The organism is Haloterrigena salina JCM 13891, assembly GCF_000337495.1.
GTDB classification, from domain to species: Archaea; Halobacteriota; Halobacteria; order Halobacteriales; family Natrialbaceae; genus Haloterrigena; species Haloterrigena salina.
In genome coordinates this window covers 282,793-368,680 of the sequence record NZ_AOIS01000037.1, presented here as the reverse complement: position 1 = coordinate 368,680, position 85,888 = coordinate 282,793, and the positions used below count along the sequence as shown (strand labels likewise).

Sequence of the window (85,888 nt, the reverse complement as noted above, 5' to 3'; positions counted from 1 at the left end):
ACAGGACGTTCCCATCAGGCGTCGTCCATTCGAAGGCACTGCGGATGCGGCCGTCCCTCAGCGGCCACTCGAGGTTGTCTTTCGAAGCACCATTAGTACCGTCGTACTCGAGGTTGTTATTTCTCTGGACAGGACCCCACCAAAACGCATTGATGGCCCCTTCGTCCTGGTTGTCAGTAGACAGTTCTGCTTGCTTAATGGTGATCGTACTGCCGTCGGGGAGCGTGTGCTGTCTCTCGCGGAAGAACGCCTCACCGTGTGCAGCGTAGATGTTAGTCGTGCTCGTTTGCATGTACGTCGAACCATACGGCGTCACGTCCGGAATCGTCACGTCAGAGTGACTGCGGACGGTCTTCCGCATGTTCTCGAGTTCCTGCACGGACGCATTCCACGACTTGAGGAAGTTTTTGATGACAGTCGTAGCAGACTCTTCAGCAGCAGCGTGCGCCGCGTCAGTGACGGCCTGCTGAGTCTCCTCGTTGTTCAGGGCCTCGATAGCCGCAACCTTGCCATCGCCGTACAGGGAGTGTTCAAACCCTGTTTCGACGATGTTGCGATTATCTACGAAGGTCGACTTGTTGTCGCTGTATCGCTTTCTGGAGGTGGTGTAGAGTTCGTTCTTAAGCACCTCAGGCGCCAGGCCTTCGGGAGTCGTGTCCGCGTCATCAGCAGTGACGCCACGGAGTACCCAACCGACGCTGGCACCACCAACAACAGCAGCCGCGCCCGCGACCACAAGCGGCGCCAACGCCTGCGCTCTACCGACCGGGCTAAATTGGGGGACGGCATGTTCACCGACGATCGCCATCCCCCCGAGCGCCGTCCCGGTCGCCGCCGTCCGACGGAAGAAATCGCGACGGGTTAGGCCGTCTTGAGCCATGGGCTGTGGGCTGGGCCGGTCATCCGCCGCCGACATTTACGACCCCCTCCGGGCGAGCATGGCCGCCGCCCCGATCGCCGCGATCGCGACGCCAGCGCCGAAGCCAGGCGAGCCATCCGAGAAGGTGAAGATGCCGCCGATCGAGCCATCAGTCACCGTCACATCGTCGGCCTCCGTGTCGTCGGCCTCCACGATCAGCCGGTAGTCCGTGCCGTCCTCGAGCCCGTCCGCTTCAGTGTACTCGGTGGATGTCGTGTTGCCCTCATCGGCCGCGATCGAGTCGGAGAGCACGACCGTCGCCGTGCTCGGGTCGTCGTCGTACTCGGTCGCGTTGTAGAACGTCACCGACGCGCTCGCGTTTGCCGGGTCCGAAATCGAATCGTTCCAGGCGACATCCACGGTCACGTTCGAATCGTTCGAGAACGATACGGATTCGTTCGCCATTTCGGTCGTCGCCGCGCCGCCGATCGCCGCGAAGCCGACGATACCGANCACGTTCGAATCGTTCGAGAACGATACGGATTCGTTCGCCATTTCGGTCGTCGCCGCGCCGCCGATCGCCGCGAAGCCGACGATACCGATAGTCAACAGAGCCAGTCCAACAACCGCCTGTGTGTAGTTCGAAAATTGCATTGTGAAGTCCTCTCTGCGTTATTTGTACGCGATAACGTAGAACGCGGCCGCGTTCAGGATGACTGTGACCCAGCCGATGTACCACATCGACTCGAGAGCCACCGAGACGGCCGGCACGAGCGAACTCAGGATGTTGAGGATGACCGCGAGCAAGACCACGACGGTCTCGACATCGGTCCAGTCCTCCGGCGTGCTTTCGTTCGTGAGCCACGCAACGACGAGAATCCCCATCGAGAGGATGAAGGCGTACGTGACCTCCGTACCGTGGGCCGCGTAGATGGGCGCTGCGAGCGACATGTTGAACGGCGCGAATAGTTCGAGNGAGAGGATGAAGGCGTACGTGACCTCCGTACCGTGGGCCGCGTAGATGGGCGCTGCGAGCGACATGTTGAACGGCGCGAATAGTTCGAGTGTCCCGACCGCGCCGACCGAGATCGACGCGAGAACGAATAGCGGGGCGAGAATCGAGTCTGTCAGGTCTATTCCGTCTTCCCGACGGACCGTGTCGGGAACCATATTCTGCGGTAGGCTAAGTGCCATACGCAGGTCCGGTTACTCCGCCCCAACGAAAGCGTCAGGAATACCGCCGGAATACCTCGGGGCTCCAGAGGGTCACCAAGTTTTATGAGATGGGGGGTTGCCCGCCGACTATGGCGCTCAATAAACTCCGCCAGTTGGACCAGGATTCAGTCGGGATCACGCTCCCGAAAGACGATGTTCGTATCGAGGGACTTCTCGACGAGAACGGTCNTAAACTCCGCCAGTTGGACCAGGATTCAGTCGGGATCACGCTCCCGAAAGACGATGTTCGTATCGAGGGACTTCTCGACGAGAACGGTCAGCTCCAGGACGATCACCACGTTCATATCCGCCACGTCGGCGACGGCGAATGGAGTGTTGAGTTAGTCGAGGGTCTCGAGCCGTGAGCCAGCACGGTCGAACAAGGTCCTCGAGACTGACCCCGTGGGGTTCCGTCAAGATGTATCGGCGGACCTCGATCTATGCACCTTGCTGTAGGCGATGGACTCGAAAGGTGCATCAAATCGAACCCGNGTGGGGTTCCGTCAAGATGTATCGGCGGACCTCGATCTATGCACCTTGCTGTAGGCGATGGACTCGAAAGGTGCATCAAATCGAACCCGATCCGATCGGTCTCCACGCCGATCGGCGTGACGGGTCAATCCACCTACTTAAAGAACAGACCGGTCGCTCACCCGCGAGCGACGCAAACCGAACCCCCGTGCATACACTTGTTTAAACCATGACCCGACGGACCAGTCTGAAACTTACCNACCCGCGAGCGACGCAAACCGAACCCCCGTGCATACACTTGTTTAAACCATGACCCGACGGACCAGTCTGAAACTTACCGACGAACGCGAACACCAACTTGAGCGCGCCAGCGAACTGATCGCCGCCGACCAACACGATGACCCACCGATGTCTGTTGTGATCGACGCCGCGCTGCAGCATCTGCTCGAGTCGAAAGAGAATATCGACGACGCCCGCGGTGAGTACAATCCCGAGACAATCCAAGCGATCGCNGACGCCGCGCTGCAGCATCTGCTCGAGTCGAAAGAGAATATCGACGACGCCCGCGGTGAGTACAATCCCGAGACAATCCAAGCGATCGCTAATACCTCAGTGATCAGACTTCGATATCGGACTAGCGTCGAAAGTCAGTGGCGATAGAATAGACCGAAATATTATATTCAATATTTCTCTTGTACCTCCTTTCCTATAGTAATCAATACGACGATTAGGGCGTATGAAGCTGCTAATATAAACAGATTCAGATTAAGTAGTCCTACTTCTATCGCTAGAAGCACAGATAACATAAAGATGCTTACCACCATATAATATTTTGAAGGATCAAGATTCAATAGACGTGGTATTTTTGATAGTGAGATACTTTTATTTTGTTCCGCTGTCAGTTCTACGATCCCCCTATCTTTATCGTAGCGAACTAAGCCTACTTCTTCTAGTCTCACTAAATGGGTCTGATAGAGTGCAACATATACTCGTTTACGCTGATCGGTAGAGAGTTTGTTTGGTGATGAAAGGTTATTTTCCTCCACTGCTACTTTCTCCGCTAATTCGCCTACTGTCATTTTTCCATCTTCTTTATTCATTAGACTTTCAAGAACAGTTCTACGTCTTTGATTTTGCAGAACCTGAAAAAATTCATTTTCACTAGAATCATCTGGCATCTCAATATAGCTCAGCAAAGATTCTCTTTTACTCTTTATTGACTGGTACTCTATCTCGTTCCCGATGAAAGCCCCTATAATTCCTGCAAGAAGAATCCCTGTCGTACNAGATTCTCTTTTACTCTTTATTGACTGGTACTCTATCTCGTTCCCGATGAAAGCCCCTATAATTCCTGCAAGAAGAATCCCTGTCGTACCAAATGTAAACCCAATCACGCTACCAATAGTCACCCCCGCCAATGCTCCCCTTCCTGAAGGACTTATCTCGACATTTTTTACTATATTATCTAATCCAGTATCCTCATTTCCATTAAACGAAAGTTCCTCCCTTTGGCTATTCAGAGTTCGATCCTCTGGTTTTCCACCATCTGTCTTAACTGCCTCATCATTGCCATCCATGCTTGCTTGAGAATCAGTTGATTGGTCGTCAAACATCTCTTCAATAACCAATGCTTCATTTATATTTTCTACAACATTCTCGGATTTGTCCTTTATTAGTGAGTCTAGATATATTATACACACAACTAGAGATATAAAGATTAGAACCTCGAATGTTATTAGATACCCAATGTAAGTGGGCGAATCAAGAATTGATGCAAATTGATCTGGAGCAACGACAAGATAGGTGATCAAAGCACCACCTATTCCCCCAAATAGGGACATAAACCCTTTTAATCGATCTGTTCTTAGCATGCCAAATGTATCACTGAATGTGAGTGATAACTAATGGATGAAAAAGTTAGTGATGAGTTTTCTATTCTCGCCTTTCTGGATTGAATTCACCTTCAAGAAACGCTCGTCCTTGTTCACTGATCATATATTTCCCATCCTCAATTTTTTCTGTGTATCCACGAGAGGTGAATTCTCTTAGTCGATTTGAGACATGAGGTCGAGTCATATCGAGGTTGTAGGCGATTATAGAAGGGGACTGAACGATTAGAATTTCGGGATCAGATAATGCCTCTAAAATTCGGTAATCCTCCCGTGACATCCAATTTGGTCGTTCTCGAATAGACACGCTTGGACTCTGGTAGAGTTGATAGCACCATTATATTCACCAATTGAATACCATATCGTCATTCTAGATTAAGGTATCGTAATNTTAGATTTAAGTGGTGTCCGTTCTTGGGCCAGAGCAACGGAAGCCAGACGGACCCGCCGGTACCCGGTCGGGTCCTCGAGAGAAACGCGGACTCGGTGCTTGGGACACCGGCCCGCCTGGCTTCCGTAGACAAGGTACGGAAGCATGTATTCGCGCAACCGCGCGGGGGAAAAGCCCCCCGATCGACCGAAAGAGCCGCGTATCGGCCCACAGCCCACGCTTGTGGAATTGATTTCGGAAATTACCGATTCTGTCAGCACTGTTCTCGAACGGGCGTCATTCACCAATATCAGAATTATCGGAAATTCGGAATCTATATTCAGACGACTAAGTGGAGAGCAANCCGTGGTCCCGTATCAGTGAGACCATGACGAAACTAGCACGCAACCACGGTAAGAGTACCGGACACTGTAATTGTACCAATTCACTCGAGGTGAGTCGATGAGCGACCCCCTTGAGCCGATCACCCCGCGGGAGGCGGTAGAGATGTGGCTCAATCGGCTCCAGTCGACACGGGCCGACGAGACGCTTCAGAGCTATCGTTATCGACTGAAGCCGTTCGTTCAGTGGTGCGACAAAGAGGGAATCGACAACCTGAATGACCTCACGAGCCGCGATGTCTTCCAGTTCGACTCGGCTCGTCGAGCGGAGGGGCTGAAGGTTTCGACGCTGAACAACCAGATCGGGACGCTCAAGCAGTTCATCCAGTTTTGCGAGCGGATCGACGCAGTTCAGCAGGGCCTCCCGGCGAAGATCGAAGTACCGTCGGTGGAGTTAGCCGACCGCGTCAACGACGAGCTGCTATCCGCCGAACGCGCCGAGACGATCCGCGAGAACCTGAATCGGTACGCGCGGGCGTCCCGACGACAGGCGATGTTCGAATTGCTCTGGCACACCGGTTGCCGCCTCGGTGAGCTTCGTGGGCTCGATCTTCGAGACTGCTTTTTCGAAGAGTCCGACCTTGAGCGACTCCGTCACCAGGACGACATCGATCAGGCGGCTCTCGAGGAGGTAGAGGTTCCGTTCGTCTACTTCCGCCATCGGCCGGAGACACCGCTGAAGAACAAACGCGAGGGCGAGCGGCCGGTAGCGATCTCGCAGACAGTCGCCGATCGGATTCAGGAGTACATCGACGTGAATCGCGTCGAGCGACGGGATTCGAACGACCGTCGACCGCTACTGACGACCGAGAAGGGCGACGACGGTAGAGCCTCGAAGTCGAGTATTCGCCGCGAGATTTACATCATGACCCAGCCGTGCCGGTGGGGATCGTGTCCGCACGATCGCGATACGACGAACTGCGAAGCCCTGGAACACACCCTCGAGGCGCGGTGTCCCTCGAGTCGGTCACCGCACCCAATTCGAACGGGTTCGATCACGCACATGCGTGATGAGGGCTGGCCGCCGGAAGTCGTCGCTGAACGAGTAAACGCGACCCCTNCGCACCCAATTCGAACGGGTTCGATCACGCACATGCGTGATGAGGGCTGGCCGCCGGAAGTCGTCGCTGAACGAGTAAACGCGACCCCTGACGTGATCAGGGAGCACTACGACCACCCAGATCCGATCCGGCGGATGCAGTCCCGCCGCGATTTCCTTAGCGAGAGTGATTCCGAATGATTTCCGAAAGTTCCGGAAACAGCCAGTACAACGTACGCAACGGTCGAGTGGATGACCTCGGCGGTCCCACTTCGAATTCTCCAAGTGTTCAACTCTTAGCCGCTCGCACCCTCGAGCCGACCGAAAATCCAATTCTCGGTTTCGGNTTCCGAATGATTTCCGAAAGTTCCGGAAACAGCCAGTACAACGTACGCAACGGTCGAGTGGATGACCTCGGCGGTCCCACTTTTCGCGACGCAAAATGTGACATGGTTCTTCATTGCGAAATTTCGGTTGTCTCACTTTGTTACCACAGCAAACGGTAGAGAGAAGCGACCGCTGTGAGTTAAGGCTATAAATATAATCTTGACGATACCGTGTTTCTCGTCGGTAGAGCAAAACACCTGCAAACTACACTCTGTCGATCTGGACCCCAATTTCGTACGAAAAACATGGAAACCGAAACGCTGCTGAACGTATCTTCAGAGGGATAAACGTCGTATCTCTTCGTTCACAAACTTCTTTAGTCACGCAAAACCGGTGACAGCAGAATCCTGGCTTCAGGCTTTTGCCGTCTGATACAATGGCACAAACTAAACACACCCTTCGCACCGCCCTATTTCTTAAGGATGCTCAGCAGAAATATAGGAGGTGTAGTAAAACGAAGCAGTTATCTATCTAGTCTACTATACCTCAAATTCACCGATAATCGAGGTACTTTCGACTTGACTGTCAAGTGAATCACCAGTTGTGAGACTAGTCTCGCCAGTAAATGCCTGAATCGTGTAGGAACCACTTAGGTTCCCGCTATCACTGTACTCTTGAGATTCACCAGTGCTTGTTAGGATTTTATCTTTATTGACAACCTCACCATCACTGTTGACGAGAGTAATACCGTCAGCATTCCCCATGTCAGTAACACTGATGGTTGCGCTCGAGTTCGACTCGTTCACATCAGAGGTTGCAGCCGCGTTAACACCACCGTCACCCATACTGTCGCCCATATCCAGCACGAACGCTGCGATCACGGCCGCCAGGATGACGGTAATCGCGACCATCAGGATAACACCGATAACGGGCGATACTGCTCGCTCTTCTTCGCTGCCGACCAGCTTGTTTCTGTATTTGCTTAGATCCATTGTTGGATTCGTTCTTGTACGCGCCCGTGAACGGTGAGAACACTTATTCGGGGTAGTGTGGTAGCCACCCATGGCGCTCGAGGGGGGGGGGTTGGCACCAGTCCTCGGCGTCACCGTCCCACCGTGTTCGGGCCTGATGCTACCAGTGCAGTCACCCCATATATAAGTATTCGATAGTGAAACACATCATATTGAAAAACGTTCACGAAAGGCTTTCAGTTGTGATAATCAAGGTGGAACAGAGCGGTTACAGCACCCCCTTGAACCGACGCCGTCTTGCGGTTTTGCGATGCCGAATATTAGTCAATAAAGCTTCTGGCCGATCGGTTCGGCGGACGGAACCGTTCGATTCGTTCGATCCGCGGTGCCCTCGCGCTCGCGCGCACTCGAGCAGCCACTACTCGTAACAAGACTCGATCCAAACTCTCGAGTCGACGGTCACACTCGCGCCCACCGACTCGATCGTGGCGTCCGCTAACGAAACGCACTGACTCCGTGGAAAACGGGTGGACGCGCCCATCCGCACGATCTGACCAGCGGCTGATGGGGGCGCTCCACTCGAGTCGATCCCGGTCGCGGTCCAGGTATCGGCACCGGGATCGATTCGTACAACGGTCGATTCGCTAATAGTTCTGGCGGTTATGACGAATCGTCAATAAGTCCTGAAACGTTTCGGGAGCGATCGCCCGCTACCGTGGCAATTCACTGCTCGTCCCCTCCGGTTCTCGAGTCGGCCCCGACGCTCGAGGCGCGGAATCGGCGAATAGATTCAAGCCCGCCCGGAGGTGACTAGCGATATCGCTGCCATGGCCGCTCCGGTCGACGCACCCGATGACCGCGCCGTCAACCCCCTACTGGGCGTGTTTCTGATCGTCGGGGCCGCGGTCGTCTGCTCGGCCGCGCTCGGAACCGTCCTCATCGGCGTCGATCACGACCTCGAGGGGACATCGCCCCAGGCGACCGTCGAACTCGAGACGGTCGTGACCGACGGTACCGACGGCTTCGTCACGCTCGGCGTCGCCGACCGCTCCGCGGCCGACGCGGTCACGGTGACGGCGACGACGACCGACGGTCGGCGGGCGATCGATGACGGCACCCCGGACGGGACCGCCGAGCTGACCGAACGCCGCGAGGCGGTCGACGACTCGATCACGGTCCGCAAGAACGTCGACCCGGACGCGCCGCGGGACGTCGAACTCCGACTCGTCGCTCGTGCCCACCTCGCGGACGACGCCGCCGTGGTCCTCGATCGGACGGTGGTGATCTGATGTTCGGCCTCGAGGACGCCCTCCCGCCGCGGGTCACGAAGACCACGCTCTACCGCGTCGTCGGCTGGGGGCTGCGCTTGTACGTGCTCACGGTGCTGGTCGTCGGCTGCTACAGCCTCCTCTGGGTTCTCGACCTCGCAGGGCTGGTCTCCGAGTCCTGGCTGTCGACGGTCTGGATCGCCATCGCGGTGATGGGGACCCTGTTTCTCGTCCTCCTGATTCCGCTGTTCTACACCTCGCGGTCGTCGACCCGATAGCGACCGCGCTCGAACTAATCTGACCGAACCACTCCCTCGAGTCCGGATCCGTCTCGAGAAATAGTCCAACCCAAACCGAGCTCGAGAGGAACGGCCGCGGCGACTACGGACGCGGATACGCGGATTCGTCGTCGCTCTCGGCCGTATCCTCGGCGCCTTCGTTGCTATCCGCCGTTTCGGACGGTCGATCCCCGATCACGTCGAACGACTCTCCCCCACAGGAACACGCGGTCCCCGTTCCGATCGGCCGAATCGATCCGTCGGCCTGGATCCGTACCGCGAGGGCGGTACCGCACTGCTGACAGATCGCGACCGATCGGTCTCCCCTGACAGGCATGTCCCGCCGTATTCCGAGGCGTTATTTCAAGATTTCGAAGGGGAGCGCCCGGAGAATCCGTCGAAACCCGTCCGTGCGCCCGATGCCGGTCGCCGCCCCAACAGCGCCGATCCGCCGGGCGATCGGTGCGGTTAGGGTCGTTCGGCGCACACTCACGCGTGATGACGGTCGTCCTCGCCGGCGTCGGTGCCGACACCACGAACCTGGGTGCGCTCGCCCCGCTGTACGACGACGGGCGCTTCGAATACGTGCCGATCCCCGAGAAGAACCCCGACACCGACGAGACCGAAACGCTCGGCTCGTGGGACCTGCGCGCGACCGACGGCACCGCCGCGGACCTCACGAACCGGATCGCCCCCCAACCGATCGGCGACGCCGACCGGACCGTCGCCGGCGACGCCCTCGAGTCGTGGCCCCTGCACCGCGACCCCAACTTCGCGGCGCTGACCTACGGCGAACACCGGACCAGCGGCTACGTCGAACGCCTCCGAGCGCTCGAGCCCGGCGACGTCGTCGGATTTTACACCGGCCTGCGACGTCCCGGCGGCGACCGCGCACACCGCTACCTGATCGGCTACTTCACCGTCGATCGAGTCGACGTCGTCGACCCCGACCAGCCGCGGGCCGACCGCGAGGCGATCCTGGCGGCCCACCCGGACAACGCCCACACGAAACGCGCTCGGGACGGAGACCTCTACCTCGAGAAACCGGTCGTCCTGATCGACGGCCGCGAACCCGGCGGCCTGTTCGACCGCCACCCGATCCGGCTCAGCGACTACTACACCAAACCGGGGAACGAACGATCGCAGTATTACCTGCGCGAGGAGATCGCGACCGAGTGGGCCGTCCGCGCCGGCGGCGAGAACATGATGTACAAGCCCGCCTACCGCTGTGCGCTCTCCGGAGCGGCGTTTCGCCGCCGCGTCGGCCGGCCGGGCGACCGCACGGCCGATCGCGCCCGCCTCGATACCGAGGACGCCGCCGAGACAACCGACTGACCGCCGCCAGACCTAGACGCGCGGCGGCTCGAGCGGGTCGACGTAGGGCTCGAGGTCCGCGAAGTTCGGTCCGGTGGCTACCGCGTCGCTCGAGCGGTCGTAGACCACGACGTCGTGTTCGGCGAGTCGCGGGAGGTGGTTGTGAACCAGCTGGAGAGCGATCCCGTCTCGTTCGCGCACGCATAACTCGGACGTCTCGCGGCTCCAGACCGCGAGCCGTTCGGCGGTGTCGGGGACCGTCGTTCGGTCGACGGCCGAGAGGTGACACAGCAAGTACTCGCGAACCCGATTGGCGAGTAGTGAGTAGACGGTCTCCCGCTCGAGTGACTCAGGCTGGACTGGCATGATAACTGCTACGACGAACCGACTTAGAACAATCATTGTGCCTCACTAGGTAGGGATCGAACAATTGTACTAGCATACCGAACAGTGTCCGAAACGGACCGGTCCGCGAGGCGTCTCGATTCTCCGCCACGAGACGAGTCGAGTTCGACTACCGGCGGGACGACCGGAACCGACGGCGACCGCGCCCGCGCCGCCTCGATCGATCGGTTTCATGTAGTGATACCGCATACTCCCGAGCAGTGACTGACGAGACGGACTCGCGCCACGACCGCATCCGGCACCATCCGACCGCGGGGCCGGGCAACTCGCTCGCCGACTGGACGCGCGCGCGCAACCCGCTCCGGGTCGCGATCTCCTACGTCGCCGTCTGGCTGATTCGAATATCGCCGAGCCTCCGCCTCAAGCGGTGGCTGTTGCGCCGACTCGGCGCCACCGTCGGCCCCGGCGTCTCCTGGGGGCTCGAGGCCACGCCGGACGTCTTCTGGCCCGACCTGATCACCGTCGAACGCGAGGCGATCGTCGGCTACGACGCGACGATCCTTTGCCACGAGTTCCTCCAGGACGAGTACCGCACGGGCGAGGTCGTGATCGGCGAACGCGCGATGATCGGCGCCGGCGCGATCGTCCTTCCGGGCGTCGAGATCGGCGCGAACGCGCGGGTCGCCGCCAACTCGCTCGTCACCCGGGACGTGCCGCCGGAAACGACCGTGGCCGGCGTCCCGGCCGAACCGGTCGGCTCGAGCGCCGCGGACGACGCGAGCGCCGAGACGGCTGGCGATACCGCTGCTGATTCCGGAGTCGACGATAGCGAAACGGGGGACGACGAGACCGAACCCGGAGACGTCGGGGTCGGATCCGCCGACGGGACCGACGCCTGATCGACGGTCGAAGACCAAGAGTCGGATCGGGAGACGCCGGTCACTGGCAGTCCCGTAGCAATTGCGGCGATCGGCGGAAAAAACAGGGGTGAGTCGGATCGAGAGACGTCGATCGAGTCGCTTACAGCGACGACCAGGACTTACGGGCCTCGTTCCAGGAGGTGATGTCCGCGATCCAGCGGGCCGCGATCATCTTCTTGAGGTTCTTCGCGGGGGCGCCGCCGAACGTGTCGACGGGCAGGGAGACGCCAAAGGCCGGCTTGACCTCGTGGGCGACGGCCTTCTCGCCGACGGAGATGACGGTCCCCTTGTCCTCGTGCTCCCAGGTCCGCAGCGGACGGTTCTCGATGGCGCGGGAGATGTTCTCGCCGGCGACCTCGGCGGCCTGCCAGGCGGCCTGGGCGGTCGGCGGTGCGGGCTGGTCGCCCTGGTTGATGATCGCCGAGTCGCCGATGGCGAAGACGCGCTCGTCGGAGGTCTGGAAGTTGGCCTCGGTGTTGAGGCGGTTGTGCTCGTTCTCGAGGTCGGCGTCGTCGAAGGCGTCGCGGCCGGTGATGCCGCCGGTCCAGACGAGGACGTCGTGATCGAGGGGCTCGCCCTCGTCGAACTCGATGTGGTCCTCGGTGGCCTCGGTGATCGGGTCGTCCGTGTGGATCTGGACGCCGGCCTCCTCGAGCAGGTCGCGCAGGGCCTGCTGGATCTCGGGGTCGTTACCGGGGAAGATCTCCTCTAGGGCCTCGACGAGGTGGATCTCGATCGGCGCGCGGTGGTTGTCGCGGAACTCCGCGATCTCGCCGGCGGTCTGGATGCCCGAGAGCCCGGCGCCGCCGATGACGACCTGTGCGGGCTCGCCGCGGGTGGCCTCCTGGCTGGCCTCCTTGACGGCGTCGTGGATCTCGAGGGCGTCGTCGAGACTCTTCAGCGTCAGCGAGTGCTCCTCGAGGCCGGGAATGCCGTAGTAGGCGGTCTGGCTGCCCAGACCGACGAGAACGTAGTCGTATTCGACGTCCTCGCTGTCAGCGAGTTCGACGACCTGATCGTCGACGTCGAGGCCGACGACCTCGTCCTGGATGAACCGGGTCGACGGATCGGCGATCTGGGTGACCGGGAAGGTGATATCCGAGCGGACGTCCGGATCCCGAATGACGCGGTGGGATTCGTGAAGAACCAGATGATAGTCGACGTCAGCGATCCAGGTCAGCCGTGCATTACCCCCGAGCTCCGACTGGAGCTTGTTGATCGCACCGGCACCGGCGTAACCGGCTCCGAGTACGACGACGTTCTCAGTCATATCTCCTATTCCGAAACCCTCCGATACAAAGGTGTTGGAACGTTCATGCACGTGTTAGGTATTCCCATGCAACGTATCGCCGTCGGAAACTATCTCCGAAACGACACCTGTTCAGAGAATTCGGTTTCCGAACGCGCTCGCGGTGAGTTCGGCCGCGATGGTCGCCGTCTCGTTGCCCTCGTCCAGAATCGGATTGACCTCGACGACGTCCATCGACCGGATGATCTCCTCGGCCGCGTGGCGCTCGGAGACGGTCTCGAGTGCGGCGTGAGCTTCCCGGTAGGTGACGCCGCCGCGGACCGGCGTGCCGACCCCCGGCGCAGTCTTGGGATCGACCCAGTCTAAGTCGAGGCTGACGTGAACGCCGTCGGTGCCGTCGGTCGCGACGTCGAGGGCGTCTTCGACGACGGCGGTCATCCCGCGCTCGTCGATGTCGGCCATCGTGTACGCCGTCATCTCGCTGTCGCGGACCAGTTCGCGCTCGCGCTCGTCGATGCTCCGGAGGCCGACGTAGGCGATCGATTCCTCGCGGACGCGCGGCGCGCGGGCCCACGACAGGTCGCCGAAGGCGCCCCGTCCCAGCGTCGCGGCAAGCGGCATTCCGTGGACGTTGCCGCTAGGCGACGTCTTGGGCGTGTTGAGGTCCGCGTGGGCGTCGAACCAGATCGCGCCGAGGTCCGCCTCGCGGGCCGAACCGCGCATCGAACCGATGGCGACCGAGTGGTCCCCGCCCAGCACGAGCGGAAACTCGCCGTCCGCCAGCGTTTCCGCGACTCGTTCTTCCAGCCGTGTACAGACATCCTCGACTTCCCGGAGGAACTTCGCCGTCCCCTCGATCGGTTCGTCGGTGTTGGGATCGCGCTCCTCGGCTCGCGGAATCAAGAGGTCGCCGTCGTCGACGGCGGTGACGCCGGCGTCCGAGAGCCGATCAGCCACCTCGGCGTACCTGATCGCCGATGGTCCCATGTCCACGCCGCGGCGATCCGCCCCGTAGTCCATCGGCGCGCCGATGATTCTGACGGTCGTAGCCATACTCGGCCTTCGTCGCCCGGCGGTTTGACGGTGGCGATAGAGACGGCGACAGCTTTAGGGGTAGACCCGTCTAAATCCGAGCACCATGATGCTGAGCGACGTGATGGAGGACTACCTCAAGACGATCTACCAGCTCCAGCGCGAGACCGACGACCGGATCAAGACGTCGGCCATCGCCGACGAGCTGGACGTCACGTCGCCGACGGTCACCAGCATGCTCGACAAACTCGAGGAGCGGGGGCTCGTCGACCGCGAGAAGTACAGGGGCGTCACCCTGACCGACGAGGGCGAAACCGTCGCCCTCGAGGTCGTCCGTCACCACCGGCTGCTCGAGGCCTACCTCACCGAACACCTCGACTACGACTGGGCGGAGGTCCACGAGGAGGCCGACCGGCTCGAGCACCACATCAGCGAGGACTTCGAGGCCCGCGTTGCGGACGTCCTCGGCGAACCGACGGTCGACCCCCACGGCGCGCCGATCCCCGGCGCCGACCTCGAGCCGCCCGAACGCCCCGATGGCGAATCCGTCACCTCGTTCTCGGCGGGCGACACCGTGATCGTCGAGGAGGTCGCCGACCGCGACGCCGACGTCCTCTCTTACCTCGCCGAACACGGGGTCAGACCCGGCGTCGAACTCAAGATCGTTGAGGTCGCCCCCTTCGGGATGATCACCGCCCGCTCGAGCGACCACGACGCCGACGTCTCTCTGCCCGAGTCCGTCGCCCACCACGTCCGCGTCACCGAGCCGCCGGAACTCGAACAGTAGTCCGTCGTCGCGTTCGTTCGGGGGAACTCGACCCAGATCGTGCTGTTCGTGCCGGCGTTCGCGATCCACAGCGTCACGGAGGGGCCGACGGTCGGCGGCGCGGTCGCGCGGGATCGAACGGTGCCGCCGCAGCGTCACTTCGCCTTTAGTTCCACCTCGAGGCGTAGCTCGCCGCGGGCTGAACCGCCGGACGGATCGGCGAACGCACCCGGCCGTCGATCGCCGAAACAAAACACCTTACTAGGGTGCGTTCGAACGACAGAATTACCGCGTTACTCCCGGCTCACCCGTCGGGTTTAAGGAAATCAATTACGAACAATTCAGTATGTCATCCATCGAACTCACCCCCAGCCAGAAGAAAATCCTCCGTGCATTGACGAATCTGCACAAGGAGTCCGAAGCCGCGATCAAAGGCGAGGATATCGCCGAACAGGTCGACCGCAACCCCGGGACGATCCGTAACCAGATGCAGAGTCTCAAAGCCCTCCAGCTCGTCGAGGGCGTACCCGGACCTAAAGGCGGGTACAAACCCACGGCCTCGGCCTACGAGGCCCTCGAGATCCAGCAGATGGACGACCCGGCCTCGGTCCCGATCGAACACGAGGGCGAACCCATCGACGACGTCATCGTCGAGGAGATCGACCTCTCGAGCGTCCACCACCCCGAACTCTGCCGCGCCGAGATCCACATGCAGGGTTCGATGGGCGAGATCCACGAGGACGACGCCGTCACCGTCGGCCCGACCCCGCTGTCGAAGCTCCTCATCGAGGGCCGCGTCGACGGCAAGGACGACACGAACAACATCCTCATCCTGCGGATCGAAGACATGGTCGCCCCGGCCGAAGAGCCGTCCCACTAACGGCGACCGACGATCGCTCTCGATTTTTCTTCGCTCTCTTCGCGTTCTAGCGGCCCGCCCGCTCGCGTGATATTCTGTCGCACGACGGCGCCTCGAGTCGCGGAGTCGAGACTCTCGACGCTTGCTCGAGCGACGAAAACCAGTGACGGTCGCTATCGCGTCCGACGGGGTCGATACCCGGCCGGGCTACCGGCGGCTGTCAGTTCTCTTCGGCGTCAGTGGGAACGTCGGCATCGTCGTCGACATCGGCATCGGCGTCCGCATCGACGTCGCCCGTCGCGGCCGCCGGGATGTCGTCGACGCTGGCGACCGCGTCGCCGTCCTCGACGTCCATGACGATCACGCCCATCGTGTTGCGCCCGACCGTCGAAATCTCGTCGACGCGCGTCCGGACGATCTGGCCGTCCTCGCTCATCATCACCAGCTGATCGTCGTCGTCGACCGCCTTGACGGCCGTCACGGGACCGTTTCGGTCGCCCGTCTTGATGTCGATCAGTCCCTTGCCGTACCGCGACTGGGTGCGATACTCCGAGAGCCGGGTCCGCTTGCCGTACCCGTTTCGAGTGACGGTCAACAGGGCCTGGCCGTCCGCTTCGTCGGTCGCGACCAGTCCGGCGACCGCGTCGTCGCTCTGGAGCTTGATCCCGTTGACCCCGCGAGCGTTCCGTCCCATCGCGCGAACCTCGTCCTCGTCGAAGCGGATCGTCATGCCGCCCTCGGTGGCGATGACCAGATCCTGCGAGCCGTCGGTGACCTCGACGTCGACGAGCTCGTCGCCCTCCTCGAGATCGGCGGCGATAATCCCCGTCGAGCGGATGTTATCGAACTCATCGCCGGCGGTTCGCTTGACGTAGCCGTGGCGGGTGGCCATCGTCACGAACTCGCCGTCGCCGAAGGCGTCGGTGTCGACGATGGCCGTGATGTCCTCGCCGGGGTCGAGATCGAGGATGTTGACCGCCGACTTGCCGCGGGCGGTCCGGCCCATCTCGGGGATCTCGTAGGTCTTGAGCTGGTAGACTTTGCCCTGATTCGTGAAGCACAGCAGGTAGTCGTGGGTGTTCGCGCGGAACACCGTCGAGACGCGGTCGCCCTCCTTGACGTCCGCGCCGATGATGCCCTTGCCGCCCCGACCCTGGGGGTCGAACTGGTCGATGGGCATCCGCTTGACGTAGTCGTCCTCGGTCATGACGACGAAGACCTCCTCCTCGGGGATGAGGTCCTCGTGGGTGACCGTCCCCTGATCCTCGACGATCGAGGTGCGCCGCTCGTCGCCGTACTCGTCTTTGATCTCGCGGAGTTCGTCCTTGATGACCGACAGCAGCTCTTCCTCGCTCTCGAGGATCGCGTTCAGGCGTTCGATCTCGGCCTGGACCTCCTCGTACTCCTCTTCGATCTCGGTGGTCTCCATCGAGGTGAGGCTCCCGAGTTGCATCCGGACGATGTGATCGGCCTGATCCGTGGAGAAGTCGTAGGCGTCCTGTAAGTTCTCCTTCGCGTCCGACCGCGTCTCGCTGTTGCGGATCAGTTCGACGACGTCGTCGGCGTTCTCGACGGCGGTCAGCCGCCCCTCGAGGATGTGGGCTCGGTCCTCGGCCTCCTCGAGGTCGTACTCGCTGCGCCGGCGAACGACCTCGCGGCGGTGGGCGACGTACTCCTCTAAGGTCTCCTTCAGCGAGAGCACTCGCGGCTGGCCGTCGACCAGCGCGAGGTTGATGACGCCGAAGGTTCGCTCTAAGTGGTTCTCGAGCAGGCGGTTCTTGACGACCTCGCTGTTGGCGCCGCGCTTGAGTTCGATGACGATGCGGACGCCGTCGCGGTCGGACTCGTCGCGCAGGTCGGAGATTCCCTCGAGTTCGCCCTCGTTGACGTCCTCGGCGATGCGCTCGACGAGGCGGGCCTTGTTGGCCTGGAAGGGGAGTTCCGTGACGACGATCCGCTCGCGGCCGTTCTTCCACTCCTCGACCTCGAACTCGGCGCGGACGCGGAGGCGTCCGCGGCCGGTCTTGTAGGCGGAGTAGATGGCGTCGCGGCCGACGATGTTCGCGCCGGTCGGGAAGTCGGGCCCCTTGACGTGCTCCATCAGGTCCTCGACCGTCGCGTCGGGGTCGTCGATCAACTCGATCGTGGCGTCGATGACCTCGCCCAAGTTGTGCGGCGGGATGTTCGTCGACATCCCGACCGCGATCCCGGAGGAGCCGTTCACGAGGAGGTTCGGGAACGCCGCGGGGAGCACGTCGGGCTCCTGCAGGCGGTCGTCGTAGTTCGCCGAGAAGTCGACGGTGTCCTTGTCGATGTCGGAGAGCAGTTCCTCGGAGATCGAGGACATTCGCGCCTCGGTGTACCGCTGGGCGGCGGCCGGATCGCCGTCCATCGAACCGAAGTTCCCCTGGCCGTCAACCAGCGGGTAGCGCATCGAGAAGTCCTGGGCCATCCGAACCAGGGTGTCGTAGATCGCGCTGTCGCCGTGGGGGTGGTAGTCACCCATCGTCTCCCCGACGATCGAGGAGGACTTTCGGTGAGAGGAGCCACTCGAGACGCCCATCTCGTGCATCGCGTAGAGGATGCGCCGGTGGACGGGTTTCAGGCCGTCCTCGACGCGCGGGAGCGCACGACCCGCGATGACGGACATCGCGTAGTCGATGTAGCTCTGCTCCATCTCGTCCTCGATGCGGACGTTCTCTACCGCTCGTGCCTGTACGTCAGTCGGATCGGGTACGTCTGAACTCATGTATCATTGGGTTTCGTTGATTGCGTTGGTTGCGTGAGAGGTTGGTGTCAAGCACTGCCTCCGTGAGAGCGTCCGCTGTGTGGACGCTCGAACGGGCCGACGACCGACCCGGAGAGCGCGGTGCGAAGCACCGCGGAAAGGCGAACGGCCGAAGGCCGTGAGCCGAGCGCGGCTTGCCGCGCGGAGGGGAGGGAGGAGTGCTTTTCATCAAAGTTTTGCCGAGGGTCAGCTTCGCTGACCCGCAGCGCAAAAGTTTGTTAGATATCAATCCATTCCGCCTCCGGCGCGTTGTCCTTGATGAACTGTTTGCGGGGTTCGACGGCGTCGCCCATCAGGACGGAGAACATCTTGTCCGCCGCCGCGGCGTCCTCGATGGTGATCTGTTTGAGGATGCGGTTGTCGGGGTCCATGGTCGTATCCCAGAGCTGTTGGGGGTTCATCTCGCCCAGTCCCTTGAACCGCTGGACCTGCGACGGGTTCCCGTCGCATTTCTCCGCGACGATCTCGTCGCGTTCCTGCTCGGTCATCGCGTCGTAGGTCTCGCCGCGGTAGCGAATCCGGTAGAGGGGCGGCTGGGTCGCGTAGACGTAGCCGCCCTCGAGCAGCGGGCGCATGTGGCGGTAGAAGAACGTCAACAGCAGCGTCCGGATGTGGGCGCCGTCGACGTCGGCGTCGGTCGCCATGATGATCTTCTTGTAGCGGACGTCCTCGACGTCGAACTCGTCGCCGATCCCCGCGCCGATGGCGGTGATCATGTTCCGGATCTCGTCGTTCTCGAGGATCCGGTCGAGCCGGTGTTTCTCGACGTTCAGGATCTTCCCTTTGATGGGGAGGATCGCCTGGAAGTCCGGATTCCGCGCCTGTTTGGCGCTGCCGCCGGCGGAGTCTCCCTCCGCGATGAACAGTTCGGCCTCGTCGGGATCCTTGGTCTGGCAGTCGGCCAGCTTGCCGGGCAAGGACGTGGACTCGAGGGCGGACTTCCGCCGGGTGAGCTCCTCGGCCTTCTGGGCGGCCTTGCGGGCCTTCGCGGCCTCGACGGCCTTGGTGACGATGGCCTGGGCGGTGTCGGGATGTTCCTCGAAGTAGGTGCCCAGCCCCTCGTGCATCGAACTCTCGACGATGCCCCGCACTTCCGAGTTACCGAGTTTCGTCTTCGTCTGCCCCTCGAACTGCGGATCGGGGTGTTTGACCGAGATGACGGCGGTGAGTCCCTCGCGGATGTCCTCGCCCTTGAGGTTGTCCTCTAAGTCGCCGAGCATGTCGTTGTCCTTCGCGTAGTCGTTGACCGTCCGGGTCAGCGCGGTCTTAAAACCGGTGAGGTGAGTCCCGCCCTCGCGGGTGTTGATGTTGTTCGCGAAGGCGTGGATCGAGCCCTGCAGTTCCTCGGTGGCCTGCATCGCGACCTCGACCTGGATGTTCTGCTCTTCGGCCTCGAAGTAGATGACGTCGTCGTGCATCGCCGAGCGCGTCTCGTTTAAGTACTCGACGAACTCGCGGATGCCACCTTGGTACTCGTAGGTCTCCTCGACGGGCGCGTCCTCGTCGTGCAGTTCCGTGCGCTCGTCGCTCAGCGTAATACGTACGCCGGAGTTGAGGAAGGCCAGCTCCCGAAGCCGGTTCGAGAGCGTCGAGAAGGAGAATTCGTCGCCCTCGAAGATGCCCGTGTCGGGCCAGAACCGGATCTGGGTGCCGGTCTCCTCGTCTTCCTCCATGTCGCGGACGCGCTCCATGTCGCCGACGGGTTCGCCCTCCTCGAAGGCGTGACGGAAGACGGAACCGTCGCGTTTCACCTCGGCCTCGAGTCGCTCGGAGAGGGCGTTGACCACGCTCACGCCGACGCCGTGGAGGCCGCCGGAGACCTGGTAGGACTTGTTGTCGAACTTGCCGCCGGCGTGGAGGACCGTGAGAATCACCTCGAGTGCGGGGCGGTCGTACTCGTCGTGTGTGTCGACGGGGATGCCACGGCCGTCGTCGGCGACGCTCACCGATCCGTCGTCGTTGATAGAGACGGTGATGTCGTCGCAGTGACCGGCCAGTGCTTCGTCGATCGAGTTGTCCACCACCTCGTAGACTAGATGGTGAAGACCTCGAGAATCCGTAGAGCCGATGTACATCGCCGGCCGTTTCCGCACGGCCTCCAGGCCTTCGAGGACCTGGATTTGGCCTGCGCCGTACTCGCTTTCCTGGGACATGTAAAACCTGCTTTCGGATAGCCGCCCGGCACTAATAAAAGTCACGTGTACGCGCTCGCGCGCGAGGCAACCACGGGCGGATCGAACTGCGACGACGAGAGAAACCGCCGCGGTCGTCCCTAGATGACCGCGTCGAAGTCGTTGTGACCCTGAATGTCGACGCCCTCGTCCGTGACCGCGGCGAGGAAGACGCCGTTACCGGAGCCGGTGTCGCGCTCGACGGCGCTCTCGATCGCGCGGGCCGCGACCGACTGCGCCTCCTCGAGCGAGAGGCCCTCCTCGTACTCCTGTTCGAGGAGACCGTAGGCGAGTTGCATCCCGGAGCCGGTGACGGTGTAGTCGTCTTCCATCACGCCGCCGGCGGGGTCGATGCTGTAGACGTGGTTGCCCTCCGCGTCGACGCCGCCGAGGATGGGATTAATCGCCCGGAACGGGCCGCCGCGGGCGAAGTTCCCCGCAAGCGTCGCGAGCGCCTCGATAGGCATCGGCTCGCCGCGGCGGGACTCGTAGAGGTTGACCTCGGAGCGCAGCGTTCGGATGAACGACTGGGCGCCGCCGACCGAGCCGACGAGCGTCAGCGCGCCGGTCGGGTGGATCTGCTCGACCTTCTGGACGTTCTTGTTCGNGATGAACGACTGGGCGCCGCCGACCGAGCCGACGAGCGTCAGCGCGCCGGTCGGGTGGATCTGCTCGACCTTCTGGACGTTCTTGTTCGAGACGAACCGGCCGCCGAGGCTGGCGCGCATGTCCGTCGCGATGACGACGCCCTCGTCGGTCGTGATGCCGATCGTCGTCGTCCCGGTCTTGTTGACGGTGTCGCCGTGGTCGTCACCCTGACTGCCGTCGGGGAGCGAGCCCAGTTCGGGCGCGTACGGCGACGGATCGGTTCCCTGCCGGGTCGGCTCTTGACTCCAGTTATTCATCGCTCTCCTCCGCGTCTGGCTGGTCGATCTCCGCGACGATCGACTCGAGTCGCTCCTGGGAGACCGTCTGGAACGTCTCGTCTTCCGTATCGATCGTCGCGAGGTCGACGTTCTCGGCGCTGACCGGCTCGTCATCGGCTGATCCGAGCGCGCGGAGCGCGAGTTCGATGCCGCCGTCGAGGTCGGCGTCCGGTTGGTACTGCTCCTCGAGGAAGTCCTGGATCTCGTTGCGGTTGCTGCCGATGGCGGCGGCCTGCCACTCGTAGTCCGTCCCCGAGGGGTCGGTCTCGAACAGGCGCGGCTCGCCGTCGTCGATACCGCCGACGAGGAGGGCGACGCCGAACGGGCGGGCGCCGCCGGTCTGGGTGTACTCCTGAATGTGATCGGTGACGGCCCGCGTCAGCGTCTCGACGCCGATCGTCTGGCCGTACCGGAGCTGTTCGCCCTGCGCGCGTCGTCGCGCGAGGTCGACGAGCTGGCGCGCGTCGGCCACGTGGCCGGCGCTGGCGATGCCGACGTGGTCGTCGGCCTTGTGGATCTTTTCGACGCTCGAGGGCTCCATGAGCGACGAACTGACCTGCCGGTCTGCTGCGAGCACGACGCCGTCCGGCGTGCGAATACCGACGCTCGCGGTGCCGCGTTTGACGGCCTCGCGAGCGTACTCGACTTGGTAGAGGCGTCCGTCCGGGGAGAAAATCGTGATCCCGCGGTCGTAGGCCTGCTGTTGGGATTGCCCTTGCATTGGTTCTCTGGTCGTGGGAGACCTTCACCTCGGGTAAGGGACCCCCATATATAAGAATTCTTGACACACGGCTTGGAGGTGGCAATTGTCTCTGGTTTCGAGCGAAGCGACGCGGCGGACGACTCGCGGAGTCGCGATTCCGTCGCCGATTCGGCGAGCGAACCGGAAAGATTCGCCGACGACGACCGCCTCGAGACTGGGACGCGGGCGGCGGTCAGTAATCCCCGAGGACGCCCAGCCGTCGCGCGCGCCTCGTCGCCAGCCCGAAGACGGCGTAGCCGAGCGCCAGGTAGCCGACGGCCGTCGCGACGAGGACGGCGAGCGCCGCGGGGTCGAACTCCCAGAGCCGCGTCCCGCTTCTCATCGCCAGCTGGAGCAGCGCGCTCCCCTGAACCAGCGGCAGCGCGGCCAGCCACGGGACGTCGAAGACGGGCGCCGAGATCAGCCCGACGAACGCGAACCCGAGGAGGTTGACGACGCTCGAGATCCGCTTGTACAGGACACTCAAGCCGCCCATGGCCAGCCCGAGGCCGAGCGTCGAGGCGATCGCCAGCGTCGCCACGGGGACGACGGTGACGAGGTGCAGGTCGAGTCGCGTTCCGGTCGCCAACAACATCGCCGCGAGGACGACCGCGGACGTGAGAAACGTCCGGAACACGATCGCCACCGTCTTGGCGAGGACCACCGGCCCGAAGCCGAAGGGCGTCACGAAGTGGCGCTCGAGAGTTCCCCAGCCGGCTTCGGCCTGAATATCGTTGACGATCCCCGAGTACGCGCCGGTCGCCAGCGACCACAGGAAGTAGCCGACGATCAGTCCCTCGAGGGAGTCGGCCATCGCCTGCCCCGCCAGCAGGGTGCCGCCGTACAGCAACATTCCGAAGAACAGCAGGTTGATGAACAGCCGCATGCCCGCGTTGACGGGGTAGCGGATCCAGATCAGCAGATCGCGGACGATCACGGCTCGCAGGAGGTGGTAGTAGCCGCCCGTCCGTCCGGATCGGGAGTCGACGCTCACCGCGTTCCACCCCCGATATCGTCGGTGCCACGTTCCGGGTCCCGATCGTCGCTCCCCGCACCCGTCCCGTCCCCGCCGGTCAGTTCGACGAACGCGTCCTCGAGGTCGGGCTGGACGGTGTCGACCGCCACCAGTTCGAGCCCGTGATCCTCCAGCGCGTCGGTCAGCCGGTAGAACGTCTCGGAATCGGCCGCCACCGCGAACCGCGTCCGGTCCTCGAGGCGCTCGACGTCGGTCACGTCGAAGCGCTCGCGGAGGGCCGCGAGGGTCGACTCGTCGGCGCCGCGAACGGTGAGTCGGTACCCCTGAGTCTCGAAGGCCGCCAACAGGTTCTCGACGGTGTCGTCGACGACGACCCGCCCCTCGTTCATGATGACCACGCGGTCGCAGACGGCCTCGATGACGTCCATGTCGTGACTCGAGACCACCAGCGTCAGGCCGCGCTCGTCGGCGAGCCGGACGAGTTCGCGCCGGAGCGTCAGCGAACTCTCGACGTCGAGCCCCAGCGTCGGTTCGTCGAGGAAGGCCACGGAGACGTCCCCGGCGAGGACGCTCGCGAGGGACACCTTCTGTTTCATCCCACGCGAGAGTTCCCGAACCGGCGTATCGGCCCTGTCGGCGAGGTCGAGTCGCTCCAGCAGTTCCTCGTGGCGGTCGGCGAGCGCGTTCGGGTTCCGGCCGCGAATCGCCGCGAAGTACCGCAGGTTCTCCCGGACGGTGAGTCGCCAGTAGTCGTTGCGCGCCCCCTCGAGCATGGCGTCGACGTGATCGTAGGCCGCTCTGGGGCGGTCGTAGACGTCGATTCCGTGGATCCGAACCGCGCCCTCGTCGGGGAGGAGCAATCCCAGGATTGACTTGATCGTAGTCGTCTTGCCGGCGCCGTTGGGCCCGAGCAGCCCGATCACCTCGCCCGGCGCGACGGAAAAGGAGACGTCCTCGACGGCCGCGACGGCCTTGTCTCCGCTCCCGAACGTCTTCGAGAGCCCTTCGACGGCCAGCGCGGGTTCCTCCCGCTCGCGCGTCGCGGGGTCATCCACTGTTCCCGACTCGAGACCGGCGTCGGTTCCGACGGCGTCGCTGCGGTCGGTCCCGCGGGCGCCCTCGAGATCCGTCGACTCGCTCGTCATTGGCGTGTTGACACGTTCGTAGCTCCGCTGGGGAGAAGACGTTTGTGGTCCGCTCGAGTTCCGGTGAGGGACGCCACCGGCTCGGCGCGGACGGTTGCTATCGCACTGCGCGGTTTATCGTCTGCTCGAGGCGGACGACGCGGCGGCTTCTCGATTCCGCGACGCAGGGTCTTAGAGCGCGATGAGCTGGTAATAGGTGTACGCACACGCGGACGACCGTCCCCGTCGACGACCGGCGGCCGGTTCGCGCGCGGCGGCGTGATAGACCGCCTTCATCTGCCGGCTGGCGACTCTCCTTGCTGGGTGTTCGCAGGTAGAATGAGGCAAACCACGCGGCACGGTTGGAACCGGCGCACGCGACCGCGCTCGGTTGCTGACGGGAGACGACAGTGCGTCTCCCGCTCACTGACTCATGAAACGTGCATCCGCTCGAACGACGACGGCATCGCGTACGAGTATCCCTTTTCCGTCACGCCGGCCTGACCGGCCGGCCGTCGAGGAGCCCGCAGACGACGCCCGATCGTCGCCCGTTCGAGGCGACAGCGACCGAGACCGCGGAGGTGGTCGCCAATGAGCGAACGGTCCACCTCGCCGTCTACGATCGTCGACGCCGTTCCCGGCGGGAAGACGATCCACAACGCCCTCTACAGGTACGGGCTGGGCGTGCTGTTCGCCGCGAACGTCTTCGGCGCCGGTTCGGTGTACATCCTCGCCGACGCCGGGGCGAACTTCGCCTTCTCCCTGCTGTGGGTGCTTCCGCTGGCCTTCCTCATCGACATCGCGCTCCACGACATGTCGGCCCGGCTGGCGGTGGCCGACGAACCGCTGGCTGACTACATCGTCGACGCGGTCCCGGTCGGCGGGCGAGCACTGGTGATCGCGATCTCGCTGATGTCGGCGCTGTGGGCCGTCTCGAACTACGCCGTCGCGGGCGCGGCCCTGGCCTGGCTCCTGCCGGGGCTCGACAACGTCATCGTCGGCATCGTCCTCGCCGGCGGCGCGGGAATCGCGATCGTCCAACTGAAGGTCTACGACCGAATCGAGGCGGCGATCGCGGCCGCCGTCTTCGCGGTCTTCGGCTCCTACGGCCTCCTGCTGGCCGGCCTGGACGTGCCGTGGCAGTCGGTCGCCGCCGGGTTGCGGCCCGCCCTGAACAGCGACATCGGCTACCTCACGACGGTCATCGCCCTGCTCGGGACGACCGTCTACTGGCCGAACTTCTTCATCCAGTCGAGCATCCAGCCGACCAAGGAGTGGACCGACGTCTGGAAGTACCGCCGAGACAACGCCGCCGGGATCGCGACGACGCTGCTGATCGGCAGCTTCGTGATGATCGTCTCGGCGGTCACCCTCGCGGAGGGCGAGATGACGCTGACCGGCCCCGGCCAGCCGCTGGCCGACATCCTCGGTCAGGGCGCGCTCCTCGTGTTCATGATCGCCGTCTTCCTCGCGAGCATCACCTCCGCGACCGGGACGCTGTTCGGCGCCGGGTTCATGATTCCGCAGTCGCTGGGCTCGCACACGGTGTTCGGCGACTTCCGGTTCCGCCGGACGGTCATCGGACTGATTACCGTCTCGGCGGCGACCGCCCTCCCGCTGCTGGTCTACACCGGGTTCGGCCCCGTCGAGATGGCCATCATCATGCCCGCGGTCAACGGCGCGATCGGGTTACCGGTGACCGTCTTCGCGCTCATCGGCGCCGTCAATCGGTTCTACGACGTCGAGTGGTACGAAAACGCCGCGTTCATCGCGGCGGGACTCGTCTTGCTGATCGGCAGCGCGACGACGATCCAGTCGCTCTACGAGACGATCGTGGGGATCCTCTGAGCGACGGGGCCGAATTCGAAGGCGGCTCGAGTCGAGTTCGATTTCTCATCCGAATCGGCGAGAGGTCGTCGTGCGGGACTCGCCGGTCCCGGCGACGGTGGGTCGCTAACCGGCCGAATGACGGCCTCGAGTCGGATCGGTTTCGCTCCGCGGGGCGATCGGTCGATCCGCTCGAGCGCCGCGAGATTCACGACGACGGTCGCGAGGGCGACTCGGCGAGTCGCGTCGAACCTTGCATTGATGGGCCACAGTCTCTTCGAGTCAGGGCGCGTAGCGCCGGTGGAGAGACATGGGCGAACGGGCCGGGCGACCGGGGTTACGGCACGAACGACGACGAGCGCTCCTGGCGGGAGTCGCCCTCCTCGGCGTCTGCTGCTCGTTCAAGCGGTCTGGCTCGATCTGGCGGCGGGTCAGTTCTGGAACGACGTCCTCGTCGGTGCGCTGGCAGTCTGTCTCGGTGTCTACAGCGCTGCGAAGATCCGCGACCGGCGGAGTCACTGACCCGATGGCGGTCCGGTAACGCCGTCGCTCGAGCGGCGCGCCGACCCGCGACGCCGCGCGCGGAGCCGAATTCGTCCCTTACTTCTCTCGTTCCCGACGAAAATGGCGAATTACGGCACAATTCACTTACTTCCGGTGCTGGAAACCCCCAACCAATGCTTCCGCTCGTCGCCTTCGCGTTCGTACTCGTCGTACTCGCGGTCGCCCTTGAGGTAGTGTCGTACAAGTCGCTCGAGCGTATTCCCGCGGTGGCGACCGAGGAGTTCCCGGAGATCGACCGGGAACTACTGGGCAAGTTCAGTAGTTTCGACCCCGAACTGGGCTGGGTGCCACAGCCGAACCAGGAGAAACAGAAGGACACCGGCGACCACCTGCCCGGCGAGGAACTCCGGACGGTCGTCACCTACTCGACCGACGAGTACGGGAGCCGGGTCTGTCCCGCGAAAGATCGGGACGAGGACGCGGACGTGACCGTCTCCACCTACGGCGACTCCTACTGCTTCTGCCGGGAGGTGAACAACGACGAGACCTTCCAGCACTACATGGCCCAAGAGCTCGACACGCACGTCGCCAACTACGGCGGCGGCAACTACGGGCTCGATCAGGCGCTGTTGCGCATGCAGCGCCAGTACCCCGAAGAGGAGACCGACTACGTCTTCGTCGTCGTCACTGCCTCCTCGATCGCCCGCATCCTCTCCGTCTGGAAACACTACCAGGAGTTCGGGAACATCCTGGCGGTCAAACCCCGGTACGTCCTCGAGAACGGCGAGTTAGAACTGATCGACAGCCCCGTCGACGAGAAGGAGGACCTGCTCGACCTCGAGTCCAAGGCCGACTTCCTGCGGGAGTACGACTTCCACTACGACCACTGGTTCAAGCCCCACTACGCGTCCGTGCCCTACACCAGCGACTTCCTCGACGACTCCGAGTACCTCCGGTACGCCGCGATCACGGGCTGCAAGGAACTCGAGCGGCGGGCCGGCCGCTCGATTCCGGGCGTCGACTTCGACGCCGCTCAGACCGAGTCGGTCCTCCGGATGGAACAGCCCCGCGTCCGCTACCACGAGCGACTGTTCGAGACCCACGAGTACCTCTTCGACGCGCTGATCGAGGAGTTCGTCGACTATGCCGACGAGCGGGACTTCCAGCCCGTCTTTGTGATGGTCCAACAGCTTCGGTACGCCAAGTACGAGTCCGAACACGGCCCGATCTACGGCGACCTCGTGGATCGACTCGGCGAGACGTACGACGACCTCGAGACGGTCGACATGGCCCGCCATCTCGATCCCGAGGACGGCGTCGAGTCGCTGTACGTCGAGCGCGGCGAAGGCGGCCACTACAGCCCCGAGACGAATCAGGAAATCGCGAACGTGCTGGCCGACATCGTCGAGGAAGAGTAGCGACTCGTCGGCTCGTCCCCCGTTGATCCGTTCTCAGTTCGCCAGTCGGTGTATTCCGACGCCACCGGCCCGTTCAGTCTATATGCGGTGGCGCGCGCTGTCGATCGATCCGAGGAACGCGAGGTGCGAACGCAGTGAGCACCTCGAAAGTGAACGGTGAACGAAGTGAGCCGTGAACGAAAGCGAGGATCGGTCGACGATACTGTGCGAGGGATGAGCGAACGCCTGATGGGAGTGAGCGAATCGACTGGGGAGGGAGTGGCTATCCCTCGCTGCCAGCATGAGCAGAACGCTTGTCTTCGTCGCCATTGCTGTGGAGAGATTTGGAGAGTCCAACGACTTGGCGCCTGAACCACAGCAACCGCGCTGCTATCGTGGCAACGGTGATTTCCACTCCCACCCCAGCCGATTCGCTCGTTTCACTCGCTCATCCACCGGAAGACGCTTCGCGCCTTCCAAGCCTTCGCTCGTATAACTCGCGAAGACCTCGCACGGCTTCGTGTCGCGGTTCGAGTCCACTCACCGCGACACAGCGTGCGCCACACCATGCCGGGAAATCAAGCGCGAGAATCGAACGACGAGCGATCGAACGCGAGAATCAGGCGTCGGCGGCGGGGAGGGTAAAGGAGAACGTCGTCCCCTCGCCGGGCTCGGAGTCGACCCAGATGGTCCCCTCGTGGCGTTCGATGATGCGCTGACAGAGCGCGAGGCCGATCCCGGTCCCGTCGTACTCCTCGCGGCTGTGCAGGCGCTCGAACACCTCGAAGACGCGCTCCTGATCGTCGGGATCGATGCCGATCCCGTTGTCTGCGACCGAGATGCGCCACGTGGATCGCGCCCGTTCGGCCGCGATCTCCACCCGCGGCGGCTCGTCGCCGCTGTACTCGAGGGCGTTCGACAGCAGGTTCTGGAACACCTGCTGGAGCTGGCTCTCGTCGCCCCGAACGCGGGGCAGCGAGTCGACGGCGATCTCGGCGGCGGTCTCCTCGATCTTCATCTGCAGGTCCTCGCAGACGGCGTCGACGACGGTGTCCAGATCGACGGGTTCGAACGGTTCGCCCTGCGTGTCGACCCGGGAGTAAGCCAGCAGGCCGTCGATCATCTGGCGCATGCGGTCGGCGCCGTCGACGGCGAACTCGATGAACTCCTCGCCGTCGTCGTCGAGTCGGTCGGCGTACCGACTCTCGAGCAATTGGAGGTAGCTCGAGACCATCCGCAGGGGTTCCTGCAGGTCGTGGGAAGCGGCGTAGGCGAACTGTTCTAACCGTTCGTTGGATTTCTCGAGTTTGCGCTGGTACTCCTTGCGCTCGCTGATGTCGTGGAAGTAGATCGACACCCCCGACTCGGAGGGGTAGACGTTGTACTCCAGCCAGGTGTCGAGATCCTCGGCGTACACCTCGAAGTTGACGGGCTCTTGGGTATCCATCGCCTGCTGGAACTGCTCCCGGTAGATTCCCTCCGCGTCGTCGGGGAACGTCTTCCAGACCTTCTTCCCGAGCACCTCCTCCCTGGACTGCCGGAGGATCTCGGCGGCCTGCTCGTTGAGGTGGGTGAAGCGCCACTCGTCGTCGAGGGCGTAGAAGGCGTCGGAGATCCGACCGAGGATCTCGCTCAGTTCGGTCTCGAGTTCGCTCTTTCGGTGCTCGAGCTGGCGCTCGCGGCGTTTCAGCTCGGTGATGTCCTCGGCGGCCGTCACGACGCGTTCGACGCCGTCGGGGCCGTGCAGCGGCGTCGCGTTCACGCGAAACTGGAGCCGTTCGCCGTCGGGGGGATCGACGACGAGTTCCTCGTTGAACACCGGACTGCCGGTCTCGAGGACCCGCGCGGCCGGCATTTCGTCCGTCGGCAAGCGCTCGCCGTCCGAGTCGTAGATCACCCACTCGCCGACGTCGTCGGATTCGCCGATGAACTCCTGGTCGGAGAGACCCAGCGACTCCTGTGCGCGCTGGTTCGTCAGTATCGTCTCGCCCTCGGCGTTCTGGACGGCGATCGCGATCGGCGCCGTCCGCAACAGCTTCTCGGTCTGGTTGTACTCCCGACGGAGGAGCCGTTCGCGCTCCTTCTGATCGGTGATGTCGTCGATCGCGACGACGATCCGGCCGTCCTCGCTCCGGTCGTCGTCGAGCGGTGCGGCGTTGAGCGAGAGCCAGCGGCGGCCGATTCCCGGGATTTCGACCTGCCGCTGGGCGTCGTACACCGGTTCGCCGCGCTCGCGGGCGCGGGCCCACGGCTGCTCGTCGGCCGGAACCGGCTCCCCGGCGGCGTCGTAGAGCTCCCACGACTCGAGGCTGTACGTCTCGACGGCCGTGTCCTCGATCGCGAAGTGCTCGAGCATCCGCCGGTTCGCGCGGACGAGGACGTTGTCCTCGGTTACCACGCCGATCGTGATCGGGACGGTCTCCAAGATCCGTTCGGTGAGGTCCCGTTCCCGGCGGAGTTGCTGTTCGTACTCGCGGCGCTCGGTCATGTCGCGGGTGACCTTCGTAAAGCCCTGCAGCTGGCCGTCGTCGTCCCGAATGGCCGTGATGACGACGTTCGCCCAGAACCGCGTGCCGTCGGCGCGGACGCGCCACCCCTCGTCCTCGGTTCGTCCCTCCGCCGCCGCGGTCTCGAGGTTCGTCTGGGGAACGTCGTCGGCGATGTCTTCTTCGGTGTAGAACGTCGAGAAGTGGTCGCCGACGATTTCGTCCTCCGCATAGCCCTTGATTCGTTCGGCCCCTTCGTTCCAGCTGGCGACGGTGCCGTCGGGGTCGAGCATGAAGATGGCGTAGTCCCGCACGGCGCTGACGAAGGCGGCGAACTCCTCCTGTTCGGACCGCCGGTCGGAGTCCGTTCCGTCCGCCGTCTCGTCCGGCCACCAGATTCGGGTCGAATCGTCGATCCGCTTGACGCGAAGTTCACCCCGCTCGCGGAGTTCCTCGAGTCCGTGTCGTGCGGGACCCGGGGAACAGTCCAACCGATCGGCGACCTCGGCGGTCGTGAGAGGGGTCGGCGACCGCTCGGAGTGCGAAAAAACTCGCCGGACGTCCTCCCCCGACACGCCCGTCGAATCTGAAGATCCCATATATCCACCACTCGATACCGGTCCATAAGGCTTCGCTGTCCGGTCCGCCGTCCGTCGGATCGGACCGGAACCGATGGGGTAGGAACCGACGCCGATGGAGAACGAATCGGCGTCGTTCGGCCGCGCCGTGAAAAACCCGCGTCAGTGACCGGGCCATCGTTGACGGGTGTCCTTCCGGTAGAGGGTGGTAATGCAACCGCTGTATCTCGTCGTCGGTGTCGGCCTGCTGCTCGCCGCCTTCGTCGATATCCTCTGGACGACGCTGTGGGTCGACGGCGGCTCGGGACCCCTCTCCGGACGACTCACGACCGGCGTCTGGTACGGACTCCGGACCCTAACTGGAGACCGAAACAAGGCGCTCAGCCTCGCCGGCCCGCTGATCCTCACGCTGACGCTCGTGATGTGGATCGGACTCATCTGGATCGGCTGGACGTTCGTCTTCGCCAGCTACCCCCTCGCACTGGTCAACACCCGTACCGGCGGCACCGCCGACTGGGCGGGCCGGTTCTACTACGTCGCGTACACGATGTTCACCGACGGCAACGGCGATTACTCCCCCACATACGGCGGCGACGTCTGGGAGATCGCCAGCTCGTTCACGACCGCGTCCGGAATGGCGTTCGTTACGCTCGGCGTCTCCTACATCCTCTCCGTGCTGGGCGCCGTCTCCGATAAGCGCTCGTTCGCCAGCACCGTCTCGGGACTCGGCGGCCGGAGCGAGGCGTTCGTCCGCGCCGGCTGGAACGGCGAGAACTTCGACGGCCTCGAGTTGACGCTCGAGTCGCTCAGTGACGATCTGAGCACGCTCGCCGAGCAGCACAAGTCCTACCCGATCTTGCACTACTATCACAGCGAGCAGAGCGAGCAGGCGTCGGCGGTGGCCGTTTCCGTCCTCGACGAGTCGCTCACCCTCTTTCGGTACGCCATCCCCGACGAGCACAGTCCCGACTCTGCGATCGTTGAAAGCACACGCTCGAGCGTTTGGAGCTACCTCGAGACGCTCGACGAGTCGTTTATCGAACCCAAACCGGCGGTCCCGCGCTCGCCGGATCTCGATCGCCTCCGCGAGGACGACATCCCGACCGGCTCGGACCAGGAGTTCGCCGAGGCCCTCGCGGAGTTGACCGACCGCCGGCGGCACCTGCTCGGCGTGGTCGAAGCCGACGCATGGGAGTGGCCGCCGGTCGAAGAGTGAGGATCTCGACTGCCGGCTCGTTCGCGGACGCTCACCGACCGATCTCGTCGTCCAGTCCGATCACGACCGAGCCGTCGCTGACGACGGTCACCAGCGCGCCCCGGTACCGAAACGACGCCGATCGCGGGCCGCGTCGATCGCGTTCGGGATCGGTCTCGAGGAGGCGATCGAGGGCCTCCGGATCGACGGCGTCGTAGAGCGGGCCGCGGTCGCGTTCGTCGTCGAAGACGGTCTCGACGGCGTCGACGACGGCGACGCTCGGCGCCGTCGCCTCGAAATCGTACTGCGCCCGATACCGCCGCGACTCCACGTCGAACTCGACCGGCCCGCTCGGATCACTCATCGGTCTCGTTCTCGTCGACCAGCTGCTTGCCGAAGTGGTCGAACGGCTGTTTGTGTAAGCTCTTCAGGATCTTCGAGTTGACGACGTCGAATCCGAGCTCACTGAGTTCGTCGCTCACGCGAGCGATGTCGTCGGTGTCGGTTCCGACGGCTTCGATCTGGACGTTGTCCGTCCCGTTGAGGACCTCCTGTATCGTGACGACGCCGCTGACCTCGCGAGCCTCGCGGGCGAGTCGTTCGCGGTCCGGGTTCGGGGCCGAGCAGATGAAGAGAACGTGCAACTGGAGTCCCGCCTTGTCGTAGTCGACGTCGGGATGGTAGCCGCGGATGATCCCCTCTGATTCCAGTTGCTCGATCCGGTTCCGAACGGTGCTGGCCGAGACGCCGATCTGCTCGGCCATCTCCTGGGTCGTGATCCGACGTGCATCCTGTTGGAGAAGATACAGTACGGCCTTGTTCGTCGCGTCGAGATCCATCTCTCAGTTCCGCAGATGTGTTCCACTACTTTGTTCTTTTTGCACCCATCATTCGTTAATTATGCTTATTTAGCAACATATTATGTAAAACGCTATCGTAATCGGGCCGTCAGCTGTGGAAATAGCAATCCGTCCGCTGGAGCACAGCTGCTCGAGGACGGGGCTCGGCGAGACAACTGTTGACCACGTTCACTTCCGCTCCGGTAGCGCACACCTTTTAGCCCCGCCGTTAGTATGAAGGGACAATGACGTCGTTTCAGTCGACACTCGGTGACGAGGCGGGGATCGCCGAGGAGCTGGCCGAGAACCAGCAAGCGATCTCCATCGCCGAGTTCTTCGAGAAGAACAAGCACATGCTCGGCTTCGACAGCGGTGCTCGAGGCCTCGTCACGGCCGTCAAAGAGGCCGTCGACAACGCCTTAGACGCCGCCGAGGAGTCGGGTATTCTCCCGGATATCTACGTCGAGATCGAGGAGGCCGGCGACTACTACCGGCTGATCGTCGAGGACAACGGGCCGGGGATCACGAAGGAGTCACTCCCCAAAGTCTTCGGGAAACTGCTCTACGGCTCCCGGTTCCACGCCCGCGAACAGTCCCGCGGCCAGCAGGGGATCGGGATCTCCGCCGCCGTCCTCTACTCGCAGCTGACGAGCGGGAAACCCGCCAAGATCACCAGCCGAACCCAGGGCTCGAGCGAGGCCGAGTACTTCGAGCTCATCGTCGATACCGACAGCAACGAGCCCGAGATCAGCGTCGCGGAGACCACCTCCTGGGACCGCCCCCACGGGACGCGCATCGAACTCGAGATGGAGGCGAACATGCGCGCCCGCCAGCAGCTCCACGACTACATCAAGCACACGGCGGTCGTCAACCCCCACGCGCGCCTGGAACTCCGCGAACCCCAGGAACACTTCAAGTTCGAGCGCGCGACCGACCAGCTCCCCGAGGAGACGGAAGAGATCCGGCCCCACCCCCACGGGGTCGAGCTCGGGACCGTGATGAAGATGCTGACGTCGACGGACTCCCAGACCGTCTCCGGGTTCCTCCAGGAGGAGTTCACCCGCGTCGGGAAGAAGACCGCCGACTCGATCATCGACGAGTTCCGCGACCGCCACTACGGCCGCGAGATGCGCTGGCGGCCGCCCGCGGAACACGAGGACGTCGACCTCGAGGCCGCCGTCTCCGAGGCCACCGCGAACAAGGGCGCCGACGCCACGGCCGCCTTCGCCGACGCCATCGCCGCGGGCGTCGACGAGACGGACCGGATCGCCCACCACGAACTGCTCGAGCTCGTCGATTCGGCCGCCGACGAGGTCGAGGCCGAGCACGGCACGACGTTCGGCGACACCGTCCGCGAGAACGCCGTCGCGGCCGTCTGGCTCGCGCTGATCGACGCCCGCGAGGAGAGCGGCGACGCGGCCGGCGAGACCGACGACCCTGTCGAGTCGCGACTCGTCGCCGACTGCTATGATCTCGCCGACGAGGCGACGAGTACCCGCAAGGACGACGAGGTGATCCGCGCCTTCGCCGACCGGCTCGCGGCGAAGTTCGACGACGAACTCGAGGACAGCGAGGGCGAGGACGGCAACGTCCGCCACCGGCTCACCCGCAAGCGACTCCGCGCGCACGTCGACCGCGCCGCGGATCTCACCGAGGAGTACGACGACGTCTCCTTCGGCGACACCGCTCGCGAGAACATCACCGAGGCCGTCTGGGACGTGATGGCGACCGTCCCCGACGACCCGCCGCTGGTCCGCGAACTCGCCGGCGACCGGGACGCCGCCAGCGACCTCGTCGACGGGATGCGCGCGACCGACATCATGGCGCCGCCGACGCGGTGTCTCTCGCCGATCTCCGAGGAGCTGATCAGCGCCGGCCTCGAGAAGGAGTTCGACGCCGACTTCTACGCCTCTGCGACCCGCGACGCCGAGGTCCACGGCGGCGATCCGTTCATCGTCGAGGCCGGCATCGCCTACGGCGGCGAGATCGAGGCCGACGGCAGCGCCAACGTCATGCGATTCGCCAATCGAGTGCCGTTGGTCTACCAGCGCGGGGCCTGCGCGACGACCGACGTCGTCAAGTCGATCGGCTGGCGCAACTACGGGCTCGACCAGCCCGGCGGCTCCGGCCTGCCGAAGGGGCCGGCGGTGATCATGATCCACGTTGCGTCGACGAACGTCCCGTTCACCAGCGAGTCGAAGGACGCCGTCGCGAACGTTCCCGAGATCGAAGACGAGATCGAGCTCGCGATCCGCGAGGCAGCCCGGGAGCTCAAGAGCTACCTCAACAAGCGCCGCTCGATGCAACAGCGCCGGAAGAAACAGAACGTCCTCGGGACGATCCTCCCGGAGATGGCCGAGAAGGTCGCCGAGGTCACCGGCCGCGACGAACCCGACATCGACGACGCCATCGCGCGCATCATGAACAACGTGCTCGTCGAGCGAAGCGTCAAAGAAAACGGCGACGGCCAGGCCGTCTCGGTCACCGTCGAGAACAACTCGAATACGAACGAATCCCTGGAGATCACCGACATCGTCTCCGACGAGCCGACGAGCCTCCCCGACGACGCGACCGTCGTCGAGATGGACGGCGAGTGGTTCGTCAAGTGGGAACCCGAGGTCTCGAGCGACGACGCGGCCACCCTCGAGTACGAGGTGGCCGACGGCGCAGAGTGCAGTCTGGACGTAAAGGGCGTCGAAACTGAGAAACTCACGGTGAAACAATGAGCGCAGACAACGACCAGCAGGCCCGAGAGCAGTTGATCGATCTCGCCGCGCAGTTCTACGACCAGTTCGAACTGGGCGAGATCCCCCACATGTCCGTGCCGACGCGGACGAAGAACAACATCGAGTACGACGAGGAGAGCGATGTCTGGGTCTACGGCGACCGGGAATCGACCCGCTCCGCGAACTCGGTCAGCGGCGCCCGAAAGCTGCTGAAAGCGACGTATACGATCGACTTCCTCGTAGAGCAACTCGAGCAGGATCGCTCGTCGACCCTGCGTGAACTCTACTACCTCTCGGAGAGCTGGGACAACGACGAGGCCCAGTTCACGAGCCAGGACGAGTCCAACAGCATGGTCGAGGACTTAGAGATCGTCTCCGGGGTCACCCGCGAGGACTTCCACATGCGCCCCGAGGAGTCGGGCGCGAAGGTGATGGGTCCGCTCCACATCCGCGAACAGACCAAGCGCGGCGACCGCGACATCCACTGCCAGCTCGACGTGGGGCAAGGCGGGTACCAGATCCCGAACAACCCGGACATGATCGAGTTCCTCGACAACGACGCCGATTTCGTCCTCTGCGTGGAGACCGGCGGCATGCGCGATCGACTCGTCGAGAACGGCTTCGACGAGGAGTACGACGCGATCGTCGTCCACCTCGGCGGACAGCCCGCGCGGGCCACGCGCCGGCTGACGAAGCGCTTCCACGACGAGCTCGGGCTCCCCGTGGTGGTCTTCACTGACGGCGACCCGTGGTCGTACCGCATCTACGGCTCCGTCGCCTACGGGTCGATCAAGTCGGCCCACCTCTCAGAGTACCTCGCGACGCCCGAAGCGAAGTTCATCGGCATCCAGCCGGCCGACATCGTCGAGTACGACCTGCCGACCGACCCGCTCTCGGACTCGGACATCAACGCCCTAGAGAGCGAGCTCGAGGACCCGCGCTTCCAGACCGACTACTGGGAGGAACAGATCGAGCTCCAGCTCGACATCGAGAAGAAGTCCGAACAGCAGTCGCTGGCGTCCCACGGGCTCGACTTCGTGACGGACACGTATCTTCCCGAACGTCTCAGTGAGATGGGTGTCCTCTAGACACCCATCGAACCGCCGTTCGGAGAGGGCCGCTACCGGTAGTTGTAGAGACGATTACTTCATTGAGAGTGGCGTGCGGAACTCGCGTTCAGTAGCATCGACTTCTCTGGCACGTCTCCCTGCTCGTCAAAGGGGGACGGTATTACGACGTCGCCGCTTACGCCACCCATGGTAGACTTGACGGAAGGTGTACTTCGGTTCGTGCAGTTATACGGTCCGCTCGCCCTGTTCGTGTTCACCTTCCTCGAGTCGTCGATGCTGTTTCCGTTTCTCCCGAGCGAAGCCGTGGTCCCGGCGGCGGCTGCACTGCTCATCACCGATCCCGTCTCGTTTTTCGTGTTCGTGCTCGCGGCCGGCGCCGGCGGGACGGTCGGCGCGTTCGTTCCGTTCTACGTGTTTCGTGGCTCTCGAATCGACGAGAGCGACTGGATCCGGGATCGAATCACCGTTTCAGACGACCGCATCAACGAGGGGCGGGAGTGGTTCCGACGGTGGGGACAATCGTCGGTCCTCTGGGGACGCTTCCTGCCCGTGTTACGTTCCGTGATCTCCATCCCGGCGGGGTTCGCCAACATGCTTCCCGCGAGATTCGGCGTCTACACGGCGGTCGGGACGGTCGCGTTTTACGCGGCCGCCGGAGGCGTCGTCTACTACGGGCGCCAACGTTCGCTCTTCGAAACGGCGTTCGAGGCCGCCACCGACAGCCCGATCCTCACCGTCGGAGGGACGCTCGCACTGCTCGGAATCGGACTGCTCGTGAAGAGCCGAGTCCGCCGTTCGGCGTTCTCGGAGTGAACGCGCTATCTCGGCACGGGCGCAGTTACCGAACCGGTTCGCTTTGCTCCAGTGCGAGGTTCGAACGGGAGCACTCGTCCTCCGATCTGCCGTGAATCGCCTCGAGACACTGGGCTCGACTCGAGGGTCCGCGTTCGCTTCTCTCCGGTACAGTCGACTCGAGCGGCGGCGACCGCGCGTCGGTAACGGTGCTCAGGCGTGTTCCGGTTCCGGATCGCGGTCTGGCTCCCCGGCCGCGGCCGGCTCGGTCGCGGCCCGCTCGCCGGCGCCGGTTCCCTCGGCGTTCGCACACGCTCGGCAGTAATAGTTGCGTCCCTCGGAGACCGTCAGCGGGACGCCGAGGGCGCAGAACTCGTCCCGATAGATTCGCTCGAGACCGCGCCCGACGGGGTCCGCACAGGCGGCACACGGGCGGTCGGGGGCGACGACCGTCCGTTCCTCGACCGACCGGATCCGACCGTTCGCCCCGATCGAGTGCCGACCCTCGAGGCGGCGCCGAACCGACGGCAGAGCGCTCGCGCCCAGCGTCGCGAAGAGGGCGGCGAGCGCGACCAACACGACGGTCGCCGCCGCGGTCGCGACCTCGAGGGCGATTACCGCGACGATCGCGGCGACCAGCCAGCAGCCGCCGGCGACCGCTCGCCAGCGCAGCCCCGACCCGGCCGCGACATCGCCGCGGGTCCGCTCGACCTGGCTCCCCTCGACGCGGTCGGCTCGCAGGATCAGCCGCTCGACATCGCCGAAGTACCGGTAGGCACCCCAGAGGGCGTTGCCGATCCCCATCGTGAACCAGACGGTGACCAGCGCGACCGCGAGGTGCTCCGTCGCGTTTCCGAACGTCCGGCGTACCATGACGGCGCGGTCGCCGAAATCGTGCTCGAGTCGCCACCCCTCTCGGGAGGCCCGCGCGATTCGGCGCTCGAGGAGATCGCGGTCGCTCGTCTCCGTTTCGATACCAGCGTTTCGTCCCCCTCGATCGCTCCGGGTCGCGGCGGTGGCGGTCCGCCTCTGCGGTCCGGCGGTCGATCGATCGGTCGTGGCGCCACAGTTCGGACAGTAGTTCATCCGTCCCTCGAGACCGGTCCCACACTGCGCGCAGTACTGCGATGCGGGCCCGTCCCGACTCGACCGACGATAGCCGCCCATACGAGAGCGGTCGGCGCCAGCGACACTAACGCTTTGGAGCGGTCGGTACGGCTGTCTGTCAGGACGGCCGACCAGTCGGCAGCGGTCGAGCGCGACCGGCGGCTCAGTACGTTCCCGGTTCGTCCAGCACGACCGGCACGCCGCGGTTCGCGACGTCGACCACGAACGCGTCCGCGTCGGCCTCGATCGCCTCGAACGCGTCGTAGTGAACCGGAAGGACGAGATCCGGCTCGAGTCGCGCGGCGAGGTCGGCTGCCTCGCGGCGGTCCATCGTGAACGTCCCGCCGATCGGCGGGAAAAAGAGGTCGACGGCCAGCTCCTCGTGGACCGGCAGCGGGTCGGTGTCGCCGGGCCAGAACGCGGTGACGCCGTCGATCGTAACGCCGAAGCCGCAGCCCTCGCCCTCGGGGTGGTAGGGCGCGCCATTCTCGTCGACGTGCGGTCCCGCGGGATCGTTGTGGGCGGGCGTCGTGAACAGATCCAGCGGCCCGAGGACGAACGACTCGTCGGCGCGGACGCGCTCGACGTCGTAGGGGAGGTCCTCGGGTCCCTCGTCGACCCGATCGATCTCCGCGGCGTCGATCGACTCGTGGACGAGAACCATGGCATCGTCGCGGGCCACCCGCCGGATCGAGTCTGGATCATAGTGGTGGTCGTGAGAGACCAGAATCAGATCGCCGTCCCGTGGCTCGCCCTCGAGCGCGTCGCGCTCCTCCGGGCCCGGGTCGACGTAGACGACGGCGCCGGTCCGGCCCTCGAGGCGGATCGTCGCGAGGCCGAGCCAGTCGACGGTCACCGCGCCGAATCGAACGGTCATACGGGCGCTTCGATCGAGCGACTCGAAAAAGGTTCGGCTGCAGTGGTTCGGCACCGCTCGAGCGACTCGAGGCGTCGGCGCGCTCAGGGCCGCCGAATGCTGTGCTCGAGCGTTCCGACGCCCTCGACCTCGATCTCGACCTCGTCGCCGTCCTCGAGCGGGCCGACGCCCTCGGGCGTTCCGGTGGCGATGACGTCGCCGGGCTCTAAGGTCATGTAGGTCGTGATCTCGGCGATCAGCTCCGAGATGGGGAAGATGAGTTGCTCGCGGGAGCCGTCCTGCCTGAGTTCGCCGTTGACGCGGGACTGCACGCTGGCGTCGTCGGGCACCTCGTCAGGGGTCGCGAGCACCGGTCCCATCGGCGCGGCGCCGTCGAAGGCCTTCCCGCGGATCCAGTTTTGCTCCTCGTTCTGATCGTCGCGGTTCGAAACGTCGTCGATGCAGGTGTAGCCCTCGACAACATCCATCGCGTCCGAGACGGGGACGTGACGACACTGCTCGCCGATGACGACGCCGAGTTCGGCCTCGTAGTCGATGCGCTCCTTACCGGCGGGCGCGGTGACGGTGTCGCCGTGAGCCGCGACGGCGTTCGGCCCCTTCAGGAAGAGTAGCGGCCGATCGGGCAGGTCCGAGCCCATCTCGTCGGCGTGGTCCGCGTAGTTGCGACCGATACAGACGATTTTCGACGGCTCACAGGGGGGTAGCACGTCGATCGCATCGTCCTCGAGGTCGTAGCTCTCGTTTCCGAAGTGCACGTAGCCGTCTTCGTACTCGCCGCGGCGCACGGCACCGGCCGGATCGCGGAAGCGAACGAATTTCATGTGCGAGTGGTTGTGTTGCGGGATCAAAAGGATTGAGAAGTCGGCGGCGTTCGCGGATCGACGGCGAAAGTGGGGTCTAAGTAATCGAGGCGCTACTATTCGGCGTTTATCGGCTCAGAAACGGGGACGGAGAAATGACAATGGTCCGACCGAGTGAGGGCGTGCCATTACGGCCGCGGAACGGAACGTTTTTTACTAGGCCTCGGCAACGACCTATTGCGTTCGACGCACGCTCCGTTGGTGTAGTCCGGCCAATCATTTCGGCCTTTCGAGCCGATGACCTGGGTTCAAATCCCAGACGGAGCATATGACGGCTTCGCCGTCTCGCAGTTTTCACACGTGGCATAGCATGGAGGGAAACCTATGCCACAGGCCAATACGATTCAACGGAACCCGTACCCCACGCTGTACAGTGACTTGTCAACCCGATTAATTCTTAACACTATATACATATAACTGGCAAGGTCGCTGATAGATATAATGGAAATGTTATATATCCAACAATATCATACGGAAACAATATCAGGAACGAAAGTTAGCAAATTCAAATTGAATACTGAGATAAGTTGGAAAGTAATCCCAATTATAATGGTAGCTATGCCACTTCTTCGGATACGAGCTTCAGTGTTATTCGTGGGCTGTTGTATCATCAATTCAAGACCTCCAGGGGACAAAGTTTCTTCAGATTCATCGTCATAGTACAAGATCCGTTCTCCAGAAGAACATTTCTCTACAGTTGTGGGTTTTCTCTCCACCGAGTTATTATTAATCGACCCTATCTCTTCCTCATCTAATACCTGCATTATTTTCTCATAATTCTCATGACCAGATTTAAGATCGTATGGCTTCTCCACCTCTCTCTGCGTTAACTGGAGATCACTTAGATAGAGTTTCTCTCTAATTATTGGTATGTCTGGTGTCGCTAGAATAATAGCGCCACCAATATCGAGAATTAATCCTACTATCAGGAATCCATCCGCAAATTCGAGGTATTGGAGAAGAAAAGTGATACCGAGTCCCATACTAAGCGCGAGACTAACGACAGTTCGTGACTTGGGGAATTGAGACTTAGTCATTCTAGCGTTCCAAGACCGTACCATCAGTCTTTTCTATGTTAGTTGATGTTTTATCCATCTTTTTGTTAGCCCATCATGCTCTCAATGTTTTTCACTAACTCTCTGTTCTTCTTGTTCATAAATAGATGATCTTCTTGATGATCTCATTCGGCTATGAGCCGGTGAAACAGGCTTTATATATCTGGATTCCGTTTAATCAGTTACCACGTGTGAAAAGAAGGCTGGAACGGCAGCTGAAAGCGCCGAAGGCGCTCGCTCTGTTGGTGTAGTCTGGCCAATCGGCCTTTCGAGCCGATGACCTGGGTTCAAATTCCAGACGGAGCACTTCTTCGCGAACAATATCGTGAGCGAAGACTGCTATCCTGGCGATTTGAAGTAGAGAACCGCGAGTATTAGCGAGCGTTTCGCGTGGTTCAAATTCCAGACGGAGCATACGACGGCATCGCCGTCATGCGATTTTCACTTCGCACTTAACAGGAATAGACGAGAGTCTCTAAGACGATGAAGTGGATTGCGCTTTCTACCTCGCGTTGGCGGACGATTTTCTGAACTGGTCGTTACATACAGCGGCGGCGGTCAGCCCGGCAGGGGTTCCAGTTTCGGGTGGTAAAGCCCCATCGCTCACCGGTCACTCACCCGTCGTCGATACGCTCGTCGTATGCAGGACACCGTCAACGAAAATCTGTCCCTCGTGGGTCAGCGTGACTTGATGATCAGAATATTGGAACGTAAAGTTCCAGTCGCCCTTTTCTTGATCACATAGGTTCTCTAATATTTCGGGATCGATGTACTCGTACAGCAAATCGAGTTCCGCTGGTTCTACCCCATCCTGGGCGGCTACCGCTTTGACAACGCTGGTGACGACGTCAGTTTTCGTCATCGTTACTGCTCTTCTGTATAATTTTACAGTTGTCAACCAAGGACTCGGGGATCTCGTCCAACGACTCGAACACGTTCCCAACGATAAATGCTGGTTCCGCGAAGTTGGGGCCGCGCTGGACACAGAATCGCTCGCGATCCCAGCGAACGTACCCCGCTTCGGCGAGCTTCGGGAGGTGGTGATGGCGCAAGTGGATAGCTAACGTCTCGGAGTCCATCGATTGATTGGGGGATTCTGCAGCTTCAGGCAGCGAGAGCCTGCGCTCTTGTGGTTCATCCAGCAACGAATTAATGATCTCTCGCCGCGGCTCGACGGAAAGAATGTCGAATAACTGATTCCATCTCTCAGCCCATTCCCAATCGTTAGACGGACTAGTAGCCATACCCTTGCCTATCGTCTCTACGCACTTCATCCTTGTTAGCATACATGTAATTCTATGTTAATATTCGAGTTATCTCTTCTCTATTCAGGATCCCCATCTCAGCCGACCGTGCAGCCAAGTCGGCAAACCGTACTGCACGTCCGGACATGGTTCAAATTCTAGAGAAGGTATTAGACGCTCGTCGTACGGCAATTGATACCGAAATAGCACTCGAGACGTCCGTCTCCCTCCAAACGGCTCAGCGTATCCCAGCCCCGTTCGGAGGAGTGCTGAGTAGTTCCGCTAATAGAACCGTTTTCATTGAGAGGGATGACCGACGGAAGTACTCGAGGAGGCTACGCAAGACGAGGTCAGGGAGGCGATCGAGCGGACCGAAGCGGACGACGACGATGACCTAGTGGTCGGTTCGTAGTCGCTCCCGGGCGAGGCCCGGGACTAGCGTAGTGGCAGACGAGGACGGTTCTCCCGTCTCGGATCCGTGCGAGCGGAGCGCGAACGCGTCTCACTCGAGTTTTCGCAGACAGCCGTGACAGAACGAGCCGACCGAGTCGGTTTCCGTCGCACACGTCGGACAGCGATCGTCGCGACTCGCCGACCGTGAGGAGACCGATGTCGAAATGAGGCTCTGCTGCGGGTCCGCGTACGCGTCGATAACGTCGTTCCACGTAACCGATGGATCGGATTCGCTCGCACGGGCGCTCGTTCGGGCGAGCATCGAACTCCGTTGCATGCGACCCAGTCCGTACCAGAATCCGAGGAAAGCGAGCGACGGCAGGAGGCAGAGCGACAGGACTGCCCCGAGGAGGAGGATGGTCATACGGGCCGTTTTGGCTCGCCCGCCATCAGCGCGGTTGTGAAACTGTTCGGGAGTAATAAACCCCGCCGCGGTGGCCGCTTCCGGCCGGCGTCACTCGACCGCCGGCAGCGTAAACGAGAACGTCGTCCCTTCGCCGCGCTCGGAGTCAATCCGGATCTCGCCGCCGTGGCGTTCGACGATCCGCTGGCAGAGTGCGAGCCCGATGCCCGTGCCGTCGTACTCCTCCTGGCCGTGCAGTCGGTCGAAGACGGTGAACACGCGCTCCTGATCCTCGGGAGCGATGCCGATCCCCTCGTCGCGAACCGAGAGTTCCCACTGTTCGCCCCGCCGTTCCGCGTCGACGGCGATTCGAGGCGACTCGTCGCCGTGGTACGTGAGCGCGTTATCCAGCAGGTTCTGGAACACCTGCCGCAACTGGCTCACGTCGCCTTCGACGGTGGGGAGGGCGTCGAGTTCGAGCGTCGCGTCGGTCTCGTCGATCTGAAACTGCAGGTCGTCGACCACGTCGTCGAGGACGGTCTCGAGGTCGACCGGCTCGAGCGGATCGCCCCGCGTTTCGATCCGGGAGTACGCGAGCAGGCCGTCGATCATCTCGCTCATCCGTTCGGCCCCGTCGACGGCGTAGTCGAGGAACTCCTGTCCGTCCTCGTCGAAGGCGTCTCCGTACCGGTTCTCGAGCAGTCGGAGGTAGCTCGTGACCATCCGCAGCGGTTCCTGGAGGTCGTGACTGGCCGCGTAGGCGAACTGCTCGAGTCGCTCGTTCGATTCCTCGAGTTTGCGCCGGAACTCCCGGCGTTCCGTGATATCGGTCAGCGTCACGACCCCGCGAGTCACCTCGCCGCACTCGTCAGTGACGGGCATCCCGTGTTCCATGACGACCCGACGCTCGCCGTCGAACGCGTCGATCTCGTAGACGTTGGGTTCCGTCACTGCCTCGCCCCGAAGCACCTGGGTCATCGTCCAGTCCTCGGGACCGACCGGCTCCTCCGAGTCCGCCCAGACCGCGTCGTACTTCGCGTACTCGTCGACGCACCTCGCGTCGAAGACGTCGCCGCCCCAGATCTCTCGCGCGGTGTCGTTGGCCGTGAGCAGCGAGCCGTCGGCGTCGGCGACGACCGCACCCACGGGCAGGACCTGAAACAGCGTCTCGAGTTGCTTGCGTTGCTTCTCGGCCTCGAGTTCGGCCTGCTTTCGGTCCGTGATATCCGTCAGCGCCCCGGGGAACGTCTCGGGGTTCCCGTCGTCGTCGGCCTCGACGTGGCCGCGGGCGACCACCCACCGGAGCTCGTCGTCGGCGTTCCGGACGCGGTACTCCGACTCGTACTCGTCGCAGTTCTCGACGGCAGTCTCGATCTGCCGTTCGACGCGGTCGCGGTCGTCCTCGTGGATCGACGACAGCAGCAATTCGAGCGGAACGCCGTCCCGTGCCGCTTCGGGATCGATGCCGAACGTGCGGGCGAACGACGCCCCGGCGACGAACTCGTCTTCGGAGACGTGCCACTCCCACGTTCCGACCGCGCCCGCTTCGGTCGCGGCCTCGAGTTGCGCTTTCGCGTCCTCGAGGTAGCGCTCCCGCTCCTTGCGTTCGGTCACGTCGCGATCGGAGACGATGATGGAGACGACGTCGCCGTCGTCGTCCGTGACGGGTCTGAAGACGCCGTCGATCGTGTACCGCTCGCCGCTCGGCCGGGTGAGGTCGGTCTCGAACTCGACGTACTCGCCGTTCGCCGCCCGACGGGTCCACTCCCGGACGTCCGATCGGGCTTGATCGCCCTCGCCCCACCACGGCGTCTCCCAGAACGGCTCGCCGGTCACGTCCGCTAAGTCGGCGTCGATGTACTCCATGGCCGTCCCGTTGATGTCGAGGACCGTCCCGTCCGGATCGAGCAGTCCGACGAGGATGTTCGGGTCCTCGAAAATCGCTTCGAACCGTCGTTCCGTCCGCGCGTTCTCGATCGCGGAGGCGAGCACGGTGGCGACGCTGCGGAGGAAGGCCGCGTCGCGGTCGGAAAACGCTCGCCGATCGGTCGCGTGCGTTCGCAGGAGTCCCCACGGCCGCTCGTCCGGGCCGATACTGACGCTGAGCCCGCTGGTGACGTCCCGCTCGCCCAGCCTGTCGGAGTCGGAGAATCGGTCGTCGCCGTCGAGATCCTCGACGACGACCGGTTGCGCGGCGCGAAGCGCCTCCCCCGCGTACGAACTCGAGTCGGCCGGTATCGTCGCGGTCCCAACCAGCTCGTCGGACCAGCCGACGCCGCGTCGAAGGCGGAGTTTCTCGCCGCCCGGGAGCAACTCTAAGACGCTCGCGCACTCGGTGTCCAGAGTCTCGGCGACGACGGTGGCGGCGTCGTGCAGTAACTCGTCGAGATCGTCGGTTTCGAGCGCCCGCTGTCCGAGATCCGCGACGACCTCCTGACGGCGGATGCACGGACCATCGTTCGATTCGGTATCCGCGTTCGGGGAGGTTGTCATTCAAGTCACGTATTAGCGGCCGCCGTATAAGGTCTTCTCTCGAATTCCGACAGCGATATCCGAGCCACGGGCGCCCGCGAGTCAGTTCGACTTACGCCCGCGAATCCGAATCGATGCGGATCCCTCGCGCGGCGGTCGCCTTGAACGAGGCGGCGATCTCGCGCCCGGGCGCCAGCTCGAGGCGTTCCGAACTGGCCTTCGTGACCAGCGCCTGGAGCGTCGGGTCCCCCTCGTCGCCCTCGAGGTCGACGGTCACCCTGGTGATCGACTCGCCCGGCTCGAGGCGATCGACGGTGCCCCGGAACTGGTTGCGCAGGCTGGTGCTATCGGCTTCGAGGGCCTCCTCGGGTTCGGTCAGGACGACGGCGTCCGATCGAACGGTAACCTGGACCTCGCTCGCGTCGTCGGGAACGAGCGCCAGAATCGGGCCGATTCCCGTCTCGACGGTGCCGAGCTCCCCGGTTCGGTCGCGGACGGTGCCCGCGAAGACCGATTCCGTCACTCGAGCGACGCCGTCGAGTGCGGCCTCGTGGCGGTCGAACTGCCGGCGCAACTCGCGGGCGGTCGCGGTCAGTTCGGTCCCGCCGCCGCCGCTGCCGCCGCGCTGGCGCTCGGTGATCGGGCCGACGGCCTCCTCGATCTCCACGACGCGGTTCTGGAGGCGGGCGTAGGAGCGGCCAAGTTCTTCGGCGGCGCGGTGCATCGATCCGTACCGATCGATGGCGTCGAGCATCTCGATGTCGCGCCGGTCGATCGTGACGTCGTCGACCGCGAGTTTCGTGGTGTACTCCTTTTCGATCGTCATGGTGGCTTCGAGCGGTTGTCGGCGCGTTCGCGGCGGGTCTCCACGATGGTCAGTATATCAGTTCGCCGTCGATAAATTGCCGGGTCCGGTCGTCGCGCGGGTCGTCGAACACGCGTTCGGTTCGGTCGACTTCGAGGATTTCGTCGCCGAGCAACACGGCGGTGCGGTCCGCGACGCGCCGGGCCTGGTGCATATCGTGCGTCGCGACGACGACGCCGATCCCCCGATCTCGGGCCTGGAGCACCGCGTCCTCGATGACCGCCGTGTTTCGCGGGTCGAGATCGGACGTGGGTTCGTCCAGCAAGAGGATTTCGGGGTCGTACGCCAGCGCTCGGGCGAAGGCGACGCGCTGGGCTTCGCCGCCCGAGAGCGAGTCGGCGTCCTGATCGACCTTGTCGGCCAGCCCGACGGTCTCGAGGGCCTCGACGGCGTCGCCGGTGCCGTTTTGCTCGCCGACGAGCTGCGCGAATCCGTGTCGAATCCGTTCGGGCCACGACTGGCGAACGCGGAGGCCGTAGGCGGCGTTCCGACGGACGCTCGCGTCGAAGAGGCTCGCGTCCTGAAAGACCATGCCGATGCGACGACGGTGCTCGAGTCGCCGCCCCTCGGGCTGTCGCCAGACGTCCTCGCCGTCGTAGCTGATCGTCCCCCGGTCGGGCGCGTCGAACAGCGCGAGCAGGCGGAGCAGCGTCGACTTGCCGACGCCGGAGGGGCCGATGATCGCGACGACCTCCCCCGTCGAGACCGACAGCGAGACGCCGTCGAAGACGGTTTCGTTCCCGTAGCCGTGGGAGACGTCGGTCGCCTCGAGGGTCATCGGTACCCCCCGCCGTCGCTGCCCAGTCGGACGACGATGCCGTTGACGACCAGCACGATCGCGAGGAGGACGACGCCGAGGATCATCGCCGTCTCGAACCGTCCCCGCTGGGCCTCGAGCTGGATCGCCGTCGTCAGCGTCCGCGTCTTGGAGGTGCCGTCAGCGCTGGCGATGTTTCCGCCGACGATGAGGACGGAGCCGACCTCGCTGATCGCCCGCCCGAAGCCGGCCAGCACCGCGGTCGCGATCCCGTAGCGAGCTTCCTTGATGGTGACCAGCGCCACGTCGAGGCGGGTCCCGCCCATCGCGTACGCCGCGTCGCGGACGTTTTGCTCGACGCTGCTCACCGCGGCGAGGCTGACGCCGGTGACTACCGGGGCGGCGAGGACGAACTGCGACATGATCATCGCCTCGCGCGTGAAGACGAGTTCGAGCGAGCCCAGCGGCCCCTCGTTGGAGACCGTAAACAGGACGGCCAGTCCGACGACGACGCTGGGAAACCCCATGCCGGTGTTGATGATCGACGTCAGGAGCCCCTTCCCGCGAAAGTCGGTAAAGCCGACGGCAAGCGCGATCGGGAGGCTACACAGCGTGCTCAACGCGACCGCGGCCACGCTGACGTACAGGGAGACGACGATGATGCTCCGGATGTAGTTCCACTCGAAGGGGAACTCGGCGAACAGCGGGACCGTCGCCGCGCTCTCGAGGGACATTATTCGTCCGACGAGTCGCTCGAGTTGCCAGTGTTATCGGCGCTCCACCCCTCGGGGACGTACTGCTGGAAGTTCGGCTCCTCGGAGAGGGATTCGGGATAGAACAACTGCTCGCCGTTGGCCGTGTAGTTCTCGATGAGGTCCTGGCCCTCCGGGCTGGTGATGAAACCGATGTAGGCCATCGCGAGGTCGTACTCGACGTTGTCGTGGACCGCCGGGTTGACGGCGACGATCCCGTAGGGGTTCGCGAGCAGTTCCGGTCCGCCCTCGATCGGACCCTGCACGTGGATCTCGAGGTCGACCTCGTCTTGCATGTCTAGGTACGTTCCGCGATCGGCCAGCGTGTAGGCGCCCTGCTGGGTGGCCATGTTGATGACGTCGCCCATCCCCTGGCCGGCCTCCTGGTACCACTCGCCGAATTCGTCGACGTTGAGCCCCGTCTCGTCCCAGATTTCGAGTTCCTTCGTGTGCGTTCCAGAGTCGTCGCCTCGAGAGACGAACGAGGATTCCGAGTCGGCGATGGCGGTGAACGCCTCGGTGACGTCGTCGCTGCCGCCGATCCCCGCGGGATCGTTGGGGCCGCCGATGACGACGAAGTCGTTGTACATGAGGTCGCGCCGGTTGACGCCGTACCCCTCCTCCATGAACTCGTCCTCGAGCGAGCGGGCGTGGACCATCACCACGTCCGAGTCGCCGTTTCGAGCGGTCTCGAGGGCCTGACCCGTCCCCTGTGAGACAGCGTCGACGGAGACGCCGTACCGATCCTCGAAGGGCGCGTTGAGTTCGTCGAGCAACCCGGTGTTGTACGTACTCGTCGTCGTCGTCAGCGTCAGCGTTTCGCCGCTGATTCCGGCGTCACCGCCGTCGTCGCCGGTCAGCGTTGAACAGCCGGCGAGTCCGGCGGCGCCACCGGCGGCGAGCGCGGCGACGAACTCGCGTCGTTGTATCGTCATGGATACCACGACGAACGGCGGGAAGAAATAGCTTTGGTTCGTCCAATAACTGCCGTCAGTTACGCCGGACGATCGCAACGGGTCGAGAAGCACGACAGAAGCAGTTTCCCACCCCGCGATAACGAGAATCGGTTATTCCGGTCCCGCGACGGCAGTCGCGGTCGACCGGGTGGCCGCGAACGCGAATTCGCTTATTTCGGCCGCCTCAAATACCGAAATAGATGTCGAACGAGGATTTCCTACGCGAAGCAACGACGGGGGCTGTTAGAACTGGATATTCGTAAATACCATATATACGGAGTACTTCATAGTATACAAATGACCTACGAACACCTTGACACGGATCTGGTAAACGAACTGCTCGGCGACGGACGCGCGAGTCTTCGCAGCCTCGCGGAGGAACTCGACGTCTCGGTGACGACCGTCTCGAACCACCTCTCGGACTTGGAGGAGGAAGACGTCATTCAGGGGTATACGCCGATCGTCGACTACGACGCCCTCGGCTACGACGTCACCGCAGTGATGCAGCTCAAAGCCGAAGGCAGCGCGCTGCCGAAGATCACCGAGTCCCTGAAGGACCACCGACAGATGATCTCGGTCTACGAAGTTACCGGCAACTACGACGTCATCGCCATCGGGAAGTTCAAAGACACCGACGACATGAACGACCAGATCAAGCAGCTGATCACCGACCCCGACATTAACCAGTCGAACACGAGCATCGTTCTCAACGCCGTCTCGGAGAACGAACAGTTCGAACTCGACCCCGACGAGGATAACTGATCGACCGGTCGATTCGGTCCTCGAGCCGTCGACTCCCGTTCGGGCCCGTAGAACGGGACCGGGCCGGCCTCAGTCGGCCGACACCGCGTAGTACTCGGTGTACTTGACGAGATCGCAACCCTCGAACGCGTCGACCGAGCCGTCGGCGTCGTCGAGCGCCGCTTCGGCCGGGGCGTCGATCAGGAGCGGTACCTGCGCTTTCGCCTCCTCTTCGAGTTCGTCGTAGTGGCAGACTCGGCAGTCGGACGGAATCTCGTCGACCGGCTCGAGCGTGATACGTTGACTCATGGTCGTAGCACTAGCCACGAACCGGACTCTCTTCAGTTTTACGCCCTGATTAGGAAGTATTCTCCTGAAATAGATCGCAAATAGCGGAGCTATTTGACGAACGTCTACGACGGTCCGCAGTCCGACGCTCGAGCGTCAGTGGTCGATTCCGGGACGCTGGAAGGTCGTTTCGTCCGACGACGGCGCCTCGAGGGCGTCGTCGATCTCCGGCGCCGCGAGGAGGTCGTTTCGGTCCGGTTCGTCGGGCCGTCTGAAGTAATAGGTGTCGGCGCAGCCGGCGACCATCGCCGAGAGCGGTTGCTCCTCGTCGTGAACGATCGATACGAGGTCGCCCGTGACCGCGATCAGCGCCGCGTCGTCGGGTTTCCGGAGGTGATCTCGGAGTTTAGCGGCGGTGCAGTCGTCGGGCAGTTGCAGGTGGACACCGTCGACGGTCGCCCATCGCGTCTCCATGTTTCGTCGATGGGGCCTCGCGACCTATACCGTTGGGCCCGCAGCTACAGGCCGCTTACCGGATACGGGCCGGACAGGCCGTCAACGGCGGTCGAGCGACGGGCGAGCGGTGAACCCGGTTTCAGGTAGCGTTCTCTTCGAGCTGGTCGGGGTCGTACCGGCGACCGCAGTTCAGACACTGGTAGTCGCCCTCGATGTGCTCGTAGAGGCGCTCCCCACAGTCCTGGCACCGCCAACTGGGGTGCTTCATCTAGTCGATGGTGGCGGACCGGACCCGAATAAGTACTCGGATGGTTCGCCGGGGTCGTCTTGCGGTCGGCGACGGAATTACCCGTCCGCCGCTCCAACTCGGCGTATGGACGAGCACACCAGCGACCCGACCGTCGCGCCGCCCCCGGGGCTCGAGACGCCGACGGGCTGGCGGCCCGAGGCGGGGCGCTGGGAGCACGCGACGCTTCGTCGGGCGACGGTCCACGGCGTCCGACTCTTCAACGCCGGCGCCTACCACGAGAGCCACGACTGCTTCGAACTCGAGTGGTACAACTACGGCCGCGGGAGCACCGAGAGCGCGTTCTGCCACGGGATGGTACAGGTCGCGGCCGGCGCGTACAAGCGGGTCGACTTCGACAACGACGACGGACTGCGCTCGCTCTTTCGAACCGCGCTCCAGTACCTGCGGGACGTTCCTCGGGACTACTACGGCGTCGACGTCCTCGAGGTCCGGACCGTGCTGACGAACGCCCTCGAGGAGCCGAGCCGCGTCGACGACTGGCGAGTCCCCATCGACGGCGAGCGACCGACCGCCGGACCGGCCGATTTCGAGTACGCTGAGACACTCGAAGAGTGACAGTTCCGTCCGCTCGTCGACTCGAAACCGGTCGTACCGGGGGGTAGCGGCGTGGCAACTAGCCCCACGGAGACCGGGCGGAATGGTCTCGTTCGTGAGAGACCGAATCGCCTTTGGCCACAGAGCCCAATGATGCGGTAATGAGAGTTGCACAGCTCGGGTCAGGAACGCCGGAGATCGCAGTCGTCGCGGGCGTTCACGGGGACGAACCCTGTGGCGTTCGCGCCGTCGAACGGTTGCTCGACGAGCGCCCGACCGTCGAGCGGCCGGTCAAGCTCATCGTCGCCAACGAGGAGGCCTTAGAGCGGCGGGTCCGATTCGTCGACGAGGACTTAAACCGCGCGTTTCCCGGCGATCCGGACGCGAAAACTCACGAGGGACGACTCGCCCATCGGCTCGTCGAGGAGCTCGACGGCTGTCTGACGTTCTCGATGCACTCGACTCAGAGCCACGGCGAGCCCTTCGCGATCGTCAACGGCGTCAGCGAGACCGCGAAAGCGGTCGTCCCGCAGCTTCCGGTGACGGCGATGGTCGAGACGAGTAACTTCGCGGAGGGACGCCTGTTCTCCGAGATCGACACGATCGAAGTCGAGTGCGGCCTGCAGGGGTCGGAGACGGCCGCCCAGAACGCGGACCGACTGACCCGCGCGTTCCTCACGGCCGTCGACGCATTACCCGGCGATACGATCCGCAGCGATCTACCGGTCTACCGGCTCACCGACGTCATCCGCAAGCAGGACGCCGACACCTACGAGGTCTTCGTCGACAACTTCGCCGAAGTCGAGGCCGGCGATCCGTTCGCCGCCGCCGACGGCGACACGCAGGTCGCCGACGAACCGTTCTATCCCATCCTGATGTCGCCGAACGGCTACCGGGACGTTTTCGGCTACGCCGCCGAAAAGCTCGACGTCCTGACGGCGCCGCCGGCCGCGGACTAGCGGTCGCGGTCCGCACGCGGCGCCGCCGTCGCGGCTAGCGATCGGCGGCTCAGGCAGTGCTTTCATGCGTAGTCATCTCGAAACGGGAGTGATGAGCGATGCATCTGGTCGCTCGAGGCGGACGATCGACGTGCTGTTGGTCGAGGATAACCCGGGAGACGTCCGCCTCATCGAGGAGGCGTTTCGCGACGCCGGCGCCGACAGCGAACTCCACGCCGTTACCGACGGCGAGGAGGCGCTCGACTTCGTCTACCGACGCGACGACCACGCGAACGCACCGCGACCGGACCTCGTCATTCTCGACTGGAACCTGCCTCGGACGAGCGGCGAACAGGTGTTGATGGAGCTGAAAGACGACCCGGAGCACAAGCGCATTCCCGTCACCGTCCTCACCGGCTCCCAGGACGAGAGCGACGTCCTGCACTCGTACCGAAAGCACGCGAACGCCTGTCTCAAGAAAGCCGTCGAGCCCGACGAGTTTCTGGAGACCATTCGGGCCTACGCGGAGTTCTGGTTCACCACGGCGCGGCTGCCGAACGGCGACGAGTAACGCCGTCGGCGGTCGGTCGGCCGGCGTCCGTTCCCCGACTCGAGGCCGATCAGTCGGCCTCCAATCGTCGACCCAGGGTTTCTCACCGTTCCGTCCCGCAGTACCCGTATGAACGCTCCGACGCGTCGACGCCTGCTGGCGGCGGCCGGCGTCGCGATTCCCGCGTTCGCGGGCTGTTTCACGGAGTCGAGATCCGACGCGACGGAACTCGCGACGCCCGAGTCCGTCCCCGCCGACGACTGGTCCGAACCCGACTGGCGGCCGGCCGACGCCGTCCCGAACGAGGGCGACGTCGCGGCGACGACGGTCGTCTCCGACCTCGCGATCCCGTGGGATCTCACGTTCGCCGACGGCGACGCCTTCGTCACCGAACGCGACGGCGGCGTCCGCCGGTTCGATGCGGACGCACTGGCCGAGGACGCCGATCTGGGGGCCGATGACGGCGAGACGGTTCTCGAGAGCGCGTCCCTCCCCGATCGCGCGTCGCCCGGCGAAGGCGGGACCCTCGGCGTCGCGGCCCACCCCGACTATCCCGACACTCCCGACCTGTTCGCCTACTACACGGCCGACGACGGAGCCGTCTCGAATCGGGTCGTCCGCTACGACCTCGAGGCCGACGCCCTCGAGACGGTCCTCGAGGGGATCCCGGGGTCGTCGATCCACAACGGCGGACGGATCGCGTTCGGTCCTGACGACCACCTCTGGGTGCTGACGGGCGACGCGAGGGAGCCCGCGCTGACGCAGGATCCCGGCTCCCGCGCCGGTGCCGTCCTGCGCGTGACGCCCGAGGGGGAACCCCACCCCGAGAATCCCGACTGGGGTGACGACGGCGACCGGCGCACGTATTCGCTCGGCCACCGCAACCCGCAGGGACTCGACTTCACGCCGCAGGGAACGCCGATACTCGCCGAACACGGGCCAGGCGCGCGAGACGAGGTCTCGATCCTCCGGCCGGGCGGCAACTACGGCTGGGATATCGTCCGCGGCGGGCCCGACGACCCCGAGTACGGGAGCTACGACGAGTACGAGGCGGCGACGCCGCCGGTCGTCAACACCGGACCCGAAACGACGTGGGCGCCGTCCGGACTGGCGTTTTACGACGACGGCGCGATCGAGCCGTGGACGAACACCGTCCTCGTCTGCGGGCTCGCCTCGAGCGCGCTGGCCGTCGTCGGGCTCACGCCTCGAAGCGATTCGGACGGCGGTGACGAGGGAAGCCCGGACGAGACCGACGGCGTCCGGTACGACGCCGACTGGCTCGACGACCGCTTTACGGCGACGGTCCACCGGCTGTTCGCCGACGAGTGGGGACGCCTTCGTCACGTCGAGCCCGGGCCGGACGGCTCGCTGTACCTGCTCACGTCGAACCGGGACGGTCGCGCGGACGGGCCGTTCCCCCGGGCGAGCGACGATCGGATCGTCAGGCTGGACCCGCGGTAGGAGCGTCGTTTCGGGCTCCGTCGGTACCGCGGACGCAAGGCCTATCCCTTCTCGTTGCCATACGACTGATATGGAATTCCCACCGAACCAGGGTCTCGATCAGGACGAGGTCGACGAGCAAGTCGAGGACGTCATCGAAAACAACGAAGTCGTCCTCTTCATGAAGGGGACCGAGCTGATGCCCCAGTGTGGCTACTCCCGGAAGGCGCTCGGCCTCATCGACAGCCACCGCGACGAGTTCGAGACCGTCGACGTCCTGGACTCCCTCGCCGAGTTCCGGGCCGCCCTCGAGGACTACAGCGGCTGGGAAACGATCCCGCAGACGTTCGTCGACGGCGAGTTCGTGGGCGGCTCGGACGTCCTCGAGGAACTCGAGGAACGCGGCGAGCTGGCCGAGACGCTCAACGCCGAATAATCACTCCGAATCGCGCCGATGAATTAATCCGAGCGCATCGGCCACGTATCTAATAGCAGGTCATATAAGTCACGCGCTCGTACTAGGAACTCAGCGACTGTCGCCGCAGATCATCCCACCATGTCAACAGAGGAATCCAGACACGTTTATCGGCTGCATTCGACGCTTGAACTACCCCTCGAAGACCTTCGGGAACACATCGAGGAGGCAGAGTACCCGGACGGTATCACCGACGTGGAGATAACGCGGCGCAACAACACGCTCATTCTCAAGGCCGTCGCCGAGGACGAATCGGTCAGCAAGTACACGCCGACCGCCCAGCTCAAGGCCAGCGTCACGGAGAACCGGGTCTACGAGGAGGATCCCGACGAGCGGCGCAACGCCTTCCGCTGGGACGAGGAGGAAGAGGAGGAGATCGAATCCGAACTCGTCGAGTTCGCGGCGTTCAAGGGCGACCGCGAGACCGTCCTCCAGAACTCGCTATTGCAGTATCAGATGTTCCTGGTCCTCTGTGGCATCGCCGAAGCCGCCGAGAAGGGGACGCTGACGGCGATCTCGGAGCGCGACGGCGAACTCGAGGCGACCCGCATCGTCGAGGGCGAGCCCCGACCGGCCAACATCGAGGTCGTCGAAGGACCGCGGGACCACAACTCGGGCGAGGGCGGCGTCAACTGGCGGGACAACAAGTTCATCTCGGACTGATCGGCGTCCGGCCTCGCGTGCGTTTTCGTCGATACGATAATACGATAGCGACTGCGTTCTCGACCGTTCGCTTTGATTCGGACCCCAGCGAGCGAACGCAATCGGCCGGTTCGCGGGCTGACACGACCGGACGAGCGGTAGGTGTTTTGCCGCCGGCGCAGTATCTCTTGGTATGACAAACCTCAGCACTCTCGAGCTCGTCGGCCGGCTGGCCGTCGCCGCGTTCGTCATGATCGCGCCCACGCTGCTCTTTCTCGGACTGGTGCGGGGCCTCGAGAAGCTTCGCGACGACGCCTTCATCGATCGGTGGCTGCACGAACAGGGCCACGAGGTCGAAGACGACGTGCTGACCGTGCTCGCGAGCGGAATCGGTATCGAGTCGGAGACCGCCTCGAGCCACCGGTGTCCGGCCTGCGGGAACCCGAACGCCTCGTCGGCGCGGTACTGTCACCAGTGTCTCGCCAGACTCCCCTCCTGAGGAGCGATCGTCGCCGTAACGGTCACGTACTCCCGACAGTCGCCGAGTCGTCACCGTCCGGCGGGCGCTCGACCGGCGCCCGAGCGAGCGGCCGTTCGACGGACGCGGGGTCGGTCCGGTGGACGCACGCCTCGAGGTCGCGGTCGAACGTCGAGTCGGCGTCGACGGCGAGGGTGACGGTGTCGCCGTCGACCGTGGTGACGGTGAGCAGCGTCTCGCGGCGGCCGTCGATACCCAGCCCGTCGAGTTCCGCGCGGTGGATAGCGGCGTAGCCGGCCAGTCCGAGTCCGGCGACCGTCACGAGCCCGTAGAGCGGCGGCGAGACGACGGCCGCGAGGGGAACGACGGCGACGACGGCGACCAGCGCGAGGACGCCGGCCCCCACGGCGAGTTGCTCGGTCGCGCGACCGATGCCCGGTCGCGTTCGCAGGGAGTGGACGGCCGCGACGAGGGCAACGGTCGCGGCGGCGAGCCCGGTCGTGGCGACCCCCTGAACCGCACTGATACCGGTCGCGGCGACGATCCCGACGACGAGAACGGCGAGGGCGACGAGCCCGCCCAGGAGACGCAGGGATCGGTTCGAGCCCTCCTCGGATCGGTACTCGACGCGCGTTTGCTCCCGGCGCCGGATCGAGCAGATCCAGTCGTACCTGACGTCGACGAACTCGCCGCTCGCCGAGACGCAGAGGAGTCGACGGTCGGTCGCGCCGATCGTCGCTCGACCGCGAACGGCGTCCCCGAGGAGCCGTCCCGACGCGAGCGCCCGCACCGATTCGTCTTCGACCAGATGGCTCCGGAACCGCTCTTCGACACGTCGCATGCGCGGTGACGTACCTCGACGCGCCCTATAGTAAGCCACAGCTTTCAGTCGGACGGCCGCCGGCGGACCGTCGCCGCGGGAGGCGACCCGACGGCCAGTACACGTTTACGCTATCGGGCGCATTCACGGCTATGGCATTTCGGCGAGACGAGCGCGCGGTCACCGTCCAGATCGGGACCGTGTTGTTGCTCGCGATCGTCTTCGCCGCGCTGGCGCTCTACCAGCTCAACGCGGTCCCCGCGGAGAACGAACGGGTGGAATTTACCCACAATCAGGCAGTTCACGACGAGTTACAGGAGCTCCGGAACGCGATCCAGAACGTCGGCGCCGAGGGCGGAACGCGGTCGACGGCCGTCACGCTCGGCACCCAGTATCCGTCTCGAACGGTCGCGGCGAACCCGCCCGCACCGACGGGCCGACTCGAGACGACGGGCACGGAAACCATCAGCATCGACGCCCGATTCGCCGGGGAGGAATCGGAATACGAGGGGGATCCGCACAACCTGACCGGGAACCACTCCACGACGACCCTCGCCTACACGCCCGCGTACAGGGAGTACGACTCGGCGCCGACGACGCGGATCGAACACGGCTTCGCGTTCAACGAGTTCGACGACGCGCAGGTCTCGCTGACCGACCAGCCGCTGCTCTCCGACGGGACGATCAGGCTCGTCGTGCTCGAGGGCGAGCTCTCGCGGTCGGGCAGCGGCGCGGTGACGGTCGATCCGACCGCGCTCAGCGGCCCCTCCGATCCGGTTCCGATCGAAGGCGAGGGCGACGAGAACGTCACGATCACGGTGCCGACCGCCGCACCGACCGCGTGGAACGACACGATCGGGACGACGTTCGACGACGGCCAGTCGGACGCTCGAGTGACGGACTACGACGCGACCGACGAGGGGCGCGGCTCGCTCACCGTCGAACTGGCTGCCGGCGAGTACGAACTGCAGGTCACTCGAGTCGGGATCGGCGACGGCGGCGACTCGAGCGGAGAGTACGACGTGACCGCGAGTACCGATGGTGACGGCGAGCGCAATGGCGGCGCTTACACCGTAAGCTGGGCCGACAATCACGATAGCGCTCGAGCGTGTGACGACGGTGAGAGCTGTGATTATCGCGTGTATTCGGGGGAGACCGCAACGTTCGCCGCCGACGCAGCGGCCGAATCGGCGACGCTCGATTTCGCGTATCAGACGTCCGGTCCGACCGTCTCCGAATTCAACGAGAGCGATCAAGCGGTCGATTTCGAGGCAGAGGGGTCGGGGGACGTCGACCTCTTCGTCTCGAGCGGGGGGAGCAGCGATACGATCACCGTGCGCGTCGAACACGACGAGATCCCCCCCTCGATCGAGGAGTTCGAAGCGAGTAGCGGGAACCACAATAATCACGCGCGGTTCACCGTCAATTGGCGGGCGTCGTCCGGTGACGCGCCGATCACGCGGGGGACCCTCGAGTTACTCGACGACGCGGGAGCCGTGGTCGACACGTGGGAGAAGGCGTATCCGAATCGCGACCGCGTCGTCGAAGACGGAATCGAACTCGAAGAAAAGAACGGGTCCGGAAACGAGTACGAAATCCGACTTGCCGTCACAGACGGCAACGGAAACAGCCGCAACGAGTCGATCGCGCGAACCGGATAACACCGCTCTCGACGGCTGTCGATCTTTCCATCGACAGTAACATATGGCGTCTCTACGAATGCGACGGTATGACTGCAGTCGGTATCGACGCCATCGAAATCTGGACCGGGAACCTCAAACTCGACTTACCCGGCACGTTCGCCCCCGAGAAGGGCGAAGACCCCGAGAAGTACACGAAAGGGCTCGGGCTGAACGCCAGTTCCTTCCCCGACAGTTACGAGGACATCGTCACGATGGGCGCCAACGCCGCCCACCGCCTGATGGAGCGCAAAGGGCTCGAACCCGATGATATCGGACGGATCGACGTCGCGACCGAGAGCGCCTTCGACAACTCCAAACCCGTTTCGACGTACGTCGCCGGCTGTCTCGAGCAGGTCTTCGAGGGCGACTTCCACCACGCCAACAAGGGCGAGCGGAAGTTCGCCTGCATCGCGGGCACCCAGAGTCTGGACGACGCGTACAACTGGATCCGCGCGGGCCGTAACCGCGGCCGCTCGGCGCTGGTCATCGCGACCGACACGGCGCTGTACGCCCGGGGCGACGCCGGCGAGGCGACCCAGGGCGCCGGCGCCGTCGCGATGCTGATCAGCGAGGATCCCAACCTTGTCGAACTCTCCGCCGAGCAGGGGTACGGCTCGGCCGACGAGACCGACTTCCTCAAGCCCAACCAGCAGTTCCCCTCCGTCGACGGCAAACGCTCCGTGCAGGTGTATCTCGCCCGGATGCGCGAGGCCCTCGAGGACTACGAGAGCGTCGCGGGCGACGTCCACGAGGAGGACTTCGCCTACGCGCCGTTCCACACGCCGTTCCCGGGCATGGTCCGGAAGGCAGCTCTGCTGGCCTACCGCCACGTGATCCGCGACACGAGCCTCGAGGACGATCTGGCCGACGAGATCGGCCGCCAGCCCCGTCCCGAGGCGTTCGATACCGACGACGACTACCGCGACGCGCTGCGGGAGTACATGGACCTGCTCAAGGAGACCGAGGCCTACCAGGAGTGGTACGCGGAGACGATCGATCCGACGCTGTCGATCTCCCGCGAGGTCGGCAACTGGTACACCGGCTCCGTCCACGTCGCCCGCGCCAGCGCGCTCAAACACGCTCTCGAGAACGGTCGCGACATGACCGGCAAGGCGCTGCTGGTCGCCTCCTACGGCAGCGGCGCCCAGGCGGAGATCCACTCCGAAGTCGTCCGAGAGGGCTGGGAGGACGAGATCGAGGCGCTGAACGTCGACGAACAGCTCGAGGACCGGTACGACATGAGCTGGGACGACTACGAGGAAGTCCACGACGTCCACAACCACGACATGGACGTCGACGTCGAGGAGTTCACGACCCCCGAGTCGGAGTTCGTCTTCGACGGCTGGGGCCGCATGGGCGAACGGAAGTATCGGTACGTCGAGTAGCGGTTCGGAGCGGTTTTTTCGCGTCGATTTTTGCGAGCGAGGGAAAAAGCTACGTCAGCATGGATGAGCGGAAGTATCGGTCTGTCGAATGCTGGCGGTAACTGCCAGTAGCTACCGGTAAATGTTCATCGAATTTTGTGGCTACACGGTTACGTATACCCATCCGTAATACGATAGGATCCAACCGAACGAACCCAGCAGAATCCAGGTACCGGTCGTACCACTGAGGATCGTACTCGAAAGAGTTCCGACCGCTATAATCGCGATGAACTTCGCTACGTTTCGCTTCCGCGTATGCGTCGGACTCGAGTTACTCGACTCCGTTCCGTATCTGTAGCAAACTGTCACTATCGAACCTCCGAGGAAGCCGATGACCGCCCCTCCAACCACTACTTGGTGGTTTCCGAGAGAACTCTGGATCGTCTCCTTTCGAAGGAGGACAAAAAGAACGAGGAAAAAGAATAACCAGATGAAATTTTCCTTCGATTCACGTGCTGATTCTGAATTAGTCATCGTTTCATATCCACTAATTCAACTACTAACACGTATCGATGGAAACTCCACTTTTTACCTCCGAAGAACTTCGTACGAATCCTATCTGACGACGGTTTCCGATCACACTTCGACGACCGAAGCCGGTTTCGACGTGTGTCGCCGGCTGCCTCGAGTTGGAGTTCTGCAGCGACTTCGTCCGCCCCAACGAGGGCAGCGGAAGGTCGTCCGTATCGCGAGGACTCAGAGCCCGGACGGCACTGGATTCGCGCGGACCGCAACCGCAACCGTTGTCGCTCGACCGAACCGTTTCTTCCACCGAGACGCAGGTCAGTGGACTAATCTGTCGGGACGTTGCAGTCGGAAGTATGCCAGAGCGCCCAGAGCCGCCGGCGTGGGCCGTTGAGCAACCCGCCCTCACCGCGCTCGCGCTGATCGCCGTCGTTCTCGGACTCCACATTATCCTGCCGTACCTCCAGTACGTCCTCTTCGGGATCGTCCTCGCGTACATCCTCCTGCCCCTCCAGCGGCGACTCGAGCGGTACGTCCGGCCGATGATCGCCGCGTTCGTCTCCGTGATCACCGCGGTGGTCGTCATCTTGCTCCCGCTGGTGTACATCCTCAACGTCGCGCTCCGGCAGACCGGCCAGCTCGTGGACGCCGTCCGGAGCGGGGACGTCGATATCGGGATGATCGAGCAGGAAATCGCGGATCGGGGATACGAGGTCAACCTGACCGGGCTCTACGAAACGTATCAGGACTCGATCTCCTCCGGCGCACAGGGGCTCGCGACGGGCGTTCTCGACGTCGTCGGCGGGCTACCGGGGCTCATGATCGGGCTGACGATTACCCTGTTCGTCTGCTTCGCGCTGTTGCGGGACGGGGAGCAACTCATGGAGTGGCTGTATCGCGTCGTTCCGATCGACGACGAGATCCAACGGGAGCTGTTCGAGGAGCTGGACCAGCTCATGCAGGCCTCGGTGATCAGCAACGTCCTCGTCGCGGCCATTCAGGCGGTGTTGCTCGGCGCGGGGCTCGCAGTGCTGGGCATCCCCGCCGTCGTGTTGCTCACCGTGCTCACGTTCGTGCTCACCCTCCTGCCGCTGGTCGGCGCCTTCGGCGTCTGGCTCCCGGTCTCGATCTACCTCGCCGCGGTGGGTCGGCCTATCGCTGCCGGTGGACTGGTCGTCTACGGACTGCTCGTCACCGTCTCGGACACCTACCTCCGGCCGGCGCTCATCGGCCGCACGAGCGCCTTCAACTCGGCGATCATCGTGGTCGGCATCTTCGGCGGGCTCATCGCCTTCGGCGCGGTCGGACTGTTCATCGGCCCCGTCGTCCTCGGCGGCGCGAAGATCGTACTGGACGTCTTCGCTCGAGAGCGCACCGACGGGACGAGGACCGGAGCCGGGACCGCGACCGACGCGCCGGTCGAGGGGTCGCGGCCCGAGACCACCGACACGGAGGCAGCCGACCGAACGGCGTCGAACGCCGACGCGGAGCACGACGATGGCGTCGATTCCGATGCCGATGACGGTTCCGATTCCGACGCCTGATCGGCGGCCCTTCAGTCGTTCTTCCAGTCGCCCGGCTCGACACCGTGGATCTCGCCTTTCGCTTGCCGTCCCCCCGGCCACAGAGCGATCGCGATTACGCACGTGAAGAAGACGGCGAGCAGTGCCGCCACAGCCGTACCGGGGATCCCCGGCAGTTCGGCGGCTTCCGTCCACTGCTGTTCCGGGGTGAACAGCGTGATCTTGAACGCCCAGCCGACGCCGGCCACCGCGAAGAGCAGTCCGTACACGCGCCGTATCCGGCGGGAGAGCGCCTCTCGAGTCGAGACCTTGAATGTGGGGTTCCGGAGGTCGTCGCTCAGCTCCTCGCGCCAGGCAGGGTGTTCGACCCCGGTCGGTTCCAGCGCGTTCGCGAACACGTTCTCCTGAACGAAGCGGACACGGGCGCGCCAGTGGTCGTAGAACTGGTACCGACGCACCTCGAAGAACAGGAAGATCGACAGGACGAAGATCCCGATCAGGAGCAGGAACGCGGGCATGTTCCGACTCGAGAAAACGATCGACAGCACGGCGGCGAGCAGCGTGATCGCCCAGTCGGTCGTCCGGTCGATCCGGTCCTGCGCGCTGTTGGCCTGGCTGACCTCGCCGCGGTAGAAGTGCGGCAGGACGTCGAGCAGGAACTCGGATTCGCTCGCGACCGCCGCGCCGATCTCCTGATCTTCGCGATCGAGCGGACCGTCTCGGCCGGTGCGTTCGTTCCTCTCGTCTGCGTCACCGAGGGGGCGTTTTCGGTCGTCGCGTTCGGTCGTCCCGGCGTCGTCGCGTTCGTCGACCATGCGACCCCCCCGACACCGCCGGTCAGCTTAGTGGTCCGTGTAGCGACTGCAGGGGTCGTTACGGTCACGTCTATCGACGGCTACCCGATAGCCACGCCGAAACGAGTGCGTTCATTACCCCCTGCCCGCTAGAGGCGAGTATCGTGCCTCGGATCGAACGCCGCCGTCGACGCGGGGGGAGACGGATCGACTCGCTCGATCGAGATCACGCTTAGCCATGCACGGATCACACACCACGGGGAGCCCGTACGCTCCCCACACGGAGGAGGACCGCTCGGCGATGCTCGAGGCGGTCGGCGCCGAATCGGTCGACGACCTCTTCGATATTCCCGACGCCGTCGAGTTCGACGGGGAGTTCGGAATCGACGCGCGATCGGAACGGGAGACGAGGCGACTCGTCCGAACGATACTGGGACGCAACGACGACCTGACGGAGCTGCTCGGGCGGGGCCACTACGGCTACTACGTGCCGTCGCTGGTCGATCACCTCGCGGACCGCTCCGAGTTTCTCACCTCCTACACGCAGTACCAGCCAGAAATCTCGCAGGGGTTCTTACAGGCCCTGTTCGAGTACCAGTCGCTGCTGGTCGAGCTGACCGGTCTCGAGGTGGCTAACTGCTCGATGTACGACGCCGCGACGGCGCTGGGCGAGGCCGCCACGCTGGCCGAGCGCGTCCGCGACACCAGCGGCCACCGCGTGCTCGTCCCGGACCTCCTACTCGAGGGACGGCGCTCGACGCTCGAGAACTACGTCGCCGGCACGGACCTCGAGGTCGAAGAGTACCCCACCGACGACGCCAACGTCGACCTCGCGGCCCTCGAGGAGCTGGTCGACGAGGAGTGCGTCATGGTCTACGCCGAGAACCCGACAGTTCGGGGGACGATCGAGGAGGGCCTCGAGTCGGTCGGCGACCTCGCGAGCGATCACGACGCCCTGTTCGTCCTCGGCTCGGACCCGGTCGCGCTCTCCTTGTTACAGCGGCCGGCGGACGTCGGCGCAGACGTCGTCGTCGGCGACGCGAGCGTGCTCGGGCTGCCGACGAGCTACGGAATGGGACTGGGGCTGTTCGCCACGACGGACGACTACCTCCGACAGGTCCCCGGCCGGCTGGTCGGCGCCAGCGAGGACGCGACCGACCGGCGGGCGTTCACGCTCACCCTACAGACCCGCGAACAGCACATCCGTCGGGAACGAGCGACGAGCAACATCTGTACGAATCAGGCGTGGGTCGCGCTCCGAACCGCGATGCACGCCGCCTATCTGGGCCCGAACGGGATGGTCGACCTCGCCGAGCGCGGCGTCACCCGCGCCGAGGATCTCGCCGAGCGCCTCGACGATCTCGTCGGCGTTAAAGCGCCGGTCCACGACCGACACCACCTGCGGGAGTTCGTCGCCCGCGTCGACCAGCCCGCGCCGGCGATCGCGGACGACCTCGAGAAACGCGGTTTCGCGGTCCACGTCGTCGGCGACCACGAACTGCAGGTCTGCGTCGCCGGCGTCCCCGACGAGCGGATCGATCCGTTTGTCGCGGCGTTCCGGGAGGTGATTCGATGAGCGACCGAGACGAGAGCGACGCCGACCCGCGAGCCGAACAGGTCCGCTACGATCAGGCCCGCTACGTCGAGAACGGCCAGTACGAGCCCCTGCTCTCGGAGAAGGACCAGACCCGCGTCGAGATCGGCGCGAGCGACGGGGACGACGGTGACGACTCCGCGGACGGCGGCTCGCCCCTGCCCGACGATCTGACCCGGGACTCCCTCGAGTTGCCCGAGCTCTCCGAACCCGAACTGGCGCGCCACTACACGCGGCTCTCCCAGATGATCTACGGGATCGACAGCGGTCCCTACCCGCTGGGCTCGTGTACGATGAAGTACAACCCCAAGTTCACCGAGGACGTGGCGGCGCTCCCGAAAGTGGCCGTCCACCCCGATCGCTCCGAGCGGTCGGTCCAGGGAACCCTCGAGCTCATGTACCGACTCCAGGACTACCTGGGCCGGATCGGCGGGATGGACGCAGTGACGCTGCAACCGCCCGCGGGGGCGGCCGGCGAGTTCGTCGGCATCCGCGTCGCCGCGGCCTACCACGAGCACGAGGGCGAGGGCCACCGCGACGAGGTCATCATCCCCGAGAGCGCCCACGGAACCAACTTCGCGAGCGCGGCGCTGGGCGGCTACGAGGTCGTCTCGCTGCCCAGCGACGAGGGCGGCCGGGTCGACCTCGAGGCGCTCGAGGCGGCCCTCTCGGAGAACACCGCGGCGCTGATGCTGACGAATCCGAACACGCTCGGCCTCTTCGAGCGCGACATCGAGGAGATCGCCGAGATGGTCCACGACGTGGGCGGTCTGCTCTACTACGACGGGGCGAATTTGAACGCCCTGCTCGGTCGGGCCCGACCGGGCGACATGGGCTTCGACGTGATGCACTACAACGTCCACAAGACGTTCGCGACGCCCCACGGGGGCGGCGGCCCGGGCGCGGGCCCGGTCGGCGTCGTCGACGAGTTAGCACCGTTCCTGCCGGCGCCTCGCGTGCGATCGAACGGCGAGAGCAAGAGCGAGCCGGGCTACGAACTGTTTGACCCCGAACACACCATCGGCAAGGTCCACGGCTACCAGGGCAACTGGCTCGTCCTCGTCAAGGCCTTCGCCTACATCGCGCGGCTGGGCGACGAGGGGCTCGCCGACGCCAGCGCGACGGCAGTCCTGAACGCGAACTACCTCGCGAGCCGGATCGGGTACGAGGTTCCCTACGAACCGTTCCACCACGAGTTCGTCGCCAGCGCGGGCGACCAGGACGCCGCCGACGTCGCGAAACGGATGCTCGACTACGGCGTCCACCCGCCGACGACCAAGTGGCCCGAGATCGTCCCCGAGGCGCTGATGACCGAGCCGACGGAAGTCGAGGGGAAGGGGACGCTGGATCGGCTCGCCGCGGCCTTCAACGCCGTCGCGGCGGAGGACGACGAGACGCTCGAGTCGGCGCCGGAACGGACCACCGCGCGCCGGATCGACCAGACCAGCGCGGCGCGGTCGCCGCGGCTCTCGTGGCAGGCCCTCGAGCCCGAGTCCGAGTCCGACGAGTAATCGCCGCGGTGCGTTTCGCGCGCTGGTGAGTCGCGAGCCGTTGGATTCGAGACGGTCGACTTCGAGAGCGGTGGCTACCCGCTCGAGTTACCGACGATCGAAAAACGACTATCGGCGATCGAAATGTCGCGTCGAAGAGCCGGTTACGCGCTCGAGTCGACGGCGGTGCCGTTGTCGCCGATCTTCACGAAGCCGTAGTCACACTCCGGGCAGTGCCACTTGACCTTTTCGCCGAGGTGCAGCGTCGTGCTCGCCGCGCGGTAGAAGGTCCGTTCGGTGCCGCAGTTCGGGCACTCGTGATCGAGTTCCATGGCCATGCGCGGCGATTGGGCGCCGCGGGTGTAAAACGTACTGGTTGCGCCACGGCGGGCGTCCGAACCCGTTCGGCCCGTCGACGTCTCGTCCGTTCGAGTGCTCGAGCGGCGCCGGCAGGGATTAAGTGCGTCTCGTCCGTGCACACGGACATGTCGATCTACACAGGCCGCGGCGACGACGGGCAGACGGATCTCCGGGACATGAGCCGCGTCTCGAAGGCCAGTCCGCGCATCGAAGCCTACGGCACCGTCGACGAGCTCAACGCCCTCGTCGGGACGATCCGCCCGACCGGCCACGACGACGTCGACGAGCGGCTTCGGGAGATCCAGAACCACCTCCACGTCGCCCAGGCCGACTTCGCGAACCCCGATCCCGACGAGGACGACCCCGCGATCCGCGCCGACCACATCGAGACCGTCGAGGACTGGATCGACGAGTACGACGAGGAACTCGAGCCCCTGCGGTCGTTCATCCTGCCGACCGGCAGCGAGCGCGGCGCGCAACTCCACCACGCCAGAACCGTCTGCCGGCGCGCCGAGCGCCGGGCGGTCGCGCTGGCCGCGGAGGAGGAGATCAACGAGCAGGCCGTCCAGTACTTGAACCGGCTCTCGGACGGCCTGTTCACCTTCGGTCGCGTCGTCAACGCCCGCGACGGCGAACCGGAAGAGTCGCCCCAGTACTGATTCTACGACTCCGGATCGGCCGTCGGCTCGAGGCCGACTCGCGACCGCCCGAGGACGTCGGCGTAGCCCGACGCGGTGAGCTTCAGCGTGGGCACGCCGACGAAGATCAGCGTCTGGACGGTGAGCAGCGGGTCCGCGACGCCGACGCCGCTCTCGCGGAGCGTCGCCTCGAGCGCCTCGACGCCGGCCGCGACCTCTTCGACCGGCGCGTCGGCCGCCGTCGCTCCGACCGGCGTCGGGAGGTCCGCGACGATCGCCCCGTCTCGAGCGACGGCGAATCCGCCGCCCAGCTCCGCGACGCGCTCGGCGGCGACGACGGCGTCGGCGGTGTCCGCGGCGACGGTCGCCAAGCCAGGCGTCTCCCAGACCGCGGTCGTCGCGACGGCGCCCGTCTCGAGGCCGTAGCCGGCGAGAAAGCCAGTGAAGGCGCGATCGTCGGTCGCCGGGTCGCGGTCGATCAGCGTCGCCGTGAGGACGTCGGCGTCCGGATCGGGACCGAGTCGGGCGTCGGTCGCCGCGGTTCCGTCGCCGCGCTCGTCGGCTACGGCCTCGTGCACGGCGGGTTCGACGGTCGTCTCGGTCGTGACGAGCCCCTGACCGACTTCCATCGCGCGAACGACGCCGTCCGGCGCGGCCTCGAGCGGCGCGGTGAAGCGATCCGCGTCGCAGTCGACCGAAACGGTGTCGGTAACCGAGTCGGGATAGGGGTCGGTCCGCGGTTCGATGTTAGGCGTGCCGTCGGCCACGACGACCTCGCCGTCGGCGACCACGGTCTGGACGGCCATCGACTCGAGGCCGTCGACGACGAGTAGGTCCGCGAACGCGCCGGGCGCGACGACGCCCCGGCCCTCGAGGCCGAAGTGGGCGGCGGGGTTGCGCGTCGCGGCGTCGATCGCGTCCCGTTCGGGGACGTCGGCCTCGATCGCGCGCCGGACCACGTCGGCCATCCCGACCCCGTCGACGAGGTCTGCCGGCCAGACGCCGTCGGTCGACAGCGAGACGCTGCCGCGGTCGAGGTCGGGAGCGGCCGCGGCGAGCGCGTCGATATCGTCGCGGTTCGAGCCGCAGCGGCCGACGACGTGGATCCCGTGTTCGGCCCGCTCGCGGATCCCGTCGGCGTCGATCGCCTCGTGATCGTTGTCCACGACGGTCGCGAACGCGCGCAGCGAGTCACCGCGACAGCCCGCGCCGTGGCCCACGATCGTCGCGTCCGCGTCGCGAGCGCGGTCGTAGAGCCGTTCGACCGGCGACTCGCGGTCGACGACGTGGATCCAGTCGATCTCCCCGACGCCGACCACGCGCTCGCGCACGAGCAGATCGACGAACGCCTCGAGTTCCGCGTCGTCGCCCCGTTCGGGCTCGAAGGTGTCGACGAACCACTGGGGCGGCAGGGTGAGGTAGGCCGTCACCGGCAGGTCGGCGGTCCGCTCGAGGGTGAGCTCGACGCCGCGGCTGCCGAAGAGCAGTCCGAGTCCGGAGGTCTCGGTGACGATCGACGTAGTTCCCCCGGCGAGCATCGCCGGCGCGGCGCGCTCGGGCGTCACCTGGATGTCCGCGTGGGTGTGGGCGTCGATCAACCCCGGGAGGACGACCCGGTCGGACGCGTCGACGACCGTCGTGTCGGGCCCGATGACGGACTCGGCGTCCGTCAGTAGCGCGGCGATTCGGTCGCCGACGACGGCGACGTCCCGCTCGAGAAACTCCCGCCGGTTCGAGACGTACACCCGCCCGTTCGCGACGACCAGCTCGGCGGTCGCCCCCTCGCGCTCGAGGGCGATCGGCTGTAACTCGTTCATGCAGTGCTACTGGGCGCCTAGAGCCGTATGCTAACCGATCGCGGCAGGGACTCGAGCGGCCTGTGCGGGTTCTGTCCCCTGCGAAAGGACTATATTAACCGCCGGCCTCTCTGCGGTAGCGATTCGCATGAACAAGCACTTCGACGACAGCCGGTACTACCTCGCTCGCGCGGCCGAACACGCCAAACTCGGACTCACCGAAACGATCACACCGTACGCGACGCGGCTTCGCGCGGCCGTCGGCCGAGACGAACCGGAGCCGGACCCGTCCCGCCTCGAGGCGGTCCGCGACGAGTTGCTCGCCCTCGAGCGGCGGGCCGAGGGACAGGCCCGCGACGCGGTCGGCAGCGCTCGAGGGACGCTCTCGAGGCCCGAAGCGGACGAGCCCGCCGACGGACGGTGAAAGGAAGTCTTAAGTTGGACCCGCCGATACAACCCTCTGCGGGTTGGTGATCTAGTCCGGTTATGATACCTCCTTCACACGGAGGAAGTCGGCAGTTCAAATCTGCCCCAACCCATACCGTCTCTTTCGCTACAGTAAGTAGGTAGCCCCCGCCCCGTCCTGCGATTAGGGGTTGCGGTCCAAATGAATTGAACATGGGGCTTCCACAGTCCCTCTACCGTCTGGTGATTCTTGATGAGGTAGTCATCAATCAAAATAAAACTTGGTGTGAAGCAGTGATAAGGTCGGGGGATTGCCACTCTTCTCCACGGGCCATAGTCGTGTTCATTGAATGACGTTCTCAATAAGCCCAAGCACGCTTCGGCGAGAGCGAGCCGTCCATAAGGTGCCTATGATATTCTCTATGGGCGACCCTTGAGTACGAGTCCGATTCCATCTCGATAGAGGCGAGGGATTTCGTATATTCTCTGCTCGTCTTCCCCTCGTTTTTCTTCAAAAAAGCCAATATCAACCATCCGCTTTATTGCGTCTGCAGGTTTTGGTTCTAAATCCTCAAACATAAGAACCAAATCATCATGGGTGAATTCAGCCTGGGTTTTCCCATCAAATCGGTCAAAATGTTCATCCAGTTCCGGAAACTCGGTCAGATATGTCTCTCTACGCTGTTGTGAGACCTTTTCGTAAGCATCACGTACTGAGAGACCAGCAATCAATCGATCTTCAGAATCACTTTCTTTCCGTAATTGTATCTTCCTTGCTTCATTGCAGAAGGAAATTAGTTCTCTTGGGTATTTCCCTCCATGCCCATCACGTATTCGCTTAGTCATCCAATCAAACAGATCTGCCTCTCTTGGTCCGCTATACACTTGGTCTTCAAATACGGAATAAAACAGCTCTTCCTGCGTTTCTTTATCGAACTGTTCCACGTCGGATAGATCAATACTTGTTGATAAGGACTCTTCAATACCTTTTCTTATTAAATCAGATTGAAGCATACGCTTATTGATGAGTCTCAACAATTGTGTATCATTCCACTCAAGTTCTATCCTTTTATCCCAGATATGGCTCTTATTTGTGAAGTTCAAATCGCTCCAGATATCTGTTCTAAGAAGTATTTTAAGTCGAATATTTTCAAATCTACCCATAAAATTGAGTTGAACCCTAAATAGCGCTTCCAGAAGTTCTTTTCTTTCATCAAGATTTTTGCTTCTTAACTCATCTATCCGGTCCAACATCAACCAGACAGATTCGCCCTTTTCTTCCAAGATCCTCTGCTCATCCTCTAATAATCGGCTGATATCCAGAGATCTATCGTTACTAAATTCGATTGAAAAGTTACGATACGATACTTTGCCCTGTGATGGTGGATCGCCTACAACCTTTTCCCAAACGGTCTTGAGAGCCGGAATTATTCGCCAGTCAGGCTGCTCATCAAATGCTCGTAGTACATCTCCCAATTCACCCTCTGAATCGTATCCCTCTTCGCCAAGTCTTGAAGCAGTTTTGAGTCCAATATATATTCTCCAGAACCGCTCATATGAAAAATCATCCTGCTTCATCATCTCTTTTAGACTCCGAGTGTCTATACTCCTCACATCATTACCACCAGTTGCTTTGATAATGTGGGTGTTTTCTGGAAAACCATCGCCCAATATTCTTCGTGTTTCATCGGTATAATCGGTAAAAAGCCTAAATATAGCACTTTTACCGGACCCCTTTGGCCCCAGGATAATCAGTTTCTTACCATCAGATATGTCATTGAAGCTATGGGTTCTGACAAACCTCTTTGCTAACTCTTCCTCAGATTCGGCATTTACACTCCCGAAATCAAGTTCTGTTAGTAAATCATCCTTTGTTACCATGGGTCTCGGTAGTGGTACCGGGGTAATAAACTTCCTGACAATCCATCAAAATACGACTGTGGAAAAGGCTCATGGAATTACAGTGGAGAAGTAGCCGAAGAGATGCGAGAGAAGATACATCAGATAATGATTGTTTTATAATAAGGAGAAAAGTGAAGTTATCTTCGCCGTAAGTGGGTGTTCCTGTTAATGGAGACTAATCCATCTCGAACATCTCCCGACGGAGCTCTCGCTTCTCTACCTCACTGCGAGCATCATAGTGTTTTTCCAGTACGTCAACTGAGACGTCCATTCGGTCGCTTAGAAGCTCTTTAGAGTGACCGTCGTTCAGGAAGTTCGTGATAGCACTCCGTCGAAGAGGGTGAGGTGAGATGGAGCTAAGACAACCTGACGCCTTATTGTATTCGGTAGCTTCGCATTCCTCTATATTCCGACCATGGGACAGCTGTTTTCGTATTCACAGGGGCGAGACATGGCCCGAACCTTCTTTCGAAGTGTATTCCGGTGGGCACGACCACTTTCTGTCGTCAACAGTGGTCGGCGGCCTTCAGAGTCGGTTACGTCCTTACGACGACCATTGACGAAGTCGTTAATCACAACGCAAACCCATTCGTGAAGATTGACGTGCCGTTCAGCAGATGACTCGTTCTTGAGCGGCGTACCCTTATCAGGGCGATGTACTGTCTGGACGTACATATCGTCGCTATCGTAGTCTTTGAGGTCGATAGAGCGGGCCGTTCCGATACGCATTCCAGTGGTCCAGAGAAGAGTACGTGCTTCAGTGAGGCGTATTCGTATATTCGAAGACGTTTCAATATCCCTTTCCCTCGGTCTTGGTCTATCTTTTCGCCCCTAGTATCATCCTCTACGTTCGGCATGATGATGTTCTCGGAGACGCCTTCGAGGAGGTCGCGACTCTCGCACCAATTGATGAATATTCGGAGTGACGACATCTGGTTATACAGACTCGTCTCGGCAAGATCGTCGTCATCCCGCCGAGCCATCTGGAAGTCCGAAATGTGCCACCCGTCAACCGCGGCGACCTTATCGGGGCGATCCTCTGCCGACTCACACTAGGAAGTGAATTGCTTGAACTGTGACGAGTGGTTATACAGGGTCGAATTGGAAACATCGTCGCGGCGTTCGTTCAGGTAACGTTGCACGGCATCGGGAATTGTCATGTTCGGCTCATGTGGTGTTCCGAATCACCAGATACGGTAACAGAGAGTGTCGGGTATTCCACCTCCGCTGCGAACGTGGAAGGATGGTGCGTTGCGGGGCGGAACGGCCGCGAGCGGCAGCGAGAGGCCGTGACTCGGAAGTTTAAATCTACCCCAACCCACTACTTCTGTCGCGAACAACCTCGTGAGCGACAGAATCGTGACGGTGGGCAGATTTGAATCAGGGAGTGAAGCGAAGCGGAACGACCGTGGTTCAAATCTGCCCCAACCCATACGAACTACGTACGGATTGTAACCGTACGTTCTCCGGCGAGTGAAGCCTTGTACCGGCCGGATCGGGATTTTGAGTAGGATTTCAGGATTGTAGAACCCACTCAGTCGTTGCACGGAGGGTCGTCTCCGTCTGGGAATCCGGCTAAATGATTTACTCCGGTGCACACAGCAGGTGTCGATGCTGGCACCAGGCAGTGGTCGGTCAGTACGGGGCCGGTATCCTCGGTCTGTAATCGCCAAGGATACACAGACCCGGCTTCGAGAGCGCGGGTCTCGTCTCGTTCATGGACTAGACCAGGAGCTGGATGTCGGAGTCGGCCATATGTTGCAACGCGGTAGCCGCGCCGACGCCGGTCGTGACGCCGTCGTAAAAGTCGTCCTCGTCGTAGTCCATCAGCTCGATCGTCATCTGGCACGCCTGCAGATCGACGCCGCTCTCGAGCGAGAGATCGATCAACTCCTCGATGGTGGCGGTCCCGTTTTCGTCGATCTTCTTCTGCATCATCTTCGTGGCCATCGTGTCCATGCCGGGGAGCGCGGCGACGGCGTTCGGGACCGGCATGTTGGGATTGCCGACGGCGCTCAGCTTGAGATTCGTCGACTTCTCCTCGTGGAGGATGTCGAGCCCCCAGAACGTGTGGAAGACGACGACCTCCCAGCCGAAGGCGGCCGCGGTGCTCGCGAGGATCAGCGGCGGATACGCCATGTCGAAGCTCCCCTGGGTCGCGACGATGGTCATCTTCTTTTGATCGTCGCCCGCGTCCGCCTCCGCGAGTGACTCTTCTAATTCCTCGACGCGCTCGCGTAGCGCCTGCAGTTCGGCGGCGTCGAACTCGGATTCGGCGTCCGGTTCGTCGACCGACGTCGTTTGGTTGTCCGTGCTCATTATTCCGTTTTCTTCACGTAGTGGGTGTAGCGGTCGTCGGCTTCCTCCTGTTCGAGGAGCTCGACGCCGTCGGTGCCGTCGGCCCACCCCTGAATGTCACTCATGCTGCCCGAGTCAGTCGCGATCACTTCGAGGACATCGCCGGCCTCGAGATCGTCGATCGCTTGCTTGGTCTTCACAATGGGCATCGGGCAGGACTGTCCTTTCACGTCGAGCGTCTCCGTAACGGTGTATTCCGAACTCATGTTTATCGATGTGCTCTGTATTGGAGCTATCACACAATACCGGTCACGGGCATAAAAACCCATCGGAAATTGTACGATCAGCGAACATCCGTGCCGTGGGATCGGTCGCGATAGCGATGGGAAGATCGCACTCACGTGTTCAAACGGCCACATTCCGCTCGTTCGATTATCTGGTCGGCGTCGTTCCGAACGACTCGCGTATCGGAATTGTGCAATAGGGGAAATACCATGCAAATCCTTAAGTGATCGCAGGCGGTACTGAGAGATGTACAACATGGACGACACGGACTTTCCAACGCCGGACGTTGAGGTCGAATCGGTCAGCCCCGACGGGCTGAAGGAACGAATCGACGCGGGCGAGGACGTCACGCTCCTCGACACCCGCATGGGATCGGAGTACGAGGAGTGGCGAATCGACGGCGAGAACGTCGAGTCGATCAACATTCCGTACTTCGAGTTCCTCGACGACGAGATCGACGACGACGTTCTTGTGCAGATTCCCGACGACCGTGAAATCACGGTCCTCTGTGCGAAGGGCGGCTCGAGCGAGTACGTCGCCGGAGCGCTGAAAGAGCGCGGCTACGACGTCAATCACCTCGAAGAGGGAATGAACGGCTGGGCGCGCATCTACGAGCGCGTCGAGGTCGAGCGCTACGACGGTGCCGGGACGCTCTACCAGTACCAGCGTCCCTCGAGCGGCTGTCTCGGTTACTTCCTCGTCGACGGCGACGAGGCGGCCGTGATCGATCCGCTGCGCGCGTTCACGAGCCGGTACCTCGAGGACGCGGACGATCTAGGGGTCGATCTGCAGTACGCGATCGACACGCACATCCACGCGGACCACATCTCGGGCGTCCGCTCGCTCGACGCGGTCGGCGCCGAAGGCGTCATCCCCGAAGCGTCGGTCGACCGCGGCGTCACGTACGCCGCGGAACGAAGTTCCGCGAGCCCCGACTCGCAAGCTCGACGGGACGCCGACGAGATGACGCTGGCCGCGGACGGCGACGAGTTCGAGGTCGGCGACGCGACGATCGAGACCGTCTACACGCCCGGCCACACCTCCGGAATGACCTCGTACCTGATCGACGGCGAACTGCTGGCGACCGGCGACGGATTGTTCGTCGAGAGCGTCGCCCGGCCCGACTTAGAGGAGGGCGACGACGGCGCACCCGAGGCCGCGGCCCAGCTCTACGAGTCGCTCCAGGAGCGCGTCCTGACGCTGCCCGACGACACGCTCATCGGCGGCGCTCACTTCAGCGACGCAGCCGAGCCCGCCGAGGACGGTACCTTCACGGCACCGATCGGCCAACTCGAGGCGGAGATGGACGCGCTGACGATGGACGAAGACGAGTTCGTCGAGCTGATCCTCTCGGACATGCCGCCCCGACCGGCCAACTACGAGGATATCATCCCGACGAACCTCGGCCAACAGGAGACCGACGACGAAGAGGCGTTCGAACTCGAGCTCGGCCCGAACAACTGTGCCGCGAGCCAGGAGTCGCTCGCCGGTGACTAACCCCCAATGGTAGCTGATCCAGTCTCGCTCCAACTGACCGCCGAGCTGTTCCCCAACGGGATCGGCCGCTACGCCGTCGGTGGGTTACTCGTCGGTCTCGGAGCTGTCGTGATCTACATCGGGACCGGCATCCCGGCCGGAGCGAGTACGTTCCTCGAGTCGACGCTATCGTACGTCTCCGGGCAGTCGCGGTTCCAGCAGTACGTCTCGTCCCGGGATTGGCGCGTCGTGTTCACGCTCGGCATCATCCTGGGCGGACTGGCGTTCGCGGCGACGATCCAGTCCGGGCTGATCACGACTTCGCTCTACGAGGCCGGAACGACCGGCGAACTGTACGAAGTCGGCGGCGTGACGCTCTGGTCGACCGCCGTCCAGCCGTGGCGGCTGTTCCTGGGTGGCATCCTGGTCGGAATCGGCACCCGGATCGGCAAGGGATGTACGTCCGGCCACGGAGTCTGCGGCGTCGGTTCGGCGTCGAAGACGTCGCTCGTCGGCGTGGCGACGTTCCTGACCGTCGCCATCGGGACCGCTCAGATCGTTGCCGCGATGGGGGTGTCGCCATGAGCGAGGACCGCCACCCGCTGTTCATGCCGCTGATCTTCGTCGGCGGCCTGATCTTCGGGTTCGGGCTCGGGTTCAGCCAGATGGCGCGTCCGGAGGTCGTGCTGAACTTCCTGCAGTTCGAGGACTTCGGACTGCTGTTCGTCATGTTCGGCGCGGCGATCGTCTCCGGGATCGCCTTCGCCGTGATGCCCCGGATCCGAGACAACGCGCCGCTGACGGGCGATCGGTACGAACGTCGGCTGAAGCCGTTCGACCGGAACGTCCTTGTCGGCGGTGCGATCTTCGGCGTCGGTTGGGGCCTCTCGGGCATCTGTCCCGGCGCCGCCTACGCCAGTCTCGGGGTCGGCAACGTCACCATCCTGTGGGCGCTCGCCGGCATGTTCGCCGGTGCGTACCTGCAGGGCGTCTGGCGCAGCAAGCGTGCCACGACCGAGACCGCCCCGGCGGGTGCCGACTAACGCCGTTCGAATTTCGTGTCTCGAGAACTGAGACGGAGGATTTTCGCACACTAATGGATCCGGGAACGATACTACTGTTCGCAGCCGCCGCTATCGCGAGCCTGTTCATGGCCTGGGTGATCGGCGCCGGCTCGAGCGGCGCGACGCCGTTCGCACCGGCCGTCGGCGCCAACGCGATTCCGACGATGCGCGCGGCGTTTCTCGTCGGCATCCTCGGCTTCGCCGGTGCGGTGACCCAGGGAGGGAGCGTTTCCGAAGCCGTCGGGAGGGGCCTCGTCGACGGGGTCAGCCTCCCGGTCAGCGGCGTCATCGTGGTCTTACTGATCGGCGCCGGACTGATGGCGATCGGTATCTACACCGGCTACCCGATCGCGACCGCGTTCACCGTGACGGGGTCGGTCATCGGCGTCGGCTTCGCGCTCGGCGGGGAACCGGCCTGGGGAAAGTACGCCGAAATCGGCGCGGTGTGGGTGCTCACGCCGGTCGTCGGCGGGGGAATCGCCTACGGGATCGCGAGCGTCCTCCCGCGACCGGACGTTCCGGAAGACGTCAGCATCCCGATTCTCGCCGGAATCGTCGGCACCGTCGTCGCGAACCTCGAGTTCGCGTTCCTCTCGTCGGTCGGGGGAACGCTCGCCGCCGCCGGCGTCACCGCGGTTCCAGTCGACGGCACCGCCGCCACGGCCGTGATTTCGCTCGGTCTCGGCACGCTCGTCGCGGCGGCCGTCCGCTGGGACGTCGGTCGCGATCAGGCCGACGGTCTGCGCCGGTTCCTGCTCTCGCTCGGTGCGCTCGTGGCGTTCTCGGCTGGTGCGAGTCAGGTCGGGCTGGCCGTCGGACCGCTGTTCCCGCTGCTCGAGGACCTGCCGGCGGTGTCGCCGATCGCGGTGCTGCTCGGCGGCGGCGTCGGGATCCTCGTCGGCTCCTGGACGAGCGCACCGCGGATGATCAAGTCGATCTCCCAGGAGTACGCGTCGCTGGGGCCGCGCCGATCGATCTCGACGCTCGTCCCCTCGTTTCTCATCGCCCAGACCGCGGTCCTGCTGGGGGTGCCGGTCTCGTTCAACGAGATCATCGTGAGCGCCATCGTCGGCAGCGGTCTCGCGGTCGCCGGCGGGGCCGGCGTCAGTCCTCGCAAGCTGGGACTCACCGTCGTCGCCTGGGTCGGATCGTTCGCGCTCGCGTTCGGACTCGGCTACGGATCGATGCTGGTCATAGGTAACTGACGACCTCTCGCGAGCAGTATCCGTTCACCCAACACGCTCAACACGTCGGCACCGGGTAGTAGCCGTCTGTCGCTGTGGAAATCCCGTCGCACCGTCTACTACTTCGTACTGGTAGTCGTATCGACCGTCTTCTTTACTCCTGTACAACTACGGCATGACCGCGTGGAAGCCGTCCGCAGCCGCTGTATCAGTCCCTCGAGATCGTCTTTCAGACGTACACGACGACGGGATACGGCCAAGACGCGCCGTGGCGGACGCCGCAGATGAACCTGCTGGCGACCGGAATGCAACTCGCCGGAATCGGGCTCATTCTCACCGCCGCGGACGTGTTCGCGGTTCCGTGACTCCAGAACGCGCTCGCGCCGTCGGCACCGACGGCGGCGACGGATCTGGAGGATCAGATCGTCATCTGCGAGTACTCCCCTCGCGGCGAGGCGTTCCTCTCGGAACTCGAGTCGCGGGACCGGGAGTACGCCCGCCCCGGAAGTGTTCGGGACCGACCGTCCGGCGGCGTTCTTCGAAGAACACGGGGACGGAATCCGACGGTCATACCCGATGCTACGAACGCCCGGGATCTCGGCTGACGCGGTATCCCCGCTCTCGAGGAGGGATCTACGGGAGCAACCGGCCGATCAGCGGTCGGTTCTCGGCGACGATCCGATAAACGCCCTCGCGAACGGACTCGTACCCGGGAATTCCCCGGAAGAGCGGTAACAGACGCGATGGCGGCAGCCCCGTGAGTTCGTAGGCGCGCTCCATCGCCTCCCCACAAGAGTAGACGGCCCTCTCGGTGACGAGGTGAGCGCACTGCTCGTACTCTGCGGGGAGCCGGTCTCGCAACTCCGGAGTCAGCTCGGAGAAGCCGACGATGTCGATGGCCGCGCGGCGATCGACGAACCGCGCCGCGCGCGTACAGACTCCGCAGTCGTCGTCGTAGACGAGCGTCGGTGGAGGCGATGGAGACATACTCGAGGCGAAGTCGTGCGTGAGGAGGTTCCGAACGCACTAAAATCACGCTCCAAATGACTATCCTCGCGGTTCACGTTCGCGCTCTCATGCCATCGGAGTCGGACGACGTGCGCGTGTGGCTCGTCGAGCGCGACTACAACAATCGCGATATCATCGTCCCGACGTACGCGACGCCCGACGGGACTCGGGCGTTCCGGCGGGAACTCGCGCCACGAGCGATCGATTTGGACTCGGTAACCGCAACCGAGGACGTCTCTCTCGACGACCTCTCGAGCGTCGGATTCGACGAGCCCGTACAGTAGTCGCCGTCGCGTATCCAACCCGTCGAGAGCGGTCGAACGCTTCGTCCGAAACGGTCGGAATACTCGCCTCGCAGAGGGGCCGAAGATCCAGCGGGGTAGCGGGCCGTCCGCGGGTTCGACGAACCCTTCGTGGAGCATCTTGAGGTAGGTGCGTATCTCGACAGCGGGTCCTACAACGAGGACTCGGCGCGTGCGCTTAGTGAATCTACTTCGCAGTCCTTTTGGTACAATCTGTGGCTGACCGCGAAAGCGTGCCGATGAGCGCGACCAGACAAACGTCGAACTCCTCCCATCTGTCAGCCGCGTCTTAAACGCGCCTTGACTCGCTTTTTTGAGAGTGCTATCTCATGCCCAATAATCGCGTAGGCTACCCTATCGGGTAACTAAGATGATCCCAATAACTGCGAACGCTATCCCAGCAAATCTCGTTATCGTAACTTCGTCTCCGAGAATGACCATTCCGATGAGAGCCGCGACGACGAAGTACATCGCACCGAGAGTAGAGATGACGGTCGTTGACCCTCCGGAAAGACCGATGTACATCGAAATCAGACCTGTTCCGGTGAACAATCCGGCAGTGCCAGCGAGCAGTCCGCCCCTCGCAGTAATGGCGAGCGATGCGTCTGAAACGAGGATGTATCCGAGTGCAAGGGGTCCCGCAACGAGATAGGTGATTGCAGCGGCCGTCCTCGGGTCGATAGACTCCGACGCAGCGTTGCCCAAGACTACCCAAATTCCCCAAGCGACCATCGTAATCGAACCGAAGAACACAGCCGAATCTATCTCAGGGAACTCCATCATGGTGATTCAACGGAATAGTCGAATAGCGACACCCAGAAACGCTCGAAGCGACTGGTATCGAACGGTGGGGTGACCCCGGCGGGGAGGTAGAATTTCGGTTCAGTGTTGCTACCTCGGTCATCGGCATGGTATCTCCGTGCCATACATACTGCATACCGACCGTGCCCGCATCGGTCTCTCTCTTAATCGAATAATCCATTTATATCGGGTCTAGGAGATCTCACGCATTCCTGACCGCGTTCGCAGGTTGCTCGGTGAATGCAGCGAGGACGACGAGAGCGAGCAAAACGGACGATTATCGCCCCGAGAACTCCACGAGAGATTTCGATGCGCGTTTATCCTCGGTCTGAGTAGTGTACCACCAACTCCGCCGGACCGCTCTCTTCTATTGTCCCCAGCAGCCTCCGTTTCACTGCCCAATAGAACAGCGCCCGACTGCTGAACGCAGACTCCGTATGTAGTGTTTCACTGACGTCGATTCGGAACTCAATACCAATTTCCACACATTCTCTGCATGAAGTAAACCAATTATGATAGTTCCTAGGGGATTTGCCAAATATACATGTTCATATATTAAAGACACCTACCCGATAGAACAGTGACCGATATTAAAGCAGTTGTCCGAGTCGAGCACCCCGACATAGTGCTCACGAAGACAGTCACTCACGACCAGAGTTCGAAAGTCGAATCGGTATTAGAGGCAGGAACTGACCCTACATCGGGGAAATTCTTCTATCGAATACAGTCATCTGATTTCCGCCAGTTCGAAGACGGATTGCGAAATGATCACACCATTGGCGAGTTTGAACGAGTTATCGAAACCAGAGACGAGAAGGCGATCTATAGCTTCGAGTACACAGACGAAGCGAAGATCATCTCCCCAGTTATTTCGACCGCGAATGGTATTATACTCGATATGAAGAACGACGGAAACGGTTGGATTCTAACAGTATGGATGCCCGACCGGACGAATCTGGCCCCTCTATGGGACTATGCGGAACGGAACGACATTGATATCGAGTTACTGCGCGTGAACGAATACGCTAGTTTAGGGAATACGGACGCGGGATTGACCGATAGCCAACGAGAAGCACTCCTCGTCGCACTCGACACAGGGTATTTCGAAGACCCGCGGAACGCAACTCTCAGCGACGTCGCCGCTGATCTGGATATCTCTCAACCTGCAGCCAGTGGTCTCCTTCGACGTGGGACCAAACGACTCATCGTTTCTTCCCTGGTAGATGACGGTGAAAACCCAGATTGATCAACGGCTACTCGGTGCAGTGGCGACGATATCACCCTGTGGGCACGATGTGTCTTCGTCAGCGTCCTAGGGTGAGTGTCGTGACCGAAACGCGCTCCGTATTCAGCACGCCGCGAATGACATCTACCGAAACTAGCAGAATAGTTTACAGTGTAGATCAATTATATATGGCTGATCGCGAATGGCGTCGTCACCGGCAAGGACATCACGAAGGGGCGACGGATGCGCCGGCAAGTGATGCCATCAGAATTTCTCACTTAGTTCAATTTCGCCACGGCGGTCATCGATGTCACTGTCAGAAAAGGTCGGCCTGAATCCGCTCCAGCGGAACTAATATTGTACGTCCAGTCCAATTGTAATCATGACTTCGATGGACCGAGAGTTGACCGAAGACGACGATCCGACCGACGCGGCGTATCGCGAGATCGGCCGCGGATTGTTGGAGGAGGAGTGGGACCGAACTCGAGTCTGGCACACCTCTACCGAGGGGAAATTCACCGGATGAAGGTCTGGCGCGAACGGCTCGACCAAACGACCTACTGGGCGATCGTCATCATGAGCGCGATTCTGACGTGGACCTTCTCGAGTCGGAACAACCCCCATTATGTCCTCCTCCTAGGTGTGCGGCGTTAACCGCGTTCTTGGTCATCGAGGTTCATTGAGGAGGTCCCGTTCAGTGGCCCGTTCGACGCCATCCAACCACCGATCTATCGAGCCGATGGACCGTCCGTTCCCACTCAGGACGAACGCTTAAGATCGGCCTCGTGGGATGTTATAGTATGGCATACCTGATCCAGTGTGACAGTTGCGATCTCGAGCGCGAGTGTACCGACTGGCCAGACGCCAACCGCGACGCCAGGGACCACGAGGCCGAGCACCCCGACCACTGGGTGACGATTCACGAGCTACAGCGGGCCTGACGCCGTCGCTCGGCACCTGGTGGCGATTCCGCTTTCCATAGTCTCTTGTTCGCACGCCACACTGACAGCAGTATGCAGTACTACGAGGATATCGAGGTTGGCGAGACACAAGAGTTCGGCGAGTACACCGTTACGAAGGAGGAAATCCTCGAGTTCGCCGAGCGGTACGATCCGCAGCCGTTTCACACCGACGAGGAGGCGGCCGAGGAGTCCGCGTTCGGCGAGCTGGTCGCCTCGGGGTGGCACACCGCGTCGATCTGCATGCGGCTGCTCGTCGATGGCTCGATCCAGGACCAGGCCAGCATGGGCGCTCGCGGCGTGGACGAACTCCGCTGGAACCAGCCCGTCAGGCCCGGCGATACGCTGTCGGTTCGGACGGAGGTCGTCGACAAGCGCGTCTCCGAGAGCGATCCCAAGCGCGGCTACGTGGACAGCCGCCTCGAGGGGATCAACCAGCACGACGAGGTCGTCATCTCCTGGGTCGGACTGGGAATGGTCGAGCGCCGAACCCCCGACGCGTAGCCGGCCCGCGAAGCGTAGTCACAGCAGTATTCCGGAGCCTAGATCCGACGTAGCGCTAGCGAAGGGACCACGCCGTCGACCACCAACGGTACCTCATTCAGTCGGGCCCGCCTCGAGGTGGGCGCCGAGAATCGCCGTCTGAACAGTCCGCAGATCGGCGTCCTGAATGGTGGCGGCGGCCCGAAACCGCTCGCGAACGTCGGCGACTCGAGTCGGGTCGGCCGCGAGGTGGACGAGATCGAACGCGTCGGGAGCGGTCCGTTCGGCGGCCGCGAAATCCGCCCGGTCGTAGAGGTCGGCAAAGGAGTCCAGCACGCCCGCGACGAGGTCGTCGGTCGCATCGGCGCCCGGATCGCCGACGGGGACCGAATCCGCGGTCTCCTCGAAGTAGGCCTCGACGTCGAGGACGCCCGCTTCGTCGTAGAGATGCTCCTCGAGCGCGTCGGTCACTGGCGCCGAGAGGTAGACTCCGAACACCTTGTATCGGTCGTCGCCGGTCATAGCCGGTCGTTCGGCCCCGAGATACAAATAAGGACGATTAACGGTCGACTCGAGGCCGCGGGCCGCAACGAGAAGCTGCCGCGACCGCGATCGCACGCGCTGCCGAAATCGTCTATCCGTCAGAACCGTCGTCGGAGCTCCATCCGCACCGTCGGCGGGAGGTCGAGCGCCGCCAGCAGTTCGTCCCGCTGGGCCGGATCGCCGTGTCCGGCGGCGAACCCGTTCAGTCGGGCGACGACCGTCGAGTCGACGAACGCGTCGCCGTACAGCGCCTCGAGTTCGTCGCCGACGATCGGCGTCGAGCGAAGTTCGTACTTCTGGTGGTACTCCTCGGCCCGGGTGAACGACTCGAGCCGTTCGACGTCGATCGCGGCCGACCGTCCGGCCCGGTCCTCGAGCGCGGTCCGCTGACCGAGGGCGGTCTCGTACTGATCGTCGTCGCCTGCGAGGACGACGCTTCGATACTGGCGTTTCGGCGCCGTCGACGCCCAGTCGTGGGTCGACCAGTAGGTCTCGAGCAGGTCCTCGTACGACAGTTCGTCCGGGTCGTACTCGAGCTGGACGACCTCGGTGTGGTCGCCGAGCGCGTAGTAGCTGGGCTCCGGCGTCGCGCCGCCGGCGTAGCCGACGCGCGTTCGGACGACGCCCTCGAGCGCGCCGAACCGCGCGTCAGGACCCCAGAAACAGCCCGCGCCGAACGTCGCCGTCTCCGTCTCGCTCGGCGGCACCGTTCCGGCGTCGCGCTCGAGGGACTGGATCGTCGACGCCGTCCGGCTCGCGTTCGAATCGGCCATACTCGGACCGAGGGGCTCGAGACGGATGCGTTCGTCGCCGGACCCGTCGCTGTGCGCCCGTGCGTTGGTCGACTAACCGCCCGCCCACCGTCGGCCCCGCTCAGAACTCGTAGTGAGCGATTTCCGTCGAGCCGCAGGTCGAACACGCCTCGGGCTCGTGGTTGAACTTCTCGCCGCAGTTCCGGCACTCGTAGAGCTCTCCCTCGTCGCCGACGAACTGCTTAATTTTCGTAACGACCCCCATCCACCCACTCGTTCGGGAGAGACGACCATTAATCAACGGGCCAGCATTGTTCTGTAGGCGTCACGTCCGATAACAGTCACGAGCGTCAATATCTCGTGGGAGTCCCAGCGGTCGCGCGTCTCGCCGGAACGACCGGCGGTACTCGCGCGGATTCTCGAGGCGATGTTATCGAGTTCGAATAGCGATTCGGCCGCTGAGAGACGCGGTTCGGGCGGGCGCGTTACGGGACGAAAAATCATATTTGGTGAAATCGAACCGATTCGATACAGATGCCACTCGAGTGTGACGTGAGTCATCGTGAACGACACCGCATCGATTCCCGGGTCGGCCAAAAAGGCGTTCAGACGACGCGGTTCTCGAGGGGCTCGCCCGCCTGAAACCGGTCGAAGTTTCGCAGGAAGACGTCGGCGCACCGCTCCCAGTAGTGGGGGTCGAGCCCGCCATGTGGGGCGTCACGAGCACGTCGTCGCGGTCCCACAGCGGCGACGAGTCGGGAAGGGGCTCCTCCTCGAAGACGTCGAGCGCGGCGCCGCCGAGCTCGCCCGCCTCGAGCGCGTCGACGAGCGCCGACTGCTCGACGACCTCGCCGCGGGCGACGTTGACGAGCACCGCGTCGTCGGGAAGCGCCGCCAGCGCGTCGGCGTCGATCAGTCCGCGGGTCTCGTCGGTCAGCGGGCAGGCGAGGACGAGGTAGTCGCTGACCGCGAGGACGGACTCGAGATCGTCCGGTCCGTAGACGGCGTCCAGCGCCGCGGGCGCGTCGGACGGATCGCGTTTCGTCCCGACGACGCGAGCGTCGAAGGTCGTGCAGTAGTCGGCCACCTGTGAGCCGATTGCACCAACGCCGACGATACCGATCGTTCGATCACCGAGCTCGCGGCCGCCGTGGCGCTCCCACTCGCGTCGGCGCTGCTTGGCGATCGCCCGATCGAACCGCCGTTCGAAGTGGAGCAGATACCCCAGTACCTGCTGGCCGATCGGCTTCGCGTGGATACCCGAGACCGACGTCAGGGCGACGTCCCGGGCGGCGAGGGCGTCGTACTCGTACTCGTCGGTGCCCGCGCTGAGCGCCTGCACCCAGCGCAGGTTCTCGGCCGCGTCCAGCACGTCCTCAGGGAGCCGGCTGGTCACGAGGACTTCGGCGTCGGCCACCGCCTCGAGCACCTCGTCGTCGTCGGCGTGCTCGAGGTCGATCTCGGGTCGACGGTCGCGAATCTCACTGACCAGCTCCGGACCGCCCCCGCTGACCACGTTCGGCGGGACGACGACGGTCATCGACTGGGGCCCCCGTACCCAGTCTCGAATCGGACGCGCGAGATGACTCTCGATCGGTGACGGCGTAGGTGTGGTCGCATACTCGTGGTAGTCGTTGCGCCGACGCCAAAATAGTACACGTTGGCACTCGCCACGCGGGCGTCGACCCGTCGCGGTCGTCGTCTCGCGGCGGCCGTCGCGCCACCCAGGAGAGTCCGCCGTACGAGACGAGCGCCTCCGAAGTCTGCGGCCGCTCACTCCTCGAGCGACGCCGTCGCCGAGCCCGTCAGCAGCGTCTCCCCGTGCTGGGTGGTCGCCTCGAGGGCGACTTCGACGACACCCTCCTCGGCGCAGACCGATTCGAGTTCGCCGGTCGCGACGATCGTGTCCCCGGGGAAGACCCGCGACTGGAAGCGCACGCCGAAGGCGGTGATCGACTCGAGGCCGAACCAGTCGGTGACGACGCGGGAAGCGACGCCGGCGGTGAACATCCCCTGGCCGAAGACGCTCTCGTTGCCCGCCGTGCGGGCGTAGGGCTCGTCGTAGTGGATCGGGTTGAAGTCGCCGCTCGCGCCGGCGTACTTGACGAAGTGTTTGCGCTCGAGGTCGTCGACGACCACCGTCGGACCGCCGTCGCCGACGTCGACTCCGTCGATCGAGCGAACGGTATCGACCGGCTCGGCGGCCGGAACTCGTCCGCCGTTGGCCGTCGGTTCCGGATCGACGGTCGCGTCGGTATCGGCGTCGCTGTCGCTGTTGCTGCCGCTCGAGTCCGCCTGCGCATCGCTA

General features: G+C 63.4%; 83 protein-coding genes, 3 tRNA genes and 6 pseudogenes (1 of these 92 cut by a window edge). 45 read left to right on the top strand and 47 right to left on the bottom strand.

What is annotated here, in order from left to right; translation table 11 throughout:
• The 3 genes and pseudogenes from C477_RS12415 to C477_RS24825 form a co-directional block, all read right to left on the bottom strand.
• A pseudogene (locus C477_RS12415) lies at positions 1-916 on the bottom strand (hypothetical protein); the annotation flags it as partial.
• The gene (locus C477_RS12410) at positions 917-1,324 is read right to left on the bottom strand and encodes a PGF-CTERM sorting domain-containing protein (protein WP_449404399.1); all 408 of its coding nucleotides are present in this window, start codon (positions 1,322-1,324) and stop codon (positions 917-919) included. It lies immediately after the preceding pseudogene.
• 207 nt (positions 1,325-1,531) lie between these two features.
• Entirely contained in the window at positions 1,532-2,053 is a 522-nt protein-coding gene (locus C477_RS24825; RefSeq protein WP_049914508.1) for a hypothetical protein, read from the bottom strand.
• A 182-nt stretch (positions 2,054-2,235) separates the two neighbouring features.
• On the opposite strand from C477_RS24825, the gene C477_RS12400 reads away from it, so the two are divergent.
• The gene (locus C477_RS12400; protein WP_049914519.1) at positions 2,236-2,439 is read left to right on the top strand and encodes a hypothetical protein; all 204 of its coding nucleotides are present in this window, start codon (positions 2,236-2,238) and stop codon (positions 2,437-2,439) included.
• Positions 2,440-2,854: 415 nt separating this feature from the next.
• On the top strand, positions 2,855-3,205 hold the full coding sequence (locus tag C477_RS12395; protein WP_008894842.1) for a DUF7386 family protein: 351 nt from the start codon (positions 2,855-2,857) through the stop codon (positions 3,203-3,205).
• 20 nt (positions 3,206-3,225) lie between these two features.
• On the opposite strand, the gene C477_RS25030 is transcribed toward C477_RS12395, so the two are convergent.
• Entirely contained in the window at positions 3,226-3,723 is a 498-nt protein-coding gene (locus tag C477_RS25030; protein ID WP_008894841.1) for a DUF7344 domain-containing protein, read from the bottom strand.
• A 1,543-nt stretch (positions 3,724-5,266) separates the two neighbouring features.
• On the opposite strand from C477_RS25030, the gene C477_RS12390 reads away from it, so the two are divergent.
• A complete protein-coding gene (locus C477_RS12390) occupies positions 5,267-6,445 on the top strand; it encodes a tyrosine-type recombinase/integrase (RefSeq protein ID WP_008894840.1) in 1,179 nt (392 codons plus the stop codon).
• A gap of 335 nt (positions 6,446-6,780) precedes the next feature.
• A pseudogene (locus tag C477_RS22925) lies at positions 6,781-7,003 on the top strand (IS6 family transposase); the annotation flags it as partial.
• A 107-nt stretch (positions 7,004-7,110) separates the two neighbouring features.
• Here C477_RS22925 and C477_RS12385 read toward each other — a convergent pair.
• Positions 7,111-7,563, bottom strand: coding sequence for a type IV pilin (locus tag C477_RS12385; protein WP_008894839.1), 453 nt, complete (start codon positions 7,561-7,563; stop codon positions 7,111-7,113).
• Between the two features lie 806 nt (positions 7,564-8,369).
• Between C477_RS12385 and C477_RS12380 the strand changes: the two genes are divergently transcribed.
• Together C477_RS12380 and C477_RS12375 are read left to right on the top strand one after the other, a co-directional pair.
• Positions 8,370-8,831: a hypothetical protein gene (locus C477_RS12380; protein ID WP_008894838.1), complete on the top strand. Its 462-nt coding sequence runs from the start codon at positions 8,370-8,372 to the stop codon at positions 8,829-8,831.
• Positions 8,831-9,088, top strand: a complete 258-nt coding sequence (locus C477_RS12375; protein ID WP_008894837.1) for a hypothetical protein — start codon at positions 8,831-8,833, stop codon at positions 9,086-9,088. Before C477_RS12380 ends, C477_RS12375 begins: the two co-directional genes overlap by 1 nt.
• A 103-nt stretch (positions 9,089-9,191) precedes the next feature.
• On the opposite strand, the gene C477_RS12370 is transcribed toward C477_RS12375, so the two are convergent.
• Complete coding sequence (locus C477_RS12370) at positions 9,192-9,425, bottom strand: hypothetical protein (protein WP_008894836.1); 234 nt, start codon at positions 9,423-9,425, stop codon at positions 9,192-9,194.
• A gap of 161 nt (positions 9,426-9,586) precedes the next feature.
• Between C477_RS12370 and C477_RS12365 the strand changes: the two genes are divergently transcribed.
• A complete protein-coding gene (locus tag C477_RS12365; protein WP_008894835.1) occupies positions 9,587-10,423 on the top strand; it encodes an Nmad3 family putative nucleotide modification protein in 837 nt (278 codons plus the stop codon).
• 12 nt (positions 10,424-10,435) lie between these two features.
• On the opposite strand, the gene C477_RS12360 is transcribed toward C477_RS12365, so the two are convergent.
• Entirely contained in the window at positions 10,436-10,768 is a 333-nt protein-coding gene (locus C477_RS12360; RefSeq protein WP_008894834.1) for a DUF7344 domain-containing protein, read from the bottom strand.
• 239 nt (positions 10,769-11,007) lie between these two features.
• On the opposite strand from C477_RS12360, the gene C477_RS12355 reads away from it, so the two are divergent.
• Positions 11,008-11,646, top strand: coding sequence for an acyltransferase (locus C477_RS12355; protein WP_008894833.1), 639 nt, complete (start codon positions 11,008-11,010; stop codon positions 11,644-11,646).
• Positions 11,647-11,767: 121 nt separating this feature from the next.
• On the opposite strand, the gene C477_RS12350 is transcribed toward C477_RS12355, so the two are convergent.
• A complete protein-coding gene (locus tag C477_RS12350) occupies positions 11,768-12,937 on the bottom strand; it encodes an NAD(P)/FAD-dependent oxidoreductase (protein WP_008894832.1) in 1,170 nt (389 codons plus the stop codon).
• Positions 12,938-13,048: 111 nt separating this feature from the next.
• On the bottom strand, positions 13,049-13,969 hold the full coding sequence (gene rocF / locus C477_RS12345) for an arginase (protein WP_008894831.1): 921 nt from the start codon (positions 13,967-13,969) through the stop codon (positions 13,049-13,051).
• Positions 13,970-14,054: 85 nt separating this feature from the next.
• On the opposite strand from rocF, the gene C477_RS12340 reads away from it, so the two are divergent.
• Both C477_RS12340 and C477_RS12335 read left to right on the top strand, forming a co-directional pair.
• Positions 14,055-14,735, top strand: coding sequence for a metal-dependent transcriptional regulator (locus C477_RS12340; RefSeq protein ID WP_008894830.1), 681 nt, complete (start codon positions 14,055-14,057; stop codon positions 14,733-14,735).
• Between the two features lie 325 nt (positions 14,736-15,060).
• Positions 15,061-15,594 (top strand): Rrf2 family transcriptional regulator, encoded by a 534-nt coding sequence (locus C477_RS12335; protein WP_008894829.1) that lies wholly within the window; start codon positions 15,061-15,063, stop codon positions 15,592-15,594.
• 199 nt (positions 15,595-15,793) lie between these two features.
• Here the strand turns inward: C477_RS12335 and gyrA are convergent, their stop codons facing one another.
• The 6 genes from gyrA to C477_RS12305 all read right to left on the bottom strand — a co-directional run bounded on the left by gyrA (position 15,794) and on the right by C477_RS12305 (position 24,321).
• The gene (gene gyrA, locus C477_RS12330) at positions 15,794-18,322 is read right to left on the bottom strand and encodes a DNA gyrase subunit A (protein ID WP_008894828.1); all 2,529 of its coding nucleotides are present in this window, start codon (positions 18,320-18,322) and stop codon (positions 15,794-15,796) included.
• A gap of 257 nt (positions 18,323-18,579) precedes the next feature.
• Positions 18,580-20,514, bottom strand: a complete 1,935-nt coding sequence (gene gyrB / locus C477_RS12325) for a DNA topoisomerase (ATP-hydrolyzing) subunit B (RefSeq protein WP_008894827.1) — start codon at positions 20,512-20,514, stop codon at positions 18,580-18,582.
• Between the two features lie 119 nt (positions 20,515-20,633).
• Positions 20,634-21,437, bottom strand: a complete 804-nt coding sequence (locus C477_RS12320; protein ID WP_008894826.1) for an Ntn hydrolase family protein — start codon at positions 21,435-21,437, stop codon at positions 20,634-20,636.
• Positions 21,430-22,179, bottom strand: coding sequence for an archaeal proteasome endopeptidase complex subunit alpha (gene psmA, locus C477_RS12315; RefSeq protein WP_008894825.1), 750 nt, complete (start codon positions 22,177-22,179; stop codon positions 21,430-21,432). Before psmA ends, C477_RS12320 begins: the two co-directional genes overlap by 8 nt.
• A gap of 214 nt (positions 22,180-22,393) precedes the next feature.
• Positions 22,394-23,194: an ABC transporter gene (locus C477_RS12310; protein WP_008894824.1), complete on the bottom strand. Its 801-nt coding sequence runs from the start codon at positions 23,192-23,194 to the stop codon at positions 22,394-22,396.
• Positions 23,191-24,321, bottom strand: coding sequence for an ABC transporter ATP-binding protein (locus tag C477_RS12305; RefSeq protein ID WP_008894823.1), 1,131 nt, complete (start codon positions 24,319-24,321; stop codon positions 23,191-23,193). Before C477_RS12305 ends, C477_RS12310 begins: the two co-directional genes overlap by 4 nt.
• Before the next feature lie 570 nt (positions 24,322-24,891).
• Between C477_RS12305 and C477_RS12300 the strand changes: the two genes are divergently transcribed.
• Positions 24,892-26,148, top strand: a complete 1,257-nt coding sequence (locus C477_RS12300; RefSeq protein ID WP_008894822.1) for a divalent metal cation transporter — start codon at positions 24,892-24,894, stop codon at positions 26,146-26,148.
• A 656-nt stretch (positions 26,149-26,804) separates the two neighbouring features.
• Positions 26,805-28,049, top strand: coding sequence for a hypothetical protein (locus C477_RS12290; protein WP_008894821.1), 1,245 nt, complete (start codon positions 26,805-26,807; stop codon positions 28,047-28,049).
• Positions 28,050-28,647: 598 nt separating this feature from the next.
• On the opposite strand, the gene C477_RS12285 is transcribed toward C477_RS12290, so the two are convergent.
• Positions 28,648-31,113: a PAS domain-containing sensor histidine kinase gene (locus tag C477_RS12285; RefSeq protein ID WP_049914506.1), complete on the bottom strand. Its 2,466-nt coding sequence runs from the start codon at positions 31,111-31,113 to the stop codon at positions 28,648-28,650.
• A gap of 190 nt (positions 31,114-31,303) precedes the next feature.
• Here C477_RS12285 and C477_RS12280 point away from each other — a divergent pair, with 190 nt between their 5' ends.
• Positions 31,304-32,308: a hypothetical protein gene (locus C477_RS12280; RefSeq protein ID WP_008894819.1), complete on the top strand. Its 1,005-nt coding sequence runs from the start codon at positions 31,304-31,306 to the stop codon at positions 32,306-32,308.
• Positions 32,309-32,339: 31 nt separating this feature from the next.
• On the opposite strand, the gene C477_RS12275 is transcribed toward C477_RS12280, so the two are convergent.
• Together C477_RS12275 and C477_RS12270 are read right to left on the bottom strand one after the other, a co-directional pair.
• Positions 32,340-32,651: a HalOD1 output domain-containing protein gene (locus C477_RS12275; protein WP_008894818.1), complete on the bottom strand. Its 312-nt coding sequence runs from the start codon at positions 32,649-32,651 to the stop codon at positions 32,340-32,342.
• Entirely contained in the window at positions 32,644-33,126 is a 483-nt protein-coding gene (locus C477_RS12270; RefSeq protein WP_008894817.1) for an Lrp/AsnC family transcriptional regulator, read from the bottom strand. The genes C477_RS12275 and C477_RS12270 overlap by 8 nt, the downstream gene beginning before the upstream one ends.
• Positions 33,127-33,371: 245 nt before the next feature.
• Between C477_RS12270 and C477_RS12265 the strand changes: the two genes are divergently transcribed.
• The 3 genes from C477_RS12265 to C477_RS12255 all read left to right on the top strand — a co-directional run bounded on the left by C477_RS12265 (position 33,372) and on the right by C477_RS12255 (position 37,735).
• Entirely contained in the window at positions 33,372-35,852 is a 2,481-nt protein-coding gene (locus tag C477_RS12265; protein ID WP_008894816.1) for a DNA topoisomerase VI subunit B, read from the top strand.
• Positions 35,849-36,940, top strand: a complete 1,092-nt coding sequence (locus tag C477_RS12260; RefSeq protein WP_008894815.1) for a DNA topoisomerase IV subunit A — start codon at positions 35,849-35,851, stop codon at positions 36,938-36,940. The genes C477_RS12265 and C477_RS12260 overlap by 4 nt, the downstream gene beginning before the upstream one ends.
• Before the next feature lie 168 nt (positions 36,941-37,108).
• Positions 37,109-37,735, top strand: coding sequence for a DedA family protein (locus C477_RS12255; RefSeq protein WP_049914505.1), 627 nt, complete (start codon positions 37,109-37,111; stop codon positions 37,733-37,735).
• 192 nt (positions 37,736-37,927) lie between these two features.
• Here the strand turns inward: C477_RS12255 and C477_RS12250 are convergent, their stop codons facing one another.
• The 3 genes from C477_RS12250 to C477_RS12240 all read right to left on the bottom strand — a co-directional run bounded on the left by C477_RS12250 (position 37,928) and on the right by C477_RS12240 (position 40,519).
• Complete coding sequence (locus C477_RS12250; protein WP_008894813.1) at positions 37,928-38,881, bottom strand: zinc ribbon domain-containing protein; 954 nt, start codon at positions 38,879-38,881, stop codon at positions 37,928-37,930.
• Between the two features lie 103 nt (positions 38,882-38,984).
• Positions 38,985-39,698 carry an MBL fold metallo-hydrolase gene (locus C477_RS12245; RefSeq protein ID WP_008894812.1) on the bottom strand — a complete coding sequence of 238 codons (714 nt, stop codon included), beginning with the start codon at positions 39,696-39,698 and terminating at the stop codon, positions 38,985-38,987.
• A gap of 83 nt (positions 39,699-39,781) precedes the next feature.
• On the bottom strand, positions 39,782-40,519 hold the full coding sequence (locus C477_RS12240) for a fumarylacetoacetate hydrolase family protein (protein WP_008894811.1): 738 nt from the start codon (positions 40,517-40,519) through the stop codon (positions 39,782-39,784).
• Positions 40,520-40,750: 231 nt separating this feature from the next.
• Between C477_RS12240 and C477_RS12235 the strand changes: the two genes are divergently transcribed.
• Positions 40,751-40,825, top strand: a tRNA-Glu gene (locus C477_RS12235).
• 200 nt (positions 40,826-41,025) lie between these two features.
• Here C477_RS12235 and C477_RS23530 read toward each other — a convergent pair.
• Entirely contained in the window at positions 41,026-41,541 is a 516-nt protein-coding gene (locus C477_RS23530) for a hypothetical protein (RefSeq protein ID WP_152423312.1), read from the bottom strand.
• Between the two features lie 308 nt (positions 41,542-41,849).
• On the opposite strand from C477_RS23530, the gene C477_RS12230 reads away from it, so the two are divergent.
• A tRNA-OTHER gene (locus C477_RS12230) sits at positions 41,850-41,919 on the top strand.
• 304 nt (positions 41,920-42,223) lie between these two features.
• On the opposite strand, the gene C477_RS12225 is transcribed toward C477_RS12230, so the two are convergent.
• From C477_RS12225 to C477_RS12190, 8 genes are all read right to left on the bottom strand, one after another.
• Entirely contained in the window at positions 42,224-42,475 is a 252-nt protein-coding gene (locus C477_RS12225; protein WP_008894810.1) for a HalOD1 output domain-containing protein, read from the bottom strand.
• Positions 42,462-42,857: a DUF7344 domain-containing protein gene (locus tag C477_RS12220; protein ID WP_049914518.1), complete on the bottom strand. Its 396-nt coding sequence runs from the start codon at positions 42,855-42,857 to the stop codon at positions 42,462-42,464. Before C477_RS12220 ends, C477_RS12225 begins: the two co-directional genes overlap by 14 nt.
• Positions 42,858-43,359: 502 nt before the next feature.
• Positions 43,360-43,674, bottom strand: a complete 315-nt coding sequence (locus C477_RS12215; RefSeq protein ID WP_008894808.1) for a hypothetical protein — start codon at positions 43,672-43,674, stop codon at positions 43,360-43,362.
• A 90-nt stretch (positions 43,675-43,764) separates the two neighbouring features.
• Positions 43,765-46,146, bottom strand: a complete 2,382-nt coding sequence (locus C477_RS12210) for an ATP-binding protein (protein WP_008894807.1) — start codon at positions 46,144-46,146, stop codon at positions 43,765-43,767.
• Positions 46,147-46,237: 91 nt separating this feature from the next.
• Positions 46,238-46,951 carry a TOBE domain-containing protein gene (locus tag C477_RS12205; RefSeq protein ID WP_008894806.1) on the bottom strand — a complete coding sequence of 238 codons (714 nt, stop codon included), beginning with the start codon at positions 46,949-46,951 and terminating at the stop codon, positions 46,238-46,240.
• A 49-nt stretch (positions 46,952-47,000) separates the two neighbouring features.
• Positions 47,001-47,768 (bottom strand): amino acid ABC transporter ATP-binding protein, encoded by a 768-nt coding sequence (locus C477_RS12200; RefSeq protein WP_008894805.1) that lies wholly within the window; start codon positions 47,766-47,768, stop codon positions 47,001-47,003.
• The gene (locus C477_RS12195; protein ID WP_008894804.1) at positions 47,765-48,481 is read right to left on the bottom strand and encodes an ABC transporter permease; all 717 of its coding nucleotides are present in this window, start codon (positions 48,479-48,481) and stop codon (positions 47,765-47,767) included. The genes C477_RS12200 and C477_RS12195 overlap by 4 nt, the downstream gene beginning before the upstream one ends.
• Positions 48,481-49,434: a substrate-binding domain-containing protein gene (locus tag C477_RS12190; RefSeq protein WP_008894803.1), complete on the bottom strand. Its 954-nt coding sequence runs from the start codon at positions 49,432-49,434 to the stop codon at positions 48,481-48,483. Before C477_RS12190 ends, C477_RS12195 begins: the two co-directional genes overlap by 1 nt.
• Positions 49,435-49,752: 318 nt before the next feature.
• Here C477_RS12190 and lrp point away from each other — a divergent pair, with 318 nt between their 5' ends.
• Positions 49,753-50,217 (top strand): HTH-type transcriptional regulator Lrp, encoded by a 465-nt coding sequence (gene lrp / locus C477_RS12185; protein ID WP_008894802.1) that lies wholly within the window; start codon positions 49,753-49,755, stop codon positions 50,215-50,217.
• A gap of 69 nt (positions 50,218-50,286) precedes the next feature.
• Here lrp and C477_RS12180 read toward each other — a convergent pair whose 3' ends face one another.
• The 3 genes from C477_RS12180 to C477_RS24735 all read right to left on the bottom strand — a co-directional run bounded on the left by C477_RS12180 (position 50,287) and on the right by C477_RS24735 (position 51,208).
• Positions 50,287-50,505 carry a hypothetical protein gene (locus C477_RS12180; RefSeq protein ID WP_008894801.1) on the bottom strand — a complete coding sequence of 73 codons (219 nt, stop codon included), beginning with the start codon at positions 50,503-50,505 and terminating at the stop codon, positions 50,287-50,289.
• A gap of 135 nt (positions 50,506-50,640) precedes the next feature.
• Positions 50,641-50,958, bottom strand: coding sequence for a hypothetical protein (locus C477_RS12175; RefSeq protein WP_008894800.1), 318 nt, complete (start codon positions 50,956-50,958; stop codon positions 50,641-50,643).
• A gap of 121 nt (positions 50,959-51,079) precedes the next feature.
• Complete coding sequence (locus tag C477_RS24735) at positions 51,080-51,208, bottom strand: hypothetical protein (protein ID WP_008894799.1); 129 nt, start codon at positions 51,206-51,208, stop codon at positions 51,080-51,082.
• Between the two features lie 105 nt (positions 51,209-51,313).
• Here C477_RS24735 and C477_RS12170 point away from each other — a divergent pair, with 105 nt between their 5' ends.
• The 7 genes from C477_RS12170 (at position 51,314) to C477_RS12140 (ending at position 56,328) form a co-directional block, all read left to right on the top strand.
• Positions 51,314-51,805, top strand: coding sequence for a DUF309 domain-containing protein (locus C477_RS12170; protein ID WP_008894798.1), 492 nt, complete (start codon positions 51,314-51,316; stop codon positions 51,803-51,805).
• A gap of 140 nt (positions 51,806-51,945) precedes the next feature.
• Positions 51,946-52,743, top strand: coding sequence for a succinylglutamate desuccinylase/aspartoacylase domain-containing protein (locus C477_RS12165; protein WP_008894797.1), 798 nt, complete (start codon positions 51,946-51,948; stop codon positions 52,741-52,743).
• Positions 52,744-52,834: 91 nt separating this feature from the next.
• The gene (locus C477_RS12160; RefSeq protein ID WP_008894796.1) at positions 52,835-53,293 is read left to right on the top strand and encodes a response regulator; all 459 of its coding nucleotides are present in this window, start codon (positions 52,835-52,837) and stop codon (positions 53,291-53,293) included.
• A 108-nt stretch (positions 53,294-53,401) separates the two neighbouring features.
• Positions 53,402-54,733, top strand: coding sequence for a PQQ-dependent sugar dehydrogenase (locus C477_RS12155; protein ID WP_008894795.1), 1,332 nt, complete (start codon positions 53,402-53,404; stop codon positions 54,731-54,733).
• A gap of 70 nt (positions 54,734-54,803) precedes the next feature.
• Positions 54,804-55,148 (top strand): glutaredoxin family protein, encoded by a 345-nt coding sequence (locus C477_RS12150; RefSeq protein WP_008894794.1) that lies wholly within the window; start codon positions 54,804-54,806, stop codon positions 55,146-55,148.
• Between the two features lie 120 nt (positions 55,149-55,268).
• Positions 55,269-55,850 (top strand): DUF7110 family protein, encoded by a 582-nt coding sequence (locus tag C477_RS12145; RefSeq protein WP_008894793.1) that lies wholly within the window; start codon positions 55,269-55,271, stop codon positions 55,848-55,850.
• Between the two features lie 172 nt (positions 55,851-56,022).
• On the top strand, positions 56,023-56,328 hold the full coding sequence (locus C477_RS12140; RefSeq protein WP_008894792.1) for a zinc ribbon domain-containing protein: 306 nt from the start codon (positions 56,023-56,025) through the stop codon (positions 56,326-56,328).
• A gap of 22 nt (positions 56,329-56,350) precedes the next feature.
• On the opposite strand, the gene C477_RS12135 is transcribed toward C477_RS12140, so the two are convergent.
• The gene (locus C477_RS12135; RefSeq protein WP_008894791.1) at positions 56,351-57,148 is read right to left on the bottom strand and encodes a hypothetical protein; all 798 of its coding nucleotides are present in this window, start codon (positions 57,146-57,148) and stop codon (positions 56,351-56,353) included.
• Positions 57,149-57,279: 131 nt separating this feature from the next.
• On the opposite strand from C477_RS12135, the gene C477_RS12130 reads away from it, so the two are divergent.
• From C477_RS12130 to C477_RS12120, 3 genes are all read left to right on the top strand, one after another.
• On the top strand, positions 57,280-58,788 hold the full coding sequence (locus C477_RS12130) for a hypothetical protein (RefSeq protein WP_008894790.1): 1,509 nt from the start codon (positions 57,280-57,282) through the stop codon (positions 58,786-58,788).
• Positions 58,789-58,856: 68 nt separating this feature from the next.
• Entirely contained in the window at positions 58,857-60,194 is a 1,338-nt protein-coding gene (gene hmgB, locus C477_RS12125) for a hydroxymethylglutaryl-CoA synthase (RefSeq protein WP_008894789.1), read from the top strand.
• Positions 60,195-61,054: 860 nt separating this feature from the next.
• Complete coding sequence (locus C477_RS12120; protein WP_008894788.1) at positions 61,055-62,242, top strand: AI-2E family transporter; 1,188 nt, start codon at positions 61,055-61,057, stop codon at positions 62,240-62,242.
• An 11-nt stretch (positions 62,243-62,253) separates the two neighbouring features.
• Here C477_RS12120 and C477_RS12115 read toward each other — a convergent pair whose 3' ends face one another.
• The gene (locus C477_RS12115; RefSeq protein ID WP_008894787.1) at positions 62,254-63,036 is read right to left on the bottom strand and encodes a DUF2270 domain-containing protein; all 783 of its coding nucleotides are present in this window, start codon (positions 63,034-63,036) and stop codon (positions 62,254-62,256) included.
• Positions 63,037-63,253: 217 nt separating this feature from the next.
• On the opposite strand from C477_RS12115, the gene gcvPA reads away from it, so the two are divergent.
• Complete coding sequence (gene gcvPA, locus C477_RS12110) at positions 63,254-64,591, top strand: aminomethyl-transferring glycine dehydrogenase subunit GcvPA (RefSeq protein WP_008894786.1); 1,338 nt, start codon at positions 63,254-63,256, stop codon at positions 64,589-64,591.
• Positions 64,588-66,120 carry an aminomethyl-transferring glycine dehydrogenase subunit GcvPB gene (gene gcvPB / locus C477_RS12105; RefSeq protein WP_008894785.1) on the top strand — a complete coding sequence of 511 codons (1,533 nt, stop codon included), beginning with the start codon at positions 64,588-64,590 and terminating at the stop codon, positions 66,118-66,120. Before gcvPA ends, gcvPB begins: the two co-directional genes overlap by 4 nt.
• A gap of 143 nt (positions 66,121-66,263) precedes the next feature.
• Here the strand turns inward: gcvPB and C477_RS24135 are convergent, their stop codons facing one another.
• Positions 66,264-66,437, bottom strand: coding sequence for a DUF7838 family putative zinc beta-ribbon protein (locus C477_RS24135; RefSeq protein ID WP_164721982.1), 174 nt, complete (start codon positions 66,435-66,437; stop codon positions 66,264-66,266).
• Between the two features lie 147 nt (positions 66,438-66,584).
• Here C477_RS24135 and C477_RS12100 point away from each other — a divergent pair, with 147 nt between their 5' ends.
• Positions 66,585-67,118, top strand: coding sequence for a cob(I)yrinic acid a,c-diamide adenosyltransferase (locus C477_RS12100; RefSeq protein WP_008894783.1), 534 nt, complete (start codon positions 66,585-66,587; stop codon positions 67,116-67,118).
• A gap of 2 nt (positions 67,119-67,120) precedes the next feature.
• Here C477_RS12100 and C477_RS12095 read toward each other — a convergent pair whose 3' ends face one another.
• The gene (locus tag C477_RS12095; RefSeq protein ID WP_008894782.1) at positions 67,121-68,914 is read right to left on the bottom strand and encodes an adenine deaminase C-terminal domain-containing protein; all 1,794 of its coding nucleotides are present in this window, start codon (positions 68,912-68,914) and stop codon (positions 67,121-67,123) included.
• Between the two features lie 127 nt (positions 68,915-69,041).
• Between C477_RS12095 and C477_RS12090 the strand changes: the two genes are divergently transcribed.
• Both C477_RS12090 and C477_RS12085 read left to right on the top strand, forming a co-directional pair.
• Positions 69,042-69,317 carry a DUF7553 family protein gene (locus C477_RS12090; RefSeq protein ID WP_008894781.1) on the top strand — a complete coding sequence of 92 codons (276 nt, stop codon included), beginning with the start codon at positions 69,042-69,044 and terminating at the stop codon, positions 69,315-69,317.
• Positions 69,318-69,357: 40 nt separating this feature from the next.
• Positions 69,358-69,432 (top strand) — tRNA-Val (locus tag C477_RS12085).
• A 286-nt stretch (positions 69,433-69,718) separates the two neighbouring features.
• Here the strand turns inward: C477_RS12085 and C477_RS22920 are convergent.
• The 3 genes from C477_RS22920 to C477_RS12070 all read right to left on the bottom strand — a co-directional run bounded on the left by C477_RS22920 (position 69,719) and on the right by C477_RS12070 (position 73,764).
• Complete coding sequence (locus C477_RS22920; protein ID WP_008894780.1) at positions 69,719-71,179, bottom strand: P-loop ATPase, Sll1717 family; 1,461 nt, start codon at positions 71,177-71,179, stop codon at positions 69,719-69,721.
• Between the two features lie 1,743 nt (positions 71,180-72,922).
• Positions 72,923-73,519, bottom strand: a complete 597-nt coding sequence (locus tag C477_RS12075) for a DsrE/DsrF/DrsH-like family protein (RefSeq protein WP_008894778.1) — start codon at positions 73,517-73,519, stop codon at positions 72,923-72,925.
• Complete coding sequence (locus C477_RS12070; RefSeq protein ID WP_008894777.1) at positions 73,519-73,764, bottom strand: sulfurtransferase TusA family protein; 246 nt, start codon at positions 73,762-73,764, stop codon at positions 73,519-73,521. Before C477_RS12070 ends, C477_RS12075 begins: the two co-directional genes overlap by 1 nt.
• Positions 73,765-74,038: 274 nt before the next feature.
• Here C477_RS12070 and C477_RS12065 point away from each other — a divergent pair, with 274 nt between their 5' ends.
• The 5 genes and pseudogenes from C477_RS12065 to C477_RS24545 form a co-directional block, all read left to right on the top strand.
• Positions 74,039-75,280, top strand: a complete 1,242-nt coding sequence (locus tag C477_RS12065; RefSeq protein ID WP_008894776.1) for an MBL fold metallo-hydrolase — start codon at positions 74,039-74,041, stop codon at positions 75,278-75,280.
• Positions 75,281-75,286: 6 nt separating this feature from the next.
• Positions 75,287-75,844 carry a YeeE/YedE family protein gene (locus C477_RS12060; RefSeq protein WP_008894775.1) on the top strand — a complete coding sequence of 186 codons (558 nt, stop codon included), beginning with the start codon at positions 75,287-75,289 and terminating at the stop codon, positions 75,842-75,844.
• Complete coding sequence (locus C477_RS12055; protein WP_008894774.1) at positions 75,841-76,302, top strand: YeeE/YedE family protein; 462 nt, start codon at positions 75,841-75,843, stop codon at positions 76,300-76,302. Before C477_RS12060 ends, C477_RS12055 begins: the two co-directional genes overlap by 4 nt.
• A 53-nt stretch (positions 76,303-76,355) precedes the next feature.
• On the top strand, positions 76,356-77,528 hold the full coding sequence (locus C477_RS12050) for an inorganic phosphate transporter (RefSeq protein WP_008894773.1): 1,173 nt from the start codon (positions 76,356-76,358) through the stop codon (positions 77,526-77,528).
• A gap of 66 nt (positions 77,529-77,594) precedes the next feature.
• Positions 77,595-78,001 (top strand): annotated as a pseudogene (locus tag C477_RS24545) (potassium channel family protein); the annotation flags it as partial.
• 139 nt (positions 78,002-78,140) lie between these two features.
• Here the strand turns inward: C477_RS24545 and C477_RS12045 are convergent.
• A complete protein-coding gene (locus C477_RS12045) occupies positions 78,141-78,494 on the bottom strand; it encodes a thiol-disulfide oxidoreductase DCC family protein (RefSeq protein ID WP_008894771.1) in 354 nt (117 codons plus the stop codon).
• Between the two features lie 89 nt (positions 78,495-78,583).
• Between C477_RS12045 and C477_RS12040 the strand changes: the two are divergent.
• A pseudogene (locus tag C477_RS12040) lies at positions 78,584-78,775 on the top strand (hypothetical protein); the annotation flags it as partial.
• Between the two features lie 396 nt (positions 78,776-79,171).
• On the opposite strand, the gene C477_RS12035 reads toward C477_RS12040, so the two are convergent.
• Positions 79,172-79,597 carry an EamA family transporter gene (locus C477_RS12035; RefSeq protein WP_008894769.1) on the bottom strand — a complete coding sequence of 142 codons (426 nt, stop codon included), beginning with the start codon at positions 79,595-79,597 and terminating at the stop codon, positions 79,172-79,174.
• 601 nt (positions 79,598-80,198) lie between these two features.
• Between C477_RS12035 and C477_RS12030 the strand changes: the two genes are divergently transcribed.
• From C477_RS12030 to C477_RS12020, 5 genes and pseudogenes are all read left to right on the top strand, one after another.
• Positions 80,199-80,864, top strand: coding sequence for a helix-turn-helix domain-containing protein (locus C477_RS12030; RefSeq protein ID WP_049914504.1), 666 nt, complete (start codon positions 80,199-80,201; stop codon positions 80,862-80,864).
• 361 nt (positions 80,865-81,225) lie between these two features.
• A complete protein-coding gene (locus C477_RS24535; protein WP_239641872.1) occupies positions 81,226-81,369 on the top strand; it encodes a hypothetical protein in 144 nt (47 codons plus the stop codon).
• Entirely contained in the window at positions 81,366-81,497 is a 132-nt protein-coding gene (locus C477_RS24530) for a DUF2270 domain-containing protein (protein ID WP_008894767.1), read from the top strand. The genes C477_RS24535 and C477_RS24530 overlap by 4 nt, the downstream gene beginning before the upstream one ends.
• Before the next feature lie 146 nt (positions 81,498-81,643).
• Positions 81,644-81,784, top strand: coding sequence for a hypothetical protein (locus C477_RS24130; RefSeq protein ID WP_008894766.1), 141 nt, complete (start codon positions 81,644-81,646; stop codon positions 81,782-81,784).
• Positions 81,785-81,826: 42 nt separating this feature from the next.
• Positions 81,827-82,306, top strand: a pseudogene (locus C477_RS12020) (MaoC family dehydratase); the annotation flags it as partial.
• 93 nt (positions 82,307-82,399) lie between these two features.
• Here the strand turns inward: C477_RS12020 and C477_RS12015 are convergent.
• From C477_RS12015 to C477_RS12000, 5 genes and pseudogenes are all read right to left on the bottom strand, one after another.
• The gene (locus tag C477_RS12015) at positions 82,400-82,807 is read right to left on the bottom strand and encodes a hypothetical protein (protein WP_008894764.1); all 408 of its coding nucleotides are present in this window, start codon (positions 82,805-82,807) and stop codon (positions 82,400-82,402) included.
• Between the two features lie 119 nt (positions 82,808-82,926).
• Positions 82,927-83,601, bottom strand: coding sequence for a peptide-methionine (S)-S-oxide reductase MsrA (locus C477_RS12010; RefSeq protein WP_008894763.1), 675 nt, complete (start codon positions 83,599-83,601; stop codon positions 82,927-82,929).
• A 100-nt stretch (positions 83,602-83,701) separates the two neighbouring features.
• Positions 83,702-83,845 (bottom strand): hypothetical protein, encoded by a 144-nt coding sequence (locus tag C477_RS24125; protein WP_008894762.1) that lies wholly within the window; start codon positions 83,843-83,845, stop codon positions 83,702-83,704.
• 340 nt (positions 83,846-84,185) lie between these two features.
• Positions 84,186-85,120, bottom strand: a pseudogene (locus C477_RS12005) (D-2-hydroxyacid dehydrogenase).
• A gap of 233 nt (positions 85,121-85,353) precedes the next feature.
• Positions 85,354-85,888 carry the 3' portion of an FAS1-like dehydratase domain-containing protein gene (locus C477_RS12000; protein WP_049914516.1) on the bottom strand. Its footprint extends 530 nt past the window's final position, so 535 of the gene's 1,065 nt are visible here — the last part of the coding sequence; its start codon lies off the right edge, out of view; the stop codon is at positions 85,354-85,356.

Excerpts from the sequence above, each read along its gene's own strand:
- C477_RS12260 (WP_008894815.1), top strand. The coding sequence starts at position 35,849 with ATGAGCGCAGACAACGACCAGCAGGCCCGAGAGCAGTTGATCGATCTC.
- C477_RS12120 (WP_008894788.1), top strand. The coding sequence starts at position 61,055 with ATGCCAGAGCGCCCAGAGCCGCCGGCGTGGGCCGTTGAGCAACCCGCC.
- C477_RS12150 (WP_008894794.1), top strand. The coding sequence starts at position 54,804 with ATGGAATTCCCACCGAACCAGGGTCTCGATCAGGACGAGGTCGACGAG.
- gcvPA (WP_008894786.1), top strand. The coding sequence starts at position 63,254 with ATGCACGGATCACACACCACGGGGAGCCCGTACGCTCCCCACACGGAG.
- C477_RS12205 (WP_008894806.1), bottom strand. The coding sequence starts at position 46,951 with ATGACGATCGAAAAGGAGTACACCACGAAACTCGCGGTCGACGACGTC.
- C477_RS12160 (WP_008894796.1), top strand. The coding sequence starts at position 52,835 with ATGAGCGATGCATCTGGTCGCTCGAGGCGGACGATCGACGTGCTGTTG.
- C477_RS12170 (WP_008894798.1), top strand. The coding sequence starts at position 51,314 with ATGGACGAGCACACCAGCGACCCGACCGTCGCGCCGCCCCCGGGGCTC.
- C477_RS12135 (WP_008894791.1), bottom strand. The coding sequence starts at position 57,148 with ATGCGACGTGTCGAAGAGCGGTTCCGGAGCCATCTGGTCGAAGACGAA.
- gyrB (WP_008894827.1), bottom strand. The coding sequence starts at position 20,514 with ATGTCCCAGGAAAGCGAGTACGGCGCAGGCCAAATCCAGGTCCTCGAA.
- C477_RS12335 (WP_008894829.1), top strand. The coding sequence starts at position 15,061 with ATGTCATCCATCGAACTCACCCCCAGCCAGAAGAAAATCCTCCGTGCA.
- C477_RS12090 (WP_008894781.1), top strand. The coding sequence starts at position 69,042 with ATGAACAAGCACTTCGACGACAGCCGGTACTACCTCGCTCGCGCGGCC.
- C477_RS12265 (WP_008894816.1), top strand. The coding sequence starts at position 33,372 with ATGACGTCGTTTCAGTCGACACTCGGTGACGAGGCGGGGATCGCCGAG.
- C477_RS25030 (WP_008894841.1), bottom strand. The coding sequence starts at position 3,723 with ATGCCAGATGATTCTAGTGAAAATGAATTTTTTCAGGTTCTGCAAAAT.
- C477_RS12300 (WP_008894822.1), top strand. The coding sequence starts at position 24,892 with ATGAGCGAACGGTCCACCTCGCCGTCTACGATCGTCGACGCCGTTCCC.
- C477_RS24125 (WP_008894762.1), bottom strand. The coding sequence starts at position 83,845 with ATGGGGGTCGTTACGAAAATTAAGCAGTTCGTCGGCGACGAGGGAGAG.
- C477_RS12070 (WP_008894777.1), bottom strand. The coding sequence starts at position 73,764 with ATGAGTTCGGAATACACCGTTACGGAGACGCTCGACGTGAAAGGACAG.
- C477_RS12100 (WP_008894783.1), top strand. The coding sequence starts at position 66,585 with ATGTCGATCTACACAGGCCGCGGCGACGACGGGCAGACGGATCTCCGG.
- C477_RS12385 (WP_008894839.1), bottom strand. The coding sequence starts at position 7,563 with ATGGATCTAAGCAAATACAGAAACAAGCTGGTCGGCAGCGAAGAAGAG.
- C477_RS12220 (WP_049914518.1), bottom strand. The coding sequence starts at position 42,857 with ATGGCTACTAGTCCGTCTAACGATTGGGAATGGGCTGAGAGATGGAAT.
- psmA (WP_008894825.1), bottom strand. The coding sequence starts at position 22,179 with ATGCAAGGGCAATCCCAACAGCAGGCCTACGACCGCGGGATCACGATT.
- C477_RS12380 (WP_008894838.1), top strand. The coding sequence starts at position 8,370 with ATGGCCGCTCCGGTCGACGCACCCGATGACCGCGCCGTCAACCCCCTA.
- C477_RS12140 (WP_008894792.1), top strand. The coding sequence starts at position 56,023 with ATGACAAACCTCAGCACTCTCGAGCTCGTCGGCCGGCTGGCCGTCGCC.
- C477_RS12250 (WP_008894813.1), bottom strand. The coding sequence starts at position 38,881 with ATGGGCGGCTATCGTCGGTCGAGTCGGGACGGGCCCGCATCGCAGTAC.
- C477_RS12340 (WP_008894830.1), top strand. The coding sequence starts at position 14,055 with ATGATGCTGAGCGACGTGATGGAGGACTACCTCAAGACGATCTACCAG.
- C477_RS12290 (WP_008894821.1), top strand. The coding sequence starts at position 26,805 with ATGCTTCCGCTCGTCGCCTTCGCGTTCGTACTCGTCGTACTCGCGGTC.
- C477_RS12190 (WP_008894803.1), bottom strand. The coding sequence starts at position 49,434 with ATGACGATACAACGACGCGAGTTCGTCGCCGCGCTCGCCGCCGGTGGC.
- gyrA (WP_008894828.1), bottom strand. The coding sequence starts at position 18,322 with ATGAGTTCAGACGTACCCGATCCGACTGACGTACAGGCACGAGCGGTA.
- C477_RS12360 (WP_008894834.1), bottom strand. The coding sequence starts at position 10,768 with ATGCCAGTCCAGCCTGAGTCACTCGAGCGGGAGACCGTCTACTCACTA.
- C477_RS12180 (WP_008894801.1), bottom strand. The coding sequence starts at position 50,505 with ATGAGTCAACGTATCACGCTCGAGCCGGTCGACGAGATTCCGTCCGAC.
- C477_RS12060 (WP_008894775.1), top strand. The coding sequence starts at position 75,287 with ATGGTAGCTGATCCAGTCTCGCTCCAACTGACCGCCGAGCTGTTCCCC.
- C477_RS12370 (WP_008894836.1), bottom strand. The coding sequence starts at position 9,425 with ATGCCTGTCAGGGGAGACCGATCGGTCGCGATCTGTCAGCAGTGCGGT.
- C477_RS12245 (WP_008894812.1), bottom strand. The coding sequence starts at position 39,698 with ATGACCGTTCGATTCGGCGCGGTGACCGTCGACTGGCTCGGCCTCGCG.
- C477_RS12035 (WP_008894769.1), bottom strand. The coding sequence starts at position 79,597 with ATGGAGTTCCCTGAGATAGATTCGGCTGTGTTCTTCGGTTCGATTACG.
- C477_RS12065 (WP_008894776.1), top strand. The coding sequence starts at position 74,039 with ATGGACGACACGGACTTTCCAACGCCGGACGTTGAGGTCGAATCGGTC.
- C477_RS12115 (WP_008894787.1), bottom strand. The coding sequence starts at position 63,036 with ATGGTCGACGAACGCGACGACGCCGGGACGACCGAACGCGACGACCGA.
- C477_RS12130 (WP_008894790.1), top strand. The coding sequence starts at position 57,280 with ATGGCATTTCGGCGAGACGAGCGCGCGGTCACCGTCCAGATCGGGACC.
- C477_RS12045 (WP_008894771.1), bottom strand. The coding sequence starts at position 78,494 with ATGTCTCCATCGCCTCCACCGACGCTCGTCTACGACGACGACTGCGGA.
- C477_RS12275 (WP_008894818.1), bottom strand. The coding sequence starts at position 32,651 with ATGAGTGATCCGAGCGGGCCGGTCGAGTTCGACGTGGAGTCGCGGCGG.
- C477_RS12095 (WP_008894782.1), bottom strand. The coding sequence starts at position 68,914 with ATGAACGAGTTACAGCCGATCGCCCTCGAGCGCGAGGGGGCGACCGCC.
- C477_RS12175 (WP_008894800.1), bottom strand. The coding sequence starts at position 50,958 with ATGGAGACGCGATGGGCGACCGTCGACGGTGTCCACCTGCAACTGCCC.
- C477_RS24135 (WP_164721982.1), bottom strand. The coding sequence starts at position 66,437 with ATGGCCATGGAACTCGATCACGAGTGCCCGAACTGCGGCACCGAACGG.
- rocF (WP_008894831.1), bottom strand. The coding sequence starts at position 13,969 with ATGGCTACGACCGTCAGAATCATCGGCGCGCCGATGGACTACGGGGCG.
- C477_RS12200 (WP_008894805.1), bottom strand. The coding sequence starts at position 47,768 with ATGACCCTCGAGGCGACCGACGTCTCCCACGGCTACGGGAACGAAACC.
- C477_RS24735 (WP_008894799.1), bottom strand. The coding sequence starts at position 51,208 with ATGAAGCACCCCAGTTGGCGGTGCCAGGACTGTGGGGAGCGCCTCTAC.
- C477_RS23530 (WP_152423312.1), bottom strand. The coding sequence starts at position 41,541 with ATGGGACTCGGTATCACTTTTCTTCTCCAATACCTCGAATTTGCGGAT.
- C477_RS12365 (WP_008894835.1), top strand. The coding sequence starts at position 9,587 with ATGACGGTCGTCCTCGCCGGCGTCGGTGCCGACACCACGAACCTGGGT.
- C477_RS12375 (WP_008894837.1), top strand. The coding sequence starts at position 8,831 with ATGTTCGGCCTCGAGGACGCCCTCCCGCCGCGGGTCACGAAGACCACG.
- C477_RS12155 (WP_008894795.1), top strand. The coding sequence starts at position 53,402 with ATGAACGCTCCGACGCGTCGACGCCTGCTGGCGGCGGCCGGCGTCGCG.
- gcvPB (WP_008894785.1), top strand. The coding sequence starts at position 64,588 with ATGAGCGACCGAGACGAGAGCGACGCCGACCCGCGAGCCGAACAGGTC.
- C477_RS24535 (WP_239641872.1), top strand. The coding sequence starts at position 81,226 with ATGACTTCGATGGACCGAGAGTTGACCGAAGACGACGATCCGACCGAC.
- C477_RS12350 (WP_008894832.1), bottom strand. The coding sequence starts at position 12,937 with ATGACTGAGAACGTCGTCGTACTCGGAGCCGGTTACGCCGGTGCCGGT.
- C477_RS24130 (WP_008894766.1), top strand. The coding sequence starts at position 81,644 with ATGGCATACCTGATCCAGTGTGACAGTTGCGATCTCGAGCGCGAGTGT.
- C477_RS12305 (WP_008894823.1), bottom strand. The coding sequence starts at position 24,321 with ATGACGAGCGAGTCGACGGATCTCGAGGGCGCCCGCGGGACCGACCGC.
- C477_RS12010 (WP_008894763.1), bottom strand. The coding sequence starts at position 83,601 with ATGGCCGATTCGAACGCGAGCCGGACGGCGTCGACGATCCAGTCCCTC.
- C477_RS12195 (WP_008894804.1), bottom strand. The coding sequence starts at position 48,481 with ATGTCCCTCGAGAGCGCGGCGACGGTCCCGCTGTTCGCCGAGTTCCCC.
- C477_RS12215 (WP_008894808.1), bottom strand. The coding sequence starts at position 43,674 with ATGACCATCCTCCTCCTCGGGGCAGTCCTGTCGCTCTGCCTCCTGCCG.
- lrp (WP_008894802.1), top strand. The coding sequence starts at position 49,753 with ATGACCTACGAACACCTTGACACGGATCTGGTAAACGAACTGCTCGGC.
- C477_RS12285 (WP_049914506.1), bottom strand. The coding sequence starts at position 31,113 with ATGGGATCTTCAGATTCGACGGGCGTGTCGGGGGAGGACGTCCGGCGA.
- C477_RS22920 (WP_008894780.1), bottom strand. The coding sequence starts at position 71,179 with ATGGTAACAAAGGATGATTTACTAACAGAACTTGATTTCGGGAGTGTA.
- C477_RS12210 (WP_008894807.1), bottom strand. The coding sequence starts at position 46,146 with ATGACAACCTCCCCGAACGCGGATACCGAATCGAACGATGGTCCGTGC.
- C477_RS12280 (WP_008894819.1), top strand. The coding sequence starts at position 31,304 with ATGCAACCGCTGTATCTCGTCGTCGGTGTCGGCCTGCTGCTCGCCGCC.
- C477_RS12410 (WP_449404399.1), bottom strand. The coding sequence starts at position 1,324 with ATGGCGAACGAATCCGTATCGTTCTCGAACGATTCGAACGTGACCGTG.
- C477_RS12270 (WP_008894817.1), bottom strand. The coding sequence starts at position 33,126 with ATGGATCTCGACGCGACGAACAAGGCCGTACTGTATCTTCTCCAACAG.
- C477_RS24530 (WP_008894767.1), top strand. The coding sequence starts at position 81,366 with ATGAAGGTCTGGCGCGAACGGCTCGACCAAACGACCTACTGGGCGATC.
- C477_RS12075 (WP_008894778.1), bottom strand. The coding sequence starts at position 73,519 with ATGAGCACGGACAACCAAACGACGTCGGTCGACGAACCGGACGCCGAA.
- C477_RS12055 (WP_008894774.1), top strand. The coding sequence starts at position 75,841 with ATGAGCGAGGACCGCCACCCGCTGTTCATGCCGCTGATCTTCGTCGGC.
- C477_RS12145 (WP_008894793.1), top strand. The coding sequence starts at position 55,269 with ATGTCAACAGAGGAATCCAGACACGTTTATCGGCTGCATTCGACGCTT.
- C477_RS12165 (WP_008894797.1), top strand. The coding sequence starts at position 51,946 with ATGAGAGTTGCACAGCTCGGGTCAGGAACGCCGGAGATCGCAGTCGTC.
- C477_RS12225 (WP_008894810.1), bottom strand. The coding sequence starts at position 42,475 with ATGACGAAAACTGACGTCGTCACCAGCGTTGTCAAAGCGGTAGCCGCC.
- C477_RS12050 (WP_008894773.1), top strand. The coding sequence starts at position 76,356 with ATGGATCCGGGAACGATACTACTGTTCGCAGCCGCCGCTATCGCGAGC.
- hmgB (WP_008894789.1), top strand. The coding sequence starts at position 58,857 with ATGACTGCAGTCGGTATCGACGCCATCGAAATCTGGACCGGGAACCTC.
- C477_RS12255 (WP_049914505.1), top strand. The coding sequence starts at position 37,109 with ATGGTAGACTTGACGGAAGGTGTACTTCGGTTCGTGCAGTTATACGGT.
- C477_RS12015 (WP_008894764.1), bottom strand. The coding sequence starts at position 82,807 with ATGACCGGCGACGACCGATACAAGGTGTTCGGAGTCTACCTCTCGGCG.
- C477_RS12240 (WP_008894811.1), bottom strand. The coding sequence starts at position 40,519 with ATGAAATTCGTTCGCTTCCGCGATCCGGCCGGTGCCGTGCGCCGCGGC.